The organism is Mesorhizobium sp. Mes31 (genome assembly GCF_024519675.1).
Lineage (GTDB): Bacteria > Pseudomonadota > Alphaproteobacteria > Rhizobiales > Rhizobiaceae > Mesorhizobium.
The window spans coordinates 173,015-266,255 of record NZ_JALJRL010000010.1 but is presented as its reverse complement, the minus strand read 5'-3'; the positions used below and the strand labels follow the sequence as shown (position 1 = coordinate 266,255).

Sequence of the window (93,241 nt, the reverse complement as noted above, 5' to 3'; positions counted from 1 at the left end):
TCAAACAAAGAGATAGAGCCCCATCCCGATTCCATCGGGATGGAACAGGCTCTAGGTGTTCAGTTCCGCCACATCGCAACCCGCCACGAACGCCACGCTTCAGCCGGCATGGCTTTCGCAAAACTCGCTGCCGTGCGACTCTCGCGACGGTTTATGAGCGCGAAGCCTGGTCTTTCGTATAGTCAGGCCCAAACCGTGTCGGCAGGCCGTCGGCGAGTTTCAACCAAGGGAGCTTCTCTTCAAAAGCGACATGCAGCGTGGGTGCAAATTTCTCCGGCTCCTCCATCGCTGCGGCAAAGAAATGCATGACACCGGACATGTTCTTTGAGCGGAAGGACAGCGGCGAGCCGCATTTATCGCAAAATGTTCTTTCCACACCGGGAGAAGAGTTGAATACCTTCGGTGGCTTGCCCAGCCATCGCCATTGGCTGTCCAGGACGCCAATGTAGGTGGTCATCGGCGCAGAACATTGCCGCCGACAACTTTCACAATGACAGCTCACGCAGGCCTGTGCCGGGCCATCGACTTCAAAGGCAATGGCGCCACATAAGCAATGACCACGCATGCAAATTCTCCTTGAGCCAACTGACTGACCTGACCGATAATTTACACCGGTCGTAGTGAGGGAGTGGCCATGAAATGCGCTGAGCTGGCGCCCAATTCCGACATTCGACGCAAGCGGTTGTGTTCGCGTGCGCCAGGCGTTGCCTCCAAGCTGCATTCGCTACCGCCTTCGCGGCAGTATTGAAATTGTTCGTGGAGTTCCTGCGCCGTGCCGCTGGCGCCAATTCGACAAGCCAGATACGGCCATCCCGCCCACCCCATGGACATGGCCGGCGGTACGCGCTTTAGTGACGCAAGGATATCTCCCTACAATACAGACGACGTGCGGTTCCCAAATAACGGAGATCGAGCGTGCTCCTGAATTTTGTTGATGTCTTTCGTCGCGAACTGAGCGTTATCAATTTCCGTCGCCACGCCATACGCAATGGCATGGTGGCCGAACGCAGGTCGCAGGCCGCAAGCAAGGCCGCTCGCCATTTTGTGGTCGATCGCGGCGACGCGGCGCTCGACGACACAAGGTCCGACCCACAGCGCGGCACGGTCCGGACGGAAAAAACCAGCAATCTTACCGGGATAGCACTGTCGGGTGGCGGCATGCGCTCGGCCTCGTACGGCCTCGGTGTCTTGCAGGCGCTGGCGTCCCTGTCGCCAGCGGGCAGTCCGCGCCCGCTTGATGCCGTCGACTATCTCTCAACCGTGTCGGGCGGCGGCTATATCGGCACGTCGGTCGTGGCCGGGATGATGCAGGACAATCGCTCATTCCCGTTCGAAAGCCGGCTCGATGAAGCGGAAACGCCAGAAACGCAGCATCTGCGTGACTTCTCCAATTTCCTGGCGCCGGCGGGTGCCCCGGACTATCTGGTGACCATCGCGCTGGTGATGCGCGGCCTGCTGGTCAATGCCCTGATCGTTCTGCCGGCTTTGCTGCTGCTCGCGGCCCTGACCATCCTGATCAATCCGACCGTATCCGACCTGATGACGCCCGGCATTTTCGGCTTTTCGGCCTCGAAATTGTCGATGCTCGGCGCAACCATGAAGCACTTTGCGCATACGATGGTTCTTGCCGTGCTGGCCGCATTGCTGATGTTCGGCAGCGCGCTCTACACGTCGTTTGCGTTTCGCAGGGACACACTGGAGAGCCGTGAAGTTCTCGGCCGCGCCCTGGGCGCGCTGGTTGCTTTGGTGCTCGCCTCGGCCATCATCGAGATCCAGCCCCTGGTGCTTTCCGGGATGCTTGCTAGCGCCAACGACAAACAGATCACCTCGGCCAGGGAAGTCATCGTCCTGGCGCAGCCCTTTCAGGATTTGCTTGCGGCGTTCGCGAGCATTCTGCCCTCGCTCGCCACAGTGCTGGCGCCGACGGTGGCGGTTCTCATTTCCGTCGCGCAGAAACTGGCCACGCTTGCGGAGGCATCGCTTGGCGATGTGACCTGGAGTGCGGCGATGAAGAAGAACAGCAGCCGATTTGTGCTGTACCTCGCCGCCGTGATCGTGCCGTTCATGCTGTGGATAGCCTACATATACCTGAGTTACTGGGCGATCCGGAAAGGCGACGAGTGGTGCGGCGTGGAAACCCCGCGCTGGCTGAAAGCGATCACGCATTGCCAAGCGGATTGGTATGCGCATTGGCAGATATGGCCCCTCTCCCGACTTGGTCCGATCGGCGTAACATATCTGGGCGTCGCCTTGGCTCTCTCGGCTGTCTGCCTGTTGATCGGGCCGAATTCGAACTCTCTCCACAGGCTCTATCGCGACCGCCTCAGCCGCGCCTTTCTCATGCAGAGGAAGACCATAGGCCAGAAGCCGTCGGAAGCCGTCGACACCTGGAAATTCTCCTCGTTGAAGCCATTCGACGAGAAAGCCGGAAGCTGGAAGGAGGGTGCCGCCTTCTCGCCCTATCTTCTATCGAACGCCGCCATAAACCTCGAGGGCTCGAAGGACCTCAACAAGCGCGGGCGCAACGCCGACAATTTCATTTTCAGCCCGCTCCATGTCGGCAGCCAGTCGACCGGCTATGTCAGGTCGAAAGATATCGAGCGCGTGGTGCCCGACCTCAGCCTCGCAACGGCAATGGCGACATCCGGCGCGGCGGCGTCCGCCAACATGGGGCGGCAGACCATCAAGATCCTGACGTTCAGCCTTTCGCTCCTGAACATCCGCCTCGGCTACTGGCTGGCCAATCCCGCCCGGATCAATGCCTTCAAGAAAGGCTTGAACCGATGGATCGCGAATGTCGGCACATGGTATTTCGCGGCGGAGACGGCCGGGCTTCTGAATGAGAAACAGCTCAACGTGTACCTGACGGATGGCGGCCACATCGAGAACCTCGGCATCTACGAGTTGCTCCGCCGCCGCTGCAAGGTGATCCTGGCGGTCGACGCCGAGGCTGACCCGGCCCTGACCTTTCCATCGCTGGTCAATCTGGAGGTCATGGCACGCATCGATCTCGGCGCGAGAATCGACCTGGGATGGCAAGCGATCCAGTCCAATTCGCTCGGTATCACGCCAGCAGCGCCCTATGGCCCTGGCGGCCCGCCCGGCCGGCATGGCCCGCACGCCGCCATCGGCATCATAAAGTATGACGACGACGAGACTGGTGTCCTGATCTATGTAAAACCGTCATTGAGCGGCGATGAGAACGACTACATCCTCGACTACTTCAGGCGGTATCCGACCTTTCCCCACGAAACGACCGTCGACCAGTTCTTCACCGAGGAGCAGTTCGAGGCCTATCGCGCCCTGGGGTTCCACGCGGCACGCGGACTTCTGACCGGCGCCGACAATTTTGGCAAGCCGGCGGCGGCCCCGAAAGGCTGGAGCGGCCAGGTTGCCGAAGCGCTAGCCTTGCTCAATGTGCCAAAACCAATGGCAGCGGCGATCGTGGCCCATATCCGGGCTCAACCAGATCAGACCACCCGAGCGACGCCTGCTCGCGCTGCCGTTGACTCAACCAGCCGCCGCCACCGCCGAGAGCCAATCTAATTGGGTCCTGAGCCTGGTTCGTCAGGCCGCAGCGTCAGCACCGACACGCCGCAAGCTGTAACGGCAACGGTGTGCTCGAACTGTGCGGAAAGCGATCCATCTCTCGTCACCACAGTCCATCCATCAGCCTCGGTTCTCACACTCCGTCGGCCTCGATTGAGCATCGGCTCGATCGTGAAAACCATGCCCTCCCGCAGCGCGAGGCCAGTTCCCGGCTTGCCGAAGTGCAAAACCTGCGGTTCCTCATGCATCTCCCGGCCGATGCCGTGACCGCAATATTCACGCACCACGGAATAACCATTTCGCTTGGCATGTCGTTCGATCGCCCAGCCGATGTCTCCGAGACGCGCGCCCGGGCGAACCGACCGGATGCCCATCCACATGGCTTCGTAGGCGGTCTGGACCAGCCTCCTGGCGGCTGGATTCACCTCACCAACGAGATAGGTCTTGCTGGAATCCGCGATATAGCCGTTCTTCTCGAGCGTGATGTCGAAATTGACGATGTCGCCGTCCCGAAGCACGTTCGATTGCGATGGAACACCGTGGCAGACCACATCGTTCACCGAGGAATTCAACACAAAACCATAGCCATATTGGCCCTTGCTTGCCGGCCGGGCCTGGAGATCACGGACGATGAATTGCTCGACCATCTCATTGACCTGAAGTGTCGATAGACCGGCGAGCGAGGTTCGATCCAGCAGCCCGAACACGGACGCCAGCAGCCGGCCTGATTCGGCCAGCAACGCCAGTTCCCGGGGCTGCTTGGTCATGCTTCGCTCACCGCCAGTGGCAGAGCCGAAAAGCCCGCGGAACTAAGCTCGCGCTCAATGATCTCAGTGAAACTGAGCGTCGGATTGGTCTCGCATAGCATGCCGAGCTTGATCCAATATGCGGCCTGCGCATTGATCGAACGAAACGATACTTTGCTCGCTCTACGCACCTGATCGTGCAAATCATCATCTATGTTCACGATGCCCATTTGGACCTCCGTATACGATTCGTATATGGAACGTGTATACGTCGTAGACGAGAAAGCCAAGGGGCAGCGTCGAAAGCGGCTCAGTTCGAGAGCGCCGCTGACAGCGGGTCCACCGGAAGCGCGACGCCGCCAAGCAACGTATCGTGACCGCCGCCACAGCAAGCCGAAGAGCGACAAGCAGTTCCGGGAATATATTTCGCCAGAGTCCTCCATTTTCGCTCAAAAAAACCGGAACTTTCGTCCAGATCTGTCGTTTTCGACAGGATCGTTGCTTCGACGATCCATGAGGCAATAGGAGGATTATGCCATGAATATCAAGATGATCTGCTTTGGCGCCATGACGCTTTCGATGGTTGCTGGCTCGGCCCTCGCCGCCGGCACCACCGGCACATCCGCGCTCGACGACCCGGCCAAGATGCAGCCCTTCTATACGGACTCCAGCATGAAGAAGATGGTCGGCAGTGACGACTTCGTGAAGGCCTGGAAGGCGCTGTCGCCGGACGACCAGAAAATGGTCATGGCGGCCTGCGATGACGAGGCCAAGAACGCGAATGCGGCCAACAGCCATCCGGAATTCTGCAGCAGCGTGAAGGCGAACGGCGGCAGCAAGTAAGCGCGGCTGCCCGGCGGTATTTCGTCCACCTCGACCCAGAGGGCGCAACGCCACCGAAACCGACCCCGCCGTCCTCAGCGTGGCGGCGGGGGTTTGCTATCTCTGCTTGCGGGACCTTCAGGCGTTTAGCCCAGATCCACGGCCAGGGTTATGCGTTCTTTGAGACCACGGCGGCCACGACGGTCGAAAGCTTCTCGCGCTTCACAAGCACCGGCTTTTCGTAGGTCTTTTTCATGTGATGTCCCCAATGGGCCCGATAAGCACACCAGAAGGCACTCCCGGGACGATCTTGTCAACCCGCGCTTGACAGCAGGGACGCCTCTCGTGAGGCGCCCCACCAGAACCGCGAAGGGCGCTTGTTACCCGAGCTGGGAGCTCGATGGAACAGCCGTCACAGCGGACAGCTTTTCGCGTTTGTCGAGTGTCGGCTTTTCGTAGACCTTCTTCATTGAAGTCCCCATGGTCTGGCGCCTCATGCGGCGCGGATCCGGAATCTGTTCAGCCCGTCAGCAGAAAACTGATCGCGGCGACGGCGGCAACGATTCGGTCACAGGTCGTCACCGCGCCGCGATGGACGCTGGCGTCGTCGAAAACGCCAGGCTCGATCAGAGGGGACCGGAAGCCACAAACGAGACGACGCTGGACAGCTTTTCACGCTTTGTAAGCGTCGGCTTTTCGTAAGTCTTCTTCATGGATTCCCCCATACCCCAGATCAACAGTGCTTCGCGCTCCAGTCGTAACGAGGCTCAGGTCGGGCCCGATACAGCGACAGCGACCACCTTCGACAGCCGCTCGCGCTTTTCCAGAACCGGTTTCTCGTAGATCTTCTTCATGGATGCCCCCAATGCCCAGGATTGCCTAGCGGCAGGTCGCAGCAGAAGCCACCGCTTGTCAAGTCGTGGCCAAAAAGTGTTTTCAGGAACGTCACGCAAGCGCCTGGATTTCCAGCGATCTCTCGTCGCCAGCCAGCTGTCCGGCCCATTTCCGTCGCCTTCCCTTTTTCGCCATGTTGCGATGCGAAAGGTTTGTTGCATTGCAATATCAGTCTGCCGGCCGCCGCTGGCGACGGGCGGGCTTGTACGAAGGAGCCGTCATGGCAGCATCGTTCCGGCCGGACATACAGGGGTTGCGCGCGCTCGCGGTTGGCGGCGTCGTCGCCTATCATTTCGGCCTCACCGCGCTGCCCGGCGGTTTTGCCGGCGTCGATATCTTCTTCGTCATCTCCGGCTGGCTGATCACCACCCATCTCATGCAGGAGATCGGCGACACCGGCCGGCTCGACCTCTGGCGCTTCTATGCCAGGCGTGCGCGCCGGCTTCTGCCGGCAGCACTGTTCGTCATCCTGGCCACGCTTGCATCAGGCTATTTTATCCTGGCGCCGCAGGAACAGGCGCTCTATTCGCGCGGCGCCATGTTCGCCTCCGCCTACGCCATCAATCTGTGGTTGCTGCGCTGGTCATTCGACTATTTCGCCACCGACGCCACCAGCAATCCCTTCATCCACTTCTGGTCGCTGTCGGTGGAGGAGCAGTTCTACTTGGCCTGGCCGGCGCTGCTTCTGCTCGCCGCCTGGCTGCGGCCGGGCCGGCGAACGACCGTCGCGGTGATCGGCGTTGCCGGCCTCGCCTCCTTCGCCGCCTGCCTGTGGCTGACCAGCGCATCGCCGGCCTGGGCCTTCTATTTCTCGCCGCTGCGCGCCTGGGAGTTCGCCGCCGGCGGCCTGGCGACGCTGGCGCCGGCGACCCTTCTTTGGCACCGCCCCTGGCTGCGCGCAGCACTTGGGTGGTTCGGCCTGGCGCTGATCGCGACGGCCTATCTCCTGTTGAGCGAGGACCTGCCCTTTCCCGGCTGGTACGCGCTGCTGCCGGTTGCCGGCACGGTGCTGGTGCTGCTCAGCGGCGCGGGCGAGCAGGCCCACAGGCGCGCCCCTGGCCCGGCTGCCGCTCTGTCACTGGCGCCCCTGCAATGGATCGGCACGCTCTCCTATTCGCTCTATCTCTGGCACTGGCCGGTCATCGTCTATGCGCGGATGCTGGTGCCGGATCTCACCGGCCTGGAGCGCCTTGGCTGCGGCCTGCTGGCGCTGGCGCTGTCCGTCTTGACCTACCACCTGATCGAGAATCCGGCGCGGCGCGGCGCCTGGCTGACAGCGGGCGCCCGGGCGCCCAGTCTTGACGCAATTCCGGAGGGAAAGCGCTACGCGCTTTTCCCGGGAAAACCGCTCCGCACTTTTCCTGGAATTGCTCTCATCCCCGCTTTGGCGCTGACCGGCGTGGGCGTGGCGGTGGCCTATGCCAACGCGCATCTGGCCACGCGCAACATCGACCAAGCGCAGCGCGGCATCGAACAGGCTGCCGAACAGCCCTCCACCGCGCGCGCCACCGACAAGAATTGCCTGCTCGACTTCCACACGGTGACGCCCAAGCCCTGCGTGTTCGGCGCGACGGACGCCGCCCACACCATCGTGCTGTTCGGCGATTCGCATGCCGACCACTGGTCGACGCCGCTGGTCGAGGCGGCCAAGCGCAACGACACCAAGGTGGTCACCTATCTCAAATCGTCGTGCCGCGCCTCGCGGCTTTCCACCTTCAACACCGTGCTGAAGCGCGACTACACCGAATGCGACGCCTGGCGCGAACAGGCGATAGCAGACATCATCCGCAGCAAGCCGCGCCTGGTGGTGATCTCGGAATTCTCCATCGGCAATTTGACCCGCGAGATGTCCGCGGCCGGCCGCGCTGCCGAGACCGCGCGCTGGCAGGCCGGCCTGCGCTCGACCTTGCAGGCCTTCAGCCGGGCCGGCGTCGAGACGGCGGTGATCCGCGACACGCCGATCAACGACAGCTTCGCCGACACTTGCGTTGCCCGCGCGCTGTGGCAGCGCGAGACGCCGTCGCGCTGCGACACGCCAAGGGCCGACGCCGCCAATGACGGCGCCGCCGCCGCCGAGCGCGCCGTGGTGGCAAGCGTGCCCGACACGCTCTATGTCGACCTCACCAACCGCTTCTGCGGCCCGAATTCCTGCCACGTCGTCATCGGCGGCAAACTCGCCTTCCGCGACCGGCATCACCTGGCGACTGCGTTCGCGGAGACGCTGGAAGGGCCGATTGAGAGGGCGCTGTTTTAGGGGGGGCAAGTTGACACTAGGAGAGGAGGAAAAGCGCCCGGTCGCCTCCCGTCATGCTGCATTGTTTACCTGCAATGCCGAGACAACTTCGACGTCGCCGCCCCATTCGCATCCTGCTAACGCATCGATGCTGAACACGCAGATACGCATCGTCCACCCTTTGTGCGGATTTTTGCAAAGAAGATTGAAAAAAGCGGGCAGATAACTAAAGCTCCTCGATAAACTCCTCAAGAAAGCGTTTAAGACGATCATGTCGAAATCTGGCAATATTTTTACCGGCTTGAGTCTGAAAGCCCACCGCCAGCGTAAGAAGCTTAGTTTGAAAATGATCGATAGTGTACTTTGATTCATCGTACGAACGACCACGAGCCTGAACGTCCGCAACATCGTATAGTTTCTGGCCCAACCGACCAGCCGTATAGAAGCAACGTGCCACACCAACCATGCCAATGGCATCAAGCCGGTCGGCATCCTGCAAAATCTTGGCCTCGAGCGATTTCGGAACTATCCCTGCCGAATAGCTATGCGCCTCGATCGCATGTGCGACTGCCTCGATGCGACTCTGATTCCAACGGAGATCGAGCAGGATGCCAGATGCTTTCTCCGCCGCGCGTTGCGAACTCTGACTCCGTTCGGGTGAGTTCTTCTCAGCCGACACACAGTCGTGAAGGAGCGTTGCTGCCACGATGATCTCAAGATCGCCCCCTTCTTCACAAGCGATTAACTTCGCATTTTTCCATACTCGAATGAGATGCGAAATGTCATGAGATCCATCGCCTTCGCGCTGAACCGCCAGAGGTACCAAGCTGTTGGCGAGGATTTCGTACGGAGCAAAGTGCGTATTCCTCATGAGCATGATCAATAACCTGTTGAGGGGCTCTATCGGAGTTCCAATTGATCTATATGTGACTCGGTATCATTTTTTGGAGTAGATCGGTGCAGGATCGATACGCTGGGGACATTGGCGACTATATCAAGTTCGCCCTGCTTAGACACTTGAGTGCAGATAGGGCTCTAGGAGTGGCATGGTACTTGGTCCCCGACGAAAGCCACAATTCAGATGGCCGCCATATACAGTATCTCTCCGACTCCGCTAAATGGCGCCGTCTCGACCCTAAACTCTTTGACGTCTTAAAGGCTTTGGCACCCAAATCTCGGTCGGTCACAGCCATCGAAGCGGCAGGCATTCTTGACGCAACATTCTCAAGCGAAAAGATGCATTCTGCAAAGATCCCAGCCTCGGCCAGAGATCGGTACAGAACAGACTGGTTCAAGCGAGTGTTCAGTGATCTTAGCCACTGCGATCTCGTTTTTGCAGATCCCGACAACGGGCTGGTCGACGACGCTGAGGGCCGACGAAGGAGCAACAATTTCCAAAAGCGGATACCGCTAAATGAGGCCACTCAACTGGCCCGCGGCAGGTCTGCGATTATCTACCACCACAACTCACGTTTTCGTGGTGGACACGATGCAGAAGCGCAGCATTGGATGTCACAACTAGGTTGTGATAGCCTCGCTATTCGGGCTTCGGCCTATAGTTGCCGAACCTTCTTCGTAGTCAATCCTGACCCTGTGCTTCGGCAAAAAGTCAACGAGTTCTGCGAAATCTGGTCGGATTATAAGGTTCGACTCCAGACGCAAAGCCGTCAATGACTGGTCTGCAAAGCCTTCACTGTCTTAGAAAGCTCCACATTTGAACGCTCAAGCCCTTCAATTTTGGATGTTAGCGCGCGAATTTGCTCAGATAATTTATCCGACAACTCTGCGGTACTATCCAACTTCATTTTCCATTTGTCCGCATGAGATATCGCCTCCCTTGCGGCAATAATTTCATGCTTAGAGTCCTCCACGTAATTCTTCGATATCTGTATCTGGGTATCTATTGCAGATATAGAGGAATAAAGGAGCGCAGTTCCACCCAATAAAAGACCAGCCAACCCACCCCATCCAATCTTTTCGAAAAGCGCCACCTTCTTCTGAGCTCTCGAAGATTTCTCCAGGGCTTCTTTTGACCTAAGATTTGCCTCATAAACCGCCTCAGGTATCGAACTTTGGATCGGTATATACTCAATTCTCGTATAATGCTTTGATGCCTTTCGTATGAAATCCTCTATATTCCAAAATTGATCTGGACCCGGCTTTGACCCGATGGCCTTCGTCGGCGATACATTTGAAGTAGTCTTTGTAAACTCGATCCAAATCAATCCTTCTGAAATTGGGATATCGTAGTCCTTAGAGGTTAGATTGTGCAGCGGAATGCACAACTTCCCCCAGTATCCTGGGTCTACAAGCGGTCCAGTTCCGAGGAGAAGGCCTCTATGCACATGCCGTATCTGCAGATTGAATCGAAGAGCAATATACTCTGGAAGCCTAAAATCGAGATCGCACTCGACAAAAACAATCGAATTAGCAGGAACAGTAAGACAATTCTTATTGAATGGAACTAATACCAGCTCCCCCTTTTTGAATTCATAAGCCTTACTTCCAATTCTTCCCTCATATGAGGCCTTCTTTAATCGTTTTTTCTTTCCACCAAGATAAAATGGTGAAACCAGACCAGTTGCAATGACATAGTCTGCTATATGCTCCGCTGCCAACAAAGACGGAGAAATCTTCATCGACTTCAATGGATCAGGTTTACCAATGAGATCTTCCGCTATTCGCCTCGCATCCTCCCGTGTAAGAACCTCTTCTTCCTTGTTTTCATTTATCACACGTTCCATGTACAACTCTTGAAGTTTTCGACGACACCTAGGCCATCAAACCCCAACCAATCCGGGGATTTATCGATCCAGGATTCAACGTCAGCCACAAATCTCGACAGCGCGCTTGTCGAATTCTTCAAATCAGCGACAGGCCCGATGTAATCTAGATGGTTTAATACGAGCCGCCTTGGCCTATTCACCAGACATGCTCGTTTCACCAAGTCGACATCAAAATGTCCAACCCGTCGAAGCTTTTGAGTTACGGTAGTGTATTCTCGTATGTCGGCTTTCAACCGAGCGCCAGAAGCAATTGCTGCCCACGTGGTTTCATTCAGCAAAGGGCCAGAATCGCCACTTACTCGAATCGGAAAAGAGCGGATCACCATAGTTACATCATCCACGTCTAGCGGGCTGAGACCCGCTTCGGCAAGCGCACCTGCTGCAGTGGTTGAACGCGACGTCGATTTTGGCCAGTAGCCACCTTCTAGTAAGGAGAGACCAAAGCCTTGTGTCCCTTCAATAATAACTCGGTTTTCGTGGTTTAGTCCTTTCCGAAGACGCTCCGAGATGTCGTCTATAAATGGCTGTAGACTGGCGTGTTGCTCCGCAGTTGGCGATTCAAGCGGGAAATTCGCGGCCTCTCGTGCCGCCGCCGCCATAACAGCGCCTCCCACACCAGAGCCAGTAGATCCAATGGACCCGACCAAACCAGCGTCACGCTCCCAGGCTCTGTGTTGTTCCGTGATAATTCGTGCAAATGGGCTGATGAAAACACGATCTCTTGGGTAGTGTAGTACTTCAATTTCATTCAGCAGCACTTCGACATTGATGTATGAGCCGGCTGGGAAAACTACGTCCACGTTCCGGTCGACACATCCGGCTGGCAACTGCCTCAGTGCCCATTTTTTTCCTGCTCGGTCGTACCCTGTATGACCGGAATTTGGTCCACCAACTCGTACGAGTGTCACAGGCGCCTTTGACCTACGAGCAATTTCAAGAGCAACTTTACCCTTTCCCTCAGAGCCAAACTGTCCGCCCACTACGATTGAGACTGGCATTTTCCTACCTCGTTTATATCTTGTAGTATGCGCTCGGCCAGCGTTTGAAGCTCGGATTTTGTTGCATCGTTCATAAATATCTCGTGCGCCAAACGACTTAGCTCAGCAACTCTGCTCTCTACTTCCGAGCGGACGGCATCCTCGAAACTCCCGTCGGCGGTCCTTTGCTGATATCGTATTCGCCTTAGGCCTTCGGCCGCGTCAATAAAAACATGCTGAAAGCGTGCGCCGAATTTTTCTGTAAGGAAAGCATGGTCTTCTGGAAAGCGAAGCCCATCTACGACAATCCTTTGAGCACCGTCGACGCGCTTCAATGTTTGCTCAGCCAACCATCGCTGTCGTCCAGTATCGTTGATCTGGCGTCCCAATTCTTGACGGTTTGCCCGGTCAAGTTCCCGGCCTTGGTCTCTAAGGAGATCATCGATCACCAGGCTGAAGCGAGTATATGCGAAGCCGCCTCGCTCCAGCGCTTGTGCGAAAGTTGTCTTTCCCGCAGCGATCGGGCCACTCACGCCTATGACGATAGGGCCGGGATCAGCATCCAGCTTTGGAATGATCAATGGTGGTTCCTCCTCGGTCCCCAAGGGCTCGGACAGACCGGCCATATGGAATGTGCCTACAAGTGCCGAGGTGATTGCGTCGAGCTCGTCATGAGAGACATCAATGTCAGTGTAGTCTCCCTCAATGCCGAACTCACTGAGGCCGAGTTTCAACCATTCCACGCCCGCGCCCTTGCGTGGAATTCTCATGATATCCTGAGCAGCGCCCGGATAACTCTCGATAACAGGAATACCCTGTTGCCTGAGCACATTTGCAAGGCGAATGCCCCTGGCTGTCAATTTCTGCATACTCGGGAGAAGGCACGGGTAGACATTCACACCCCGCCGCTTGAGTTCGCGCTCGCACTGCCTCATGATACCAAATCGGTCGCGGCCAGGATCAGTGTCTTCCACCGTTAGTCTGCCAGCTGGCAGGCACAGGGGGGAATCCACAGAGACTAGATCCGGTTTTGCATCGATCGTCCGTGCGAGAATGGCGTCATCGCTGAAGATGGTTTCGGTGCTGGCGTGGGTACCGTCCAACAGACACCAACCAGAGCCACGGCTTTCTGATCCCGTAAGATCGATACCAACGATGCGAGCATTTGCAGCCGGGCCATTTGCAAGAAGGTGATTGAAATGTGGGGCAGAGACTAGATCAGGACTAGCAGGTCGGAGTGCCGGCAGATCTTTCCATCCAGCTGGCGCTGCCCAAGGCAAGAACTTTGTAGGACCGGTGAACAGATCCGGCTCGATCTGCAATAGGTCTAGCACGTGATCAAAAATAGCGCCCATCGCCGCTATATCGGCACGATTATAGCGAACGAGGGTCTGGAGTGCGCCAAAATCGCCTCTAAGATAGCGATGCCACAACAAAACTGCGGCAAAACCATCCAAGTCGCCGATATCAGTCCGCAGGTTGATTCCCAACTGTTTTTCGATTGCCTTTTGCCCGCCCGTTAGGCCAACCCGACGACAGAGATACATAAGATCGAGATGGATTTCAGGCAGGGCGACGTCAGGAAACTCCTGCCGAATGAAGCGTTGGTCAAACCGAATGCCGTTAAACGTTACCAACGCGATCGCGTTTTTTGCATCCTCGGCCAGTTGGCGGTGGCTATCTCCCTTCACGAGAGTGTATGCACTCGCGCCAATTGACCAACCTATGACAGTGATTTCATCGTAATGGTGGCTCAGGCCGGTCGTCTCGATGTCGAGGAACAGTACCCGCTCGGGCTGCATCGCGCACGAAGCGAGATATCCTCTCAATCTAGGTGGAAGCGGGGCTCTAAGCACCGAAGGCCGGGATTCACCGATTGAAGGCGCCAACATCACGCATTCATTCCAATTGCGGCCCTGCGGGCGAACAAGCTAACTGACATTGGGCTGACGCTGGACTTCGGTCTCAAACTTTGCGGCCAAAATGCTCTCCTTGGGCCGAAAATTCGCACCGCGCTTCCCACTGTGTTATGGTTGCCACCCTACCAAATGCTATCGCATTTTGGGGTTTGTTGGCGACCGCCTCTGATTCGTTATACAGAGAATAGTCGACGCGAGGATGACGCGCACCGGAGCTAACGGCATTGAAGCGCAAGAAGTCAGAATTCAAAGTTGGCCGATACGATGTGACGATCGAATCAATGGTTGACAGCACTTCACGCCTCCACGATTACGGATTCGGGCGAGAGACATGGTACCGGGGCGTCAAGATGATGCAACGATATGGCTCGGACAAGGCCCTTGAACTGATGGATGATCGCGCAGACAGGGCTCTGGCCCGCAGTGACATTGTGACTTGTCAAAAATGGCGTGATTTGATGGCTGTCATCCACGCGATTGAGAACGATGAGCCACAGCCAATCGACCGCATCCACTAATTGCGGCCAGTCAACCATTCAACGGACCATGTGGTGTTTGCACCGCCTAGCAGCGGCGTCAACTCGTGGCATAAGTTGCGAAGCCTGTCATCTACCGTCCAAGGCGTGTTGCATATAACAAATCCGCTTCCAGCCAAGCGGGCGCCGTCTCGCAAAAAAGGTGCGAATTCTGCTCGCAATATCTTGTTGAACCCCGCGGAAACCGCGGCCTTGGCCACTGCGTCTCCGATTGTGGAATCCTTAATCGGGTACCAAACAAGAAATATGCCAGTTGCCCACTTTTTCGCCCCCTTACGAAGAACGTTTGCGAGATGCTTCGTTTCATCTTTCTGTTCAAAAGGCGGATCGATGAAAACCAATCCACGTCGTTCTGGTGGAGGCAGCAGAGCTCCCACCACCTCATATCCGTCGCGCAGTTGAACTGTAACCCTTCGGTCTCGCCGATAGCGTTTTTGCAAAAGCTCTCCATCCTCGGGGTGTAGTTCACAAGCTACGAGACGATCCCCATTTCGGAGCATGTTCCGGATTATCTCCGGCGATCCGGGATATGTCCTGAGCCCGTCTCTATTCAGGTCGCCTAGGAGTTTTGCATAGGCCGGCGCGGAAGCGAGCGGCTTGCCGAACATTCTTCCAACGCCATATTCCTTTTCACCAGTTCGATTGGCCTCATCCGAACTGAGATCATACAACCCAACACCAGCGTGCGTGTCCAGCACCATGAAGGGCTGCACTTTTTGAATCAGGCGCTCAAGTATGATCGTCAAAGCGGCATGCTTGAACACTTCAGTGTGATTCCCAGCGTGAAACGCGTGCCGATAATTCATAGTCCTGCTCTCGTGGAGTTCTAACGCATCCTCTAGGATGCCTGCTGGCGAGATGTCTATGGATTCCCCACCCTCCGCCCCATCATCATCCCATAATGCACCGCCAGCAGGTCCAGCCCGACCTTCAGCAGCTTCGTCACCACGTCCCTGCCTTCCCCCGTCTGCTCGGCCAGGCTCTTGATCGAGCCGCCGGCGCAGCAGACTTGCCGCACCACGGCGGCCACCTCCCAGTGGCATAGCGCCCTTGTGGCGGCGGCGTGCGCGCGGCCGGCGTCGAGCACGCTGTCGGCGATGCCGCCGCCCTGGCGGCCGCCGTCGACGCGCTCGGTCCAGCGCATCGGTTTCACGCTCGCCTGCTGGCTGCACTGGAAATCCTCGCGGTAGCGCTGGCCGGCCTCGCGCTGCTGGCGCGACAGCGAGGTGATGCCGATGAGCGGGTCGACATTGCGCACCCGCACGATGCCGCCGGTGGCGGTGAAGCCGTCATTCGACACCTCGTAGACGCGGCTTGCCTCCTGAGTGCCGGTGGCCAGCCGCTTGCGGCCGAAGGCGTCGTCCCTCAGCGCGAAATCATGGCCGATCTCGCGGCGGATGCGCACCTGCTCGGCCTCGCCCTTCGGCAGCTTCGGCGCCTGCGGTTTGGCGGGTCTGGTTTTCTTGGCCATGGGGAGCTCCTTGGTTGGGGGTTGGGTTTCGAATTGGGTTTTCAGGAATTCTGGGCTCAGGCGATCGGCGCTCCATTTTGCCGCTTCGCTCGCGTAGGGCTGGCGCCGACCGAACAGGCAGCCCAGCAAATGCGCGCATCCTTACGCAGCCCCCCTTCTTCCCACCGGTTGCGCCAGCGTGCCTGCCGCCCGCCTCGCCAGCAGTTCGCGGATGGCGCGGCGTTCGCGCAGTTCGATGCAGAGCTGCGCGCTGGAGGGGCAGAACTGCGCGTTGCCGGTCTTCACCTCGCCGCGCATGAAGCGCTGGATGGCGGACTGCAGGTCGGCCAGCTCGGCCTCCTGCACGGCGCTGAGATAGCCGCGCATCTGCATGTCGACGTCAGTCAGCGCGGATTGCGGGAAGCATGAGAACATCGCGGCCAGCGCCTTCGTCGCCTGCTGCAATTCGGCTGCGGTCATGGTTCCGGATCTCCTCGATGATGGCGTTGGCGGCGTCGGTGTGGGTTTTCGGCTGATGCCAGCCGGCCGGCTTTTTCGGCCTGGCGGTGCGCGGGGAGAAGCGCCGCGCGTCTTCTTGCCTCCGGCCCGCAAATCCCTGCGCGTTTTCGGGGGAAAAGGCGCCAGCCTTTTCCCGGGAAAAAGCGTCAGCTTTTTCACTCTGGTTTCTGGACTCTGGAAGATGCCGCGGCAAAGCGCCGGCATTTGCCGCCGCATGCGCCTTTGTTTTCAACGCGGTGGCGGCCCCGCCGCGTGCGCCGGCGGCGGCCCTCGCCTGGCTTTTGCCCTGGGCTTTGTGCAGCTCCCTGGTCAGCCGCCCGTGGCCGATCTCGCCGCCCTCGCGCTCGAAAAAGGTCAACAGGTCGACGCTGAGCGCGCGCCATTTCTTCAGCGACAGCCGCGCCACGCGCGCCAGCTTGGCGTCGTCGTCGGGCAGCCGGCCGCCAGCGTTCCACATCGCCATCAACAGCAGCATGTAGGCGCCGATCTGCTCGGTGGAGAGCTGCAACGTGTCACCGACGAAATCGGAGACATAGAGCTGCATGAAGGGCCGCTCGCTCATGCCGCCGCCGCGCCCGTATTCAAGCCACGGCTGATGGAACCAGCGGCGGGTTTCGACGTTTTGTCGCGTCGATGACAAGGGGAGGTTTGCCGATGACGGCCTTCATGCCGGTTACTCTGCGATTTTGCGACAACAGGACCATGCTGGTTGGCTCGGTGGCCGACGCCGCGACGGCGCTCGGACACCAATGGCCCGACAAGACCGCGCCTGGTTACGTCGAGGCGGCGAGGCTGGTTGGGTTGGCCGTGGACGGCACCTGCACCCAGCGCATCGCCTTCGACGCCTTCATCAAGGTGGCCGGGCAGCAGGGCATACTGGTTGCCAAGCCGCGGAGCCGGGCGCATGATTGGCTCGACGCCGCCGCCGGTCCGTGACGCCGGCGCGGATGTGATGCAACCGCCCGCCAGCCTTGCGCGTTTATGAGTGCGGGCTTGAATGCCGCGCGCAATGCCAGATCGAAGGTGAACGCCGTGGGTACGATGAAGACCGGGGTGCCGCTCAAGGTGCGGATGGAGGGCCAGGTGGAAGAGATCGACAGCGTCAGCGACGCCGCCGATTTCCTGCAGCGCTGGCCGATCGAGCGGCGCGGCCACATATACCGCAGCGCGCTCAATGCCTGCAGTGCGGCCATCGCCGCGCAGATCTCCGAATCCGATGCCATGAAGGTGTTCACCGGCTTTGCCCGGGTCAGCGGCATCCTCGTTGCCGACGGCGGCCCGGCCATGATGCTCGAGGCAAGGACCGTGCAAAGCCGCATGCCCAGGCAAGGCCGCCATATCCCGAAATAAGGCGGTGGGGCTTTCGTCTCGATCCTGCTTCATCTGAAATCCTCGCGACCGCTCGTGCGCGTTTGCCTGCCATGTCAGCGCCGCCCTCATCCGCTTGCCGGCACGTGGACGGGAGAAGAATTAGGCTCCTGCGCTGACAGCCCCCTCTCCCCGTCCCTATACGGGGGTCCGGAGGACGGGCGAGACCGCGGCTCGCCCCGGAACGGGTAAGGGTGAGGGGCAGCGCCAACGCTTCGGCAAGTGGGCGACCGAACTCTCAACTCTGCTACGCCAGTGCCGCCCCTCATCCGCCTGCCGGCACCTTCTCCCCGTATAGGGACGGGGAGAAGGGACGCTCACCCCGGCGCCACCTCGAAAACGCGGCGGCGGAAGCGTGCCTGGTGGTAGTCGCAATAGCTTTTCAGCGCCCTGGTGCGCATGCCGCAGCACAGCATGTCGGCGCCCGGCCGGCCGCCCGGCGCATCGTTTTCAGGGTCCTCCTCCAGCGTCAGATCCAGCGGCGCGCGGCAGCGGCCGAACAGGCAGTCGATGAAGCGCATCGCCACGCCATGCGGCTGGCGGCCGATGACGGTGCGCGGCGGCACCGGCACCTCGAGGCGATAGGCCTGGCCGTCGGCCACCAGCACGCCGACCTCGCGCGCATACAGGCGCGGCGGCAGCCAGGCCGGCGGCGGGTCCCACCTCGGCCGGGCGACACCCTTGCGGGCACCGGCGCCCTTGGCGGTGGGCCCAACCTTGCCAACAGCCGCCTTGCCCTCGGCGGGCGTACCGCCCGCTCGCTTGCTTGCGGCTCTTTCGCCCGCGCCGCGCTTGGCGCCGGCCGGTCTGCCATTGGCAAAGCCGATCGCGCCCAACATGGCGTTGCGGTGCACGATGCCGATGATGGCGTTGCGCGACACGCGCGCGCCGCGCAGTGCGCTGAACGCCGCCGCGATCTTCGAGGCGGAAAGCCCCTCCTTCAGCCAGCGGGCGATCTCCTGCAATTCCGCGTCGCTGTAGCTTGCCATCTCCAGGCTCCGTCCAGGGTTCCGCCTTCGGCCGCGCTCGAGAGCACGCGCCGTCAGGCAAGCGTCAGGGGACCGGCCCCGAGTGTCGGGAGCCGCGATCAAGGTTTGTGAGGTTCGAGGGCCGGCTTCTCGCCGGCGTCAGCCGGGGCGGATCGATTGCCTGGCCGCGAGGCGCGAAAGCCGCACTTCGGCCGCAGGTCTGTCAGGCGCGGATACCGCCCTGCCCGTTGCCCGGTCGAACAGGACAACGGTGCCGTCCTGCGTGCGGATGCACGACCGGCCGGTTGGCCCGGAAGAACCCGGGCCGGCGCCATGCCGGCCGAATTGGGGGCCAGAGCCGCGGGGAGCGGCGGCTCCGGCCGTTCCGGCCGCCAGTGACGGGCGAACCGGACCCGAGGGCGATGCACGCAAGCATCGAGCCTCAGGCTTCGCCCCGGCCGGGGAGGAGGACGGCCGGGACGGAAGCGAATGGGTGACGGCCTTCGCCGCCGGATGCGCCTCGGATGAGGCCGGCGCCAGGGCGCCATCGAAGTTGGACAGGTTCTGCATGACCAGATATAAGCATAACTCAAAAATAGATGCAAGCCATTCTTTCATAGACGAGAGCCGCTTTCATCGCTCACATGGCGCCATGGCAAAGACGGAACTGTCGATCAAGGTCGGGGCGGCGATCCGCAAGGCGCGCAAGCAGCGCGGCCTGGTCATGCGCCATATCGCCGAGCACAACGACACCGATGTCGCCGCCGTCGGCAACTGGGAAACCGGCCGCAACCTGCCCAAGACCGAGAACCTGCTGAAGACCGCCGCCTTCCTGCGCGTCGACCCCGTCGCGCTTGGCCAAGGGCAAGTCGTCTTCCTCGACGATGCCGGCCCGGTGGCGGATGCCGAAATCGTCACCGATGCCGCCCCCCTGCCCGCCGGATCAATGGATATCGAGGTGCTGGGGGCCGCAGTCGGCGGCGACGATGGCGACTTCACCTTCAACGGCGAGCCTGCCGGTTACGTCCAGCGCCCGCCGGGGGTTCGCAACCTGCCGAAAGTATTTGCGCTGCATGTGCTCAGCGATTCCATGGTGCCGCGCTACGAACCCGGCGACCTGATCTATTGCGGCGGCCGCGACGCCGTGCCCGGCGACCATGTGGTCATCGAGACCTTTCCCGAAGAGAACGAGCGCAACGGCAAGGCCTTCATCAAGAAGCTGGTCAAGCGCACCGCCGCCGAACTCGTCGTCGAGCAGTACAATCCGCCCAAGACGCTGACCTTCAACCGCTACGCCATCAAACACGTCTGGCGCGTCATCCCGCTGAAGGAACTGCTGGGGTATTGAGGATGAGCAACGCAGCCGAGAGCAATGTTAGGTAGTGGGTCAGTTTGAAATTTGAAATGCGAAAGCGCCTATCCCGGTTTGCCCGCGTAGGCGGACACGCCTATACGCTTAGTGGAAAGCATTGTGGAGATGCGCGATGACGATCTCGGGGATCCTGGCGGCTCTAGGCGGACTTATTGTTCTAGGCATCATCGTCAAAGGCTTTTGGGGTGGCGATCGGGTCAAGCCGATCGAACAGCCAGACAATTGGCAAAATCATACTTCTGGTGGTCCAGGAGAGGTATGATGCCCACCGGACCTAAGCGATGATACCAGGATGAACTTTGCAGACGCGCGCGAAGCCGATTAGGTCACGTTCGGAAAAGAATGGTGCCTTACGCACGATGAATGCATCCATCGTTGCCGATGGAAAGAGCAACCTACATTGACGCATTTTCTGACGATAGACTTTGATCCGGAGCAGGCTGAAACTGACGCCCTTATTCATCGCGTGCGCAATTTCGGCGAAGACGTTTATCGCTACCTGCGGACCACCGGCTGGGGCGAAATCAAGATGGCCGAGGTCGATGCCGCCATGACCCAACTGATAATCCGAGACATTAAAGGCTCAAAGCTGCGGCGAGTCCGTGCTTGGATCGTAGACGAGATGAATCGGCATCATCTGTCTGGGGTGATTTCAAACTGACCCACTACCCAATGTTACGACCCCTGCCACGCGCGACGTGGTATGAGGCACAGGGCCGTGTTCCGAATCGCGTACGGTTCTGCACCGTAGTAACGTTCCGATGTCACGGCATGGATCCTAGGGTCTCCGCGACGCCGCTGCGCGGCTGCTCCGCCCTAGGATGACGAAGGGAGAGAGGCTTCGGCTATTCTCCGAAGTTGCGATTGCTGTGGTCGTCGACGGCAACGGCCCACGAGTTCCTCTCATATGCCAGTCTCCGGCCTCGGCGGTTTGCCGCTGGCTACATGAACTTCGTCATCCTAGGGCGAAGCAGGAGCGAAGCGACGTCGCGAAGACCCTGGGATCCATGCCGTGACCGAGGCGAAGAGCTCAGCGAGCCAGAACAAATCCAGCCAGACTCGGTCCGTCCGGCATTTGCTCAGCCACCACCCTACCAGCCCCCTCGTCAAGCCCGCTTCGATCCCTCCAGCGGCACCTCGCGGTCGTTCAGCATCCGCGCTTCGCTGCGCACACGCTGGCGCTCGTCGATGAACGCCGCCTGGATCGACACCGCGGCGCCCGGCAGCCCGTCGGCGCGGCAGGCCGAGCAGACGATGCGGCCCGACAATGCGGCCAGCGGCGTGTTCCCCGTCACCCCGAACCGCTTCAGCTGATCGGGCCGCCACCACCTGTTGCGGCCGCAATCGGCGCACTCGACCGATATCGAGGCGACATGCGCGATCACCGGTTCCTTGCCTGGCAATGCCATCGCCCCTCCCTTGCCTTTTGTTCCTGATTTGTTCGCATATTCCTGCCTTTTGGCGCGAGAGTCGAGTCGCGCTTTTCAAACTTCTCCAAAAGTTTTTCTTCTACAAATATTTGAGTTATGCTTATATACACTCACAAATGTGAGTCGGAGGGAGAACCGCCCGCCGCATCAGTTCCGGGAGCGACGATGCACGCCCTTGCCGCCGATTTCGCCCGCGCCTGCGGTTACACCGGCGACAGCCCTGCTCTGCTCGAAGCCTTCGAGGCGATCCGCCGCAACGGCATCGAGCGTGCCCGCCACGATCACATGAGCCGCAAGGCCGTCATCGACGAGCTGAAACAGTCAGAAGCGCTGTTCCTGGCGGCGATCGGCCCGGCGCTGTCGGCGGAAGAAGCCGTCGAGGATGCCACCCGCTTCATCGCCTGCTGGCGCAACATGCCGCGCTGGCGACAGGAGCGGCGCCTGGCCGACCTTGCCAGGGCCAGGCAGCAGCGCCTCGTGGCGCGCTTCTTCCGTCGATACGGTCATCGGCTCTGGGCAAGGGAGGCGGCGTAGGTGCCCAAACCTGGAGAAGATGGCCGGCTAGGACGTCCCCGCAAAGGAGCGCTCGCGCGGCCGCCATTAATGCGGGATCAACTCCAACAAATCAAAAACCCTTCCCGCTCCATGTCTGGTCTTGCACGCACCATAGTCCATTAAGGCCCTCGTGCCGTCATAGTCGGAAATGGCAGCGCAATCGAACTTGTTCCACGCGCTCCACATAGACTGCGATTTTGCAGTCTCGCTCGATGCTTTTCCCGATTGCACGAGCCGAGCATAGACATCGTCGACAATGCTGGTCCACGCGGCGCCCGAATAGCCGGTACATTGATTTATGGCGGACTGATTTTGGCTGCCATTGTCAAATTGCGTGCGGCAAATCTCGATTGGCTTGAACACGCAGGAGTCACGCTCTTTACTGTCTTCGAACTCGTCCAGGCACTTCACGGCAATCCGCTTTGCGGACGCTACCCCCTGCTCGTCGCTCCAATCATACAGCCCATCCGCGGCGTGGGCTTGAGACACAAGCATCGCCACCACTACCACGCTTCGGCAGGCTCTGGTTAAAGCTGTCCTCATCGCCCCCTCACCTTCTTACCCGCGACTTCAACCACCGATCGAACGCCACCGCCAGGATCAGGATCAGGCCGATGACGATGCTTTGCGTGTAGGACGACACGTTGTTGAACTGCAGCCCGTTCTGCAGCACGCCGATCAGGGCCGCGCCCACCACCGTGCCGCCGACCGAGCCGATGCCGCCGAACAGCGACGTGCCGCCGATGACGACGGCGGAAATGACCGTCAGCTCGTAGCCGATGCCGGCCACTGCTTCCGACGAGTTGAGCCTGGCCGACAGCACGAAGGCGGCAAGCCCGGCGAAGAAGCCGACGATCACATAGACCGAGACCAGGATGCGGTCGACGCGCAGGCCCGACAGCCGTGCCGCCTCGGCATTGCCGCCGACGGCATAGACGGCGCGGCCGTAGCGCGTGTAGCGCAGCACGATGTGGCACAGGATGGCTGCCACCGCGAAGATGATCGCCGGCACCGGCACCGGGCCGATCAGGCCGGTGCCGAACCAGCGCATCGAGGCGTCGAAGCCCGAGATCGGACCGCCATTGGAGATGGTCAGCGTCAGCCCGCGAAACACCGTCAGCCCGCCCAGCGTGACGACGAAGGGCGGCACCTTCAGCCTGGTGATGGCAAACCCCTGCACGCCGCCGGCGGCGGCCCCCACCACGACGGCGGCCAAGAGGGCCGCGAACCAGCCATAGCCTTGCGTGCCCGACGTCGACAGCGACAGCGTGTTGGCGGTGCCGCCCTTGGCGACCACGGCGGCGACCATGCCGCAGAAGGCGAGCAGCGAGCCGACCGACAGATCGATGCCGGCGGTGAGGATGACGAAGGTCATGCCAAGCGCAATCAGCCCGGTGATCGAGATCTGCCGCGTGATGTTGAAAAGGTTGATCGGATCCATGAAGCTCGGCTTCAGCACGGTGAAGACGACGATCAGCGCGGCCAGGAACAGCAGCGGCCCGAAACTCATCAGGAGCCGCGCGAAATTGATGCCGCCGCGCTGGTTCTGTTCGCCCGCCACGCTCATCGTGCCTGCCCCTTCGCGTCCTGCCTGTCGAGCGCCATCAGTTCCATCAGTTTTTCCTCGTTTGCCTCGACGGCCTGCATCTGGCCGGTGATGCGCCCCCGGCGCATGGTGACGATGCGGTCCGACACCGCCAGCACCTCGGGCAGTTCGGACGAGATCATCATCACCGCGATGCCGCGCGCCGCAAGCTGCACCAGGATCTGGTGCACCTCGGTCTTGGCGCCGACATCGACGCCGCGCGTCGGCTCGTCGACGATCAGCACCTTGGGATCGCGCGCCAGCCAGCGCGCCAGGATCACCTTCTGCTGGTTGCCGCCCGACAGGCCCTCGATCGCCTGCTCGGCCGAAGCCATGCGGATCGACAGCATCTTGCGGAAGCCGGCAAGCGCATCGCGCTCGCGCCGCTCGGCCATGAAGCCGAAGCCGTTGCTGAAATGCCCGAGCGACGCGACGGAGAAATTCGGCAGGATGCCCAATGCGGCAAAGATCGCCTGGTGCTTGCGGTCCTCCGGTACCAGGCCGATGCCGAGCGCGATGGCGTCGGCGGGCGATGCCGGCGCGATCTGCCTGCCGTCGAGCGTGATGGTTCCCGCCGCGATGCGGTCGGCGCCGAAAATGGCGCGCGCCAGTTCGGTGCGGCCGGAGCCGACCAGACCGGCGACGCCGAGGATTTCGCCGGCCTTCAGGTCGATGTCGACGCCGTCGAGCACGATGGCATGCGGCGCATCGGGGTCGCGCACGGTGCGCAGGCCGCGCACCGACAGCCTGATGTCGCCGGCAGCGGCGCGCTGCGCCGGCCGCGCATAGAGTTCGGACGCGGCGCGGCCGACCATCTTCTCGATGATCCTTGGCAGTTCGATCGGTCCGTTGTCGCGGTCGAGATGCCCGGCCAGCCTGCCGTCGCGCAGCACCGTCATGCGGTCGCAGATGGCGGCGGCCTCCTCCAGCCGGTGGGTGACGAACATGATGGCGACCTTGTCCTTGCGCAGCCGGTCCATGATCGACAGCAGGCGCTGTACCTCCGTCTCGGTCAGCGCCGAGGTCGGCTCGTCCATGATGATCAGCCGGCTTTTCACCGACAGCGCGCGGGCGATCTCGACAAGCTGCTGTTCGGCCACCGACAGCGCCGAGACCGGCGTCATCGGATCGATCGTCAGACCGACGCGGGCGATGATCGCGCGCGAGTCTTCCTCCATGCGCCGCCAGCTGACCAGCCCGAGCGGACCGGTCGGCGCGCGGCCGATGAAGATGTTCTCCGCCACCGTCAGCGTCGGGATCAGGCTGAGTTCCTGGTAGATGGTGACGATGCCGAGCTGCTTGGCATCCTGCGGGCTCGCCGGCTGATAGTCGGCGCCGTCGAAGGTGATGCGGCCGCTGGACGGCGGCATGACGCCGGACAGGATTTTCAACAGCGTCGACTTGCCGGCGCCGTTCTCGCCGAGCAGCCCGAGGATTTCGCCGGGCCTGATGTCGAGCGAGACGTCGCTCAACGCGGTGACGCCGGAAAAATGCTTGGTGACGCCTTCGACGGCGAGCAGGACGGGTGCGGCTTCAGCTGGCAACGGTTGCTTCCTTGGTGAAATTCATCCGGGCTCCGTCGGCGCTTGAACGCCCCCCTCTGTCCTGCCGGACATCTCCCCCTCAAGGGGGGAGATTGGCCGTGTCACCGGTGGCACTTTTCCTTGGACGTTGAAGGATTGGGGAAAACAGCACAAATAGCCGATCTCCCCCCTTGAGGGGGAGATGCCCGGCAGGGCAGAGGGGGGCGATGCCTCGCCTGCCTTGCCAATCGGCCGATCCCAACCAGCCCTACTTCGTCTCGCCAATCCGCTCCGCCTTGTCGAGATTGTCCTTGCCGATGACGATCGGCGTCAGCAGCACCAGCTTCTCCTTCGGCTCGGTCTTGTCCTTGGCGTAGGCGACCGCGATGCGAACGGCCGTGCGCGACTGCTCGCCCGGGAACTGCTCGACGGTGCCGGCAAGCTTGCCGTCGCGCACCGCCACCAGCGCTTCCGGCAACGCGTCGAAGCCGTAGATCTTGACGTCGGTGAAGTTGCGGGCGGCACACGCCTCCATGGCGCCGAGCGCCATGTCGTCATTGGCGCAGACGATGGCGTCCGGCTTGCCGTTGGCGGCGAGCCCCGCCTCGGTCACCGACAGCGCCTCGGCGCGGGCGAAGTTGGCGGTCTGCTCGAAGATGATCTGGTACTTGTCCTTCAGCGGATCGAGCACGTTGTGCACGCCCTTGTTGCGGTCGATCGCGGGCCCAGCACCCGGCTGGCCCTGCAGGTGGAAGATCTTGGCGCCGTTGGGGAACGCCGCCACCATGGCGTTGGCCTCCGCCTCGCCGCCCTTGACGTTGTCGGCGCCGACATGGGCGAGGATGCCCTCGACGCCGTCGACGCGGCGGTCGATCGTCACGACCGGAACACCCGCCTTGACCGCTTCCTCGATGGCCGGCGCCAGCGCGTTGACGTCGAGCGGCGAGATGACGATGGCGTTGACCTTCTGCACCAGGGCCGCCTCGATGTCGGCGGTCTGCTTGGTGGCCGAGTTCTGGCCGTCGCTCTCGGTCAGGTTGACGCCCTGCGTGGCGGCCTCGGCCTTGATCTCGTTCAGCATGTGCACAAAGAACGGAAAGCCGAGACTGGGCACCGAGCCAAGGATGGTGAGCTTGTCCTCGGCGAACACCGAGGGCGCGGCAATCATCATGGCGCCGAACGCCGCGGACGACAGCAGGAATTCACGTCTGTTCATGGGATCCTCCTCCACAAGAACGCACGACCCCGAAAACCGGGACCGGTTTCAGGAGGATCATGCGTCGGTTCAAAGTGTTGGAGCATCCTCCCTGCGCTAGACAACGCATGCCGCTCCAGCTGGCCGCCGCTGTAAAAAAGAGCCTCCCATCGACGCCTGCGCGGGGATGCTAACCCAGGGTCAACCATTTGTGCAACATCGATATAACAGAGCTGCCGGGGCAAATTATCGGAATTGTCGGATTTTTGGATTCCCGTGCGGGTTGTCCCTTACCGGAAGCCGCGATCGGAAGGCCGAGCCCCGTGTCGGTTCAGAGCCGGCGCCGCCCACCGCTGGAGTGTGGCTTGCTGAGATGCGGGCGCCAGCCGTGGACCCTGTCCCGCCCCGCCGCCTTGGCGCCATAGAGAGCCTCGTCGGCGCGCCTGAGCAGATCGGCGATCTCGATCGGGGCGCTGTCCGGATCGAAAGTCCCGACCCCGATGCTGACCGTGACGATGCCCTTTTCGCTGCCGGCATGGGTGAGCCCGAGGTCGCGCACCTTGCCCCTGAGGTTTTCGGCGATGACGAATGCGCCTCGCGCGTCGGTTTCAGGCAGGATGAGCGCGAACTCCTCTCCGCCATAGCGGGCCGCCGAATCGGTCGGCCGCTGGGCCGTGGCCTTGATGCAGCCGGCGACGGCGCGCAGGCATTCGTCACCCGCCGGATGGCCGTAGTGGTCATTGAACCGCTTGAACCAGTCGACGTCGATGAAGAGCAGGCTGAGCGGTGTCGCGCCCCGCTTCCCGCGGGCGAATTCAAGCGCCAGCGCTTCATCGAAGGCCCGGCGCGTCAACAGCTCGGTCAGCCCGTCGCGGTGCGCCAGCAGGTTCAGCTTTTCGTTGGCCACCAGCAGTTCGGCCTCGATGTGCTTTGCCTCGGTGATGTCGGAAAAAAGGCTCAGGCTTCCGCCATCGCCGGTCGGCCTGGTCCGGACGTCGAGCCAGCGCCCGTCGGCGAGCCGGACCTGGCGCGTGCTGGCTTGCATCTGCGTCGCCACGATGCTGCCCATCCAGTCCTCGACCGTGCCCTGCGGCACGATCTGTTCGCCGCGCGCGACCGAGGCGCGCAGGATATCGCGATAGTCGGCGCCCTGCACCCGCAGATCGGCCGTCAGTGGAAACATGGCCCTGTAGCGGGCGTTGCAGAGCACCAGCTTGCCATCCTGGTCGAACATCACCAGGCCATCGGCCATGTGCGCCAGGGCATCCGCCAGTCTCATGCGGCTTTCGGCCAGCTCGGTCTCCAGTTGCCTGCGCGCGGTGATGTCGCGATTGTGCGTGATCAGGCCGACGATCGCCCCGGTCTTGTCCCTGAAGGGCGCTTTCAACGTCGCCAGCCAGCCGTCGGTCCCATCGTCATGATGAAGGTGCTGCTCGATGGTGGACGGCACGCCCGATGCGAGAATGGCGAGCTCGTCCTGGTGGAATTTCTGCGCCGTTTCCCGCGGGTAGAAATCGAAATCCGTCTTGCCGATCAGCGCCTTGGCATCCGTTGCATGCATCAGCTCGGCCGTTGCCGGATTCGCGACGATGAACCGCCCATCGAGGTCCTTGACGTTGAGGCAGTCGGGCAGCGCCTCCACCACGGCCTTGAAGATGCGCTTGGAATGCAGCGCCTCGAGGCGACGCCCTTCCTGATAGAGCGCGAGCCCCGAGACCGCGACCGAGACGAAGATGAGCAGGGTGGATGGGAGCGTCACTTTTGGCAGAACGATCTGCAGGACGGATTGCGGCAGCACGCTGAGGCCAATCAGCGATCCGGCCGCGGTTGCCGCCCCCAGAATCATGATGTCCGCCATGGTCGGCGAGCGGCCCCTCAGGGCAAGGTTGCCGACAACACCGATCAGCATGGCGGCCGCGATCCCCACGGCACCGGCGAACGCGCCAACACCGCCCTGGAAAAACCGGTAGGCACCGGCCATGACTCCGGCGATGATGCCGGCGACCGGGCCGCCGAAGAAGCCGGCAACGGCTATCATCGTCGCCCTCAGGTCGACAAAGACACCGGGCTGGAGATGCATCGGCGTCAGCATCAGGATGATGGCGCCGGCGCCCATCAGCAGGCCGAAGGCGGCCGCCCTTATCGCCGCCGGCTTGCGATCCAGCCACACATGCGTGTGGATCCAGACCGAGACGAACATCGCGACGACCGCGAGATTGGCCAGCAATTCGGACCAGGGCGAACCCATTGCGCGCCTTTCCTTTTGCGTGGGGCTTTCGCCGCATCGCCTCCTCGATAGGCCCTCAATGACAACAAAGCGTTACCTCTCTCGTCTGGCCTTGATCCGCGTCAAGCTGGCCCTGTGATCAAGCTGATAGCGGACCTATATCGAAGTCAGCCTCCATCAGGCTCCCGCCATCAAAAGGGCGCGTCGTCGCACGGCCCTTTCGCAACAGGTCAAATCATCATGTACACACATCTGCTGATTGCCACGGACGGATCGGAACTGGCCGACAAGGGCGTTGCCCACGGCGTGGCGCTGGCCAGCCGCCTCGGCGCCGCCGTCACCTTCGTCAACATCACCGAGCCGTTCCCGATCTTCGCCTGGGGCGGCGCCATGGCCGGCTATGCCGCCGGCGATGAATTCGCCGCCTATCAGGAAGGCGGCCGGCAATACGCCAAGGAAGTGCTCGACAAATGCAAGGCGTCGGCGGACCTGGCTGGCGTGAGCGCCAAGGTCCTGCATATCGAAAACAGAAAGCCCGCCGAAGCGATCCTGGAATTGTCGCGGGCGCAAGGCTGCGATCTGATCGTGATGGCCTCGCACGGGCGCCGTGGGCTGGGAAGGCTGCTTTTGGGCAGCCAGACCGCCGAGGTGCTGTCCTTCACCGAAATCCCGGTTCTCGTGGTTCGCTAGGCTGTCATCCCCAGTTGAGGAGGACGGTGCGCCAATCCTCCTTCACCCACGGCCGAAAACGCGAGCCAGCCGCTTCTTGAGCGGCCGAAGCGACAGGCGACGCCGCAGGGAAAACTTTGCCATGCGCTGTCGCACTGCGCGCATGGCATCGGCATGGACCGCGTCGACGCTCATGGTGCCGTTGCCGAGGTGCAAGGGTGGGCCGGAGGCTGACCGCAGGATGCCGCGCAGCGCCTGCGCATGCATCTCGGCGTAGCGGCTGTAATCCGCGCCGGCTTCCCACCCGGGTGGCCGGGTCAGAACGGTCGGATTGTTGTTGATCTCGAAGGTCTGGATGCGGCCGTCGACGATGCCATAATCGATGCGACCATAGTCAATGCCGGCCAGCGTGAAGACACGCTCGATCTGCGCGGCATGCGGATTGTCGTTCACATAGGCACGGCTCTCCGCCCTGTCCGCCTCGGTGAAGCGGGTGCTGGGAAACTTGATGTACCAACTCTCATTGATGAAGCAGTGCTGCGGATAGATCGTCGGCCCCACCTTGTAGGCCGAGTACTTGCGAAACCGGCCATCGGCCGATGGTGCCGCGCCATATTCGACAATCATCAGATCCGGGTCCTGGCGGACATGGACGGGCATCCTGGCAATCGCGCGCTCCAGCGCGTCCGCGCTGTCGATCAACCCGGTCAGTGGCGGCTCATGCTGGCTTTCCCAGCGCACGAAAACCGGAAATCGGCGGAGTGACTCACGCTGGTGCAGGCGATGCACGTCGAAATCGTTGAGACCGGCAGCCTTCAGCCGCTTCAGCAACTCAAAGCGACGCGGCACAATCGTGGGATTGTTGAGCAACGTAAGGTGGCGATCAAGAGACGCGATACGGTCGTGCAACGCGGCAGCGGCCTGCAATTCGGCAGGAGACAGCCTTTCGAAATCCGTGAAGATGAAGGCGCCGGGAGCGACGGAGCCGAGCTTGTCGGCCAATTCGTAGGGAATGATCCGCACAAGGTCGCCAAGCCCATGGTCGTAATAGCCAAGCAGCACGCCCATCGTGTAAGCGTGTCGGTGCGTACAGAGATAGTAGATCGGCCCCTGGTCGACGGTCATGGCCGGGCCTCGGTAAGCTGGCGCGCGCAGGGCATGCCTGACGACACGGGATTTTTCGAAAGACGATGCATAGCGAGCCATTCTCTACGACTGCGTCCGGGGCCGTTGAGCACCCCTGGCAAGGGGTTCGCGCGGGGGCCTTCAAGGGCGCCGCGAATACCTATGCGATCCATGATGAAATGCGCCGGCAAGCCCCCGTTTGGCAGGCGCCATGGGGTGATGTCTACGTCACTGGATACGATCTCGTTTCCAGCAGCCTTGTCAACCGCAAGCTGTCGCACCTGCCCCCGGGCGGCGAGGTGGCGGAGCCGCATTCGGCGATGCGCGACTGGCTGATGTATCAGGAGGGCGCTGCTCATTCGGCCCTCCGCCAGGCCTTGCAGCAACCCTTTGTCGGCAAGGGCACCGCGGTTTTGCGTCCCGTGGTCGCTGAAGCGGTCGAGGAGCTCCTTGGCGATGCCGAACTGTCCGGCAACGTCGACGTCGTGACCGCCTTCACGCGCGCGGTGCCAGAACGCATCATCTGTCGGCTGCTTGGCGTGCCAGGCGAGGACATGCCCATGATCCGGGCATGGTCGGGTCCGATCCGTAGCATTCTCGATGCAGGCTTCGACGACGCCTTTGGCGGTCGCCCAAACCCTGCCGACGAAATGTCCGACTACTTTGTCGAGCATCTGCGCCATCTGCTCGCCGCCGGCCGGATGCCGCCGCTTCTGACGGGGCTGCCGGGCCTCGTCGATGCACTGGGGCTGACGGCTGCCGGCCGCAACATCGCCTTCCTGGCCTTCGCCGGTCACGAGACAACCGTGCATCTCATCGGCAACCTGCTGTTCCATCTCGCTCACCAGCCCGCCCAGTGGTCGGCGCTGCGGGCTGACCGCGGGCTTGCGGCCAACGCCGTTGCCGAAACGCTGCGGCTGGAAAGCCCGGTGCAGAAAATCTGCCGCTGGCCGCTGGAGCCCACGGCCATTGCTGGCCATGAGATCGCAAAGGACCAATTGGTGGTGCTGCTGATTGGCGCGGCCAATCGGGATCCAGCCCAGTTTCCCGACGCGTCGCGTTTCGATCTCGGCCGTGCCAGGCAGAACCTCGCCTTTGGTCGGGGCGCGCATGTCTGCATTGGCAGGGCGCTGGCGGAGATGGAAGGCGTCGCGGTTCTGGAAGCGGCGCTGGGCCGTTGGAAAACCATCGAGCCGGTCGCCTGGCAATGGATGGACAATTCCTCCATCCGTGGCCTCGACGCGTTGACCTTGCGCCTGACGGCCTGAGCAGGACGGTCGCGCAACCCATTTCCGCACGGCAACATGGCAACCCAGGAATTTCGATTCCGAGACAAGGGGATGGAGCATGATCCTAAAGCCCCGCGTCACGGTCATCGAGTGCCGCGAGAAGCGCCGCGTCTGATTGCCTGAGCAGGATTGGCGGCTTCATGCCGGCAATGCTCGTGCCGCGTTCCATGCGGTGGCGCTTCAGCCTGCCATAAAGGTCGTCGATGCCAGCCGCCCGTAGCGGCCCCAACTGGCCGATGCGCCGGGCATATTCATACTGCGGATTGGCTCCGAGTGCGCGGTCCAGGCTCTCGCCTGTCAACTCGACGGCCTGCCCGGCGGCATCGGCTTCGACGAAAAGCCGGTAGTGCGGGTGTGGCGTCGCCACCGCCACCAGCAGCGCATACGTCCGACGGTCAACGCCGACTTCGTCGAGGCAGCGCACGACAAACGCCTCCGTGAGCTTCTCGCCGCAGAGATCGGAAACCATGCCGGCGCGACCAATGAAACGCAGGCGTGGCGTGTCGCCGGTGAAACCGGTGACCTCCACCATGTCGCGCGTATCGTAGCGATACAGACCCGAGCCGGTGGTGACGATCATCCGGTAGGACTGGCCAGCCTCCAGCTGCCAGGCGAACAGGCTGCCGGCGTTGTCGTCGACAAACTCAAAGAACCCGCTTTGCGAAGCCATGATGCAGCCGGCGCCGTCGCCATGGGGAAAAGAAACGGCGGCTTCGGTGGACATCAGACCTTTCGACTGGATGAATGCCTCGGGGAATTGCGCCTGCAACTCGGCGGCAAATCCGCTGCTCGAGGCGTCGGTCCAGCAACTGATCGTATCGAGGCGAGGCCAGATCGCCGTGAGCTTCTCCTCCGCCCCTCCAAGCGCGGCCTCGAGCGTGGCAATGCGGCGGCGAACGGCGTGCGCCGGCTGCGTGGCGCCCAGACTTCCCGCCAGCTCCTGCAACAGGCTACCGGCATCGCGTCGGATCGCACGCAGGATTTCCGTCAAGTAAGTCGGGCTCCAGACCCAGATCAGCGCCAGGTCTTCAGCCGCCAGGAGGCGGAGGCAGGTTTGCCTTTGCCAAGCGGCGAAATCGGTGAGCAGCCTCAGTTCCATCGGCACGGCGGACAATTCGATCAGGCTATCGCGCAAGGCTCCGAAATAGGCGAAAGGCACAGGGCTGCCCAGCCTGTGTGCACCGACGCGTTCGTCGGCGCCGCGGCCGATGGGGCTGAGCGAAAAATAGCTGTGCCCCTGCGTGACCCCTGGTCGGCGGCGGATCAAATCCGCCAGCCAGGGATAGAGGCAATCGGTGAAAGCTTGCAGGCCCGTGTCGGTATAAGGGATATATTTCGAACCGCCGGAACTGCCACCGGTCTGCTCGAGAAACCGGACCGGCTCTGCGGTCAGCACATTCTCGGCCCCGCCGATCAGCCGGTCTATATAGGGCGACAAGGCCTCGTAGTCGCCGATCGGCACCAGATCGCGAAAGGCTTCCGCCGAACTGGCCTTGGCGAAATTATGGTCACTGCCGAACACCGTCGTTGCATTGGCATCGACAAGCCGCCGCAAGACGGCGCGCTGCGTGGCCTCGACATCGCCGAGCCGCGCCCGGAAACCAGCCTCCGCAGCCGCGGTCGCGGCCGCGATCCTTGCCCATGCCTCAGCGACCATCCGCCAGCCCCTCGGCAAAGCTCGTGATGCCGTAACGCTTTAGATTGCTTGCGTCGAACTCAGCCAGGCAGGCGAGTTCGACGCCCCTGAAGTAAGAAGGGTTGGCCTTGAGAAAGAAGGCTGCAAAGCGATTTCGAGCGGCCGTTTCCTCGACATCGGCCCATTGTTTCCGAAGATGACCTTGCGATGGGCCGAAATCGACCAAGCCTGTGGCGGCATCGAAGCAATGGCCATAGCGGGCGGCGGCTATTGCGTTGCGAATTGCTTCAAGCCGAGGCGCCGCCGCTCCATGTATCGCGGGAACGAACTCACGAAAGAAATTGGGCAGGATGCGAAATGTCCTGTGTCCTCCAATGATGGGGAACCAGAAAAGCCGGCCGCCGGTCCTGGCCTTGGCGGCACCCGCCGCGCGGAAAAAACCGCGCAGCAGTACCGGGTCGCCCCAGCGCGCCGAATGGAGAACGGTATCGCCGGAGAAGAGATAGTTGACGGTCTCCGCGCCAACGGTCTGCTGCCTGACGAGATATGTCGAGAAACCGATGATCGTCCCGTGGCGCCGGATGATCACGACGGCGTCCTTCTCGGCGAGGTCGCGCTCGAAACCATTGCGTTCGACGGCTTCGTAGTAAGTCTCGTACAATGCGAACATCTGGTCGCGGTCGACCGGCATCAGATCTGCAACCGGCGTTGTCAGCGACTCTATGGAATCGGCTTCCTCTGCAGCACTTCGCACTTAGTTCCCCGCCCGCCCGTATCATACCCCGATGCGTCGAATATGCGACAGACGAACAGATGTTCAACCCCACCCTCCAATGGATCCTCGTCATTCTGCGAATAATAGCAGGAGGAATTCCAGTACAGGCCGGCGGTCAAGCACGCTGGCCAATGTCGCCCGAAGACTCGGCGCGACGCCGGAGCTGGTAAACTAGCGGCTGTCGGCCTTCGCAATCCTGGTCTGCGGGTCGCAATAGATGCCGTAGAGCGTCTGCAGGATGCGCTCGACCTCCACCGAGGCCAGCCGATAATAGACCTGCTGGGCGTCGCGCCTTGTGTCCACGAGCTTGAGCGCCCGCAATTTCGAAAGCTGCTGCGACAGCGCCGACTGGTTCATCGCGACCAGTTCGGCCAGTTCATTGACGCTCGTCTCGCCGTCCAGCAGATGGCACAGGATCATCAGCCGCTTTTCATTGGCCATGGCCGCGAGCAGTTCGGACGCTTCACGCGCCCGCTTGTCCAGTTCGGTGATTTTTATATTGCGCATATGAACACATTATCATATTAAGAGTTACAAATAATATTAGTCCGGCGCCGGCGCCTGTCAAGCCGATGGTCGATATGCGGGGGATTCAATCCAGCACATTCGTTTGACCCGCATCAAGTCGCGGTCGGCCAGGATGGCGCATGATCAGTCAGTGCCGGTTCCTGCGTGGGAAGAGAAATGTCGGCGTTGTGCCAAAGGCGACGCCGCGAAGGAGGAAAGAGCATGGCGCATATTGTCGTCCTGGGTGCCGGACTTGGAGGCACCATCATGGCCTACGAACTTCGCGACGAACTGGCCAGGGAACACCAGGTTTCCGTCGTCAACAATGGCAGCCACTATTCATTCGTGCCGTCCAACCCCTGGGTCGCCGTGGGCTGGCGCGACAGGCAAGCGGTCGAAATCGACCTTGCTCCGGTGCTGGCACGGCGCAACATCGGTTTTCATCCGCAGGGAGCCAAGCGCGTCCACCCGCTCGAGCGCACGGTGGAACTCAACGACGGCTCATCCCTCTCCTATGACTATCTGGTGATCGCCACCGGCCCCGAACTCGCTTTCGACGAGATCGAGGGGCTCGGGCCGGAGCACAACACCCAGTCGGTCTGCCACATCGATCACGCCCTCAAGGCCAGGACGGCCTTCGACGCGCTCGTCGCCAAGCCGGGTCCGGTCGTCATCGGCGCGGTCCAGGGCGCGTCCTGCTTCGGGCCTGCCTACGAATTCACCTTCATCCTCGACAAGGCGCTTCGCGACGCCAGGGTGCGCGACCGCGTGCCCATGACCTTCGTCACCTCCGAACCCTATATCGGCCATCTCGGCCTCGACGGCGTCGGCGACACCAAGGGCCTGCTCGAGAGCGAGATGCGCCAGCATCACATCAAGTGGATCTGCAACGCCAAGGTCGACAAGGTCGAGCCGGGCAAGATGTTCGTCCAGGAAATCGCCGACGACGGGTCGGTCAGGCAGGCGCATGAATTGCCGCATGCCTACGCCATGATGCTGCCGGCCTTCCGGGGCGTGGCGGCGGTGCGCGGCATCGAGGGCCTGACCAATCCGCGCGGCTTCATCGTCGTCGACAAGCACCAGCGCAACCCGGCCTTCCCCGACATATTCGCGGTCGGCGTCTGCGTCGCCATCCCGCCGATCGGCAAGACGCCGGTACCGGTGGGCGTGCCCAAGACCGGCTTCATGATCGAATCCATGGTCACGGCGACGGCGCGCAACATCGGCCGGCTGGTGAAGGGCGAGCAGCCCGACGCCCAGGGCACGTGGAATGCGGTCTGCCTCGCCGATTTCGGCGATTCCGGTGTCGCCTTCGTGGCGCAGCCGCAGATCCCGCCGCGCAACGTCAACTGGTCGTCCTCCGGCAAATGGGTGCACACCGCCAAGGTCGGCTTCGAGAAGTACTTCCTGCACAAGATCAGGACCGGCAAGTCCGAACCCTTCTACGAGCGCCTCGCGCTGCAGGTGCTGGGCATCGACAAGCTCAAGCAGATCAAGGTCGAGGCGCCAGCGGATGTCCCGGGAACCTGACCGGCGCAAGCCGCCGAGGCTGGCCTTCTTGCGGACGGCGGTTGGCGGGCGCGGCGAAGGCCCGAAGCCGCCGGCGGCAAATCTGGCGCCGCCTCTTGCGGCCAACGATAACATACATATATTTAGATATGATCATATACAAATGGAGATGACGATGTCCCTCGACCGTTCCGTTCTCGCCTTCGCCGGCATCATGGTGCTGCTGTCCGTCCTGCTCACCGCCTTTGTCTCGCCGCTGTTTGTCTGGCTGACGGTCTTCGTCGGGCTCAACATGCTGCAGTCGGCGTTCACCGGCTTCTGCCCGGCGGCGATGGTCTTCCGCAAGCTCGGCGTCAAGCCGGGATGCGCATTCTAAGGAATATCCGCATGCGCATGCCTCTTTTGTTCGCCGCGTTGCTGGCGGCCTCTCCGGCGCTTGCCGGCACGCTGACGCTGGCGCCGACGACGGTGACCGAATGGAAAGCGGTCTATGGCCGTGTCGAGGCGCGCGACACCGTTCCGGCGCGCGCCCGCATCGGCGGGCTCATCGTCGACCTGGCCGTCACCGAGGGCGAGCTGGTCAAGGCGGGGCAGAAGATCGCCACCGTCCAGGACGACAAGATCGCCTTTCAGGTCGCCGCGCTGGACGCCCAGTTGCGCGCCCTGCAGGCACAACTGGAGACGGCGCAGTCCGAACTCGCCCGTGGCCAGACGCTGGTCGACAAGGGCGTCATGACCGCGCAGCGCCTCGATCAGCTGCGCACCGAGGTCGACGTCGCGCGCAACCAGCTTGCCGCGACCGAGGCGCAGCGTTCGGTGATCGTGCAGCAGGGCGCCGAGGGCGATGTCTTTGCTCCCGGCGATGGCCGCGTGCTGACCGTGCCGGTGACGCGCGGCGCGGTCATCATGGCCGGTGAAGTGGTGGCCAACATCGGGGGCGGCGGCGTGTTCCTGCGGCTGGCCGTTCCGGAGCGTTACGCGGCGTCCCTGAAGCAGGGAGCCGCCATCCGCATCAATGCCGGCGGCAAGGAGTCCGCCGGTCGCCTCGCCAAGATCTATCCGCAGATCGACAATGGCCGCGTCATCGCCGACGTCGAGGTCGACAATCTCGATACCGATTTCATCGATGCCCGAGTCCTGGTCGAGCTGCCGGTCGCCGAGCGCTCCGCGCTGTTGGTGCCGGCGTCGGCGATCCAGACCCGTTCGGGTATCGATTTCGTGCGCGTCGCCACCGGCGGCGCACAGGCCGAACGCGCGGTGGTCACCGGCGAGCGGACCAGGCGCGCCGATGGCGACTATGTCGAGATCCTGACAGGCCTCGCGGCCGGCGATGTCGTGGTCACGCCATGAAAGGTCCTGCCTCGTTCGGTATTGCCGGCGCGCTGACGCGGGCCTTCATCGCCTCGCCGCTGACGCCGCTGTTCCTGGTCGCCGCCTTCGCCTTCGGGCTGGTGGCGCTGCTCACGCTGCCGCGCGAGGAGGAGCCGCAGATATCGGTGCCGATGGTCGACATCTCCGTGCGCGCCGACGGGCTGAAGGCCGACGATGCCGTCAAGCTGGTCACCGAGCCGCTGGAGACGATCGTCAAGGGCATCGACGGCGTCGAGCATGTCTATTCGCAGACCCGCGACGACCAGGTCATGGTCACCGCCCGCTTCGTCGTCGGCACCTCGTCCGACGCCGCCGTGCTGCGCGTCCACGACAAGGTGCGCGCCAACATGGACCGCATTCCCGTCGGCGTGCCCGAGCCGCTGATCGTCGGCCGTGGCATCGACGACGTCGCCATCGTCACGCTGACGCTGTCGCCGAAGCCGGAGGCGGCCGCGCGCATGACGGCCAACGACCTCACCCGCATCGCGCGCGAACTGCGCACCGAGATCGCCAAGATCGACAATGTAGGCCTGACCTATCTGGTCGGCGACACCGGAGAGATCATCCGCGTCAATCCCAACCCGGAAAAGCTCGCCCTTTACGGCGTCACCCTGCAGCAGCTGGCGGCCAAGGTGTCCGGCGCCAACAAGGCCTTTCCGGCCGGACGCGTGCGCGATCAGGGCGAGCAGATCGACATCGTCGCCGGCGAGACGCTGGCCTCGCCCGACCAGATCGGCAACCTGCTCTTGACCTCGCGCGACAACCGCCCCGTCTATGTCCGCGACGTCGCCGACGTCGCCTTCGCCACCGACACCGGCGATGCGCTGGTGTCCACGGTCACCAGGGCCGGCGCCGGCGTCGAGCGCGTGCCGTCGGTCACGCTCGCCATTGCCAAGCGCGCCGGCTCCAACGCGGTCGCCGTCGCCGACGCCATCCTGCACCGGGTCGCCCTGCTGCAGGGCGGACTGATCCCCGCCGATGTCTCGATCGACGTGACGCGCAACTACGGCGAAACCGCCAACGACAAGGCCAATGAGCTCCTCTACCACCTCGGCCTGGCGACGATCTCGATCATCGCGCTGGTCTGGGTCGCCATCGGCCGCCGCGAAGCCATGGTCGTGGCCGTCGTCATCCCGGTCACCATCCTGCTCACGCTGTTTGCCTCGCGCGTCATGGGCTACACGCTGAACCGCGTCTCGCTGTTCGCGCTGATCTTTTCCATCGGCATCCTCGTCGACGACGCCATCGTGGTGATCGAGAACATTTCGCGCCACTGGGCCATGGGCGGCGGGCGCGATCGCCGGCAAGCGGCGATCGAGGCGGTGGCCGAAGTCGGCAACCCGACCATCGTCGCCACCTTGACCGTGGTCGCCGCACTGCTGCCGATGCTGTTCGTCTCGGGAATGATGGGCCCCTATATGAGCCCGATCCCGGCCAATGCCTCGGCGGCGATGATCTTCTCCTTCTTCGTCGCGGTGACGGTGACGCCGTGGCTGATGCTCAAACTCGCCGGACGGGCACCGGTGCATGCCCATCGGGATCATGGCAATGGCGGCCCGCTCGGCCGCGCCTACACCGCCGTCGCCCGGCCGATCCTGGCCTCGAAGAAGGCGAGTTGGGCCTTCCTGCTTGCCGTCGGCGTGCTGACGCTCGGCTCGCTCGCGCTGTTCTACACCGAGCATGTCACGGTCAAGCTCCTGCCCTTCGACAACAAGTCCGAACTGTCGGTGACCATCGACCTGCCGGAAGGATCTTCCGTCGAGGCGACCGATGCGGTGGCGCAGGCCGTCGCCGCCAAGGTTCTCGAGCTGAAGGAGGTCCGATCGGTCCAGACACACGCCGCAACGGCGGCGCCCTTCAACTTCAACGGCCTCGTCCGCCATGCCATCCTGCGCACCGAGCCGCAGCAAGGCGACGTTGCGCTCAACCTGCTGCCGAAAGCGAACCGTACCCGCTCCAGCCACGAGATCGCGATCGACGTCCGCCAGCGCATCGCCACGATCCCGGTGCCGGAAGGCACCAGCCTGAAGGTCGTCGAGCCGCCGCCCGGTCCGCCGGTGCTGGCAACCCTGCTGGCCGAGGTCTACGGACCCGACGGCGAGACGCGCCGCAAGGTCGCCGCCAAGATCGAGACGGCGTTCCGCTCCGTGCCCTTCATCGTCGACGTCGACAATTCCTGGGGACAGCCGGCACGCCGGCTGCGCACCACGATTTCCACCGACGATGTGGAGTTCTTCCATGTCGAGGAAAGCGACGTCTTCGACACGCTCGCCATCCTCAATGGCGGCGAGACCGTCGGCTATTCGCATCGCGGCGGCGGCCGCCAGCCGATTCCGATCCGCATCGAGCGGCCGAAGGGCGAAAGGACGCTCGACGAGCGCTTCCTGACCACGCCCATTCCGGCGAATGTCCTGCCCGGCGACCGCGGCGTGGTCGAGCTCGGCGATGTCGTGCGGGTGACGCCGGAGCGCGCTTCGTTCCCGGTGTTCAGGCACAATGGCCGCGCCGCCGAAACGGTGACGGCAGAGCTTGCCGGCAGCTTCGAGGCGCCGCTTTACGGCATGCTCGCCGTCAGCAAGGCCATCGACGCGCAGGACTGGACCGGACTGCAGAAACCCGCCATCGCGCTGCATGGCCAGCCGGAGGATGAAAGCCGGCCGACGCTTCTGTGGGACGGCGAATGGGAAGTCACCTGGGTGACCTTCCGCGACATGGGGGCGGCCTTCGGCGTCGCGCTGCTCGGCATCTACATCCTGGTCGTCGCCCAGTTCGGCTCGTTCAAGGTGCCGCTGGTGATCCTGACGCCGATCCCGCTGACCTTCATCGGCATTCTCGGCGGACACTGGCTGTTCGGCGCGCCGTTCACCGCCACCTCGATGATCGGCTTCATCGCGCTGGCCGGCATCATCGTGCGCAATTCGATCCTGCTGGTCGACTTCATCCGCCACGCGGCGTCGCCCGACAGGCCGTTGAGCGAGGTCCTGATCGAGGCCGGCGCGATCCGCTTCAAGCCGATCCTGCTGACAGCACTTGCCGCCATGATCGGCGCGGCGGTGATCCTGACCGATCCGATCTTCCAGGGGCTGGCGATCTCGCTGCTGTTCGGCCTGGCCTCCTCGACGTTGCTGACGGTGCTGGTCATCCCGGCGATCTACCGGGTGCTGCGCACCTAGAGATGCGGCTGAATGCTGACTTGGATCGACGCGCAAATGATCCAGCCGAGTAGCACGGGCGTGGCGGCTGTCGCTCGTCGCCGACGCCAATCTCGCAAGTCGCTGACGTCAAAGCGCGTCTCGCAGCCGTTCAAGCAGGCGGCGAGGGCCTGACAACGGATGCTTTGACCCCGGAACCTGGGCATCGGGGATGACTTCAGGCATCGGCGCGCCGGGGCAGCCGTCCTGAACCTTGGTCCAGGACGGAGCATTGAGCACGGTGTCGCAGCGCGCCAGGTACGTGCTGCCCGCCACCACGAGACAGGCAAGCCCGCCCCCCGGGATGAACTGGCCGTTGGCACGGCAGACGGATGTAGCCGGCGCGGGTCCTGGCGCCGGGTCACCTGGGCAATGGTCAAGAACCTCGTTCCAGGACAAGATGTTGAGGTTCATCTCGCAGCGGGCCAGGTGGCTCGTCTCGCCGACCTTCAGGCAGGCATATTGCCCGAGCTCAAAATGTCCCATGTTGGCCATGCACGCCGCATCGGCCCACGCCGGTACCGTCATACCGACGAGCGCAACGGCGGCAGGAAACACGGTGCTCTTCAACTTGTTGTATCCATCGCTGATGCTGGCTCCATCGCATTGTCCGATTGTGGCAACATAAGGTCCAGATAGGGCTTGGCCATAGGCGACAAGGCGAGGCGCCCCATACTACCGGCGCGCGGTGCGCGGCTGGTCGAGGCTGGCGCGATCAGGTTCAGGCCGATCCTGCTGACCGCGCTTGCCGCCATGATCGGCGCGGCGGTGATTCTGACCGATCCGATCTTCCAGGGTTTGGCGATCTCGCTGCTGTTCGGCCTGGCCTCCTCGACGCTGCTGACGGTGCTGGTCATCCCCGCGATCTACCGGGTACTGCGCACGTGAACGGCAACAGAGCGGCCGGATTCTGACCTGGATCAACACCGGCCTCCCGAGAAGAGGCTAGAAACACCGGAACGGCGCCCGCCAAGGCGGGCTGCGAAGCAGGTGACACCATGTTCGAATACAGCGTTGAAGCCAGACGGACCGATGCACGAGGCAGCGTGGCCACGACCAAGAACGCCGCGCTTGTTCTCGACACCTGTCTCGAGGGCCGGGCCGATGCCTTCAATCCAGCCGAACTGCTTCTGGCGGCCGTTGGCGCCTGCATGATCAAGGGCATCGAGCGCGTCACCCCGATGCTCGGTTTCAAACTGCGCGGCGTCAAGGTCGCATTGCATGCCGTTCGGCGCGACAGCCCGCCCGGGATTGCCTCCATCGACTACGAGCTTGTCGTCGACACCGATGAAACCGACCAGCGGCTGGAACTGCTGCACAAGAACGTCCGCAAATACGGCACGATTTCCAATACAGTCGCCGCCGCCACGAAACTCGAAGGCACGATCCGGAGAAAAGCATGAGCCGCCTGCATATCGAAAACCACCTGGTGTCGCGCATCGGCTGGCTGCGCGCCGCCGTGCTGGGGGCCAATGACGGCATCGTCTCGACCGCCAGCCTGATCGTCGGCGTGGCGTCGGCCGCCGCGCCGACGTCGCAGGTCCTGGTCGCCGGCATAGCCGGCCTGGTGGCGGGCGCCATGTCGATGGCGGCCGGCGAATACGTCTCGGTCAGCTCCCAGTCGGACACCGAGAATGCTGACCTCGCCCGCGAACGCGAGGAACTCAGGACCCAGCCCGAATTCGAGCGCGAGGAACTGGCGCAGATCTACGTCAAGCGCGGGCTGGAGACGGGCCTGGCGCGCCAGGTCGCCGATCAGCTCATGGCCAGGGATGCGCTGGCCGCGCACGCCCATGATGAACTCGGCATCTCCGAAATGACCACGGCGCGGCCGATCCAGGCGGCGCTGACCTCGGCGGCGACCTTCAGCGTCGGCGCGGCGATGCCGCTGCTCATGGTGCTGGTGTCGCCGGCCTCCATGCTGGTGCTGGCGGTCTCGGTGGCGTCCCTGCTTTTCCTCGCCTTGCTGGGCGCCATCGGCGCCAGCGCGGGCGGCGCCAACATCCTTCGCGCAACCCTGCGCGTCACCTTCTGGGGCGCCTTCGCCATGGCGCTCACCGCCGGCATCGGCGCACTGGTCGGCACGGCGGTCTGAGCCATCGTCAGGCCTTCAGCTGCCCCCGCCACAACGGCTTCAGCAGCTCCAAGCATGCCAGTACGGCAAATCCGGCGGCAAGCGTCACCGCCAGATCGTCGAGATGCAGCGGTCCGAAGCGGAACAGACTGGTGGCAAACGGCCACAGGAGCGTCCCGCCCAGCATTGAAGCGACGGCCACGACAACGATCATGAGCGACCGGTTCGGCCTGATCAGCGCGGTCAGCAGCGATGCGCTGAAGGAGCGGTTGACAAAGATCAGTCCCACGATCGTCAGCACCAGCGAGAAAAAAATCAGCGCCCGGATTTCGTTCTCGGCCATGCCCTGTCTCAGGGCGACAAGGTAAATGCCCGCGAGGAGCGCGAAGGCGAGCGTCCCCTGGATCAGCCCCCACCCGATCAACGCCCCGGAGAACAGCGGCGAGTCCGGATTGCGAGGCGGACGGCGCATGACATCGTCTTCCTCGCTCTCAGCCTCGAAGACCAGCGAGCACACGGGATCGATCACCATCTCCAGAAAGGCGATATGGATCGGCCCGAACAGGATCGGCAGGCCAAACAGCAATGGCAGCAGCGAGAGACCCGCGATCGGCACGTGGACCGCGAAGATGAACCCCATGGCCTTGCGCAGATTGTCGAAGATGCGGCGGCCAAGCCGAATTGCCTTGACGATCGAACCGAAATCGTCGTCGAGCAGGACGATCGACGACGCCTCGCGCGCGACGTCGGTGCCACGGCCACCCATGGCAATCCCGATATTGGCGGCCTTGAGCGAAGGCGCGTCATTGACCCCGTCGCCCGTCATGGCGACGATCTCACCACTCGCCTTCAGCGCGTTGACGATGCGAAGTTTCTGTTCGGGCATGATGCGCGCGAACACGGTCGCGGTTTTCACACGCAGTGCCAGCTCGTCGTCACCGAGCGCTTGCATCTCGGTGCCGGTCACCACGCTTTCGGCATCGAGGCCGGCCTGGCGCGCGATCATTCTGGCGGTTGCCGGGTAGTCGCCGGTGATCATCATCACCCTGATGCCGGCCGAACGGCAGTCGCTCACGGCTTCGGGAACACTCGCGCGCAGGGGATCCGTCAGGCCGACCAGCCCGAGAAATTCGAATTTGAAATCGTGTTGCGTCTCCGGCAAGTCGGTGCCGCGATGAGACCCGCGGGCCACGCCGAGCACGCGCAACCCCTCGGCCGCCATGGTTTCGACCGAGCCCTTCAAGGCCTTGAAGTCCTTTGCGTTCAGGTGGCACAGCGCCCCGATCGCCTCTGGCGCCCCTTTTGCCGCGACCAGCGAATTGCCGTCGCCACCTGTCGATTGCCAGACATTCGACATCGCCAGCAGTCCGGGTCGAAGCGGATATGCGTGGATCAGTCCCCAATCCGGTTTGTCCAGAACCTTGTGCTCGGACAGCCGTTCCTTGCCGAGTTTGTGAAACGCGATCTCCATGGGGTCGAAAGGAATCTGGGCGCTGGCAAGCACACCCGTCTCGACCAGATCGGCGAATTCCGCCGGCAGGTCGGTGCCCGGCTCGTCCGCCATCCGAAACGACTTTCCATCCGCCGACCGAAGTTCGGCAATCGTCATCCGGTTCTCGGTGAGCGTGCCCGTCTTGTCGGTGCAGAGGATCGTCGCCGAGCCAAGCGTTTCGATCGCGGCGGCCCTGCGGGTCAGGACGCGCGCCTGCGATATGCGCCACGCGCCCATGGCCATGAAGATCGTCAGCACGACGGGAAACTCTTCCGGCAGCATCGACATGCCGAGCGCGATGCCCGCGAGCACGGCGTCAAGCCATCCGCCCCGCAGAAGCCCGTAAAGCAGGACCGCGACGATGCTGACCGCGCCGCCGACCATCGCGAAAATGCGTACGACGCGCCGCATCTGCGCCTGCAATCGGGGCGGTTCGGTTTCCATTGAACTCAGCGAGTGCCCTATCTTGCCGATTTCACTTCGCGGCCCCGTCGCCAGGACTTCGCCAATGCCTGAACCGCGAACGATCAGCGAACCCGAGAATATGAAAGGCAGGTCGTCGCCGCCTGGCCGGCGTTCGCTCAGTGGCGGGGCGCCGTCGGCAGCAATCTTTCGGACCGGCACGGATTCGCCGGTCAGCAGGGATTCGTCGCTCTGAAGGTCCTGGCTCTGGAGAAGCCTGGCGTCGGCCGGCACCCGGTCGCCCTCGCCGAGCACGACGAGATCCCCCCGAACAACCTCGCGGCCGGCAATGCGCTTGCGTTCACCACCGCGTATGACCAGGGCGCGAGGGCTGGTGAGATCACGCAGTGCTTCCAGGACACGCTCGGTGCGCGTCTCCTGTATGATGGTTATGCCGATCGACATCGTGGCAAAGGCCAGCAGGATCAGCGCTTCCTCCAGATTGCCCAGAATGAGATAGACAACGCCGCCGCCAAGCAGGAGCGCCAGCATCGGCTCGCGGATGACCTCGAAGGCAATCCGCAACGGCGTGCGCTGGTTGGACCTCGGCAGTTCGTTGTACCCCTCGGCGACAAGCCTGGCTTGCGCCTCGGCCTCTGAAAGGCCTGGAAAGGGATCCGTCGGCAACTCGGCCATGTCAATTTCCCCTGGCGGCCGGTTCGATCGAAGTCATGGCCGGTTCAGCATCCGCATGCTTCGCGGCACCAATGCACAACATCTGTGTGGCGAGTATGTCTCAGTGTGACAACAGGGCCGAAAGCCGCAGATCGCCAGGAAACAGACAATATCGACGTGCAGATCCCGGATTTATGCCCGGCGAGCCTGACCGGCGGAACTCCGGCTCAACGATAGCCTGGCGGCTGAGCCGAAACCTTGATCAAGAACAAGGAAGAACCACCGCGAGGTGACCGGCAATCGTATGCCGGATGATCCCTTGCGCCGTCGTTCGCGCTATCGCGCCGTCGGCCGCTTGCGATACCCGCGCCGCCCATGGCATCTGTCGGCGTCAAAGGACCGATCCGAAACAAGATGACACCACGCCAGAAACAACCCGGAGGCAGGCCGCCCACCAGCAAGCCGCCCACCGTCAGGTCGGCCGGCGTCAGCCTCAACCGCGCGCTGTCGAAGCTTGGCCTGTGCTCGCGCACGCAGGCCGAGGTGCTGATTGCGGAAGGGCGCGTGAGGGTCGGCGGCAAGGTGGTGCGCGACGCCTCGCAGCGCGTCGACCTCAACCGCGACCGCATCGTGGTCGACGGCGAGCAGGTCGTTGCCGAGCGCAAGGTCTATCTGATGCTCAACAAGCCGCGCGGGCTGGTTACCACCCGCGAAGACCCGCAGCAGCGCGACACCGTCTATGCCTGCCTCGAAGGGCTCGATTTGCCCTTCGTTTCGCCGGTCGGCCGCCTCGACAAGGCCAGTGAAGGCCTGCTGCTGATGACCAACGACACCCGCTTCGCCAACCGGCTGATGGACCCGGCCTCGCATCTGCCCAAGACCTATCACGTGCAGATCGGCACCGTGCCCGACGAAGCGATGCTGGCGGCAATGCGCGCCGGCGTGACCGTCGATGGCGAGACCCTGACGGCAAACTCGATCGAGCTTTTGCGCAGCGGCGGCCGCACCGCATGGCTGGAGATCGTGCTCGACGAGGGCCGCAACCGTCACATCCGGCGCCTGCTCGCCGCCCACGACATCGAGGTCAAGCGCCTCATCCGCATCGCCATCGGCCGCCTGCAGCTCGGCGACCTCGCCAAGGGCACGACGCGGCATTTAACGCCGGAGGAGCTGGTGCTGGTGGGCGGGTAAACTGCCGCCTGTCTGGCCCGTATCCTGACGGGAAGCTGTCAGGAGGGCTCGTTTATAGATCGCTGATGGGCCGGTCGTGGCTCCAGCAATCAGGGAACAATGCGATGAATTTCGTCTCCGTCCGCATCATCACGTCCGACGTTCAGCGCCTGGTGCGCTTCTACGGTGAGATCACGGGCATGCCCGTGACGATGTACACGGAGGACTTCGCGGAACTGGCGACGCCGGCCTGCACGCTGGCGATCGGCAGCACGCGCACCTTGATGCTGTTCGGCGGCGACATCGCCCGCCCCGCCGACAACCATAGCGCCATCATCGAATTCCGTGTCGGCGACGTCGATGCGGAATTCGCCAGGCTGTCGGACGTCCTCAAGGACGCAACCGTGCAGAAGCCGACCACCATGCCCTGGGGCAACCGCTCGCTGCTGTTCCGGGACCCGGACGGCAATCTGGTCAACTTCTTCAAGCCCGTCACCGCCGAGGCGATCAGGAAGTTCGACAAATAGAATTAAACCGGCCAGCGCCCGGGCAGGGCTGGCCCTACTTCTGGTTCCACTTGCGAATGACCGGCTCCGCCAGATCATGCTCGTAGCCGAGCACGCTGATGCTGGCCGTATCGAGCACGAACAGCGCGCCGCCTTCGGGCGGCAGGCCGATCCAGCGCGCCGCCAGCACGCGCAGGAAATGCGCGCTGGAAAACACCAGTATGTCGGCATTGGCCTTGCGCAATTCCGCGACGATCCTGTCCGCCCGGGCACCGACATCGGCCGCCATCTCGCCTTGCGGACAGCCATCGCGGAACACGGTCCAGCCCGGCCGCTCGGCCAGGATCTGCCTGGTCGTCAGCCCCTCATAGGCGCCGTAGTCCCATTCCTGCAGATCGTCCTTCCTGACGCTTTCAGCGCCGAAGCCGGCGAGCACGCTGGTGGTGTAAGCGCGCTGCGACGGGCTCGACCACACGGCGGAGAACGACAGGCCTTTCAGGCGATCCGCGACGCCCCGCGCCGCCGCCTCGCCGGCGGTCGTCAGCGGTATGTCGGTACGGCCGGTGTGCTGCCCCGAAAGGCTCCACGCCGTCTCGCCATGCCGGACAAGGTGGATCTGCGGAAACGCGCTGCTCATGCGATGCCTTTCGTTGCTGTTTCCAGCTTTAGCGCAGCGTCTCCAGCGAAAGATAGAGGCCCAGCACCAGCAGCCCGGCGAGGAACACCATGCGGAAGGTCTCGATGCTCATCCGCTGGCGCAGCGCCTGGCCGATGAACATGCCGGCCAGCGCCGGCACCAATGCCGCGATCGACCCCGCCAACTGCGCCGTCGGCGACGCCAGCGCGCCTTCCCTCAACAGCCCGATGGCAAGGGCCGCCGTCGACACGGTGAAGGACAGGCCGAGCGCCTGGACCAGGTCTTCCCTGTCCAGCCGCAGCGATTGCAGATAGGGCACGGCCGGGATGACGAAGACGCCGGTGGCGCCGGTGACCAGCCCTGTCGCCACGCCGACCAGCGGCGACAGCCAGGCCTCATGGCGCGCCGGTGTGGTGAAGCCGGGCCTGGCCAGTCCGACGAAGGCATAAAGCACCAGCGCCACGCCGAGCCCCGCCGAGGCCACGCCCGTATGCGTGCCGGTGAGCAGGCCCGCGCCGGCGACGGTGCCGAGCACGACGCCGGCCATCATCGTCCACAGCCGCTTGCACAGGCCGCCGAAGGATGGACCGGTCAGCAATTGCCACAGATTGGTGACCGCCGACGGGATCAGCAGCAGGGCGGCGGCCTCGACCGGCGGCATCGTCACCGCCAGCAGCCCCATCGCCACGGTCGGCAGTCCCATGCCGACGACGCCCTTGACGAAGCCGGCGGCGAGGAAGACGAGGCCGACCCAGGCGATGACGCCGGCGCTCAGCATGATCGCATCTTCGGGACAGGATCAGTCATGCAGCAACATGTCCGGGGCTTCAGGATCTGGGCTGGGGTTTGCCGGCGTGGCATCGCGGCTGACGGGAGCAGCCGCCGTCGCGCATCCCCTCGGGCCGGGCTCCGCCCGCGCCGCCGCAAGGCAGGCCACGGCGAGGGCCAGCACGATCGCCATGCTTTCAAGAATGCCGGACCGGCCAGATGTTCGTTCGCTCATCGCACACCTCCATCGCAAATGGTTTGACGAAGATGCCGGCCGGCCACAATGTGGAAGTCGCGGTGTCAGCCTTCGGTCTGGACGAAGGCTGACAGAGGCAGCAGGAGCAAAAAAAGATGCGCTTCGATCTGGTCGATCTCCGGCTGTTCCTGCTGGTGGCCGAGCGCGGCAGCATCACCCATGGCGCCGAACTTGCCGGGCTCGCGCTGGCTTCGGCCAGCGCCCGCATCAAGGGCATGGAGGAGCGCTTGGGCGTGCCGCTGCTGGAGCGGCGGCGGCGTGGCGTGGTGCCGACGGCGGCCGGACAGGCGCTGCTGCACCATGCCAGGGCGGTGCAGAACCAGATCGAGGCGATGGCCGGCGACCTCGGCGCCTATGCCGAAGGCCTGCGCGCCCGCGTGCGGCTCGCCGCCAACACCGCCGCCACGGCCGAACTGCTGCGCGACACCCTGCCGGCCTTCCTCGTCGCGCATCCCCGCATCGACATCGACCTCGACGAGCGTCCCAGCCACGAGATCGCCGAAGCGGTGGCCAGCGGCGCCGCCGACCTCGGCATCGCCGCGAGCTGGGCCGGCCTTGCGCATCTCGAGCAGAAACCGTTCTTCGTTGATCGACTGGTGGTGATCGCCGCGCGCAACTGGCCGGGGCTGCCCGGCCTGCGTGCCGCCGGCCTCGCGGACGTCCTCGGCGAGTCCTTCGTCGGTCTGGGCGCCGGGCATGCGCTGCAGGAGCACATCACGCGCCAGGCCGCGCGCCTTGGCGGCCATCTGCATGTCCGCATCCGCGTGCCTGGCCTGGACAATGTCTGCCGGCTCGTCGCGCAAGGCGCCGGCATCGCCATCGTGCCGGAAAGTGCCGCGCGCCGCTCAGCCCGCACGCTGCGCAGCCTGCGGCTGACCGACGACTGGGCGACGCGCCAGCTCAACCTCTGTGCCCGCCGCTTCGACGAGCTGACGCCGCAGGCAAAACTGCTGGTGGCAGCGCTGGCCTGAAGCCGAGCCAGCGCCCGCAACCGCGCGCGGGCGACGCCGACATGTCCCCATCAGCGTGGAATCATTGCCTTGCTTTTCAAAAATCTGTGACGTAGCTTGTTTGCATATAGGCAAAGAAATTGCCGATCTTTTTTCTTTTTATGAAAGACTGACCTTTGCGGGAACATCTCGATCTGACTGACCGGCGGCTGGTCAAACAGCTGTCGCAGGACGCGCAGCCGGGCATCAACCGCATTGCCGAGCTATTGGCGATTTCGGTGCCGACGGTGCGCTCGCGGCTGCGCAATTTGCTCGACCGCAACCTGCTCAAGATCGTCGGGCTGCTGAACCTGACCGAGCGCCCCGAGCTGATCTCGGCCATTGTCGGCATCAATGCCCAGGGGCGCGGCCGGGCCCGCGAGCTGGCGCAGCGCATTTCCGAACTGCCCTTCGTCAACTCGGCTTCGGTGGTCACCGGGCGCTTCGACATCATCGTCGACGTGACCGTGGCCGGTGACGTCGCCGACCTCTACCGCGTCACCAGCGAGCTGATCCCGGGCGCCGGCGAGCCGGGCGAAGTCGTGCGCAGCGAGACCTTCGTCGTCATGGCGTCCTGCAACAAATGGGTCAGCCTGCCGGAAGGCTGCTGGTCGGACGACCGCAAGGAGCCGGCATGAAGATCGCGGTTCTCGGAGGCCTCGGCCTGCAAGGCCGGGCGGCGATCGCCGATCTGGTCGCCAGCGGCGTCGATGAAGTGGTTTGCGTCGACACGGCACCTGATGGTGCGGCCCGGCTTGGCGGCCTGACCGACCTTGCCCGCGTGCGCTTCGTCGTGCCCGAGGGCGCCATCGGCCCGGCTGTGGCCGGCGTGCTGGCGGATGTCGACGCCGTCATCGACCTGTTGCCGCAGCCGCTGATGCGCGAGGCGGTCCAGGCCGCGATCGCGACGCGCACGCCGCTGGTCACCACCAATTACGGCAAGGCCATCGCCGATCTGGCGCCGGCCGCCGAACAGGCCGGTGTCCCGATCATGACCGAATGCGGGCTCGACCCCGGCATCGACCTTGTGCTCTACGCGCGCGCCGCGAAGCAGTTCGACTCCATCACATCAATCGATTCCTATTGCGGCGGCATCCCCGAGCCGAAGGCGATGGCCAAGCCGCTGTGCTACAAGGTGAGCTGGAACTTCGACATGGTCCTGGTCAGCCAGAACCGCGACAGCGTGATGATCGAGGACGGGAAACGCGTCGAGGTGCCGGCCGCCCGCCAGCACGACAGTCATTTCATCCACGAGATCGAGGTCGCCGGCCTCGGCCGGCTGGAAGCCTTCCCCAATGGCGATGCGCTGCACTATGTCGAGATGCTCTCCGCCGCCAAGGGGCTGCGCCGTTCGGGCCGCTACACGCTGCGCTGGCCCGGATGGTCGGCGTTCTGGGCGCCACTGAAGGAGCTCGGCTTCCTCTCCGATGACAAGATTGCCGGCACCACTGTCAGCCCGCGCGAATTCCTCGGCCGGCTGCTCGGGCCGCAATTGCAGTACGGCCCCGGCGAGAAGGACCTGTGCGTGATGCGCAACGTCTTCTCCGGCCTCGAAGGCGGCCGCGCCAAGACGGTGACATCGGACCTGATCATCGAGCGCGACCTGGCTTCGGGCCTGTTCGGCATGAGCCTCGGCGTCGGCTATCCCGCCAGCATCGTGGCGCAGATGCTGGCGCGGCGCGAGATCACCGCACCAGGCTTGCTCAATCCGCTGCTGCATGTGCCCGACGGACCCTTCTTCGACGAGCTGGCCAAGCGGGGCATCAAGGTTGCCGAGACGGTGGCCTGGGACTGAGGATTTTCGAACGGTGGCCGCCGCCGGCAATGGCGCCCGCCGTTCAAAAAAGGAGCCCAAGGGAATCCGCGGGCAAACAACAACCACAACGGGAGGAATGCCACATGAAGATTGCCAGACTTTTCATCGCCGGACTTGCGCTCGCGGGGCTCACCACTGCAGCCAGTGCCGGAGCGCTCGACGACATCACCAAGCGCGGCGAACTGCGCGTCGCCGTACAGACTCAAGGTCCCCCCTTCTCGCTGGTCGGCGCCAATGGCGAACGCACCGGCAGTTCGGTTGAACTCGCCGAACTGATGGCCAAGGAAATGGGCGTCAAGATCACCTTCCTTGACTTCGACTGGGACGGCCTGATCCCGGCGCTGCTTTCGGGCAAGGCCGACCTGCTGGTCGCCGACATGACGCCGACGCTGGCGCGCGGCATGAAGGTCGCCTTCACCACGCCTTACATGTATACGGGCAGCACCGTCTTCACCAAGGCCGACAGCAAGTTCAAGACCACCGAGGACTGCAAGGCCAAGGGCACCAAGATCGCCGTGCTGTTGGGCGCCACCGGCGAGAAGGAAGCCAAGACGGCCTTCCCCGATGCCGACATCAAGAGCTACAAAGGCGGCGGTCCGCTGCTGCTCGACGCCGTCAACAACGGCCAGGCCGATTGCGGCGTCAACGACGTCTCGGCGGTCAAGGGCCAGTCGACCGCCTACCCGGCCGGCACCTTCACCATCATGCCGGACCTCTTGTCGAAGGAGCCGCTTGCCTTCGCCACCCGCTATGACGAGCCGGACCTGTTGATCTGGATGAACCTGTTCCTCAACCAGGTCAGCATCGACGGCCGCCTGCAGAAGAACCTCGACTACTGGGTCAATTCCGACGCCTGGAAGAAGGATCACTAAGCAGCGATAGATCCACGCGGTTTCGCGCGCGCCTTCGGCGCCGCGAAGCCGCCTGGAATTCGCTTCGTCACTTGCTTCGTCCGTCGCCCTTGGGCGCCTCAGGGAATTCACCCAACGATGCTCGAGAACTTCAGCTTCCGCACCATCGTCGAATACCTGCCTCTGTTCGGGCAGGGCCTGATCACGACCGTCTGGCTGTCGGCGCTGTCCTTTGTCGGCGCGCTCGCCGTCGGCATCGTGCTGTGCGCCATGAACCTGCAGCGCGGCTGGCTGTTTCGCGCGCCTGCCAAGGCCTATGTCGACGCCGTGCGCGCCACGCCCCTGCTGGCGCAGCTCTATTTCCTCTATTTCGGCCTGCCCCGGCTCGGCTTCGTCCTGCCAGAATTGGTCGTCGGCATCCTCGCGCTGTCGCTGAACAGCGGCGCCTATGTCGCTGAAATCATTCGCGCCGGCATCCTGTCGATCTCGCGCGGCCAGGTCGAAGCCAGCGTCGCCTCGGGCATGACCTACGTCCAGCGCATGCGCCTCGTCATCCTGCCGCAAGCCTTCAAGGTGACGATCCCGCCGCTGCTCGGCCAGGCGATCGTGCTGGTCAAGGATTCGGCGCTGCTGTCGCTGATCTCGGTCGCAGAGCTGACGCGCGCCGGCCAGTTGCTCGCCTCCGACCGCTTCATGCCGGCGGAAGGGTTTCTCACCATCGCCGCTTTCTACCTCTTGCTCTATTACTGCCTGAAGGGACTGGCAGTTCTGTCCAGCCGCTGGCTCGGCAGGGCGGGGGCGCGCACATGATCTGGCAACAGTTCCTCAGCCTCGCCGGCTCCTATCCCCTCGCCTTGCGCGGCCTCGGCATGACGGTGGTGCTGTCGCTGATCAGCCTGGTGCTCGGCACCCTGCTCGGCTTCGGCCTCGGCATCTTGCGGACCGGCGGCAACCGGCTGATCAGCTCGGTGATCGGCGCCTGGGTCGACCTGATCCGCGGCACGCCGTTCCTGGTGCAGATCTTCCTGATCTTCTTCATCCTGCCGGAGTTCGGCATCGAGCTCGACGCCTTTACCGCCGGCATCATCGCGCTGACCAATCTGGCCGCCTGCTTCATCTGCGAGATCGTCGCCGCCGGCATCCGCTCCGTGCCGACCGGCCAGGTCGAGGCGGCACTGGCGTCGGGCCTGTCGCGCTGGCAGCGCATGCGCCAGGTGGTGCTGCCGCAGGCGATGCGCATCGTGCTGCCGCCGCTGGTCGGGCAATATGTGCTGCTGATCAAGGATTCCTCGGTCGTCTCGGCGATCGGGCTCACCGACCTCACCCGCGTCGGCTGGCTGGTGGTGCAGCGTGTGCCGAACGGCCTGCTGGTGTTCTTCCTCGTCGGCGTCGGCTATTTCATCGTCTGCTATCCCCTGATCATGCTGGCCCGCCGGCTCGAACGCCGCATGGGCGCGGCCCATGGCGAGGTGCAATTGTGACATCGAATCCCAAAAGGCCAGAAAGCATGACGAGAACCGGCATGATCGACTTTCGCGGCGTCAACAAATGGTTCGGCGCGCTCAACGTGCTGAAGGACATCACGCTCAGCGTCGAGCCGCGCGAAGTTGTCGTCGTCTGCGGCCCGAGCGGCTCGGGCAAGAGCACGCTGATCCGCTGCATCAACGGCCTGGAGACGATCAAGGACGGCGATCTCATTGTCGACGGCCAGCGCCTGGGCGACCCCGCCACCAACATGACGCAGTTGCGCACCGAGATCGGCTTCGTCTTCCAGTCGTTCAATCTCTACCCGCACAAGACCGCGCTCGAGAACGTCACGCTCGCCCCGATCCATGTCCGCAAGATCCCGCGCCCCGAGGCCGAAAAGGCCGGGCGCGAATTGCTGGCCAAGGTCGGTCTCGCCGACAAGGTCGACGCCTACCCGGCGCAGCTTTCCGGCGGCCAGCAGCAGCGCGTGGCGATCGCGCGCTGCCTCGGCATGCGGCCCAAGATCATGCTGTTCGACGAACCGACCTCGGCGCTCGACCCCGAGATGATTTCCGAAGTGCTCGATGTCATGGTGGCGGTCGCCGAGGAAGGCATGACCATGATGGTGGTGACGCATGAGATGGGCTTTGCCCGCAAGGTCGCCCAGCGCGTGGTGTTCATGGACGCCGGCGCCATCGTCGAAAGCGGCACGCCGGACGAGTTCTTCTCGCACCCGAAGACAGATCGCAGCCGGGCCTTCCTGAGCAAGATCCTCAGGCATTGAGGGCGGCGACAGGGAGCGCCTTCTCGGCGCTCCCCGTCAATCAGTCCGACCGTCGTGCCAATCGAAGAATGGTGTTGCCTTGCAACGGATCCGTACGCCGTCCGGGCCGAATGTCATGGGTCGTCGCGACAGGCCGACCGGCTGCCCCTCCGCTGCGGGCGAAAGGGCAAACCGTCCGGTTGGATAGCTCAGGCTGCCGTCGGATAGTCCGTATAGCCCCTGGCGTCGCCGCCATAGAAGGTCGCCTTGTCGGGGGCGTTGAGTTCGGCGTTCCGCTTCAGCCGGCTGACGAGGTCGGGATTGGCGATGAACAGCTTGCCGAACGCGACAAGGTCCGCCTTGCCGTCGGCAACGGCCTTTTCGGCCAGTTCCTTGTCATAGCCATTGTTCACCAGCCAGGCGCCTCGTCCGCCCGCCTTGTGATAGGTGGCCTTCAGTTCCGCGTAGTCGAACGGCTTGTCGCCCTGGCTGAAGTCGCGCGCGCCGCCGGTCGCCCCTTCGACGATATGGATATAGGCGAGGCCGCGACGGCCCAGGCCCTCCACCACGTGGTTGAACAGCGGCTGCGGATCGGCATCCGAAGTGTCGTTGGCGGGCGTCACCGGCGACAGCCTGATCCCCGTCCTGCCGGCGCCGACAGCATCCGCGACCGCGTCGACCACCTCGAACAGGAAGCGCGTCCGGTTCTCGATCGACCCGCCATAATCATCGGTGCGATGGTTGGTGCCCGAGCGCAGGAACTGGTCGACGAGATAGCCATTGGCGCCATGGATCTCGACGCCGTCGAAACCCGCTACCTCGATCGCCGCCTTGGCGGCGCGGCGAAAATCGTCGACGATGCCGGGAATTTCGGCCGCATCGAGCGCGCGCGGCTCGGAGGTCTCGACGAACTCGCCGCTGCCATCCGGCTTGACCAGGAAAGTCTTGGACTTTGCCCTGATCGCCGACGGCGCCACCGGCTTGCCGCCGCCGGGCTGCAGCGTATCGTGCGAGATGCGTCCGACATGCCAGAGCTGGACCACGATCTTGCCGCCGGCTCTATGGACCGCGTCCGTGACGCGCTTCCAGCCGGCAAGCTGGTCGGCCCCATAGAGGCCGGGCACGTCGGCATAACCCTGGCCCTGATGGCTGATGGCGGTGGCCTCCGTCACGATCAGCCCGGCCGTGGCGCGCTGACCATAATAGGTGACCGAGAGGTCGCCGGGTACCGCATTGGGTGAGCGATTGCGCGTCAGCGGCGCCATGACGATGCGGTTCGCCAGCGCCAGGTCGCCAACCTGCAGCGGATCAAAGAGTGTAGTCATGAGAAAAAGCCTTTCACGGGGGGATGGGGGAGGATCGTCAGAGATCGGACAGAGCGGCCTGGAAGGCGGCGATGGTTTCTTCGTTGCGCTTGTAGAACACCCATTGGCCGACCCGCCGTGTGGTGACGAGGTCGGCCGACGCCAGCGTCGCCAGATGTGCCGAAACGCTGGACTGCGCCAGGCCGCGATTGTCGAACTGGCTGGCGCAGACGCCCATTTCGAGTGGATGCGCCTGCGCGGCGAAGTGCTGTTCGGGCTCCTTCAACCACGCCAGCACGTCCCGCCGAAACGGATGCGCCAGCGCCTTCAATATGATGTCGTGGTCCATCTTCACCTGCATCGATCTCAACCGATATATAGATCGGGTAGAGACGATATGGCAGGAAAACCATTCCATTCTTGCCGGCGATCGGAGAAAACGGCTGTCCCCAATGGCACGGTGCCGGAATCAATGCCTCGGGCGCGGAGGCCCGTATCCGCGGACGGGCGTGTGCGAACGCTTCCTCGGGACGGGCAAGCGCCGTGATGCCATGCGCTCACCGGCGTCGGCGCCGGCGGCACTTCGACGGCGGGGTCGAACGCGATGCGGATTTTGCTGGGAAAGGACAGGTCGGGCCGGAACCGCCGGCGCCATCGTCGAAAGCGGCACCCCGGACGAGTTCTTCTCGCACCCCAGGACCCACCGCAGCCGGGCTTTTCTAGGCAAGATACTCAGGCATTGAGGATACCGCACCCCGACGCGCTTCAGGCCGCCTCTTCCGGACTGCCGCCAATCGCGAACGCGACCCGGCCGGTGCGCCGTCTCAAAAGCGCGATGGCGAGGAAGGCGATCACGCCGGTCGCGGCGACGACCGCCAGCACCCACAGCGAATTGGCGACGGATGTCCGCGCCATCATGAAGGCGAGCGCGAACGGCGCGAAGGACGATGTGAACTGGCGGGCCGCACTCGCCCAGCCCAGCCGCGCGCCATAGCCTTCGCGGCCGAAGAGCTCCAGCGGCAAGGTGCCGCCGACGATGCTGGTGAGGCCGGAGCCGAGGCCGAACAGGAACACGAACAGGAAAGCGCCGGGCAGCCATGGCGTGGTCAGCAGCAGCGCGCACAGCCCGGCTGTGAGCAGCGATGCGGCGATGACGGCGAGATGCGTTTGCTGAAGGCGCCCGCCAAACAGCATGTTGACCAGCCGGCTGGCGACCTGCGCCGGCCCGAACAGGGTCGAAACGAAGAGGCCGGCGGTGCCCAGCCCAAGTGCCGCCGTCAGCGGCACCATGTGGATGAGGATCGCCGACAGCACGAAACCCTCGGTGGCGAAACCCGCCAGCATGAGGAGAAACGCCACCCGTCCGCCCCGCGCATCGAGCGGCGCGCCCGCTTCATGCGCCAGGGCTCGTCCCTCGCCTTGCGGCGCGGCCGTCGCGTGGCGGCGCGACAGGCGCATCAGCCAGGCGTGGATCGGCAGGCAGAGCCCGAGATTGAGCGCCGCGAACAGCAGATAGACCTCGCGCCATGTCAGATGGGCATGCAGCGCCGAGGTCAGCGGCCAGAACAGGGTCGAGGCGAACCCCGCGATAAGCGTCAAATGGGTGATGCTGCGTTGCGGCCGGGGGACTCCGATCTGCACGATCGCCACGAAGGCGGCGCTGTAGAGGACGAAACTGGAAGCCAGCTCCATCGCCAGCAGCGCGAGAACGAACGTCACCCGGCCGGGCGACACGGCGCACAGCGCCAGCGCCGTGGCCGCCGCGACCGAGCCGATGGTCATGATGCGCCCGGCGCCGAAGCGGTCGGCCCAGCGCCCCGCCGTCGGCGCGAACAGGCTGCCGGCGAACAGCGAGGCGGACAGGGCGCCGAACACCCAGCCTTGCGTGAGGTTGAATTCCCTGGCCATGGCCGGCGCCAGGATCGAGAAGCTGTAATAGAGCGTGCCGTAGCCGATGATCTGGGTCAGCCCGAGCCCCCAGATCGCCTTGCGCAGGAAAGACCGGTCAGGCATCGACGCCGGCCGCCACGGCTTTTCTCGCCTCGGTGCCGGTCGGCACGGTTGCGCAGCCGCAGCCCGATGCGCCACTTGCCTTGGCGTCGGCATCCCTGACACAGCAGGCATCGACACTGGCGGGGGCAGGGCCGCCGCAGCAGCCGGCACGGTCCTCTGGTCCCGCCACGACATCGGCGCTGCACACGCCGGTCTCGGGCAGCACCAGATGCACCTCGCGGGCCGCAACATGGTCGCCGGCAATGTCGGCGACCACGGAGCGGACCTGCTCGTAGCCGGTCGCCATCAGGAAGGTCGGGGCGCGGCCGTAGGATTTCGAGCCGACGATGGTGAAGCCGGGTTCGGGATGGGCAAGCTCCGTGATGCCATGCGCCGGGACCGTGCCGCAGGAGTGAAAATTCGGATCGATCAGCGGCGCCAGCGCCGGTGGCGCTTCGACAACGGGATCGAGCGCAATGCGGATTTCGCCGAGGAAGGACAGGTCGGGCCGGAAGCCGGTGGTGACGACGATACGGTCGACGAAAAGGCTGAACGGCTTGCCGGCCAGGCTGGCGTCGACGGCGAGCCCCTCGCCCTGCATTGCGATGCCGTTGACGGCGAAAGGCGCCAGCATGTTCAGCCGGCCATCCGCCATCGCCTGCTTGGCGGCCAGACCAAGCGCGCCGCGTTCCGGCAACTGGTCGTTCAGCCCGCCGCCAAGCAATCTCTCGACGCTGCCGTGGCGCAACGCCCAGAAGATCTCGGTGCCCGGTGCCGCGGCCCGCAGCTCCATCAGCGCCAGCGCGACATTGATGGCCGAGTGGCCGCCGCCGATGACGAGGACGCGCTTGCCCGCATAGTCTTTTCTCGCCTTGCCGACCACGTCGGGAATGCCATAGGCGATGCGCGCCGCGGCCGCGCCTTCGCCGGGAACCGGCAACCCGTCGACGCCGATCGGGTTCGGCCGCCACCATGTTCCGGACGCGTCGATGACGGCGCGGGCGAGAACGCGGTGCTCGCCGCCGGCATCGCGATAGCGGATGACGAAGGGGGCGTCCTTGCGTCCCTCATTGGCGACCTTGTCATGTCCCTGGCGGGTGATCGCGGTGACCTCGGCGCCGAGCTTCAGATTGTCGGCGATAGCGGGAAGTGCGGCGAGCGGCGCCAGATAATCGCGCACGATCTCGCCGCCGGTCGGCAGGCCCCGCAGGGCCGGCGCCGTCCAGCCGGAGCGGTCGAGCAGCGCCCGCGCCGCCGCGTCGATATTGTATTCCCAAGGCGAGAACACCCGCACATGGCCCCATTCGAGCAGTGCCGCGCCAACGCTTTCGCCGCGTTCCAGGATGAGCGGGCGGATGCCGCGTTGGATGAGATGCGCGGCGGCGGCGAGACCGACCGGGCCCGCGCCGATTACCGCGACGGGAAGGTTTGCCATCATGTCCATTGGTTCGATCCTTCCGGTATCTTCGAATTATTGGGGCAAAAAAATCAAGCCAGCGCCTTGCCGACGGCGGGCGCGCAGCTGGCATCGGCGCAGCACTCGTCGGCGAGATAGCCGATCAGTGCATTCATGCCGGGATAGTTGGCGCGGCAGATCAGCGTCGTCGCTTGCCGCTCCTGCGTCACGAGGCCGGTGTCGACCAGCCGCTTGAGGTGATGCGACAGCGTCGAGGACGGAATGTCGAGCTTGCCCTGGACGCTGCCCACGGGCAGCCCGCCCTCGCCGGCGCGCACCAGGATGCGGTAAAGCTGAAGCCGCGTCGGGTTGCCGAGCGCTTCGAGCTGGGAGGCTGCTTTTTCGAGTTTCATGGAAATAAGCTACGCGGCGTTTTTCGAGCCGTCAACCCTATTTCGAAAAATATGGAAATATGATCAGCCGGCGCGCTTGCCCGCGATGACCACCTCGCCATCCTCCTTGGTGAACGCGCCGATCTGCGGGTTGGGCAGGATGTCGAGCACCTTTTCCGACGGCCGTGCCAGCACGACACCGAGCGGGCTGACCACGATCGGCCGGTTGATCAGGATCGGATGCGCCAGCATGAAATCGAGCAGCTCGTCATCGGACCATTTCGGATCGGCTAGGCCGAGTTCGGCATAGGGCGTGCCCTTCTCGCGCAGCAACTCGCGCGGTGTCATGCCCATCGCCGCGATCAGGTCGAGCAGTCTTTGCCGTGACGGCGGCGTCTTCAGATATTCGATGACCTCCGGCTCCTCGCCGGACTGCCGGATGATCGCCAGCGTGTTGCGCGACGTGCCGCAGGCCGGATTGTGATAGATGATGACGGTCATTTCGCGGCCCTCTCCGTCGACATGGTGTTGCTGACGGCGGCGCCCTCTTCGTACCAGCCCTTGCTGCGGTTGACGATCCACACCACCGACAGCATGACCGGAACCTCGATGAGGACGCCGACGACGGTCGCCAGCGCCGCCCCCGAATTCAGCCCGAACAGGGCGATCGCCGCCGCCACCGCCAGTTCGAAGAAGTTCGACGCGCCGATCAGCGCCGATGGCCCGGCCACGCAGTGCCGCTCGCCTGTGATGCGGTTGAGCAGATAGGCGAGGCCGGAGTTGAAATAGACCTGGATCAGGATCGGCACCGCCAGCAGCGCGATCACCAGCGGCTGCGCGATGATCTGCTCGCCCTGGAAGCCGAACAGCAGCACCAGCGTCGCCAGCAGGGCAACCAGTGACAAGGGCTGCAGCGCGGCCAGCAGCGCATCGAGCCCGCCCTGCCCCTTCGCCGCCAGCAGCCGGGCGCGGACCAGCTGCGCGACGATCACCGGCAGGACGATGTAGAGCGCCACCGACAGCACCAGCGTGCCCCATGGCACGGTGATCGCCGACAGGCCGAGCAGCAGCCCGACGATGGGCGCGAAGGCGACGATCATGATCGCGTCGTTGAGCGCCACTTGCGACAGCGTGAAATTCGGCTCGCCGCGCGTCAGGTTCGACCAGACGAACACCATTGCCGTGCAAGGGGCCGCGGCCAGGATGATCAGCCCGGCGATGTAGGAATCGATCTGCGCGGCCGGAAGCCACGGCCGCAACAGCCAGCCGATGAAGAGCCAGCCCAGCAGCGCCATCGAGAACGGCTTCACCGCCCAGTTGATGAACAGCGTCACGCCGATGCCGCGCCAATAGGTGCCGACGCTGGCCAGCGAGGCGAAATCGACACGCAACAGCATCGGCACGATCATCAGCCAGATCAGCACGGCGACGGGAATGTTGACCCTGGCGATCTCGGCCGCCGCGATGGCGCCGAACACCCCTGGCAGCCAATGGCCGAGCGCCACACCTGCGACGATGCACAGCGCCACCCACACCGTCAGGTATTTCTCGACGAAGCCGATGCCGGGGCTCGGCGCCTCGCCAGCGTTCAGAGCGTGATCGGTCATGATTGGGTTCCTTGGCTCAGCCGGCCTTCGGCAGGTTGCGGCCGATCTCGTCCAGCCGCTTCTGCAAGGCGAGCTTGTCGACCATGTTCACCGGCAAACTGACGAAGGTCGAGATCCGGTTGTTGAGCATGCGGTAGGCTTCGGCGAAGGCGAGATGCTTTTCGGCCTCCGTGCCTTCCACGGCAGCGGGATCGGGAATGCCCCAATGTGCCGTCATCGGCTGGCCTGGCCAGATCGGACAGGACTCATTGGCGGCGTTGTCGCAGACCGTGAAGACGAAGTTCATCTCCGGCGCGCCGGGAACCGCGAACTCTTCCCAGCTCTTCGAGCGGGCGAAAGACGTGTCGTAGTTGAGGCTTTTCAGCAATTGCAGCGCGTAAGGATGCACCTCGCCTTTCGGCTGCGATCCGGCCGAATAGGCCTTGAACTTTCCGGTGCCGACACGGTTGAGGATCGCTTCGGCAAGGATCGACCGGGCCGAATTGCCGGTGCACAGAAACAGGACGCTGAATGTCGGATTGCTCATCGGCGATTGCTCCCACACAAGATTAACAGCCGCATGCCACGGCATTGATGACGGGACGGCAGAGCTCCGGCGCGCCGTTGCAGCAGTCTTCCATCAAGTAGGCCAAAAGGTCGCGGAAGCCGGTCATGTCGGCGACGTAGCGCACGGTCCGGCCGTCGCGTTCGGGGCGGATCAGCCCGGCATGGGCCAGCACCTTCAGATGCGCCGACATGGTGTTCTGGACCGTATCCAGCCTCGTGGCGATCTCGCCCGCCGCAATGCCTTCCGGCCCGGCGCGCACCAGCAGCCGGAAGACATCCAGCCGTGTCTCCTGGCCAAGCGCGGCCAGCGCCTTCAACGTGCCTTTTTTATCCATATATCCGAATCCTTGGATTTATGGATCTGTGGATATCGACTTTGTCGCGATCTGTAAAGCGATCTGGAGGCGGCGCTCTGGCCTGCCATTACACGACCGCCAGCACCTTTCCCGTATCGTGCTGGCGCACGAAATCCACGCGGGCGCCGTCCCAGTGGTAGCTGTAATGCCGGCCCTGGACCGGAACGGTGATCGCGTCCGGCCAGAAGATACCGATGCAGCCCCCGCCCCGCCTGCGCACGCTGGTCCACACCAGCCCGTCGCTGCCGGCGGCCCGCAGGGCCCGCCCTTCCGCCTGCGACGCCGTGTAGTCGTCCGGGTCGAGCACGCCGGGCACCGCGTTCACATCGTCGAGGTCGCGGTCGACGCTGCCGATCAGCACGCGGAAATCCGCCGTCCAGCCCGCATCCTCGTTGGTGGCGCGCATGAATTTCTGATGGTGGTGGATGGTTTCGGCCAGCGCCACCTCCTCGCTGTCGCCGGCATAATAGATCCCGTAGCTGCCATCCGAGAACCGGCCAGGCCGCAGCGTCGAACAATGCACGAAGGGCGCCATCACGAAGCTGGCACCGGGGCCGGAAACCCGCCTTGCGGCCGGCACCTTGCCGAGGTCGCCGAGTTCGAGCCGGATGCGCGGGTTCGTCTTCTCCTCGACGGCGGCCAGCGCCTCCCAGTCGCGCGGGTCGGCAATGTCCTCGAAGAGGTCGATCGGGGGATGGATGGAGCGGATGATGCGGAAGGTCTGGTGCCAGTCGACGCGGCGCCGGACCGCAAGCCCACTCACCATGCACCACGCTCCGCATCGAGCCATTCGCGCATCGCGGCGAGATCGGCGATTTCTCCGCGCAACATCAGGTCGAGGGCCGACTGGCCGCCGAACGTGGCATTGGGCTTGCGGATCCAGGCGTAGCCGCGCGCCGGCTCCTTGAACAGGTAGCGCAGGCCCTTGTGGATGCCCATCAGATGCGCCATGCGGGTGCGCAGGTCGCGGTCGATCCTGCCGATGCCGCCTTCCTTCCAGCGGGCCCCAGTCTTCCAACGTGCCCAAGTGCGCGCCGACATGCCGCCGAGCAGGATGCAGGCCTCGCCATCGGTGAGATTCCAGGCCTTGAACAGGTTGACCGTGGTGCGCGCCAGCGCGCCCGCCTCGTCGTCGGTGATGACGCTGCCAACCGTGGACGGTGTCGTGACAATGGGCTGAAGCTGCATTTTGCTCCCTCGCTATTGGCAGAGATATAGCATGTATTTGCCAAATGGCAAGGATGAGGTCGCAGGGCAACGCCTTTCTGATCAATGAACGTTCCGAACTTGTAAGGGAGACTGCCAATCGCCGAGCCTAGTGCCGCCCCTCACCTGCCTGCCGGCATCCTCTCCCCGTATAGTGACGGGGAGAGGGGCGCTATCATCGCTGGTTTCGCCAATCACCAGCGTTGCAAGTAGGGCGCCAGCATTGCGCCAGCCCCTTCTCCCCGTCACTATACGGGGAGAAGTGCCCGGCATGGCGATGAGGGGCGGCGCCCACCTTCGCAATGGTCCGGCTCCAACAGGCCGAGTGCCGTGTCGAACGGACGGCGCGCGCTGCCTACTCCGCCGCCTCATAACCCGCGATGCCCTTGATCTCGAGGAAATCCTCGAGCCCGTATTCGGCATATTCGCGGCCATTGCCCGACTGCTTGTAGCCGCCGAACGGCAGGCCGGCGTCCCAGGTCGGGTAATTGATGTAGACATTGCCGGAGCGCATGCGCGCCGCCACGTCGCGCGCCTTCTTGATGTCCTTGGCCTGGATGTAGGAGGCCAGGCCATAGACGGTGTCGTTGGCTTGCTTGACCGCCTGTTCGACGGTGTCATAGGGCATGATCGCCAGCACCGGCCCGAAGATTTCCTCGCGCGCGATGCGCATGTCGTGCGTGACGTCGGCGAACACCGTCGGCCGGATGTAATAGCCGCGGTTGAGTTCTGCCGGCCGGCCGGGACCGCCCGCCACCAGCGTGGCGCCTTCGTCGATGCCGCTCTGGATCAGGTCCTGGATCTTGTCGAACTGGACCTGGCTGACGACAGGGCCAAGCTTGGTGTTGGCGCCGTCAGCGGGGCCGACGGTGAACTTTTCCGCCGCTGCCTTGGCATAGCCAGCCGCCTCGTCGTGGCGGTCGCGCGGCACGAACATGCGCGTCGGCGCGTTGCAGGACTGGCCGCTGTTGCCGAAGCAGCCGGCGACGCCCTTGGTGACGGCGGTGGCGAGGTCGACATCCGGGAACAGGATGTTGGCCGACTTGCCGCCAAGCTCCTGATGCACGCGCTTGACCGTGTCGGCGGCGGCCTTGGCCACCAGGATGCCGGCCCGCGTCGAGCCGGTGAACGACATCATGTCGATGTCGGGGTGGCTGGACAGCGCCTGGCCGACGCCCGGACCGTCACCGTTGACGAGGTTGAAGACGCCCTTCGGCACGCCGGCCTCGTCGATGATCTCGGCGAAGATGATGGCGTCGAGCGGCGCGATTTCGGAAGGCTTCAGCACCATGGTGCAGCCGGCGGCGAGTGCCGGACCGACCTTGCAGGTGATCTGGTTCAGCGGCCAGTTCCACGGCGTGATCAGGCCGACGACGCCGATCGGTTCCTTGACGATCAGCGACGAGCCCTTGACGTGGCGGAACTGGAACGACTTCAGCACTTCGGCCATCTTCTGCAGATGCGCCAGCCCGACACCGACCTGGCTGTCGAGCGCGAACTGGCGCGGCGCGCCCATCTCGCGCGACACGGCCAGCGCCAGATCGGCGCTGCGCTTCTTGTAGACCTCTATGACACGGTTCAGGATATCGAGCCGCTCTTCGACCGACGTGAAACCGAAAATGTTGAAAGCGCGCTTGGCGGCGGCCACCGCCTTGTCGACATCGGCCTTGGAGCCCAGCGAGATCTGCGCGAAAACATCCTCGTTCGACGGATCGATGACATCGAGCGTGTTGGGCACGACAGGATCGACCCACGCGCCATCGATATAGAACTGCAGATTGTGTGACATGGTTTTCTCCCTTGGGGGTGCGCCGCGTGGCCGTGCCGACCGTCATATCTGGCCAGAAATAACGATGCACAAACGGCGCTGTCAAACGCAACCCCCGAAGTGGTTGAGCCAGCGCGCCAGTCGTTGAGCCAGTGGCCAGCACCAGGCCTGGTGAGGATGGACTACAGCAATTTATGTCCAGCCTCGACCAGAAGTCGCCTCGCGGCGGCCTGATCCGTCGCTTTCACCAGAAGATGGTCGCCATCGAAGGTGGACACCACGAAGATGCCCAACCCGTTTTCCGACAACGGCCTGATGACCGACAGCACGATACCGGTTTCGCCGAAGGCAAACGGTCCTTCGAATTTGAATGCGACCCAGTCGCTGTCCTGCCTGACGGCATCCGGCACGCGATCCTGCAGGCAGACGATCGAAAGTTCGACGTCGGTCCTGGTGATGCTGACGAAGCCGGGCCCGTCCGCCCAACTGGGAATGGCGTCGCCCGGCTCCAGCCGCGAAATCGCGTAAAGCCTGGGAAGTTGCTTCAATCTGATCCTGGCAGTCATTATCGGGTTCCGCCCTTCCGATTGCCGGCTATTGCGCCAGTTTCTTGCTCATATAGACCGTCATACCGCCCATGAATGGCTCTTCGCGGTCGATCACATAGCCGTGCCGTTTGTACAGCGATACATTGGCCTCGAAGGCGCCATTGGTCAGCAGGCGAAGCTCGCTGCGGTCCGCTTCAATCGCCCTGCGCTCGGCCTGTTCCAGCAGCAGCCGGCCGATCCCCCTGCCCTGCGCCAGCGGCGCGACGCAGACATTCTCGATCCAGAGATGATCCTCGGCCAGCATGGTTTCGATCATCCCGACAATGCGGTCCTCCTCGACGGCGAGATCGAACGGATGCCCGGCAACGGCCTTGTCGTAGTCGGCGCGCATCGGCAGCGGCTCGCGGCCGATCACCGGCACCCACTTGGCGTAGGCGGCGCGCACGATGTCCCTGATGGCTGCGGCATCAGCGGGTTCGGCCGGCCGAAGCCGGATGGAAGTATCGATGGTCATCACAATGCTCCAGACATGGAAAACCCCGCCGGGGTGTCGCGGGCGGGGCTGGGAAACGAACGAACCGGATCTATCAGGCCGGTCTTTGTCGTCGCGCGATCAGCTTGCCGCTCCGCACTGTGCGGGAACGGCGTCGCTTGGTGTTGGCGGGCGCAAGGACGAGCATGGCGTCAAGCTGGAACAGGAGCAGCGGCGCTGTCAAGACGGCCGCTCGACCGGTAATGTCCCATATCGGCGGCGCGGTCCTGGCCTTCAGGCCCGCCGAGCATGGAATCGCTCTATATGCCTTGCCGTAACGGCAATTGATCGATGGAACAAGATATGACCGGGACGCTGAACAAGACGGTGCGGATGGTCGCCATCCTGAACCTTGGCTATTTCGGAATCGAGTTTGCCGTAGCCGTCTGGATCGGTTCGGTATCGCTGTTCGCGGACAGCATCGATTTTCTCGAGGATGCCTCCGTCAACCTGCTGATCATGGTCGCGCTGGGCTGGACCATCCGCAATCGAGCACGGCTCGGAATGGCGCTGGCGGGGGTACTCCTGGTCCCGGCCTTGGCAACACTTTGGACGGCCTGGGAGAAGTTCAACGTTCCAATTCCGCCAGCGCCCGTTCCACTGACGCTGACCGCCGCTGGCGCGATCCTCGTCAACCTGTCATGCGCGCTCATGCTCGCTCGCTATCGGCATCACAGCGGCAGCCTCACCCACGCAGCATTCCTGTCGGCGCGCAACGATGTCCTGGCGAATGTCGCAATCATCGCCGCCGGCCTGGTCACGGCATTTGTGTGGAACTCGGCTTGGCCGGACATTGTCATCGGTCTTGCAATCGCCGTCATGAATGCGGACGCCGCCCGCGAGGTTTTCACCGCCGCGAGACGCGAGTTCGCGGAAAGCCAGAGTCCAAGCTGAGACACTGCCATCCGATCCGGGCACGATCCTTGTGCCCTCGATACTCCTGCGCCGTCGGCCGAACAGGATCACGCTGATGATGTGGCCGCTCTTTTGCGCGGCAACGCGGCCGCGATGCCATAGAGCACGCCCTTGATGTGGTGGCTCAGCCGGGCACTTCGACCTTGCCGAGCCAGCGTGTGACCTGTTCCAGCGTCTCGCGCTCCTGGTCGCACTGTTTGGAAAAGCCTTCGATGAGTCGCGCCCCTGGCGCATGGTCGGCGAGGACCTTCAGGCTCTGCCCGATTCCGTAGCCGCCATGGGTGATGAACGGCACCAGTGTCTTGCCCGACAGATCGTGTTTCGCCAGGAAGGAGCGGATCACCGCGGGCGCGGTCATGCCCCAGATCGGAAATCCCAGGAACACCGTCTCGTAGGATCCGATATCCGGCACCGTGGCTGCGAGCGGCGGTTCGAAACCGGACACCCGCTGCTGTTCCGCCACCGCGACCTGCTCCTCATAGTCTTCCGGATAGGGATCGACGGTGCGGATCTCGAAAATGTCCGTTCCGAGAGCCCGGCTGATCTGTCGCGCGATGACACGCGTGTTGCCGGTGCGGGTGTAGTACGCCACCAGGACCTTGGCGCCGCCCGCTTGCCGCGCGTTCGACGCGGTGGCGGGCCGGCTCGATCCGGCGCCCAATCCAGCACTCAGTGGCAATGCAAGCGCGGTCATGAGCGCACCTCGTCTTGAAAACAGGCCTGACTGGCTCATCTCGCTCTCCCTGGCGCGTGACTCAGCGATCGATCCTTGCCGCCTGTTGCGGGGAGTAGCGCTCGCCCCGCACGGCAATTGCCGAGACCACATTCTCGATGTTGGCAAGGTCGTCCGCGGTCAGCGCAACGGCGGCCGATCCGATGTTCTCCTCGAGGCGATTGAGCTTCGTGGTGCCGGGGATCGGAACGATCCACGGCTTCCGCGCCAGCAGCCAGGCGAGCGCGACCTGCGCCGGGGTCACCTTCTTCCCGGCCGCGATCGCGACGATCGCATCGACCAGTGCCTGGTTCGCTCGCCTGGCGTCCTCCGCAAAACGCGGGACGGTGTTGCGGAAGTCGCTGCTGTCGAACGTCGTGCTGGCGTTGATGGCGCCGGTGAGGAAGCCTTTGCCCAACGGGCTGAAGGGCACGAAACCGATCCCCAGTTCCTCGAGGATCGGCAGGATCGCCTCCTCGGGTTCACGCCACCACAGCGAGTATTCGCTTTGCAGAGCCGCGACCGGCTGCACCGCATGCGCGCGACGGATGGTGCGCACGCCCGCCTCGGAGAGGCCGAAATGCTTGACCTTGCCCTGGCTGATCAAGTCCTTCACCGTGCCGGCCACCTCTTCGATGGGCACGACCGGATCGACGCGGTGCTGATAGAGGAGATCGATGTGGTCGGTTCTCAGCCGTTTGAGCGAGGCCTCGACGACGTCGCGAATATGCTCCGGCCGGCTGTCCATGCCGTCATGTCCGGCCGTACCGGCGATGTCGATGCCGAACTTGGTGGCGATCACCACCTGGTCGCGGATTGGCTGCAGCGCCTCACCGACGACCTCCTCGTTCTTGAACGGGCCATAGACCTCGGCGGTGTCGAAGAAGGTGACGCCGCGCTCGAACGCGGAGCGGATCAGGCGGACGGCATCCGGCGTCTCCATCGGTTGCCCGTATGACTGGCTCATCCCCATGCAGCCCAGCCCGATGGCCGAGACTTCGAGACCGCTTGTTCCAAGTGTGCGCTTCTGCATTGTTGTTCTCCTTTCCTAGCGGTTCGTCATGTCCAGCACCGCTTGCGGCAAGCGAGCGCCCTTCAAGGTGATCCGCGAGGCGGCCTCGTCGATATCCCTGAGTTCCTCCGGCGCAAGCGCGATGGCCGCGGATCCGAGGTTCTCCTCCAGACGGTGCAGCTTGGTGGTGCCAGGGATCGGCACGATCCACGGCTTCTGGGCCAGCAGCCAGGCAAGCGCGATCTGCGCCGGGGTGGCGCCTTTCGCCGCCGCCACAGTGCGCAGCAAATCGACCAGCGCTACGTTCGCCTTCAGCGCCTCGGGGGCAAAGCGGGGCACACTGGCGCGGAAGTCGGTGCTGGCGAACGTCGTGTTCGCATCCATCTTGCCCGTCAGAAAGCCTGCTCCCAGCGGGCTGAAGGGAACGAAACCGATGCCGAGCTCCTCCAGCGTTGGCAGGATCTCCGCCTCGGGCCCCCGGTACCACAGGGAGTATTCGCTCTGCACCGCCGTGACCGGGTGGACGGCGTGCGCGCGCCTGATTGTCTGCGCGCCGGCTTCGGAGAGCCCGAAATGCTTGACCTTGCCTTCCGCGACCAGCGCCTTCACCGCGCCGGCGACATCCTCGATCGGCACGTCAGGGTCAACGCGATGCTGATACAGGATATCGATGCGATCGGTCCCGAGGCGCTTCAGCGAAGCCTCCGCGACCGCCCTGATGTGGTCCGGTCTGCTGTTCAGGCCGCCGCTGCGCTCACCCGTTTCGAGGTTGATGTCGAAGCCGAACTTGGTGGCAATCACCACTTTGTCCCGCAACGGTGCCAGCGCTTCGCCCACCAGCTCCTCGTTGGCGAACGGACCATAGGCTTCGGCCGTGTCGAACAAGGTTACGCCAAGGTCCACCGCTGTCCGCAGGAGGGCGATCATATCGCCCCTCACGGCCGGCGGACCGTAGGCCGAGGTCATGCCCATGCAGCCGAGCCCGAGAGCCGAGACTTCCAGGCCGCTGTTTCCGAGTGTGCGTTTTTGCATTTTCTTGCTCCTTTCGATTCCTGTTGGACGCCGTCGGCCTGCCCCTGCGCTCAGGCGTTCGCGCAGGTCGCAACCGGCTGCGCCGCCTTGCGCGGCCGCACGATCAGCGCGAGGACGCTGGCTCCGGCGATCAGGCCTGGTACTGCGCGTCGCTGACATGCTCCATCCAGTCGACCGCCTTGCCGTCGAGCGCCTCCTGGATGGCGATGTGGGTCATGGCGGTGGTGGGTGCCGCGCCGTGCCAGTGCTTCTCGCCCGGCTCGAAGCGAACCACGTCGCCGGGCTGGATTTCCTCGATCGGCCCGCCCTCGCGCTGCACGCGGCCGCAGCCGGCGGTGACGATCAGCAGCTGGCCGAGCGGATGGGTGTGCCATGCGGTGCGCGCGCCCGGCTCGAATGTGACGGCGTTGCCGGCCGCGCGCGCCGGTGCAATGGCCGCAAACAGCGGATCGATGCGCACCGTGCCGGTGAACCAGTCGCCCGGTCCCTTGCCCGAGGCCTGGGAGCCGCTTCGCTTGATATCCATGGTTTTTCCCTTCTTCACGCCGGGCCAGACACGGCCACTGGCATTCAGGGCCGCCGACTTTGGGACGCCCGATTGTGATGGCATCAATTTAGCACCTGCGATTGGTCGCGATTAGCTGCTATAAACGGCATGTACTTATGAGAAGGGCTCATGAATGCCGCGCGACAATCTGAACGAACTGACCGCCTTCCTCGCCGTCGCGCGCGAAGAGAGCTTCACCAAGGCGGCGGCAAAGCTGGGTGTCTCCCAATCCGCGCTCAGCCACACGGTTCGCGCGCTGGAGGAGCGGCTGGGCTTGCGGCTTCTGACCCGCACCACGCGCAGCGTCTCGCCCACCGAGGCGGGAGAACGCCTGCTGAACACCGTGGGCCCCCGGCTCGACGAGATCGAGACCGAACTGACGGCCTTGAGCGCGTTGCGCGAAAAGCCCGCCGGTACCATCCGCATCACCGCCGGCGAGCACGCCGCCGATGCGATCCTGTGGCCGGCGATCGCCAGGCTGTTGCCGGACTATCCCGACATCAGGATAGAGATCATCGTCGACTATGGCCTGACCGATATCGTCGCCGAGCGCTATGATGCCGGCGTGCGGCTCGGCGAACAGGTGGCGCGCGACATGATCGCGGTGCGCATCGGCCCCGACATGCGCATGGCGGTGGTCGGATCCCCGGCCTATTTCGCCAGGCGGCCAAAGCCGCGCGCGCCGCAGGACTTGACCACCCACAACTGCATCAATCTGCGCCTGCCGACCTACGGCGGTCTCTATGCCTGGGAATTCGAGAAGGCGGGTCGCGAGCTGAAGGTGCGCGTCGAGGGCCAACTGGTGTTCAACACAGCCGCGCTGCGCATGAATGCCGTGCTTGCCGGATTGGGTCTCGCCTACCTGCCCGAGGACCAGGTGACGACCTGCCTGGCCGACGGCCGGCTGGTGCGGGTGCTTGCCGACTGGTGCACGCCCTTCGCCGGCTACCACCTCTATTACCCCAGCCGCCGCCAGGCGACGCCCGCCTTCTCGCTGCTGGTCGACGCCTTGCGCTATCGGGGATAGGGGCCGAAAAGTGGAACCCGATTTTCGGAAAAGATCGTGCTCAAACAAACGGATAGAGCCCGATCCCGATTCATTTTGGATGGAACAGGCTCCGGAGCGTGGTCCATCTGGACTGCATCTGGGAGTGTTCTATCTTCCTGCCTGAACGTGATCTGACGGAAGCACCGGAGCAATCGCCGTGACCGACCCCGATCTTACCGACACCTATCTCGGCTACATCGCTTGCCTCAACAATCAGGACTGGCGAAACCTCCACCGGTTCGTTCATGACGAGGTGCACTACAATGGCGACCGGATCGGACTGGCCGGATACCGCAAGATGCTGGAACGGGACTTTTCCGAAATCCCTGACCTCTATTTCGACATCCAGCTGCTGATCTCCGATACGCCGTTCATAGCCAGCCGCCTTCAGTTCAACTGCACGCCAACGGCAAATTTCCTTGGCCTGCCCGTCAACGGCAGGAAAGTCTCCTTCAGCGAGAACGTTTTCTATGAATTTCTCGACGGCAGGATCAGGCATGTCTGGTCGGTCATCGACAAGGCAGCCATCGAAGCGCAGATATAGCTGCGGGCGGTTGCGCCGCCCCTCACCTGCCTGCCGGCATCCTCTCCCCGTATTGTGACGGGGAGAGGGGCGCTCTCATCGCCGGTTTCGCCAATCACCAGGGTCGCAAGAAGGGTGCCGAGTTTGCGGCTAGCCCCCTTCTCCCCGTCACTATACGGGGGGTTGAGGAGCGATCCGCGAAGCGGACGAAAAGCCAATTGCTTGGCTTTTTCGAGTGACGAACGCCCGGCAGGCGGATGAGGGGCAGCGCCGACTTCGACAATGGCAATCAATCGTAAAAATCGATCATTCTGACCATAACAATTCGTTGGAAAGATTGGTGTGGGAATGGCATTTCTCCAGCCTACTCGCCTGGAGCATTGCATTGTCTTCCTTCACCCACATCGCGAACGATATTCCCAAAAGCCTGATTTCCGCCGATCTGGCCGAGCGCCGGAAGCGCCTCAATTCGGTGTGGAATGGCATCATCCCCGGCATGGTGCTGGTCGCGATGATCACGGGCGTCGCCTTCTCGGCCCGCAATGTCTCCGGCTTCGCCCTGTTCAGCCCGATGATCCTCGCAGTCGTCGCCGGCATGATCCATTCCAACGTGCTCGGCACGCCCGCCCACGCCATCGCCGGCATCGCCTTTTCGCAGCGCCGGCTGTTGCGCTTCGCCATCGTGCTGCTCGGTTTCCAGCTGACGCTTGGCCAGGTGGTGGCGATCGGCGCCGGCGGCGTCGGCATTGTTGCACTGACGCTCGGCGCCACCTTCGTCTTCACCGTCACGCTCGGCCGGCTGATCGGCGTCGACGCCAGGCTGGCGCAGCTGATCGCCGCCGGCACCTCGATCTGCGGCGCCTCGGCCATCGTCGCCACCAACATCGTCACCGATGCGCGCGACGAGGACGTCACCTATGCCGTTGCCTCGATCACGCTGTTCGGCACCGTCGCCATGCTCGGCTTCCCTTTGCTGGCGCCGGTGCTGGGGCTCGACCAGCACGCTTTCGGCCTGTGGGCTGGCGCCTCGATCCATGAAGTGGCGCAAGTCATCGGCGCCGGCTTCCAGAACGGCACCCAGTCCGGCGAGATCGCCACCGTCGCCAAGCTGACCCGCGTCGCCATGCTGGCGCCGATGGTCGTCGCGCTCGGCCTGATGGCGCGCCGCAAGAACAGCGACCAGGCAAGCGATCAATCTGGGGCGCGGCCGCCCATGCCGTGGTTCGTCGCCGCCTTCGTTGCTGTCGTGGCGCTGAACAGCCTGGTCGCGGTGCCGGCCGAAGTGAAGTCGGCGATGGCGCTCGCCACCACCATCATGCTGACCATGGGGCTGGCCGCCATGGGCCTGCAGGCCGATATTTCGCAGCTGCGCTCACGCGGCCTGCGCCCGCTGGCGCTCGCCTTCTCGGCCTTCCTCTTCATCGGCAGCTTCAGCCTGATGCTGGTGAAGTTCGTTTAAGGCGCAGCACATCAGCGAATTTGGGAATCAAAACCACATCGGTTACGGTCCGCGTATCCGCGCACGAGCCCTCAACCGACCATGCCGTTCGTTCCCTTGCCCTTCGTCGTCGCCCTGTTGCTGTTCATCCTGTTTTGGGTCGTCGCCCGGCGTCAGGATGAGGCGGCGCCAAACCTGCCGTTTCTCGGTCTGATCCTGCTCGCCGTGCTGCAATCGGTGTTTACCGGGCTGCGTTGGGGCTATGGCATAAGCCAAGTGGGCTACATCGCGCCCGTTTCCGCCGCGATCATGCCGTCGCTGCTTTATGCCGGCGTCTCGAAGCTCGTCCGGACCAGCGACCGCCGATGGCCGACCCTGCTGGCGCTCCACGCAACGCCCGCCGCCATCGTCATCATTCTGGTGATTTTTTGGCGCGACGCTGTCGACCTGGCGCTGATATCAATCGATCTCATCTACGCCGCCGCCATCCTCTGGTTGCTGCGCTCCGGCGCCGACGGGCTGCGCCTGGCGCCTTTCGACGGCGCAGTCCCGGCCTACCGCGCCATCATTGCCGCGGCAGTGACGCTGTGCCTGTCGGGGATGGTCGACTTGCTGGTGTCCTTCGAGATGGCATCCGGCCACAGCGACCGCGCGGCGACGGTGATCGGCATCGCCAACCTCTTCATCCTCGTCATTGTCGGCGTGGCGGCGGCAGCGGCCAGCCAAAGCCATGTCCCACTCAACGCGGCCGAGCCCGCCGAGACCTTCTCCCCGATCGACACCGGTGAAGACGCCGACACTCTTCGCAGGGTCAACGAACTGATGCAGGAGAAGAAGCTCTATCGGGACGCAAACCTGAACCTCAACCGCCTTGCCCGTCGTGCCGGAATTCCGGCACGACAGATTTCGGCGGCGATCAACCGGATCAAGGCCAGGAACGTCTCGCAATATGTCAATGAATACCGCATCGCCGAGGCCTGCCGGCTGCTGGGCGAGACCGGTCAGTCCGTGACCGAAATCATGCTTGCGGTCGGATTCCAGACCAAGTCGAACTTCAACCGCGAGTTTCGCCGGGTGACGGATATGACGCCGCTGGCGTGGCGGGAACGGAACTCGCAATCGCCCTCGCTCGCGAGCCCTGTAGGCGGCTGAAACCCGGCGGCACCGTTGGCGTCGAGCGGTGCTAAATCGCGATCGTGGACGTTCTCGATCGCGATCGAGGTCGCGGGCTTCGCTCGGATCCGTTGATATCGCGGCGTCAACACGGCGACTGAACACCACCGCCAACTGACCCGGAAGCGGAGGCCATTGGGCTCCCCGGCCGCTGGCGCGAGCGTTCAGCAATGGAGATCTCAATGAAATTCTGGATCACCCTATGCACCATCATGGCTTCCACGATGCTGATGCAACCCTCGGCCGGCGCCAGCGACAGTGTCGGCGTTCGTCGGGTTTCAGCCCCTTCCAGGGAGCGCGGCATCGATCTCGACGTGACGGTCTGGTATCCGGCCCTGCCAGGCGGCGACACGGTCACGCTCGGCGACACCGCGCTTTTCGTCGGAACGTCCGCCATGCGCGATGCGCCAATCGCCGGCGGTAAGTTTCCGCTCATCCTGCTTTCACATGGCGCCGGTCTCGCGGGAACCCCGCAGGCGCTGAGCTGGATTGCAACGCCTTTGGCCGGGCGGGGATTCATCGTCGCCGCCCCCACGCATCCGGGAAATACGGGACCAGACAGATCCGCCGCCGAGACGATGAAACTCTGGCTGCGGCCCGCCGATCTCACGGCAACCCTGGACGCGACGGAAAAGGACGTCTTCCTGAGGGATCACCTCGAGCACGGCAAAATTGGCGCCCTTGGTCTTTCCATGGGCGGCAACACGGCCTTGGCGATAGCCGGAGCTCGCATCGACCCGAAATTGCTCGCGGACTATTGCGATACGGACCTGCTCAATGCTTCGCTTTGCGAATGGGTCCGGCAGAGCGGCCTTGATCTTCATGCCATGGATTTGCAGCCCGCCGGTCGTGACAACAGGGATGAGCGCATTCATTTCGCCATGGCGATCGATCCCGCCCCAACCGATGTCCTCGACGCCAAAAGCCTTGCCGGCATCAGAATTCCGGTCGCTATCGTCAATCTTGGCCTGCCGGGGAAGATCCCGGTGACCGTCGATGCCTCCGGGATCGCTAAAGCGATTTCAAATGCCAGCTATGCGACGATCGAGGGCGCGAGCCATTACAGCATGTTCGCCGAATGCAAGCCCGGCGCTCCCAGCATCATTGCATCCGAACAGATCGGCGACCCGGTTTGCGACGATGGCGGAGGGCGATCGCGCGGCGAGATCCATGCGCGGCTGATCGACATGGCGACCGTGGCTTTCAATCGCGCGCTGAAGACCGATCGGTAGGCGCTGTCGCCAGCTGTCAGGGCGTCGTTCAATCCTCGAAGGAACTCGCCGCGACATAGATCGCCGCCAGCGTCTCGATGCCCGCCTGGTCGGCCTTGTCGAAGCGGCCGGGCAGCGGGCTGTCGAGGTCGAGCACGCCGAAGACGCCGTCATCGTCTTCGAGCAGCACGACCAGCTCCGAGCGCGAGTCGGCATCGCAGGCGATGTGGCCGGGAAAATCATGCACGTCCTTGATCAGCATCGAGGTGCCGAGTTCGACCGCGGTTCCGCACACGCCCTTGCCGACGGTGATGCGTACGCAGGCCGGCTTGCCCTGGAACGGCCCCAGCACCAGTTCCTCGTCGGATGCCAGGAAATAGAAGCCGGCCCAGTTGAGGTCCGGCACCATCTGGAAGATCAGCGCGGCGGTGTTGGCGGCATTGGCAATCGAGTCGCGCTCGCCCTCGAGCAGCGCCTTCAGTTGCGTGGCGAGGTCGCGGTAGAACGCGGCCTTGTCAGTGGTGTCGATGGCCTTGGCGGCGAACATGGCTTGTCTCCGTACTCAGAATCGCTGTTGCTTCGACAAGCTGTCAAACTCGGCAAGCCCTGCACCAAACGACCACGGGACGATACTAGCGTGAATCCCATCCACTCCGAAAGCCGCAAGATCAGGATCGCCGCCGCCGTCATCGCCGACGCATCGGGCAGATTGCTGCTGGTGCGCAAGCGCGGCACCAGTGCGTTCATGCAGCCCGGCGGCAAGATCGAGCCGGACGAGGAGCCGGTCGATGCCCTGGTGCGCGAATTGCGCGAGGAACTCGGGTTGACGATCGACCCGGGCATGGCTTCCCGGCTCGGCCTGTTTTCGGCGAAGGCGGCCAATGAGCCGGACAGCACGGTCGAGGCGGAGTTGTTCGCCCTCACTTTTGCCGCACAGCCGATCGAAAGCCAGCCGCTAGCGGCGGCCGAGATCGAGGAGATGATCTGGCTGGACCCCGCCTCGATCCACGACATCAAGCTCGCGCCGCTGACGCGCGACGTGGTGCTGAGGCTGAGGGGAAAATAGCGCCGCGCCGCGAACCTTACCCTCAGGCCCCGCCCGCCCGCTCCCGAAATCCCGCGACATCGCGCAATGGCGGCCTGCCATAGAGCCGGCTGTATTCGCGGCTGAATTGCGACGGGCTCTGGTAGCCGACGCTGTAGCCGGCCGAGCCGACATCCAGGCGCTCTGCCAGCATCAGGCGCCGCGCTTCGTGCAGGCGCAGCTGCTTTTGATACTGCATTGGCGTCATCGCCGTGACTGCCTTGAAGTGATGATGCAGCGAGGACGTGCTCATGCCGACATGCTGCGCCAGCTCTTCGATGCGCAGCGGCCGCGCGAAATTCTGCCGCAGCCAGGCAATTGCCTGGGCAATCCGGTTTGTCGGCGTCTCGATCGTGGCGATCTGGAGCAGGGCCGGACCAAAGGGGCCGGTCGCCACGCGGTAGAGGATCTCCTGCTCGATCAGCGGCGCCATCGCGGCAATATCCTGTGGTCGGTCAAGCAGGCGCAGCAGCCGCACGACCGCATCCAGCAGGTCTGGCGGCGCCCTGTTGACGGCCACCGCCCGCATGTCGTGAGGGACGACCGGCACCGTGCCGATCCGGCCGAACAGCTCCTTCAGCCGATCCGGCTCGATCCGCATGCCCAGCCCCAGGTTCGGTGCCTCGGGGCTCGCCTCGGTCACGCGAGACACGACCGGCAGGTCGAGCGACACCACCAGATAGTCGCCAACGCCATAGCGGTGAACATGCGAGCCGAGCGTGAGGCTCTTGGCGCCCTGAACGACGAGCGCAAAGCAGGGCCATTGCGCGGTGTGGACGCTTTTGTCGGTCGACGATCGCCGGCTGAGGAACAGAGTGTCGATCGCCGTTGCGCACTCTTCGTCCCGCGCCGTGAACCGGGCGATGATCGACGCCATCTCCCCATATGGATCTTGCGCGAACCTCAAAGGGCACCTGGTGTCTTCGAAACGGTCATGAGGCCGATCATATCCGATCCTGCAAGCCCGGCCAGCCGCTGCAATCAAGCTTTGCAGGATCGTGCATGAATCCTACAGGATCGCGATAACGCCCCACGGTCGCTCCGTCGCATAACGCCGCCAGCGGGAGCGTACTCCCGATCATCACAGGCGGAGCCTTCCATGACGAGTTCACCGATCCCCGACCCATCGACCCGAACCAGCAAGGTCGTGCTCATCACCGGCGCCAGCAGCGGCATCGGCGAGGCCACGGCCCGCCACCTCGCGGCGGGCGGCCACAGGATCGTGCTTGGCGCCCGGCGGACCGACCGGATTGCCGCTATCGCGCGGGACATCGGGCAGGCCGGCGGCCAGGCGCATTCCCGGCAGCTTGACGTGACCGACCTCGACAGCGTCAAGGCCTTCGTCGCGGTCGCGCATGAGCGCTACGGCCGGATCGACGTGCTGGTGAACAATGCCGGTGTAATGCCTTTGTCGTTCATGGCCGAATTGCGCGTCGACGAATGGAACCGGATGATCGATGTCAATTTGCGTGGCGTTCTCAATGGCATTGCCGCGGTGCTGCCGATCATGGCCGAACAGAAGTCCGGCCACATCATCAACGTCGCATCTGTCTCCGGGCACCGGGTCGATCCGACAGCCGCCGTATACAGCGCCACCAAATTCGCGGTACGGGCGCTCTCGGAAGGGCTTCGACAGGAAAGCAGGGATTTACGCGTGACGGTCGTCAGCCCTGGCCTCACCCGCACCGAGCTGTTTGACGGCATCGCCAATCCCGAGATCAAGGCTGGAGCCCGCGCCATGGTCGATCAGGCCTCCATCCCGGCCGGCGCGATTGCCGAGGCGATCGGCTTTGCCATCAGCCAGCCGGACGGCGTCGACATCAACGAATTGATCGTGCGCCCGACGGCGCAAGGCTGACCCTCATGAACCCTGCCAATGGAGAGATGACATGACAGAGGCGATCGAAGTGACGACCTTCAGGCTCAACGGCCGGTCCTGCGCGGAATTCGTCGCCGCCAATGCCGATATCGACGCCTGGCTGCGGCGTCAGCCGGGCTTCCTGTCCCGCCGGATCGCCGAACGCGAAGATAGCACCATCGTCGACGTGCTGATCTGGGCCTCGGCCGAGGCCGGCCGCAACGCGGCGAGCGGCATCATGACAGAGATGGCGCATTCGCCGGTGCATGCCATGATCGACCAGCGCACCGTGGACTGGACCGTGGCGCCGGTCCGCCACAGTATCGTGTGACGGAGAACCACGATGGACAATCATGCAGGTCATCGCTGCGGCTGGGCCGAGGGCGATCCGCTGATGCGCGCCTATCACGACGAGGAATGGGGCGTTCCGCAACGCGATGCCCGCATGCTGTGGGAAATGCTGATGCTGGAGGGGTTCCAGGCTGGTCTCGCCTGGATCACCGTGCTCAGGAAACGCGACGCCTTTCGTGCCGCCTTCGAAGGCTTCGATCCGGAGAAGGTCGCGCGCTTCGGCGCGGCCGATATCGAGCGCCTGATGGCCGATCCCGGCATCATCCGTGCCCGCGCCAAGATCGAAGCGACGATCCGTGGCGCCCAGATCTTCTGCGAGATGGCGCAGCGCGGCGAGAGCTTCGCCGACTTCTGCTGGTCCTTCACCGATGGCAAGGTGGTCGAAAGCGACGGCCATGGCTGGATCGCGTCATCGCCCCTGTCCGAACGGATTTCCAAGGAGATGAAACGACGCGGCTTCAAATTCGTCGGCCCGACCATCGTCTATGCCTGGATGCAGGCGGTCGGCATCGTCAACGATCACGCGGCCAACTGCTTCCGGCGGTCCGAAGTCGCGCTCTGACCACGGCAGCGCCGTCAGCGCCTACATCGGACGCTTGGGTTCGCCCTTTGCCGGACTGGCCGTGTCGGAATCGGATTTCCGATGCTTGTCGGCGGCAATCCTGCGGATGCGGTCGAAGCGGCTTTCCTCGGTCTTTTCGGTCGTGACGACCGTTTCTGGCTTCCGCACGAACGTGATCATGGATCCGTCTCCTGGGCTAGAGGCCTGCGCGCCGGGAGAAAATCCCCCGGCGGTAATCATCCTGGCTCCGGCGAAGAGCCAACTTGGCAAGATTCAGGTCAGGCCCGGAAGGTGGCTAGGAAACCACATTCCGGGCCGGCTGAATCTTAGTAACCGCCCATACCGCCGCCGCCATTACCGCCCGCAGGCGCTGCGTCCTTGGCCGGAATGTCGGTGATCATGGCTTCGGCGGTGATCAGGAGCGCGGCGATCGAGCCGGCGTCCTGCAGTGCGGTGCGCACCACTTTCGCCGGATCGACGATGCCCGCCTTGATCATGTCGACATAGGTCTCGTTCTGGGCGTCAAAGCCCTGATTGTGGTCCTTGCTGTCGGTGAGCTTGCCGACGACGATCGAACCTTCGACGCCGGAATTCTCGGCGATCTGGCGGATCGGGGCCTCCAGCGCGCGAAGCACGATGGAGATGCCGGCAGTGACATCGTCATTGGCGCCGGTCAGGCCGGCAAGCGCCGACCGGGCGCGCAGCAGAGCCACGCCGCCGCCGGGCACGATGCCTTCTTCAACCGCCGCGCGCGTGGCGTTCAGCGCGTCGTCGATGCGGTCCTTCTTTTCCTTGACTTCCGACTCGGTGACGCCGCCGACACGGATGACGGCAACACCGCCGGACAGCTTGGCCAGCCGCTCCTGCAGCTTTTCCTTGTCGTAGTCGGAGGTGGTCTCCTCGATCTGGCCCTTGATCTGCGCGACACGCGCCTGGATGGTCGCCTTGGTGCCGGCGCCGTCGATGATCGTGGTGGTGTCCTTCTCGATCAGCACGCGCTTGGCGCGGCCGAGCATCTCGATGGTGACGTTTTCGAGCTTGATGCCGAGATCCTCGGAAATCATCTGGCCGGCGGTGAGCACGGCGATGTCTTCCAGCATCGCCTTGCGGCGATCGCCGAAGCCCGGCGCCTTGACCGCCGCGACCTTGAGGCCGCCGCGCAGCTTGTTGACGACCAGCGTGGCCAGAGCCTCGCCTTCGACGTCTTCCGAAATGATCAGCAGCGGCCTGCCGTTCTGGACGACCGCCTCGAGGATCGGCAGCATCGCCTGCAGATTGCCGAGCTTCTTCTCGTGGATGAGCACGTAAGGCTCTTCCAGCTCGACGCGCATCTTGTCGGCATTGGTGACGAAATAGGGTGAGAGATAGCCGCGGTCGAACTGCATCCCCTCGACGACGTCGAGTTCGGTTTCGGCGGTCTTGGCTTCCTCGACGGTGATGACGCCGTCATTGCCGACCTTGTCCATCGCCTTGGCGATCATCTCGCCGACGGTGGCGTCGCCATTGGCGGCGATGGTGCCGACCTGGGCGATCTCGGCCGACGACTTGACCTTCTTGGCCTTGGCCTTGATTTCTCCGACGACGGCGGCGACGGCCTGGTCGATGCCGCGCTTGAGGTCCATCGGGTTCATGCCGGCGGCGACCAGCTTGGCGCCTTCGCGCAGGATCGAGGCGGCCAGCACCGTGGCGGTGGTGGTGCCGTCACCGGCGAGGTCGTTGGTCTTCGAGGCCACTTCGCGCACCATCTGCGCGCCCATGTTCTCGAACTTGTCGGCAAGCTCGATTTCCTTGGCGACGGTGACGCCGTCCTTGGTGATGCGCGGCGCGCCATAGGCCTTGTCGATGATGACGTTGCGGCCCTTGGGGCCGAGCGTGACCTTCACCGCATTGGTGAGGATCTCGACGCCGCGCAGCATGCGGTCGCGCGCATCGGTGGAGAATTTGATTTCCTTGGCAGACATTTTTTATCCAGTTCGTTCAGAGGGAGTGAGGTCAGGCAGCTTTCTTGGCGGCCACTGTCTTCTCGATGACGCCCATGATGTCGGCTTCCTTCATGATCAGAAGGTCCTCGCCGTCGATCTTGACCTCGGTGCCCGACCATTTGCCGAACAGGATGGTGTCGCCGGCCTTGACGTCGAGCGGAACAAGCGCGCCATTTTCGTCACGTGCGCCAGGTCCAACGGCGATGACTTCGCCTTCCTGGGGCTTTTCCTTGGCATTGTCGGGGATGATGATGCCGCCCTTGGATTTGATATCGCCTTCGGCGCGCCGGATGACGACGCGATCGTGGAGTGGCCGAAACTTCATGAGAACTTCTTTCTGGGGCCGGCATAGGCGGCCGCGTCTCTCATATAGGCGCTTTGGCACTCGATAGATAGGAGTGCCAAAAATTAATCGCGGGCGGAATTAAATATTCAAAAGTATTATTTCGGCCTGTGGTTTCGTGATATCGGAACGAGGTCAAATATTTCAAAAGATTGAATTTTGCCGATCGAGCACCTATTTATCGGACAAGTTCATTTTCACGATTTCAGGCACAAGGGAGATTTCTTCGATGGCCGAAGGCAATCAGACGATCATGGAAAAAGCTGAAGCCCGCTTTGTCGACAAGCAGAAGAAAACGGCGGAGCGCAACAAGGCAACCGCTGAGTACATATCCGAAGCCAGGGCCAGGGAGATCAAGACCGCAAGGCTCAGGGAATTGCGGCTGGCCAAGGAAGAGGCAGACCGCGTCGCGGAAGCCCTGAACCCGACGCCGAAGAAGAAACGCGCGGTCAAGAAGGTGGCCGCAACGGAGGTCAAGACATGAGCCTGACATTCCCCAACCGCAGCCGCAGCTATGACGAAGCCGGCAAGCGCATCCGTTTCGTCGGCCACGACGGCATGTTCCAGATTTCCTTTTCCGTCGCCGCCGACGCCATGACCAGGATGCAACCGGCGACCGCGGCCAACGAGGCCGGTTACCTCGCCACATTCGACACCGAGAGCAGCGCTATCCGTGACGTGGCGGCCAAGGCCTACGACCGTACCCGCAAGAGCATGTATGTGCTGACGGCCGCCGACTTCGCCTGATCAGCCTTTAGTGCATGTCGCTCAAAAGTGGTCTCGGTTTCGAGACAGCGACATGCATGGAAACGAAGATCAGGAGTCCATGTTCTCGACCATCGAGCGTATCTTCTCCGCCTTTTCGAAATGGTCGAGGCGGCGGGTTCTGATCCACCATTCGGCTGCTTCCATCAGCAGTTCGGGGTCGTCGTTCCTGTTGGCGAAAAACGCGTAGAACGACACGCCGACGGCAGGCCCTTTCTCGGAAATCTTGCGGTCGCAGACCTCCAGTATCTTTTGCTTCAGGCTCGCTCTCACGGGAATCCTCTGGTTTTGGTGCGGCGGGATCTTGGCCCTCGCTCCGAGCCGGCAGCCGGAACGCTCAATCCTTGCGCTCCGCCCTCTCCCGGCGCCTGACGTCGCGGACATTCATCTGCACGACCATGTCCTCGGCCTCGCGCGGGTTCATGCCGACCATCACCTTTTGCCTGACCACGGCGGGCTGGCCGGTGAAGACATCGACAATGGTCCAGCTCTGGGGAAGCTCCATGCGCAGTGTGTAGCGATTGGCCATGCTGGCTTTCCTCAGCCCTGCATCATGAAAAACACCGCGCCCAGGATCAGCACTGTCCAGGCGATGACCGACAGCTTCAACACCATGCCGCCATGCGCGGCCAGCAGCTTTCGCAGGCGCGGCACGACGCCCGCCGACCGCACCGGCGCCGCCACGAAGGCGACAGGTGCCTTGGCACCAAGTTTTCCAAAGACAGGCAGCAGCGACGGTTGACGCACGAAAATGACCTCGGATATCGGGGAGACGCCGGAGCAAGGGCATCCGCGCCCCTTCCATAGCACCCTTTCGTGGAACACCCCGCATGCCAAATGAAGATAAGCGCCACGGCCCGCATTGGTGAGCGATGCGCCGGGCCCGATGGACAGGGCCCGCCGACCAGCCTCAAGCCGCGGCGCTGCGGCCTTTCACGCCGGCTTCGGTTTTGAAAATGCGGAAGGTATTGCGGCCCGCCGCCTTGGCGGCATAGAGCGCGGTGTCGGCCTGCAGGAAAAGGTCGCACGGCGCGCCTTTAATGGCGAAGGCGATGCCGACCGAGGCGCCGAGCTTGAGCGACTGGCCGCCCGCGGCGACCGGCTTGCCCATCGCCTCGATGATGCGGCGCGCCAGGCCGGAGACAGCGCCCCGGTCGAGATGCGCTCCAAGCAGCACCGCGAACTCGTCGCCGCCGACCCGCGCCACCAGATCCGCCTCGCCGCAGACATCGGCAAGCCGCTGCGCCGCCGTCTTCAGGCACTCGTCGCCGACGACATGGCCGAACGTGTCGTTGACCGCCTTGAAGCCGTCGAGGTCGATCAACAGCAGCGCGCCGAGCGGGCGGCCCTCATCCGTATGGGCGAGCCGCGCCTGGAACCGGCCGCGGTTGGCAAGTCCGGTCATGGCATCGAACTCGGCCAGATGGCGCATCCGGTCCGACTGGCTCTTCTCCTCGGTGATGTCCTGCTTCATGCCGAAGATGCGCACGGGCACGCCCTCCTCGCATTCGACGGTCGCGGTGATGCGGATCCAGCGGCTGCGCCCGGCGAATGTGGTGATCTCGGCGTCGAGGGTGAAGCCGCTGCGCTCCTCGATCGCCCGGCTGCGCATCGTCTCCAGCGCCTTGCGCGACTCCGCGGGATAACACTTGACGATCTCCGCGCGATCGAGCGCTGAGCCGCGCGGCAGGTCGAACAGGTCGTAGACCACGTCGGTCCACTGCAGTTGCACGTCGGGCAGACTGCACTCCCACACGCCGAGGCGCGCGGCCACCGAGGCGCGGTCGAAGATCTTGCGGCTATGCGCCAGCGAAACACCCTGGCTGGCGATCAGCGCCGCCTGTGCCGCGAGTTCCGCCTTGAGCCGGGCGATGGTGGCGGCATCGCGACGGCGCTCCGCGGAGCGGCTATCGTGCCCCTCCCCCCTGCCGGCGCGCCGAGCATCGGCCCGCGCCGGGCCTTTCGGGGTGTAGGGCGTATCGGGCATGGCGGAGCTCTGCTGTCCTGGCGGGCGACCACCATGGCGCGCAAGCGATTAACACTTCGCTGACAGGGGCCCGGCTTCGCTGGAATTGCCGGGAAAACGGGCGGCCCAGAATGCCGTCGATCAGACCGATTAGCGCATCGGAACAAGCGCAGAGTATGGCGTCCGCGAAGTAGACACTCGACTATTGGCGTCAATCCTGCTTCATTTGATTATCGCAGGATTACAAGACGACCTAAACTTTATTCCTGCCTCAAAAGAGAACCCCCCTAGTATGAATCAAGACCCTGAAGAACAGCATGTAGAAATTGAGGACGAGTATCAGCTTGACCTTGAAGCCGGCGTTGAAGATGAAAGCGCGGAAGAGGCGACTAGCGTAAGTTTTAGCATTACCAGTTACGGCGCTGACTACCCAGTAGACACATTAGTTAAGAGAATGAAAGGTGAAGCATTCTTCATTCCAAAATTTCAGAGGAATTTTGTCTGGTCGCAGCGGCATGCTTCTCGTTTCATTGAGTCGCTTTTAATGGGGCTGCCAGTGCCGGGAATTTTTCTCTATAAGGAATCAGATACCGGGAGGCACCTTGTTGTTGATGGGCAACAGCGCCTGCGTACCCTTCAATATTTTTATAGTGGGATATTTTTAGAAAAATCATTTCGATTGATTGGCGTTAGAAAGGAATGGGAGGGTAAAACTTATCAAGAACTCGCCCCTAACGAGCAACTGAAGCTCGATGATTCCATTGTGCATGCGACCGTATTCCAACAGGACGAGCCTAAGAACTCCCTGAAGAGCCTGTATTTCGTTTTTGAGCGGATCAATTCGGGCGGTATCCGCCTGTCACCACAGGAAATCCGCAATTGCATCAGCGAAAGCGCAGTACTCGAAGCGGTACGCACGCTTAATGATGACGCCAACTGGCGCGCAATCTTCGGCCAAAAAAGGAACAATCGCCTCAAGGACCAGGAATTGGTTCTGCGAGCCTTGGCGATGATCCACAATCGCGTCAACTATTCGGCACCAATGCGTGACTTCTTAAATGATTTTGCCTCTGACGAGGAAGGCAAGGTGACACCAGCCATTTTGGAAGAACTGGAGAGGCTCTTCAAAGTTTCGATGGAGGCCATTAACAAAGCTAAAGGTAAATCTGCTTTTCGACCAATCCGAGCGCTGAATGCTGCAGTTTTTGAGGCAGTTGTCGTGGGTGTTGCTGAACGTATCCGCGCCGAAAAGAGCCCCCCGGATCTGAAGAAGATGGAGATAGAATACGACAAGTTGCTGCAGAGCCCAGATTTTATGAGTGCGTCGAACAGCGCAACCGCTACCGAAGAGTCCGTCAAGACACGCCAGCGATTGGCGGTTGAGGCTTTCGCAGGTACCTAAGTGTCTATCGCAATCGAGAGTCGCTTCCGTGAAGTGGAAAAACTAGTCATGGCGGCGCAAGCCAGGGGGTTGGACCCTGAGGTCGCAGCCTACTATTGCAAGCTTGGCTGCGTGATGATCTGTGGCGCCATCGAGCGCTCCGTCGAAATTCTGATCACAGAGCGCGTGGGCGGCAGATCCGCGCCACAGGTCAACTCTTTTCTCAAGTCTTTTTTTAAGCGCGGAGTAAATTACGACTGTGAGGAGATTTCGGAGCTCCTGTATAAATTTGATAGTAACTGGGGACATAAATTCAGAGATTTTATCTCTGCGAACGACCAGATAAAAATCGGCGTCTCCTCATGCTATGCTGTTAGAAACTCGATAGCTCATGGCGGGACGCAGTCTCTTGGTCCAAAGATTCTGAAACAGTACTTTGATAATTCATTTTCGCTGATTGCGGAGTTGGAATACTTAGTGCGCGCATAGGCGACATTTTCTTTGGATCCATCTTGGACGGTTAGAAGTATTACGGTCGGCGCGCAAAGCCGATGAGATGTCCCGCCCACCGCGAATTGCCTCTTGAACGACCAACCGATCTGGCCTAGCCTTGGCTTGAGAAAAGGTTTTTCCAAACATCTCTGATCGGGCTTGGCCATTGGCCGGGCCCCATTGAGGCCTGTAAGAGAAAACCTTTTCCCAACTCGGGATTCTCGGCGCGATGGCATCGGACGATCAGCCTGTTCCGGTCTTTTCCAAGCCCGTCACCTTGCGTGACGTGGCGGCCGAGGCCGGCGTCAGCGTCGCCACCGCCTCGAAGGCGCTCAACGATCAGGGGCGGATGACCGCCGAGACGCGCGAGCGCATCCGCGAGACGGCCCGGCGTCTCGGTTTCCGGCCCAACAGCCTGGCGCAAAGCCTGCTCAGGCGGCGCAGCTTCACCGTCGGCCTGCTCACCAACGATACCTATGGCCGCTTCTCGCTGCCGCTGATGTCGGGCATTTCGGACGCGCTGGTCGACAATGGCGTCTCGGTGTTCCTGTGCAATGTCGAGGAGGATCCGCGGCTGGGCCAGTTGCATGTCGACGCCATGCTCGACAAGCGCGTCGACGGCATCATCGCCACCGGCAAGCGCATCGACCGCCATCTGCCGGTCGACCTCGGCAATCTGCGTGTCCCGGTGATCTATGCCTTCACCCAGCCCGATCCCGACGCCATCGCCTTCGTCTCGGACGACGCCGGCGGCGCGCGGCTGGCCGTCGAGCATCTGTGCCGGCTCGGCCGCAAGCGCATCGCCCATGTCACCGGGCCGGCAAGTTTCGCCGTGGTGCACGCCCGCGCCCAGGCCTATCGCGACGTGCTCGCCGAAAACGGCTTGCCGGTCACCGGGCCGCTGCTCGGCTCGTGGTCGGAAGCCTGGGGCCACGAGGCGGTGGCGCACCTGTTCGACGGCAGACGCGAAAGGCCGGACGCCGTCTTTTGCGGCAACGACCAGATCGCGCGCGGCGTCATCGATGCCTTGCGCGAGCGCGGCCTCGGCGTCCCCGGCGATGTCGCCGTCATCGGCTTCGACAATTGGGAGATCGTCGCCGAGGCGACGCGCCCGCCGCTGACGTCTGTCGACATGAACCTGGTCGCACTCGGACGCGAGGCCGGGCTGACCCTGCTGTCGCTGGTCGGCGGCCAGCCCGCCGCGCCGGGCATTCGAAAACTGCCGTGCCGGCTGGTGGTGCGTCAGTCCTGCGGCCATCCGCCGGATGGCTGAAACGAAGCGCCGCGTGATCGGCGCCAAGCCGCGGACAGCGGCCAACCGTGGAGGAGGAGAACATGAGGAACCTGATTGCCAAACTGGCCCTGGCCGCTGCCGTTCTGGGTAGCGGTCTCGGAACTGCCGCCGCCGAAACCGCCAACATCTGGGTGCGCGCCGACGGCTCGAACTTCATGCCGAGGATCGTCGACGCCTACAACAAGGGTCACACCAACCAGATCAAGCTCGACATCATCCCCAACGCCGAGATCATCCCGAAATATGGCGCGGCCGCGGCCGGCGGCACCGCGCCCGACGCGCTCTCGCTCGACCTGATCTACACGCCGTCCTTCGCCGCCGCCGGCCAGTTGGAGGACATCACCGACTGGGCGAAGTCCTTGCCCTATTTCGCCAGCCTGTCGCCGGCGCATGTGAAGACCGGCACCTACAAGGACCACATTTACGGCCTGCCCTTCTCCGCCGACGCCTCGGTGCTGATCTGGAACAAGAAGCTGTTCAAGCAGGCCGGCCTCGATCCCGAAAAAGGTCCGACCAACTGGGCCGAGATCGCGGCCGACGCCGAGAAGGTCAACGCGCTCGGCGGCAACATCAAGGGCTTCTACTTCTCCGGCAATTGCGGCGGCTGCAACATCTTCACCTTCACGCCGCTGATCTGGGCATCGGGTGGCGATATCCTCTCCGAGGACGGCTCGAAGGCGACGCTGGACAGTCCGCAGTTGCGCGGGGCCATCGATCTCTACCGCTCGATGGTCAAGAAGGATCTGGTGCCGGCGGGCGCCCAGACCGATACCGGCGCCAATTTCTTTGCCGCCTTCGCCGCCGGCAATATCGGCATCTCGCCGTCCGGCGCCTTCGCCATCGGCGCGCTCAACACCCAGTATCCCAATGTCGACTACGGCGTCACCTTCCTGCCCGGCAAGGACGGCAACTGGTCGTCCTTTGCTGGCGGCGACAATTTCGTCGTCACCAAGGGCACCAAGAAACTGCCCGTGGTGAAGGAGTTCCTCGATTTCGCCTATTCGCTCGAGGGCCAGACCATCCTCGCCAAATATGGCAGCCTGCCGGTGCGCGGCGACATCGCCAAGGACGCGCTGAAGGACCTCGATCCGCGCTACCAGATCGCCGCCGAGGCCATGGCCAAGGGCCGCACGCCCTATTCGGTGGTGTTCAACGATTTGATCAACTCCGCCAACGGCCCGTGGACGCAGATGATCAACGAGGTCTTCTTCGGCGACGACGTCGATGGCGCCATCGCCAACGCACAGGAGACCATGCAGTCGATCATCGACCAGGCGCCGCAGAAATAGCGGACGCCTGCCGGCCGCCCGCCTGTCTCCCTGGGCGGGTGGCCGGCGCGCCTTACCCTCCCCCGTGTGGGGAGGGTCGCTGCGAAGCAGCGGGGTGGGGGTCAGCGCCAGTACCCCCACCCGGACCTGCGGTCCGACCTCCCCACAAAGGGGAGGCAGGGCGGCCAATTGATCCGACGCAAGAACAGGCCAGCCATGACCACCATCGCAACAACCACCACCGCCCCGCCTCGCGCCAGAAAACTGGTCGGTGCCGGGCGCCGGCAGTGGATCGGCCTGCTCTATGTCGCGCCGGCTGTCGCGCTGGTCGTCGTCTTCTTCCTCATCCCGCTCGGCATGACGGCGTGGATGTCACTGCACAATTGGCCGCTGATGGGCGAGCACTCCTATATCGGCCTCGACAATTACTGGGCGATCCTGCGCGACACCAGGTTCTGGAACGCGCTCAAATTCACCGCCTACTACACCGTGATCGTCACCATCGCGATCTTCGCGGTCGCCTTTCCGGCGGCGCTGTTCGTCGAACGGCCGCGCCCGCTGACCAATCTCTACCGGACCATGTTCTTCATGCCGGCGGTGGTCGGCTTTGCCTCGGCCAGCCTGCTCTGGTCATGGCTCTTGAACGTCGATTCCGGCCTGTTCAGCCCTGCCGCCTACGAGCTTGGCCTGATCGACAGGAAATTCAACCTGCTGGCCACCTTCCAGCCGGCCTTCTGGTCGATCATCGCCATGGTCGTCTGGAAGGTCGCCGGCTTCACCATGATCATCCTGATGGCCGGCCTGCAGTCGATCCCGCAGGATCTGCAGGAAGCGGCCATCATCGATGGCGCCGGGCCGTTCGCCAGGTTCAGGGCCATCACCTTGCCGCTGATGCGCCGCACGCTGGCGCTGGCGCTGATCCTGTCGGTCGCCGGCTCGATCCTCGCCTTCGACCAGTTCTACATCATCCTGCGCGGCGGTCCGCGCAACCAGACGCTGACGGCAGTCTACTGGATCTTCAACCAGTCCTTCGTGTCGTTCAAGCTCGGCTATGGCGCCGCACTCTCCATGGTGCTGCTGGTCATCCTGGTGGCGCTCAGCCTCGTCCAGCTGTGGCTGCTGCGCAAGCCGGAGGGCCTCGACTGATGGCGCAGGCCGCCTCCCGCAACCGCCGGCTCACGGCTCGCATCGCGGAGCACTCGACCGGCATCATCGCCTCGCTGCTGTTCGCGGCGCCGATCGTGTGGGCGGTGCTGTCGACCTTCAAACCGGCAGCCGAAGCGCGCCTGCCACCGCTGCCGCCCTGGCCAACGTCAGGGTTCTCGCTGGAGAACTATGCAACGCTCGACACGTTCGGCGACGGGCTCTGGGTCTCGGCGCAGAACAGTATCTACGTCTCGGCGATGACCGTGGTGTTGTCTGTCATCGTCAGCGTGCTGGCCGGCTACGGCTTTTCGCGCTTCCGCTTCCCGTTCAAGGACCTGTTCTTCATCCTCATCCTGTCGACCATCATGATCCCGTTCCAGTCGATCCTGACGCCGATCTTCCTGGTGCTGACCAAGCTTGGCCTGCACAACACGCTGACCGGCCTGGTCGGCGTCTATGTGACGCTGCAACTGCCGTTCTCCATCTTCATGATGCGCAACGCCTTCGACGCGGTGCCGCGCGAGATCGAGGAGGCCGCCCGCATGGACGGCGCCAGCAACGTCACCATGCTTCTCAAGGTGATGCTGCCGCTGGTCTGGCCAGGCGTCGTCACCATCGCGCTGTTTGCCTTTCTCGGCGCCTGGAACGAGTTCCTCGCCGCTCTCGTGCTGATGACCGACCAGTCCAAATTCACGCTGCCGGTGATGATGACGGCGCTGCAGTCGGGCCGCTTCGGCGCCATCGACTGGGGCGCGGTGCAGGCCGGCGTCACCGTGATGATGGTGCCGTGCCTCATCCTTTTCCTCGCTTTGCAGCGCTTCTACATCCGCGGCCTGATGGCCGGGGCCGTCAAGTAATTCGACCGAATGGAGTAAGTTCATGACCGCATCGCCATCCGCAAAAACCGGAAAACCGAAACTCGCCTTCCGCCCGCTGCCCGTGCCGCAGGTCGACGTGCACGGCTTCTGGGGCGACCGCGCCGACGCGGTCGCCGCGCGCACCGCCGACATCCTCTACGACCGCTGCGTCGAGGCCCGCATGCTGGAGCAGATCGACCCGGACCGGCCCTCGCCCGGCATCGTCATCCCGTTCCACTCGCCCTCGCCCGACGAAGCCGACCGCCAGGGCGCGGAATTCACCGGCTCGACAGTGACCACGCAGATGTTCTGGGATTCCGATCTCGGCAAGACGATCGAGACCGCGGCCTATTCGCTCTACCGGCGCAAGAACCCCGAGCTGGAGAACAAGATCGACGCCGTCATCGACATGTACGGCAGGCTGCAGCAGGAGGACGGCTATCTCTCGAGCTGGTACCAGCGCATCCAGCCGGGCAAGCGCTGGACCAATCTGCGCGACTGCCACGAGCTCTATTGCGCCGGCCACCTGATCGAGGGCGCGGTCGCCTACTACCAGGCGACCGGAAAACGCAAGCTGCTCGACATCATGTGCCGCTATGCCGACCACATCGCTTCGGTGCTGGGGCCGGAGCCCGGCAAGAAGAAGGGCTATTGCGGCCATGAGGAGATCGAGCTGGCGCTGGTCAAGCTGGCGCGGGTGACCGGCGAGCAGAAATACATGGAGCTGGCGAAATACTTCATCGACCAGCGCGGCCAGCAGCCGCATTATTTCGACGAGGAGGCGCGCGCCCGCGGCGCCGACCCGAAGGCATATCATTTCAAGACCTATGAATACAGCCAGTCACACATCCCGGTGCGCGAGCAGGACAAGGTCGTCGGCCACGCCGTGCGGGCCATGTACCTCTATTCAGGCATGGCCGACATCGCCACCGAATATGGCGACGACAGCCTGCGCGTGGCGCTCGACCGGCTGTGGGACGATCTCACTGCCAAGAACCTCTACATCACCGGCGGGCTCGGGCCGTCGGCGCACAATGAGGGCTTCACCAGCGACTACGACCTGCCCAACGAGACCGCCTATGCCGAGACATGTGCGGCGGTCGGGCTGGTGTTCTGGGCAAGCCGCATGCTCGGCATGGGGCCGAATGCGCGCTACGCCGACATGATGGAACGTGCGCTCTACAACGGTTCGATCTCGGGCCTGTCGCTGGATGGCTCGCTGTTCTTCTATGAAAACCCGCTGGAAAGCCGGGGCCGGCATAACAGATGGAAATGGCACCGCTGCCCCTGCTGCCCGCCCAATGTCGGGCGCATGGTCGCCTCGATCGGCAGCTATTTCTACAGCCTGGCGGACGATGCGCTGGCAGTTCATCTCTATGGCGACTCGACCGCCCGCTTCGACATATCGGGCACGCCGGTGAGCCTGACGCAGGCAAGCCGCTATCCCTGGGACGGCGCCGTCGAGATCACGCTCGAGCCGCAGGCGCCGGTCGAGTTCACGCTTCACTTGCGCATCCCGGCGTGGAGCAGCAACGCCGCGCTCGAGGTCAATGGCGAGGCGGTCAAGCTGGCGGAGGTCACCGGCGACGGCTACGCCGCGATCCGGCGCACATGGAAAAAGGGCGACCGCGTCCGGCTCGATCTCGAAATGCCGATCGAACGGCTCTACGCCAACCCGCGAGTGCGCCAGGATGCCGGCCGCGTGGCGCTGTCGCGCGGTCCGCTGATCTACTGCGTCGAGGCGACCGACAATGACAGCCAGCTGCATCGCCTGACGCTGCCGAGGACGGCAAGCGTCGAAGCGCGGGACCGGCCGGAGCTTCTCGGCGGCGTGGTGACGCTTTCAGCCACCGCGCAAGCTGACGCCGGCGATGGCTGGCAGGGCGGGCTCTACAGATCCGAGCCACCGGCCACCGCTGAGACGCGCCTGACCGCCATTCCCTACTTCGCCTGGGACAATCGCGAGCCCGGCGAAATGCTGGTGTGGCTGCGGGACGGGTGAGGCGTCAGGGGCGCGCCCGTTCGATCTCCTCGGCCACCAG

Annotated in this window: 102 protein-coding genes and 2 pseudogenes (1 of these 104 only partly in view); 49 read left to right on the top strand and 55 right to left on the bottom strand. The window is 63.5% G+C overall.

Going from position 1 to position 93,241, the window contains the following annotated elements; all coding sequences use genetic code 11:
• Nucleotides 1-151: 151 nt before the first annotated feature.
• Nucleotides 152-565 (bottom strand): GFA family protein, encoded by a 414-nt coding sequence (locus tag NR193_RS19165; RefSeq protein ID WP_256752340.1) that lies wholly within the window; start codon nucleotides 563-565, stop codon nucleotides 152-154.
• Between the two features lie 350 nt (nucleotides 566-915).
• Here NR193_RS19165 and NR193_RS19160 point away from each other — a divergent pair, with 350 nt between their 5' ends.
• A complete protein-coding gene (locus NR193_RS19160) occupies nucleotides 916-3,546 on the top strand; it encodes a patatin-like phospholipase family protein (protein ID WP_256752339.1) in 2,631 nt (876 codons plus the stop codon).
• Here the strand turns inward: NR193_RS19160 and map are convergent.
• Together map and NR193_RS19150 are read right to left on the bottom strand one after the other, a co-directional pair.
• Nucleotides 3,543-4,316, bottom strand: coding sequence for a type I methionyl aminopeptidase (gene map, locus NR193_RS19155; RefSeq protein ID WP_256752338.1), 774 nt, complete (start codon nucleotides 4,314-4,316; stop codon nucleotides 3,543-3,545). The two genes, NR193_RS19160 and map, sit on opposite strands and share 4 nt — an antisense overlap.
• Entirely contained in the window at nucleotides 4,313-4,525 is a 213-nt protein-coding gene (locus NR193_RS19150) for a ParD-like family protein (protein ID WP_256752337.1), read from the bottom strand. Before NR193_RS19150 ends, map begins: the two co-directional genes overlap by 4 nt.
• A gap of 307 nt (nucleotides 4,526-4,832) precedes the next feature.
• Here NR193_RS19150 and NR193_RS19145 point away from each other — a divergent pair, with 307 nt between their 5' ends.
• Both NR193_RS19145 and NR193_RS19140 read left to right on the top strand, forming a co-directional pair.
• Nucleotides 4,833-5,138, top strand: coding sequence for a hypothetical protein (locus tag NR193_RS19145; protein ID WP_256752336.1), 306 nt, complete (start codon nucleotides 4,833-4,835; stop codon nucleotides 5,136-5,138).
• Nucleotides 5,139-6,231: 1,093 nt separating this feature from the next.
• Complete coding sequence (locus NR193_RS19140; protein WP_256752335.1) at nucleotides 6,232-8,265, top strand: acyltransferase family protein; 2,034 nt, start codon at nucleotides 6,232-6,234, stop codon at nucleotides 8,263-8,265.
• 205 nt (nucleotides 8,266-8,470) lie between these two features.
• Here NR193_RS19140 and NR193_RS19135 read toward each other — a convergent pair whose 3' ends face one another.
• Nucleotides 8,471-9,115 carry an HD domain-containing protein gene (locus tag NR193_RS19135; protein WP_256752351.1) on the bottom strand — a complete coding sequence of 215 codons (645 nt, stop codon included), beginning with the start codon at nucleotides 9,113-9,115 and terminating at the stop codon, nucleotides 8,471-8,473.
• 182 nt (nucleotides 9,116-9,297) lie between these two features.
• Here NR193_RS19135 and NR193_RS19130 point away from each other — a divergent pair, with 182 nt between their 5' ends.
• Nucleotides 9,298-9,918 carry a hypothetical protein gene (locus tag NR193_RS19130; protein WP_256752334.1) on the top strand — a complete coding sequence of 207 codons (621 nt, stop codon included), beginning with the start codon at nucleotides 9,298-9,300 and terminating at the stop codon, nucleotides 9,916-9,918.
• Here NR193_RS19130 and NR193_RS19125 read toward each other — a convergent pair.
• The 3 genes from NR193_RS19125 to NR193_RS19115 are packed head-to-tail and all read right to left on the bottom strand — an operon-like array spanning nucleotide 9,912 to nucleotide 13,809.
• Complete coding sequence (locus tag NR193_RS19125; protein ID WP_256752333.1) at nucleotides 9,912-10,988, bottom strand: hypothetical protein; 1,077 nt, start codon at nucleotides 10,986-10,988, stop codon at nucleotides 9,912-9,914. The two genes, NR193_RS19130 and NR193_RS19125, sit on opposite strands and share 7 nt — an antisense overlap.
• Nucleotides 10,976-12,028, bottom strand: a complete 1,053-nt coding sequence (locus tag NR193_RS19120) for an adenylosuccinate synthetase (RefSeq protein WP_256752332.1) — start codon at nucleotides 12,026-12,028, stop codon at nucleotides 10,976-10,978. The genes NR193_RS19125 and NR193_RS19120 overlap by 13 nt, the downstream gene beginning before the upstream one ends.
• Entirely contained in the window at nucleotides 12,010-13,809 is a 1,800-nt protein-coding gene (locus NR193_RS19115; protein WP_256752331.1) for a ribonuclease H-like domain-containing protein, read from the bottom strand. The genes NR193_RS19120 and NR193_RS19115 overlap by 19 nt, the downstream gene beginning before the upstream one ends.
• A gap of 341 nt (nucleotides 13,810-14,150) precedes the next feature.
• Here NR193_RS19115 and NR193_RS19110 point away from each other — a divergent pair, with 341 nt between their 5' ends.
• Entirely contained in the window at nucleotides 14,151-14,444 is a 294-nt protein-coding gene (locus NR193_RS19110; RefSeq protein WP_256752330.1) for a hypothetical protein, read from the top strand.
• On the opposite strand, the gene NR193_RS19105 is transcribed toward NR193_RS19110, so the two are convergent.
• The 4 genes from NR193_RS19105 to NR193_RS19090 form a co-directional block, all read right to left on the bottom strand.
• Nucleotides 14,441-15,226, bottom strand: a complete 786-nt coding sequence (locus tag NR193_RS19105; RefSeq protein ID WP_256752329.1) for a 23S rRNA (adenine(2030)-N(6))-methyltransferase RlmJ — start codon at nucleotides 15,224-15,226, stop codon at nucleotides 14,441-14,443. The two genes, NR193_RS19110 and NR193_RS19105, sit on opposite strands and share 4 nt — an antisense overlap.
• Nucleotides 15,227-15,324: 98 nt before the next feature.
• Nucleotides 15,325-15,933, bottom strand: a complete 609-nt coding sequence (locus NR193_RS19100; RefSeq protein ID WP_256752328.1) for a DUF6456 domain-containing protein — start codon at nucleotides 15,931-15,933, stop codon at nucleotides 15,325-15,327.
• Between the two features lie 141 nt (nucleotides 15,934-16,074).
• Complete coding sequence (locus NR193_RS19095) at nucleotides 16,075-16,392, bottom strand: hypothetical protein (protein WP_256752327.1); 318 nt, start codon at nucleotides 16,390-16,392, stop codon at nucleotides 16,075-16,077.
• Complete coding sequence (locus NR193_RS19090; RefSeq protein WP_256752326.1) at nucleotides 16,313-16,993, bottom strand: DUF1376 domain-containing protein; 681 nt, start codon at nucleotides 16,991-16,993, stop codon at nucleotides 16,313-16,315. The genes NR193_RS19095 and NR193_RS19090 overlap by 80 nt, the downstream gene beginning before the upstream one ends.
• A gap of 92 nt (nucleotides 16,994-17,085) precedes the next feature.
• Between NR193_RS19090 and NR193_RS19085 the strand changes: the two genes are divergently transcribed.
• Both NR193_RS19085 and NR193_RS19080 read left to right on the top strand, forming a co-directional pair.
• Nucleotides 17,086-17,367, top strand: coding sequence for a DUF982 domain-containing protein (locus NR193_RS19085; RefSeq protein WP_256752325.1), 282 nt, complete (start codon nucleotides 17,086-17,088; stop codon nucleotides 17,365-17,367).
• 105 nt (nucleotides 17,368-17,472) lie between these two features.
• Nucleotides 17,473-17,781 carry a DUF982 domain-containing protein gene (locus tag NR193_RS19080; protein ID WP_256752350.1) on the top strand — a complete coding sequence of 103 codons (309 nt, stop codon included), beginning with the start codon at nucleotides 17,473-17,475 and terminating at the stop codon, nucleotides 17,779-17,781.
• Nucleotides 17,782-18,116: 335 nt separating this feature from the next.
• Here NR193_RS19080 and NR193_RS19075 read toward each other — a convergent pair whose 3' ends face one another.
• Nucleotides 18,117-18,788 carry a GcrA cell cycle regulator gene (locus tag NR193_RS19075; protein ID WP_256752324.1) on the bottom strand — a complete coding sequence of 224 codons (672 nt, stop codon included), beginning with the start codon at nucleotides 18,786-18,788 and terminating at the stop codon, nucleotides 18,117-18,119.
• 631 nt (nucleotides 18,789-19,419) lie between these two features.
• Here NR193_RS19075 and NR193_RS19070 point away from each other — a divergent pair.
• From NR193_RS19070 to NR193_RS19060, 3 genes are all read left to right on the top strand, one after another.
• Nucleotides 19,420-20,115 carry a helix-turn-helix transcriptional regulator gene (locus tag NR193_RS19070; protein WP_256752323.1) on the top strand — a complete coding sequence of 232 codons (696 nt, stop codon included), beginning with the start codon at nucleotides 19,420-19,422 and terminating at the stop codon, nucleotides 20,113-20,115.
• Between the two features lie 136 nt (nucleotides 20,116-20,251).
• A complete protein-coding gene (locus tag NR193_RS19065; protein WP_256752322.1) occupies nucleotides 20,252-20,401 on the top strand; it encodes a hypothetical protein in 150 nt (49 codons plus the stop codon).
• A 138-nt stretch (nucleotides 20,402-20,539) separates the two neighbouring features.
• Nucleotides 20,540-20,800, top strand: coding sequence for a hypothetical protein (locus NR193_RS19060; RefSeq protein WP_256752321.1), 261 nt, complete (start codon nucleotides 20,540-20,542; stop codon nucleotides 20,798-20,800).
• A gap of 445 nt (nucleotides 20,801-21,245) precedes the next feature.
• On the opposite strand, the gene NR193_RS19055 is transcribed toward NR193_RS19060, so the two are convergent.
• Nucleotides 21,246-21,548, bottom strand: a complete 303-nt coding sequence (locus NR193_RS19055; protein ID WP_091584880.1) for a hypothetical protein — start codon at nucleotides 21,546-21,548, stop codon at nucleotides 21,246-21,248.
• 186 nt (nucleotides 21,549-21,734) lie between these two features.
• Between NR193_RS19055 and NR193_RS19050 the strand changes: the two genes are divergently transcribed.
• Nucleotides 21,735-22,103 (top strand): hypothetical protein, encoded by a 369-nt coding sequence (locus NR193_RS19050; RefSeq protein ID WP_256752320.1) that lies wholly within the window; start codon nucleotides 21,735-21,737, stop codon nucleotides 22,101-22,103.
• 66 nt (nucleotides 22,104-22,169) lie between these two features.
• Here NR193_RS19050 and NR193_RS19045 read toward each other — a convergent pair whose 3' ends face one another.
• The 5 genes from NR193_RS19045 to NR193_RS19025 all read right to left on the bottom strand — a co-directional run bounded on the left by NR193_RS19045 (nucleotide 22,170) and on the right by NR193_RS19025 (nucleotide 28,675).
• A complete protein-coding gene (locus NR193_RS19045; protein WP_375162716.1) occupies nucleotides 22,170-22,619 on the bottom strand; it encodes a lysozyme inhibitor LprI family protein in 450 nt (149 codons plus the stop codon).
• Nucleotides 22,620-22,674: 55 nt separating this feature from the next.
• Nucleotides 22,675-23,691 (bottom strand): ABC transporter permease, encoded by a 1,017-nt coding sequence (locus NR193_RS19040; RefSeq protein WP_256752318.1) that lies wholly within the window; start codon nucleotides 23,689-23,691, stop codon nucleotides 22,675-22,677.
• Nucleotides 23,688-25,253, bottom strand: coding sequence for a sugar ABC transporter ATP-binding protein (locus NR193_RS19035; protein WP_256752317.1), 1,566 nt, complete (start codon nucleotides 25,251-25,253; stop codon nucleotides 23,688-23,690). The genes NR193_RS19040 and NR193_RS19035 overlap by 4 nt, the downstream gene beginning before the upstream one ends.
• A 247-nt stretch (nucleotides 25,254-25,500) precedes the next feature.
• Nucleotides 25,501-26,448 (bottom strand): substrate-binding domain-containing protein, encoded by a 948-nt coding sequence (locus NR193_RS19030; protein ID WP_256752316.1) that lies wholly within the window; start codon nucleotides 26,446-26,448, stop codon nucleotides 25,501-25,503.
• 310 nt (nucleotides 26,449-26,758) lie between these two features.
• A complete protein-coding gene (locus NR193_RS19025; protein ID WP_256752315.1) occupies nucleotides 26,759-28,675 on the bottom strand; it encodes a diguanylate cyclase in 1,917 nt (638 codons plus the stop codon).
• Nucleotides 28,676-28,894: 219 nt separating this feature from the next.
• Between NR193_RS19025 and NR193_RS19020 the strand changes: the two genes are divergently transcribed.
• Nucleotides 28,895-29,344, top strand: coding sequence for a universal stress protein (locus NR193_RS19020; protein ID WP_256752314.1), 450 nt, complete (start codon nucleotides 28,895-28,897; stop codon nucleotides 29,342-29,344).
• 42 nt (nucleotides 29,345-29,386) lie between these two features.
• On the opposite strand, the gene NR193_RS19015 is transcribed toward NR193_RS19020, so the two are convergent.
• Nucleotides 29,387-30,448, bottom strand: a complete 1,062-nt coding sequence (locus NR193_RS19015; protein ID WP_256752313.1) for a hypothetical protein — start codon at nucleotides 30,446-30,448, stop codon at nucleotides 29,387-29,389.
• A 179-nt stretch (nucleotides 30,449-30,627) separates the two neighbouring features.
• Here NR193_RS19015 and NR193_RS19010 point away from each other — a divergent pair, with 179 nt between their 5' ends.
• Nucleotides 30,628-31,716 carry a cytochrome P450 gene (locus tag NR193_RS19010; RefSeq protein WP_256752312.1) on the top strand — a complete coding sequence of 363 codons (1,089 nt, stop codon included), beginning with the start codon at nucleotides 30,628-30,630 and terminating at the stop codon, nucleotides 31,714-31,716.
• Nucleotides 31,717-31,801: 85 nt separating this feature from the next.
• Here NR193_RS19010 and NR193_RS19005 read toward each other — a convergent pair whose 3' ends face one another.
• From NR193_RS19005 to NR193_RS18995, 3 genes are all read right to left on the bottom strand, one after another.
• Entirely contained in the window at nucleotides 31,802-33,394 is a 1,593-nt protein-coding gene (locus tag NR193_RS19005) for a GH3 auxin-responsive promoter family protein (protein WP_256752311.1), read from the bottom strand.
• The gene (locus NR193_RS19000) at nucleotides 33,384-34,127 is read right to left on the bottom strand and encodes a hypothetical protein (RefSeq protein ID WP_256752310.1); all 744 of its coding nucleotides are present in this window, start codon (nucleotides 34,125-34,127) and stop codon (nucleotides 33,384-33,386) included. Before NR193_RS19000 ends, NR193_RS19005 begins: the two co-directional genes overlap by 11 nt.
• Before the next feature lie 192 nt (nucleotides 34,128-34,319).
• Nucleotides 34,320-34,655, bottom strand: a complete 336-nt coding sequence (locus NR193_RS18995) for a metalloregulator ArsR/SmtB family transcription factor (protein WP_256752309.1) — start codon at nucleotides 34,653-34,655, stop codon at nucleotides 34,320-34,322.
• Nucleotides 34,656-34,877: 222 nt separating this feature from the next.
• Between NR193_RS18995 and NR193_RS18990 the strand changes: the two genes are divergently transcribed.
• From NR193_RS18990 to NR193_RS18975, 4 genes are all read left to right on the top strand, one after another.
• Entirely contained in the window at nucleotides 34,878-36,185 is a 1,308-nt protein-coding gene (locus NR193_RS18990) for an NAD(P)/FAD-dependent oxidoreductase (RefSeq protein WP_256752308.1), read from the top strand.
• A 154-nt stretch (nucleotides 36,186-36,339) separates the two neighbouring features.
• On the top strand, nucleotides 36,340-36,540 hold the full coding sequence (locus NR193_RS18985) for a DUF2892 domain-containing protein (RefSeq protein WP_256752307.1): 201 nt from the start codon (nucleotides 36,340-36,342) through the stop codon (nucleotides 36,538-36,540).
• Nucleotides 36,541-36,551: 11 nt separating this feature from the next.
• Complete coding sequence (locus tag NR193_RS18980) at nucleotides 36,552-37,514, top strand: efflux RND transporter periplasmic adaptor subunit (RefSeq protein WP_256752306.1); 963 nt, start codon at nucleotides 36,552-36,554, stop codon at nucleotides 37,512-37,514.
• Complete coding sequence (locus tag NR193_RS18975) at nucleotides 37,511-40,708, top strand: efflux RND transporter permease subunit (protein ID WP_256752305.1); 3,198 nt, start codon at nucleotides 37,511-37,513, stop codon at nucleotides 40,706-40,708. The genes NR193_RS18980 and NR193_RS18975 overlap by 4 nt, the downstream gene beginning before the upstream one ends.
• Nucleotides 40,709-40,816: 108 nt before the next feature.
• On the opposite strand, the gene NR193_RS18970 is transcribed toward NR193_RS18975, so the two are convergent.
• The gene (locus tag NR193_RS18970; RefSeq protein ID WP_256752304.1) at nucleotides 40,817-41,296 is read right to left on the bottom strand and encodes a hypothetical protein; all 480 of its coding nucleotides are present in this window, start codon (nucleotides 41,294-41,296) and stop codon (nucleotides 40,817-40,819) included.
• Nucleotides 41,297-41,422: 126 nt separating this feature from the next.
• On the opposite strand from NR193_RS18970, the pseudogene NR193_RS18965 reads away from it, so the two are divergent.
• The 3 genes and pseudogenes from NR193_RS18965 to NR193_RS18955 all read left to right on the top strand — a co-directional run.
• A pseudogene (locus tag NR193_RS18965) lies at nucleotides 41,423-41,614 on the top strand (efflux RND transporter permease subunit); the annotation flags it as partial.
• Nucleotides 41,615-41,724: 110 nt separating this feature from the next.
• Entirely contained in the window at nucleotides 41,725-42,129 is a 405-nt protein-coding gene (locus NR193_RS18960; protein ID WP_256752302.1) for an OsmC family protein, read from the top strand.
• On the top strand, nucleotides 42,126-42,821 hold the full coding sequence (locus NR193_RS18955; RefSeq protein WP_256752301.1) for a VIT family protein: 696 nt from the start codon (nucleotides 42,126-42,128) through the stop codon (nucleotides 42,819-42,821). Before NR193_RS18960 ends, NR193_RS18955 begins: the two co-directional genes overlap by 4 nt.
• Before the next feature lie 7 nt (nucleotides 42,822-42,828).
• On the opposite strand, the gene NR193_RS18950 is transcribed toward NR193_RS18955, so the two are convergent.
• A complete protein-coding gene (locus NR193_RS18950) occupies nucleotides 42,829-45,390 on the bottom strand; it encodes a cation-translocating P-type ATPase (RefSeq protein ID WP_256752300.1) in 2,562 nt (853 codons plus the stop codon).
• 393 nt (nucleotides 45,391-45,783) lie between these two features.
• Between NR193_RS18950 and NR193_RS18945 the strand changes: the two genes are divergently transcribed.
• Complete coding sequence (locus tag NR193_RS18945; protein WP_256752299.1) at nucleotides 45,784-46,560, top strand: pseudouridine synthase; 777 nt, start codon at nucleotides 45,784-45,786, stop codon at nucleotides 46,558-46,560.
• A gap of 104 nt (nucleotides 46,561-46,664) precedes the next feature.
• A complete protein-coding gene (locus NR193_RS18940) occupies nucleotides 46,665-47,066 on the top strand; it encodes a VOC family protein (protein WP_256752298.1) in 402 nt (133 codons plus the stop codon).
• A gap of 34 nt (nucleotides 47,067-47,100) precedes the next feature.
• Here NR193_RS18940 and NR193_RS18935 read toward each other — a convergent pair whose 3' ends face one another.
• Genes NR193_RS18935 through NR193_RS18925 form a run of 3 tightly spaced genes read right to left on the bottom strand, consistent with a single transcriptional unit; the run spans nucleotide 47,101 to nucleotide 48,685 of the window.
• Nucleotides 47,101-47,682, bottom strand: a complete 582-nt coding sequence (locus NR193_RS18935) for a histidine phosphatase family protein (protein ID WP_256752297.1) — start codon at nucleotides 47,680-47,682, stop codon at nucleotides 47,101-47,103.
• A 28-nt stretch (nucleotides 47,683-47,710) separates the two neighbouring features.
• Nucleotides 47,711-48,460 carry a sulfite exporter TauE/SafE family protein gene (locus NR193_RS18930; protein WP_256752296.1) on the bottom strand — a complete coding sequence of 250 codons (750 nt, stop codon included), beginning with the start codon at nucleotides 48,458-48,460 and terminating at the stop codon, nucleotides 47,711-47,713.
• Between the two features lie 21 nt (nucleotides 48,461-48,481).
• On the bottom strand, nucleotides 48,482-48,685 hold the full coding sequence (locus NR193_RS18925; protein WP_256752295.1) for a hypothetical protein: 204 nt from the start codon (nucleotides 48,683-48,685) through the stop codon (nucleotides 48,482-48,484).
• Between the two features lie 116 nt (nucleotides 48,686-48,801).
• Here NR193_RS18925 and NR193_RS18920 point away from each other — a divergent pair, with 116 nt between their 5' ends.
• The 7 genes from NR193_RS18920 to NR193_RS18890 all read left to right on the top strand — a co-directional run bounded on the left by NR193_RS18920 (nucleotide 48,802) and on the right by NR193_RS18890 (nucleotide 54,613).
• Nucleotides 48,802-49,677 carry a LysR substrate-binding domain-containing protein gene (locus NR193_RS18920; RefSeq protein WP_256752294.1) on the top strand — a complete coding sequence of 292 codons (876 nt, stop codon included), beginning with the start codon at nucleotides 48,802-48,804 and terminating at the stop codon, nucleotides 49,675-49,677.
• Between the two features lie 155 nt (nucleotides 49,678-49,832).
• On the top strand, nucleotides 49,833-50,333 hold the full coding sequence (locus NR193_RS18915) for an Lrp/AsnC family transcriptional regulator (RefSeq protein ID WP_256752293.1): 501 nt from the start codon (nucleotides 49,833-49,835) through the stop codon (nucleotides 50,331-50,333).
• Nucleotides 50,330-51,490 carry a saccharopine dehydrogenase family protein gene (locus tag NR193_RS18910; protein WP_256752292.1) on the top strand — a complete coding sequence of 387 codons (1,161 nt, stop codon included), beginning with the start codon at nucleotides 50,330-50,332 and terminating at the stop codon, nucleotides 51,488-51,490. Before NR193_RS18915 ends, NR193_RS18910 begins: the two co-directional genes overlap by 4 nt.
• 104 nt (nucleotides 51,491-51,594) lie before the next feature.
• On the top strand, nucleotides 51,595-52,383 hold the full coding sequence (locus NR193_RS18905; RefSeq protein WP_256752291.1) for an ABC transporter substrate-binding protein: 789 nt from the start codon (nucleotides 51,595-51,597) through the stop codon (nucleotides 52,381-52,383).
• Between the two features lie 117 nt (nucleotides 52,384-52,500).
• On the top strand, nucleotides 52,501-53,172 hold the full coding sequence (locus NR193_RS18900) for an amino acid ABC transporter permease (protein WP_256752290.1): 672 nt from the start codon (nucleotides 52,501-52,503) through the stop codon (nucleotides 53,170-53,172).
• Nucleotides 53,169-53,843: an amino acid ABC transporter permease gene (locus tag NR193_RS18895; RefSeq protein ID WP_019859628.1), complete on the top strand. Its 675-nt coding sequence runs from the start codon at nucleotides 53,169-53,171 to the stop codon at nucleotides 53,841-53,843. Before NR193_RS18900 ends, NR193_RS18895 begins: the two co-directional genes overlap by 4 nt.
• A gap of 26 nt (nucleotides 53,844-53,869) precedes the next feature.
• Complete coding sequence (locus NR193_RS18890) at nucleotides 53,870-54,613, top strand: amino acid ABC transporter ATP-binding protein (RefSeq protein WP_306280236.1); 744 nt, start codon at nucleotides 53,870-53,872, stop codon at nucleotides 54,611-54,613.
• 188 nt (nucleotides 54,614-54,801) lie between these two features.
• On the opposite strand, the gene NR193_RS18885 is transcribed toward NR193_RS18890, so the two are convergent.
• Together NR193_RS18885 and NR193_RS18880 are read right to left on the bottom strand one after the other, a co-directional pair.
• On the bottom strand, nucleotides 54,802-55,917 hold the full coding sequence (locus NR193_RS18885) for an alkene reductase (RefSeq protein WP_256752288.1): 1,116 nt from the start codon (nucleotides 55,915-55,917) through the stop codon (nucleotides 54,802-54,804).
• A 37-nt stretch (nucleotides 55,918-55,954) separates the two neighbouring features.
• A complete protein-coding gene (locus tag NR193_RS18880; RefSeq protein ID WP_256752287.1) occupies nucleotides 55,955-56,245 on the bottom strand; it encodes a helix-turn-helix transcriptional regulator in 291 nt (96 codons plus the stop codon).
• 295 nt (nucleotides 56,246-56,540) lie between these two features.
• Between NR193_RS18880 and NR193_RS18875 the strand changes: the two are divergent.
• Nucleotides 56,541-56,639: pseudogene (locus NR193_RS18875) on the top strand (polar amino acid ABC transporter ATP-binding protein); the annotation flags it as partial.
• Nucleotides 56,640-56,661: 22 nt separating this feature from the next.
• Here the strand turns inward: NR193_RS18875 and arsK are convergent.
• The 12 genes from arsK to NR193_RS18815 form a co-directional block, all read right to left on the bottom strand.
• Nucleotides 56,662-57,909 (bottom strand): arsenite efflux MFS transporter ArsK, encoded by a 1,248-nt coding sequence (gene arsK, locus NR193_RS18870; protein WP_256752286.1) that lies wholly within the window; start codon nucleotides 57,907-57,909, stop codon nucleotides 56,662-56,664.
• Nucleotides 57,902-59,332, bottom strand: coding sequence for an NAD(P)-binding domain-containing protein (locus tag NR193_RS18865; protein ID WP_256752285.1), 1,431 nt, complete (start codon nucleotides 59,330-59,332; stop codon nucleotides 57,902-57,904). The genes arsK and NR193_RS18865 overlap by 8 nt, the downstream gene beginning before the upstream one ends.
• 44 nt (nucleotides 59,333-59,376) lie before the next feature.
• Nucleotides 59,377-59,697: a helix-turn-helix transcriptional regulator gene (locus NR193_RS18860; protein ID WP_256752284.1), complete on the bottom strand. Its 321-nt coding sequence runs from the start codon at nucleotides 59,695-59,697 to the stop codon at nucleotides 59,377-59,379.
• Between the two features lie 63 nt (nucleotides 59,698-59,760).
• Nucleotides 59,761-60,177 (bottom strand): arsenate reductase (glutaredoxin), encoded by a 417-nt coding sequence (arsC, locus tag NR193_RS18855; protein WP_256752283.1) that lies wholly within the window; start codon nucleotides 60,175-60,177, stop codon nucleotides 59,761-59,763.
• Nucleotides 60,174-61,283, bottom strand: a complete 1,110-nt coding sequence (gene arsB / locus NR193_RS18850) for an ACR3 family arsenite efflux transporter (protein WP_306280235.1) — start codon at nucleotides 61,281-61,283, stop codon at nucleotides 60,174-60,176. The genes arsC and arsB overlap by 4 nt, the downstream gene beginning before the upstream one ends.
• Before the next feature lie 16 nt (nucleotides 61,284-61,299).
• A complete protein-coding gene (locus NR193_RS18845; protein WP_256752282.1) occupies nucleotides 61,300-61,809 on the bottom strand; it encodes an arsenate reductase ArsC in 510 nt (169 codons plus the stop codon).
• A 22-nt stretch (nucleotides 61,810-61,831) separates the two neighbouring features.
• Entirely contained in the window at nucleotides 61,832-62,164 is a 333-nt protein-coding gene (locus NR193_RS18840; RefSeq protein ID WP_256752281.1) for a helix-turn-helix transcriptional regulator, read from the bottom strand.
• A gap of 88 nt (nucleotides 62,165-62,252) precedes the next feature.
• On the bottom strand, nucleotides 62,253-62,951 hold the full coding sequence (locus NR193_RS18835) for an RES family NAD+ phosphorylase (RefSeq protein WP_256752280.1): 699 nt from the start codon (nucleotides 62,949-62,951) through the stop codon (nucleotides 62,253-62,255).
• Nucleotides 62,945-63,373: an MbcA/ParS/Xre antitoxin family protein gene (locus NR193_RS18830; RefSeq protein ID WP_256752279.1), complete on the bottom strand. Its 429-nt coding sequence runs from the start codon at nucleotides 63,371-63,373 to the stop codon at nucleotides 62,945-62,947. The genes NR193_RS18835 and NR193_RS18830 overlap by 7 nt, the downstream gene beginning before the upstream one ends.
• Before the next feature lie 373 nt (nucleotides 63,374-63,746).
• Entirely contained in the window at nucleotides 63,747-65,180 is a 1,434-nt protein-coding gene (locus NR193_RS18825) for an aldehyde dehydrogenase family protein (RefSeq protein ID WP_256752278.1), read from the bottom strand.
• Between the two features lie 161 nt (nucleotides 65,181-65,341).
• A complete protein-coding gene (locus tag NR193_RS18820; RefSeq protein WP_256752277.1) occupies nucleotides 65,342-65,725 on the bottom strand; it encodes an ACT domain-containing protein in 384 nt (127 codons plus the stop codon).
• A 28-nt stretch (nucleotides 65,726-65,753) separates the two neighbouring features.
• Nucleotides 65,754-66,221 carry a GNAT family N-acetyltransferase gene (locus NR193_RS18815; RefSeq protein WP_256752276.1) on the bottom strand — a complete coding sequence of 156 codons (468 nt, stop codon included), beginning with the start codon at nucleotides 66,219-66,221 and terminating at the stop codon, nucleotides 65,754-65,756.
• A 321-nt stretch (nucleotides 66,222-66,542) separates the two neighbouring features.
• On the opposite strand from NR193_RS18815, the gene NR193_RS18810 reads away from it, so the two are divergent.
• On the top strand, nucleotides 66,543-67,133 hold the full coding sequence (locus NR193_RS18810) for a cation transporter (protein ID WP_256752275.1): 591 nt from the start codon (nucleotides 66,543-66,545) through the stop codon (nucleotides 67,131-67,133).
• 145 nt (nucleotides 67,134-67,278) lie between these two features.
• Here NR193_RS18810 and NR193_RS18805 read toward each other — a convergent pair whose 3' ends face one another.
• The 4 genes from NR193_RS18805 to NR193_RS18790 form a co-directional block, all read right to left on the bottom strand.
• Nucleotides 67,279-67,887 (bottom strand): flavodoxin, encoded by a 609-nt coding sequence (locus NR193_RS18805; RefSeq protein ID WP_256752274.1) that lies wholly within the window; start codon nucleotides 67,885-67,887, stop codon nucleotides 67,279-67,281.
• A 22-nt stretch (nucleotides 67,888-67,909) separates the two neighbouring features.
• Nucleotides 67,910-68,899 carry an aldo/keto reductase gene (locus NR193_RS18800; RefSeq protein WP_256752273.1) on the bottom strand — a complete coding sequence of 330 codons (990 nt, stop codon included), beginning with the start codon at nucleotides 68,897-68,899 and terminating at the stop codon, nucleotides 67,910-67,912.
• Between the two features lie 15 nt (nucleotides 68,900-68,914).
• Nucleotides 68,915-69,910 (bottom strand): aldo/keto reductase, encoded by a 996-nt coding sequence (locus NR193_RS18795; protein WP_256752348.1) that lies wholly within the window; start codon nucleotides 69,908-69,910, stop codon nucleotides 68,915-68,917.
• A 130-nt stretch (nucleotides 69,911-70,040) separates the two neighbouring features.
• On the bottom strand, nucleotides 70,041-70,436 hold the full coding sequence (locus NR193_RS18790; protein WP_256752272.1) for a cupin domain-containing protein: 396 nt from the start codon (nucleotides 70,434-70,436) through the stop codon (nucleotides 70,041-70,043).
• A gap of 154 nt (nucleotides 70,437-70,590) precedes the next feature.
• Between NR193_RS18790 and NR193_RS18785 the strand changes: the two genes are divergently transcribed.
• The 5 genes from NR193_RS18785 to NR193_RS18765 all read left to right on the top strand — a co-directional run bounded on the left by NR193_RS18785 (nucleotide 70,591) and on the right by NR193_RS18765 (nucleotide 75,871).
• The gene (locus NR193_RS18785) at nucleotides 70,591-71,484 is read left to right on the top strand and encodes a LysR family transcriptional regulator (RefSeq protein WP_256752271.1); all 894 of its coding nucleotides are present in this window, start codon (nucleotides 70,591-70,593) and stop codon (nucleotides 71,482-71,484) included.
• 178 nt (nucleotides 71,485-71,662) lie between these two features.
• Nucleotides 71,663-72,049, top strand: a complete 387-nt coding sequence (locus NR193_RS18780; RefSeq protein WP_256752270.1) for an ester cyclase — start codon at nucleotides 71,663-71,665, stop codon at nucleotides 72,047-72,049.
• Nucleotides 72,050-72,413: 364 nt separating this feature from the next.
• On the top strand, nucleotides 72,414-73,487 hold the full coding sequence (locus NR193_RS18775) for a YeiH family protein (protein ID WP_256752269.1): 1,074 nt from the start codon (nucleotides 72,414-72,416) through the stop codon (nucleotides 73,485-73,487).
• A gap of 81 nt (nucleotides 73,488-73,568) precedes the next feature.
• The gene (locus tag NR193_RS18770) at nucleotides 73,569-74,618 is read left to right on the top strand and encodes an AraC family transcriptional regulator (RefSeq protein ID WP_256752268.1); all 1,050 of its coding nucleotides are present in this window, start codon (nucleotides 73,569-73,571) and stop codon (nucleotides 74,616-74,618) included.
• 203 nt (nucleotides 74,619-74,821) lie between these two features.
• A complete protein-coding gene (locus NR193_RS18765; protein ID WP_256752267.1) occupies nucleotides 74,822-75,871 on the top strand; it encodes a dienelactone hydrolase in 1,050 nt (349 codons plus the stop codon).
• Nucleotides 75,872-75,899: 28 nt separating this feature from the next.
• On the opposite strand, the gene NR193_RS18760 is transcribed toward NR193_RS18765, so the two are convergent.
• A complete protein-coding gene (locus tag NR193_RS18760; protein ID WP_256752266.1) occupies nucleotides 75,900-76,397 on the bottom strand; it encodes a GAF domain-containing protein in 498 nt (165 codons plus the stop codon).
• A gap of 90 nt (nucleotides 76,398-76,487) precedes the next feature.
• Between NR193_RS18760 and NR193_RS18755 the strand changes: the two genes are divergently transcribed.
• Nucleotides 76,488-76,916: an NUDIX domain-containing protein gene (locus tag NR193_RS18755; RefSeq protein ID WP_256752265.1), complete on the top strand. Its 429-nt coding sequence runs from the start codon at nucleotides 76,488-76,490 to the stop codon at nucleotides 76,914-76,916.
• A gap of 22 nt (nucleotides 76,917-76,938) precedes the next feature.
• On the opposite strand, the gene NR193_RS18750 is transcribed toward NR193_RS18755, so the two are convergent.
• Entirely contained in the window at nucleotides 76,939-77,811 is an 873-nt protein-coding gene (locus NR193_RS18750) for an AraC family transcriptional regulator (protein WP_256752264.1), read from the bottom strand.
• A 222-nt stretch (nucleotides 77,812-78,033) separates the two neighbouring features.
• Between NR193_RS18750 and NR193_RS18745 the strand changes: the two genes are divergently transcribed.
• Genes NR193_RS18745 through NR193_RS18735 form a run of 3 tightly spaced genes read left to right on the top strand, consistent with a single transcriptional unit; the run spans nucleotide 78,034 to nucleotide 79,705 of the window.
• A complete protein-coding gene (locus NR193_RS18745; RefSeq protein ID WP_256752263.1) occupies nucleotides 78,034-78,792 on the top strand; it encodes an SDR family oxidoreductase in 759 nt (252 codons plus the stop codon).
• Nucleotides 78,793-78,823: 31 nt separating this feature from the next.
• Nucleotides 78,824-79,123, top strand: coding sequence for a hypothetical protein (locus NR193_RS18740; RefSeq protein WP_256752262.1), 300 nt, complete (start codon nucleotides 78,824-78,826; stop codon nucleotides 79,121-79,123).
• A 12-nt stretch (nucleotides 79,124-79,135) separates the two neighbouring features.
• Nucleotides 79,136-79,705 (top strand): DNA-3-methyladenine glycosylase I, encoded by a 570-nt coding sequence (locus tag NR193_RS18735; protein ID WP_256752261.1) that lies wholly within the window; start codon nucleotides 79,136-79,138, stop codon nucleotides 79,703-79,705.
• 21 nt (nucleotides 79,706-79,726) lie between these two features.
• Here NR193_RS18735 and NR193_RS18730 read toward each other — a convergent pair whose 3' ends face one another.
• The 3 genes from NR193_RS18730 to NR193_RS18720 form a co-directional block, all read right to left on the bottom strand.
• Entirely contained in the window at nucleotides 79,727-79,885 is a 159-nt protein-coding gene (locus tag NR193_RS18730) for a hypothetical protein (RefSeq protein WP_256752260.1), read from the bottom strand.
• 146 nt (nucleotides 79,886-80,031) lie between these two features.
• Nucleotides 80,032-81,666, bottom strand: coding sequence for a chaperonin GroEL (groL, locus tag NR193_RS18725; protein ID WP_256752259.1), 1,635 nt, complete (start codon nucleotides 81,664-81,666; stop codon nucleotides 80,032-80,034).
• 31 nt (nucleotides 81,667-81,697) lie between these two features.
• On the bottom strand, nucleotides 81,698-82,012 hold the full coding sequence (locus NR193_RS18720; protein ID WP_091584984.1) for a co-chaperone GroES: 315 nt from the start codon (nucleotides 82,010-82,012) through the stop codon (nucleotides 81,698-81,700).
• A 247-nt stretch (nucleotides 82,013-82,259) separates the two neighbouring features.
• Between NR193_RS18720 and NR193_RS18715 the strand changes: the two genes are divergently transcribed.
• A complete protein-coding gene (locus tag NR193_RS18715; protein ID WP_091584986.1) occupies nucleotides 82,260-82,514 on the top strand; it encodes a hypothetical protein in 255 nt (84 codons plus the stop codon).
• Nucleotides 82,511-82,777 (top strand): DUF1488 domain-containing protein, encoded by a 267-nt coding sequence (locus NR193_RS18710; RefSeq protein ID WP_256752258.1) that lies wholly within the window; start codon nucleotides 82,511-82,513, stop codon nucleotides 82,775-82,777. Before NR193_RS18715 ends, NR193_RS18710 begins: the two co-directional genes overlap by 4 nt.
• Before the next feature lie 69 nt (nucleotides 82,778-82,846).
• On the opposite strand, the gene NR193_RS18705 is transcribed toward NR193_RS18710, so the two are convergent.
• The 4 genes from NR193_RS18705 to NR193_RS18690 all read right to left on the bottom strand — a co-directional run bounded on the left by NR193_RS18705 (nucleotide 82,847) and on the right by NR193_RS18690 (nucleotide 84,782).
• Nucleotides 82,847-83,068 (bottom strand): DUF6500 family protein, encoded by a 222-nt coding sequence (locus NR193_RS18705; RefSeq protein ID WP_256752257.1) that lies wholly within the window; start codon nucleotides 83,066-83,068, stop codon nucleotides 82,847-82,849.
• Between the two features lie 64 nt (nucleotides 83,069-83,132).
• A complete protein-coding gene (locus tag NR193_RS18700) occupies nucleotides 83,133-83,324 on the bottom strand; it encodes a hypothetical protein (RefSeq protein WP_256752256.1) in 192 nt (63 codons plus the stop codon).
• An 11-nt stretch (nucleotides 83,325-83,335) separates the two neighbouring features.
• Nucleotides 83,336-83,542 (bottom strand): hypothetical protein, encoded by a 207-nt coding sequence (locus NR193_RS18695; protein WP_256752255.1) that lies wholly within the window; start codon nucleotides 83,540-83,542, stop codon nucleotides 83,336-83,338.
• Nucleotides 83,543-83,705: 163 nt separating this feature from the next.
• A complete protein-coding gene (locus NR193_RS18690; protein WP_256752254.1) occupies nucleotides 83,706-84,782 on the bottom strand; it encodes a diguanylate cyclase domain-containing protein in 1,077 nt (358 codons plus the stop codon).
• Nucleotides 84,783-85,053: 271 nt separating this feature from the next.
• On the opposite strand from NR193_RS18690, the gene NR193_RS18685 reads away from it, so the two are divergent.
• From NR193_RS18685 to NR193_RS18655, 7 genes are all read left to right on the top strand, one after another.
• Nucleotides 85,054-86,163, top strand: a complete 1,110-nt coding sequence (locus tag NR193_RS18685) for a DUF262 domain-containing protein (RefSeq protein WP_256752253.1) — start codon at nucleotides 85,054-85,056, stop codon at nucleotides 86,161-86,163.
• On the top strand, nucleotides 86,164-86,631 hold the full coding sequence (locus tag NR193_RS18680) for a HEPN domain-containing protein (protein ID WP_256752252.1): 468 nt from the start codon (nucleotides 86,164-86,166) through the stop codon (nucleotides 86,629-86,631).
• Between the two features lie 232 nt (nucleotides 86,632-86,863).
• Nucleotides 86,864-87,907: a LacI family DNA-binding transcriptional regulator gene (locus NR193_RS18675; RefSeq protein WP_256752251.1), complete on the top strand. Its 1,044-nt coding sequence runs from the start codon at nucleotides 86,864-86,866 to the stop codon at nucleotides 87,905-87,907.
• 62 nt (nucleotides 87,908-87,969) lie between these two features.
• Complete coding sequence (locus tag NR193_RS18670; protein WP_256752250.1) at nucleotides 87,970-89,217, top strand: sugar ABC transporter substrate-binding protein; 1,248 nt, start codon at nucleotides 87,970-87,972, stop codon at nucleotides 89,215-89,217.
• A gap of 195 nt (nucleotides 89,218-89,412) precedes the next feature.
• The gene (locus NR193_RS18665) at nucleotides 89,413-90,342 is read left to right on the top strand and encodes a carbohydrate ABC transporter permease (RefSeq protein ID WP_256752249.1); all 930 of its coding nucleotides are present in this window, start codon (nucleotides 89,413-89,415) and stop codon (nucleotides 90,340-90,342) included.
• Nucleotides 90,342-91,199, top strand: coding sequence for a carbohydrate ABC transporter permease (locus NR193_RS18660; RefSeq protein WP_256752248.1), 858 nt, complete (start codon nucleotides 90,342-90,344; stop codon nucleotides 91,197-91,199). The genes NR193_RS18665 and NR193_RS18660 overlap by 1 nt, the downstream gene beginning before the upstream one ends.
• 22 nt (nucleotides 91,200-91,221) lie before the next feature.
• Nucleotides 91,222-93,201 carry a glycoside hydrolase family 127 protein gene (locus tag NR193_RS18655; RefSeq protein ID WP_256752247.1) on the top strand — a complete coding sequence of 660 codons (1,980 nt, stop codon included), beginning with the start codon at nucleotides 91,222-91,224 and terminating at the stop codon, nucleotides 93,199-93,201.
• Nucleotides 93,202-93,205: 4 nt separating this feature from the next.
• On the opposite strand, the gene NR193_RS18650 is transcribed toward NR193_RS18655, so the two are convergent.
• On the bottom strand, nucleotides 93,206-93,241 hold the 3' end of the coding sequence (locus tag NR193_RS18650; RefSeq protein WP_256752246.1) for a gamma-glutamylcyclotransferase. The gene runs 693 nt beyond the window's last position; the window shows 36 of its 729 coding nt (coding positions 694-729); its start codon lies beyond the right edge, outside the window; the stop codon is at nucleotides 93,206-93,208.

Excerpts from the sequence above, each read along its gene's own strand:
- NR193_RS18995 (WP_256752309.1), bottom strand. The coding sequence starts at position 34,655 with ATGCGCAATATAAAAATCACCGAACTGGACAAGCGGGCGCGTGAAGCG.
- NR193_RS19125 (WP_256752333.1), bottom strand. The coding sequence starts at position 10,988 with ATGGAACGTGTGATAAATGAAAACAAGGAAGAAGAGGTTCTTACACGG.
- NR193_RS18670 (WP_256752250.1), top strand. The coding sequence starts at position 87,970 with ATGAGGAACCTGATTGCCAAACTGGCCCTGGCCGCTGCCGTTCTGGGT.
- NR193_RS19120 (WP_256752332.1), bottom strand. The coding sequence starts at position 12,028 with ATGCCAGTCTCAATCGTAGTGGGCGGACAGTTTGGCTCTGAGGGAAAG.
- NR193_RS18920 (WP_256752294.1), top strand. The coding sequence starts at position 48,802 with ATGCGCTTCGATCTGGTCGATCTCCGGCTGTTCCTGCTGGTGGCCGAG.
- NR193_RS18905 (WP_256752291.1), top strand. The coding sequence starts at position 51,595 with ATGAAGATTGCCAGACTTTTCATCGCCGGACTTGCGCTCGCGGGGCTC.
- NR193_RS18940 (WP_256752298.1), top strand. The coding sequence starts at position 46,665 with ATGAATTTCGTCTCCGTCCGCATCATCACGTCCGACGTTCAGCGCCTG.
- NR193_RS18815 (WP_256752276.1), bottom strand. The coding sequence starts at position 66,221 with ATGACCATCGATACTTCCATCCGGCTTCGGCCGGCCGAACCCGCTGAT.
- NR193_RS18810 (WP_256752275.1), top strand. The coding sequence starts at position 66,543 with ATGACCGGGACGCTGAACAAGACGGTGCGGATGGTCGCCATCCTGAAC.
- NR193_RS18950 (WP_256752300.1), bottom strand. The coding sequence starts at position 45,390 with ATGGCCGAGTTGCCGACGGATCCCTTTCCAGGCCTTTCAGAGGCCGAG.
- NR193_RS19085 (WP_256752325.1), top strand. The coding sequence starts at position 17,086 with ATGACGGCCTTCATGCCGGTTACTCTGCGATTTTGCGACAACAGGACC.
- NR193_RS18825 (WP_256752278.1), bottom strand. The coding sequence starts at position 65,180 with ATGTCACACAATCTGCAGTTCTATATCGATGGCGCGTGGGTCGATCCT.
- NR193_RS19015 (WP_256752313.1), bottom strand. The coding sequence starts at position 30,448 with ATGACCGTCGACCAGGGGCCGATCTACTATCTCTGTACGCACCGACAC.
- NR193_RS18730 (WP_256752260.1), bottom strand. The coding sequence starts at position 79,885 with ATGATCACGTTCGTGCGGAAGCCAGAAACGGTCGTCACGACCGAAAAG.
- NR193_RS18980 (WP_256752306.1), top strand. The coding sequence starts at position 36,552 with ATGCGCATGCCTCTTTTGTTCGCCGCGTTGCTGGCGGCCTCTCCGGCG.
- NR193_RS19080 (WP_256752350.1), top strand. The coding sequence starts at position 17,473 with ATGAAGACCGGGGTGCCGCTCAAGGTGCGGATGGAGGGCCAGGTGGAA.
- NR193_RS18660 (WP_256752248.1), top strand. The coding sequence starts at position 90,342 with ATGGCGCAGGCCGCCTCCCGCAACCGCCGGCTCACGGCTCGCATCGCG.
- NR193_RS18975 (WP_256752305.1), top strand. The coding sequence starts at position 37,511 with ATGAAAGGTCCTGCCTCGTTCGGTATTGCCGGCGCGCTGACGCGGGCC.
- NR193_RS18760 (WP_256752266.1), bottom strand. The coding sequence starts at position 76,397 with ATGTTCGCCGCCAAGGCCATCGACACCACTGACAAGGCCGCGTTCTAC.
- NR193_RS19045 (WP_375162716.1), bottom strand. The coding sequence starts at position 22,619 with ATGCTTGTGTCTCAAGCCCACGCCGCGGATGGGCTGTATGATTGGAGC.
- groL (WP_256752259.1), bottom strand. The coding sequence starts at position 81,666 with ATGTCTGCCAAGGAAATCAAATTCTCCACCGATGCGCGCGACCGCATG.
- NR193_RS19165 (WP_256752340.1), bottom strand. The coding sequence starts at position 565 with ATGCGTGGTCATTGCTTATGTGGCGCCATTGCCTTTGAAGTCGATGGC.
- NR193_RS18960 (WP_256752302.1), top strand. The coding sequence starts at position 41,725 with ATGTTCGAATACAGCGTTGAAGCCAGACGGACCGATGCACGAGGCAGC.
- NR193_RS19140 (WP_256752335.1), top strand. The coding sequence starts at position 6,232 with ATGGCAGCATCGTTCCGGCCGGACATACAGGGGTTGCGCGCGCTCGCG.
- NR193_RS18790 (WP_256752272.1), bottom strand. The coding sequence starts at position 70,436 with ATGGATATCAAGCGAAGCGGCTCCCAGGCCTCGGGCAAGGGACCGGGC.
- NR193_RS19070 (WP_256752323.1), top strand. The coding sequence starts at position 19,420 with ATGGCAAAGACGGAACTGTCGATCAAGGTCGGGGCGGCGATCCGCAAG.
- NR193_RS18765 (WP_256752267.1), top strand. The coding sequence starts at position 74,822 with ATGAAATTCTGGATCACCCTATGCACCATCATGGCTTCCACGATGCTG.
- NR193_RS19050 (WP_256752320.1), top strand. The coding sequence starts at position 21,735 with ATGCACGCCCTTGCCGCCGATTTCGCCCGCGCCTGCGGTTACACCGGC.
- NR193_RS19065 (WP_256752322.1), top strand. The coding sequence starts at position 20,252 with ATGACGATCTCGGGGATCCTGGCGGCTCTAGGCGGACTTATTGTTCTA.
- NR193_RS18720 (WP_091584984.1), bottom strand. The coding sequence starts at position 82,012 with ATGAAGTTTCGGCCACTCCACGATCGCGTCGTCATCCGGCGCGCCGAA.
- NR193_RS18830 (WP_256752279.1), bottom strand. The coding sequence starts at position 63,373 with ATGCAGCTTCAGCCCATTGTCACGACACCGTCCACGGTTGGCAGCGTC.
- NR193_RS19075 (WP_256752324.1), bottom strand. The coding sequence starts at position 18,788 with ATGGCAAGCTACAGCGACGCGGAATTGCAGGAGATCGCCCGCTGGCTG.
- NR193_RS18710 (WP_256752258.1), top strand. The coding sequence starts at position 82,511 with ATGAGCCTGACATTCCCCAACCGCAGCCGCAGCTATGACGAAGCCGGC.
- NR193_RS18900 (WP_256752290.1), top strand. The coding sequence starts at position 52,501 with ATGCTCGAGAACTTCAGCTTCCGCACCATCGTCGAATACCTGCCTCTG.
- arsK (WP_256752286.1), bottom strand. The coding sequence starts at position 57,909 with ATGCCTGACCGGTCTTTCCTGCGCAAGGCGATCTGGGGGCTCGGGCTG.
- NR193_RS19100 (WP_256752328.1), bottom strand. The coding sequence starts at position 15,933 with ATGGCCAAGAAAACCAGACCCGCCAAACCGCAGGCGCCGAAGCTGCCG.
- NR193_RS18945 (WP_256752299.1), top strand. The coding sequence starts at position 45,784 with ATGACACCACGCCAGAAACAACCCGGAGGCAGGCCGCCCACCAGCAAG.
- NR193_RS18990 (WP_256752308.1), top strand. The coding sequence starts at position 34,878 with ATGGCGCATATTGTCGTCCTGGGTGCCGGACTTGGAGGCACCATCATG.
- NR193_RS18845 (WP_256752282.1), bottom strand. The coding sequence starts at position 61,809 with ATGAGCAATCCGACATTCAGCGTCCTGTTTCTGTGCACCGGCAATTCG.
- NR193_RS18745 (WP_256752263.1), top strand. The coding sequence starts at position 78,034 with ATGACGAGTTCACCGATCCCCGACCCATCGACCCGAACCAGCAAGGTC.
- NR193_RS18740 (WP_256752262.1), top strand. The coding sequence starts at position 78,824 with ATGACAGAGGCGATCGAAGTGACGACCTTCAGGCTCAACGGCCGGTCC.
- NR193_RS19005 (WP_256752311.1), bottom strand. The coding sequence starts at position 33,394 with ATGGTCGCTGAGGCATGGGCAAGGATCGCGGCCGCGACCGCGGCTGCG.
- NR193_RS18955 (WP_256752301.1), top strand. The coding sequence starts at position 42,126 with ATGAGCCGCCTGCATATCGAAAACCACCTGGTGTCGCGCATCGGCTGG.
- NR193_RS19010 (WP_256752312.1), top strand. The coding sequence starts at position 30,628 with ATGCGCCGGCAAGCCCCCGTTTGGCAGGCGCCATGGGGTGATGTCTAC.
- NR193_RS19020 (WP_256752314.1), top strand. The coding sequence starts at position 28,895 with ATGTACACACATCTGCTGATTGCCACGGACGGATCGGAACTGGCCGAC.
- NR193_RS18860 (WP_256752284.1), bottom strand. The coding sequence starts at position 59,697 with ATGAAACTCGAAAAAGCAGCCTCCCAGCTCGAAGCGCTCGGCAACCCG.
- NR193_RS18655 (WP_256752247.1), top strand. The coding sequence starts at position 91,222 with ATGACCGCATCGCCATCCGCAAAAACCGGAAAACCGAAACTCGCCTTC.
- NR193_RS19095 (WP_256752327.1), bottom strand. The coding sequence starts at position 16,392 with ATGACCGCAGCCGAATTGCAGCAGGCGACGAAGGCGCTGGCCGCGATG.
- NR193_RS18770 (WP_256752268.1), top strand. The coding sequence starts at position 73,569 with ATGCCGTTCGTTCCCTTGCCCTTCGTCGTCGCCCTGTTGCTGTTCATC.
- NR193_RS18665 (WP_256752249.1), top strand. The coding sequence starts at position 89,413 with ATGACCACCATCGCAACAACCACCACCGCCCCGCCTCGCGCCAGAAAA.
- NR193_RS18935 (WP_256752297.1), bottom strand. The coding sequence starts at position 47,682 with ATGAGCAGCGCGTTTCCGCAGATCCACCTTGTCCGGCATGGCGAGACG.
- NR193_RS19115 (WP_256752331.1), bottom strand. The coding sequence starts at position 13,809 with ATGCAGCCCGAGCGGGTACTGTTCCTCGACATCGAGACGACCGGCCTG.
- NR193_RS18820 (WP_256752277.1), bottom strand. The coding sequence starts at position 65,725 with ATGACTGCCAGGATCAGATTGAAGCAACTTCCCAGGCTTTACGCGATT.
- NR193_RS18805 (WP_256752274.1), bottom strand. The coding sequence starts at position 67,887 with ATGAGCCAGTCAGGCCTGTTTTCAAGACGAGGTGCGCTCATGACCGCG.
- NR193_RS18690 (WP_256752254.1), bottom strand. The coding sequence starts at position 84,782 with ATGCCCGATACGCCCTACACCCCGAAAGGCCCGGCGCGGGCCGATGCT.
- NR193_RS18885 (WP_256752288.1), bottom strand. The coding sequence starts at position 55,917 with ATGACTACACTCTTTGATCCGCTGCAGGTTGGCGACCTGGCGCTGGCG.
- NR193_RS18880 (WP_256752287.1), bottom strand. The coding sequence starts at position 56,245 with ATGGACCACGACATCATATTGAAGGCGCTGGCGCATCCGTTTCGGCGG.
- NR193_RS18715 (WP_091584986.1), top strand. The coding sequence starts at position 82,260 with ATGGCCGAAGGCAATCAGACGATCATGGAAAAAGCTGAAGCCCGCTTT.
- NR193_RS18750 (WP_256752264.1), bottom strand. The coding sequence starts at position 77,811 with ATGGCGTCGATCATCGCCCGGTTCACGGCGCGGGACGAAGAGTGCGCA.
- NR193_RS18985 (WP_256752307.1), top strand. The coding sequence starts at position 36,340 with ATGTCCCTCGACCGTTCCGTTCTCGCCTTCGCCGGCATCATGGTGCTG.
- NR193_RS19030 (WP_256752316.1), bottom strand. The coding sequence starts at position 26,448 with ATGAACAGACGTGAATTCCTGCTGTCGTCCGCGGCGTTCGGCGCCATG.
- NR193_RS19145 (WP_256752336.1), top strand. The coding sequence starts at position 4,833 with ATGAATATCAAGATGATCTGCTTTGGCGCCATGACGCTTTCGATGGTT.
- arsB (WP_306280235.1), bottom strand. The coding sequence starts at position 61,283 with ATGACCGATCACGCTCTGAACGCTGGCGAGGCGCCGAGCCCCGGCATC.
- NR193_RS18800 (WP_256752273.1), bottom strand. The coding sequence starts at position 68,899 with ATGCAGAAGCGCACACTTGGAACAAGCGGTCTCGAAGTCTCGGCCATC.
- NR193_RS18910 (WP_256752292.1), top strand. The coding sequence starts at position 50,330 with ATGAAGATCGCGGTTCTCGGAGGCCTCGGCCTGCAAGGCCGGGCGGCG.
- NR193_RS19025 (WP_256752315.1), bottom strand. The coding sequence starts at position 28,675 with ATGGGTTCGCCCTGGTCCGAATTGCTGGCCAATCTCGCGGTCGTCGCG.
- NR193_RS18700 (WP_256752256.1), bottom strand. The coding sequence starts at position 83,324 with ATGGCCAATCGCTACACACTGCGCATGGAGCTTCCCCAGAGCTGGACC.
- NR193_RS19090 (WP_256752326.1), bottom strand. The coding sequence starts at position 16,993 with ATGAGCGAGCGGCCCTTCATGCAGCTCTATGTCTCCGATTTCGTCGGT.
- NR193_RS18785 (WP_256752271.1), top strand. The coding sequence starts at position 70,591 with ATGCCGCGCGACAATCTGAACGAACTGACCGCCTTCCTCGCCGTCGCG.
- NR193_RS18840 (WP_256752281.1), bottom strand. The coding sequence starts at position 62,164 with ATGGATAAAAAAGGCACGTTGAAGGCGCTGGCCGCGCTTGGCCAGGAG.
- NR193_RS18835 (WP_256752280.1), bottom strand. The coding sequence starts at position 62,951 with ATGGTGAGTGGGCTTGCGGTCCGGCGCCGCGTCGACTGGCACCAGACC.
- NR193_RS19135 (WP_256752351.1), bottom strand. The coding sequence starts at position 9,115 with ATGAGGAATACGCACTTTGCTCCGTACGAAATCCTCGCCAACAGCTTG.
- NR193_RS19150 (WP_256752337.1), bottom strand. The coding sequence starts at position 4,525 with ATGGGCATCGTGAACATAGATGATGATTTGCACGATCAGGTGCGTAGA.
- arsC (WP_256752283.1), bottom strand. The coding sequence starts at position 60,177 with ATGACCGTCATCATCTATCACAATCCGGCCTGCGGCACGTCGCGCAAC.
- NR193_RS18795 (WP_256752348.1), bottom strand. The coding sequence starts at position 69,910 with ATGCAAAAACGCACACTCGGAAACAGCGGCCTGGAAGTCTCGGCTCTC.
- NR193_RS18675 (WP_256752251.1), top strand. The coding sequence starts at position 86,864 with ATGGCATCGGACGATCAGCCTGTTCCGGTCTTTTCCAAGCCCGTCACC.
- NR193_RS18735 (WP_256752261.1), top strand. The coding sequence starts at position 79,136 with ATGGACAATCATGCAGGTCATCGCTGCGGCTGGGCCGAGGGCGATCCG.
- NR193_RS19055 (WP_091584880.1), bottom strand. The coding sequence starts at position 21,548 with ATGGCATTGCCAGGCAAGGAACCGGTGATCGCGCATGTCGCCTCGATA.
- map (WP_256752338.1), bottom strand. The coding sequence starts at position 4,316 with ATGACCAAGCAGCCCCGGGAACTGGCGTTGCTGGCCGAATCAGGCCGG.
- NR193_RS18865 (WP_256752285.1), bottom strand. The coding sequence starts at position 59,332 with ATGGACATGATGGCAAACCTTCCCGTCGCGGTAATCGGCGCGGGCCCG.
- NR193_RS18930 (WP_256752296.1), bottom strand. The coding sequence starts at position 48,460 with ATGCTGAGCGCCGGCGTCATCGCCTGGGTCGGCCTCGTCTTCCTCGCC.
- NR193_RS18890 (WP_306280236.1), top strand. The coding sequence starts at position 53,870 with ATGACGAGAACCGGCATGATCGACTTTCGCGGCGTCAACAAATGGTTC.
- NR193_RS18895 (WP_019859628.1), top strand. The coding sequence starts at position 53,169 with ATGATCTGGCAACAGTTCCTCAGCCTCGCCGGCTCCTATCCCCTCGCC.
- NR193_RS18925 (WP_256752295.1), bottom strand. The coding sequence starts at position 48,685 with ATGAGCGAACGAACATCTGGCCGGTCCGGCATTCTTGAAAGCATGGCG.
- NR193_RS19040 (WP_256752318.1), bottom strand. The coding sequence starts at position 23,691 with ATGAGCGTGGCGGGCGAACAGAACCAGCGCGGCGGCATCAATTTCGCG.
- NR193_RS18685 (WP_256752253.1), top strand. The coding sequence starts at position 85,054 with ATGAATCAAGACCCTGAAGAACAGCATGTAGAAATTGAGGACGAGTAT.